Origin of the sequence: Leptospira andrefontaineae (assembly GCF_004770105.1) — a bacterium.
Taxonomy (GTDB): Bacteria; Spirochaetota; Leptospiria; order Leptospirales; family Leptospiraceae; genus Leptospira_B; species Leptospira_B andrefontaineae.
Genome location: NZ_RQEY01000015.1, coordinates 57,057 through 172,399, shown reverse-complemented (window position 1 = coordinate 172,399; position 115,343 = coordinate 57,057). Strand labels below are relative to the sequence as shown.

Genomic DNA, 115,343 nt, shown 5'->3' with positions numbered 1-115,343 from the left:
TTACGGTCCTGGGTTGGAGGAGGAACGGTTTTGAGAACAATGCCCTTTTTAGTTAGGCGACTTCACCATATAGATTTCGTCTTTAATGGGAAGTTCTTTCTTTAAATTTTTGATATAAGGAAGGATTTCTCCCATCGGCTCGTAGAATTCGCAATCAGTCTGCATACGGCGAGCCACTGTGAAGTATTTATATAACTTCTCTTCGCCGGAACGTTTGGACCATTTTTTCTTGGTACATTTGACCCGGAGGATGTATTTGTCCGCCTCGGATTCATACTGTCTGACGGTTACACAATGCAGGCAGTTGGCGCAATAGACTTTCTCACTCATCGGTTATCCTGTTTCCTGGGGTATTTGACAGATTTAGGCGAGGGCACAGGGAGTCAACCCGTTTCTCGCCTTTTGTGTGGCGGAAGCTGTGTCAGGCTTCCTGAGGGATCTCTTCCTGAGCCGCGTTTCTTGCTTCTTTGTATTTCCAGGTAAATTCTTGGAAAGATTTAAAAGCTACGAAGAAGAAACCGATCCCGTAGATCAATAGGAAGCCCACGATATAAGGACGTCCCACTAAGAATGATAGCACAACGGAAAACACACAATAACAACCCAATAGGAACTCAAGAACTACATGGAAGTCCAAAGGAACTGTATATTTCAGTCTATCTTTCAGAGCGTCCGTATTCTTTTCGATTCTCAATTTAGGAGTTCTTTTGAAGGAAGATTGGATCCCTAAAACAGCCTCGAGCCAAGCTCTAGTGTTTACGATTGCGATCCCGGTTCCTATCATGATCAGAATTGGAAGATAAACTAATCTCTTTTTCCAATCTTTGTATAATGTCTTCTGTGAATAAGCGTAGAAGAATAGAGGTCCAACAGATCCGATAGAAAGGATCGCTGCAGTTCCAGACAATACTTCTAATGGAAGATCGTAGAAACTGAAACCGGACCAGTATTCCATTAATAATAATGGAGCGCTGAATAGAATGTTCACAATCATTAGTGGGTGAACGGAATAATTGATTAAGTGGGTTACTGCCTCAGCTTTGGTTTTCCAAGGAAGGTCCGCTTTCCAGATACGAGGAAGAAGTTTCACTGCAGTCTGAATAGAACCTTTACACCAACGGAATTGTTGGGACTTGTATGCAGACATCATAGCAGGGATTTCCGCAGGGCAAACCACATCTTTAAAATAACGGAACTTCCAACCTCTTAATTCTGCACGGTAAGAAAGGTCGAAGTCTTCGGTAAGAGTATCATGCTCCCATCCGCCGGCATCCTCGATAGTTTTCTTTCTCCAAGTACCTGCAGTTCCATTGAAGTTCATCCAAAGTTTGGAACCGTTTCTTGCTACCTGCTCGATCATGAAGTGACCATCGATACCGAAACTTTGAGCTTTGGTTAGAATATTATAATCTGCGTTGATATGTCCCCAACGTGCTTGTACCATTCCGATCTGAGGATCGTCAAAGTAAGCCATGGTTTTTAGAAGGAAATCAGGATCCGGCATGAAGTCTGCATCGAAAATAGCGATGTAGTCCCCTTTACAAACTCTCATTCCTTCGTCCAAAGCACCTGCTTTATGACCAACACGATTGGTTCTGTGAAGGTGATGGATATCGAAACCTTGAGCCTTGTATTGTGCAACTAAGGCAGCAGCTTTTTGGATGGTTTCATCAGTAGAATCATCCAGAACTTGAATCTCTAATTTATCTTTAGGATATTTTAATGCAATTGTGGAGTCGATCAGACGATCTACTACGTAAAATTCGTTAAAAATAGGAAGTTGGACAGTGACTACCGGAAGGCTTGGATCGTCCAAAGAAAGGTTTCTGCTCGGGTCTGTATCACAATTGGTGTTGTACTTTTTGTAAAGATACACCATGATATACGTATGAATTCCAAAGAAAAATAATCCTAGAATATCCAGGGCGTAAATTCCCAAAAACAGAACAGTGACTACAGTGAGCATTTGGGACAAAAGTTTTGGAAATACCTAAAAAGTCAATGGATTTTGCAGCGCAACATTAAAAGCCATATTTTTCGCTCCTAAATTAAATTACTCCCCTACCCGAAAAAATGGCCTCCTACCCTAAGGTCAGAACTTTGAAATCCGATATTCTAAATCGGATGGACCTTTAACCTCCCTGGTTAAAGCCAATCCACTGCGAATTTTCACTTTCTTGTAGAGGGGATGGACGAAACCGTCCCTTATTTTTTTGCAGGGGGTCGCGAACACCCCATAGGAAGTGAGCGAGCCCGAGATAGCCGGAGGCGTTTATCGAGGGCAAATCGAAATTTCTACCCCCGCTATCGTTTTGCACGGAGAACGCAAAGTTCACTGAGTTTATAAGCTTCTAAATCCAAAATCTTCTCCCCTTCGCGACTTGGCGTGAGATACAAAATTCGGCGGATCTGGGATCACGCAAAGGCGCAAAGACCGCTAAGGATTTACCCCGCCAGGGATCGACGCGGGCGTCGCGAAGCGACCGAAGCGGAGAGCCCGGTCGCCGCTAGGCGAGGCGGCCAAACTTCCATTACTTATCGTGAAAAGACTTGTCTCAAAGACATAATCTACCTAATTTGCTCCCATGCGTTCGGCCATCTTAGGTTTAATTGCCGCATTTGCTTCCGTACTATTAGCGATCTTATTGGAAGAAGCGCATTTTCTTTCCTTTCTCAAACTATCCGCACTCGTATTGATCCTGGGGGGAACTGCGGGTGCAACATTCGCAAGCTACACTCCTGAAGAATTCGCAAACCTGATTATTCACTTAAGAGAATCCCTTTTTCCTAAAAGAGAATTTTCTCTCTCGGATGTATTCTTAGACTTCGCGGAGAAGGCCAGAAAGAACGGGCTATTATCATTGGAAGACCAACTCGCAGGAGTGCCTGACGCATTCTTGAGAAAAGGGATCCAACTGATTGTGGATGGAACAGATCCGAGAGCAGTAGAAGAAATTTTATTCGAAGCAGCAGAAGGCCTTGAGAACAAAGAAACTCGCTCTGCAAAAATTTTAGAAACTGCAGGTGGATTTTCTCCTACGATCGGGATCATCGGAACTGTGATGGGGCTTGTGAGCGTATTAGAAAACTTAGGAGCAGGAACAAGAGCTCTGGGAGAAGGGATCGCTACTGCATTTATCGCAACTTTCTACGGGATCGCATTTGCAAACTTAGCTTATTTTCCATTGGCAAACAGACTCAGGACTTGGGCATTTTCCAGAGATAGAAGAAGACAAGCAATCATTCGAGGAATTATTTCTCTACAAACAGGAGACAACAGAAGGATCCTTGTAGAGAGAATGGCGCCGTTTTTGTAGGAACTCCTACAGAAAGGCGGAGAGCGGCCCCCGCCCGAGTTGGGTGGTGGTGGAGGGCCCGTGGGAGAAGCCTCGCTCCCTATATCATAAAATTCTTATTTCTTCAATTACATTTTTGGGCAGTAATTTTGTAGGAGCTCCTACATTTTAAAGCGAGATGATCGATCTATAATGAATTAATCCCTTCTCTCCTCTTACGATTCTCTTCTTCCCACATTTTATTCTCACGAGCCTCATCTATTAGATAGGGTTCATTATATTTCCGAAGAGAGCCGAATTGAAACTTCCAGAATATACCCAATCTTCTTGCATCGAACAATTCTCCTCGCGTCAACAAATTTAAAGAATTATAATATTCTTTTAATTTAGGATCTTGGATCTTGTTTTCTCCGGACTCCACAGATTCAAAATATCCGAAAGGCAAACGTCTGATCTTATGACCTACCCTTCCCTTTCCTTTGATCCTAGAAAGAAGAGGATCTCCTAACGCAATTATATCGATAATATGCTGATTAGGTAGAAAATACCCAATCACACCTGTACTAAATTTAATGAATATCTTTCGGTCAGTCGGAGGGAAAAAAGGTCTTTTATTAGCTAAATTGGAAAGTATGGAATCCTTCTTATTAAACCAAGCAAGACCGGTTCCAGGATAATACCAAAGTTTCTCATCAGCAATTTCTCCAATTTCCAAAACCCAAGGATTTCGTTTCGCTTGTTGTTTAACGGAATGTACCGGGCTGGAAAACAGAAGGATATTATATAGAAACAAAACAGATCCCAAAATATAGATCTCTTTTTTCTCTATATTCTTCAAACGAACCAACGCGATCCCGAAAAGAAAGATCACATAAGTAAAAAATCTTCCGGCCATAAAGTCTCCGCCTACAAGGAGAATATACAGCAAATATGGGAAAGAAAATGTAATAGATATTAAAATAGAATTCCAATCCTTCCGCAAAACTGTCCGGATAATCGCTACAATCGGAAGAAATACAAATACGATAGAATCCCATTTCAGCTCAAAAATATAATATCGCAATCCTTGTGAAAGTATCTGAATAAAAGAATCTTCCACATTCGTTTTGGAATAATATGTATTTGGTAAAAGAGAACCGTAATAAAAAGCAGAGAACAGAAACCAAAAAACTGCAGGCAGACTACATAATGCAATTTTAGAATATAAAGAAATATTAATTCTTTTCCCCTTCCAATCTTCGACAAAAACAACCAGAAGAGGAATTATAAAAATTAGAACAAAATCGATCCTAGAAACTAAGCCAAAACTTGCAATAAGGACAAGACCCGGTAATTTGGAATTAGTACCTTCTTCTTTCCTAAAATATAAATAAAAGAAAATTGCTTCGAATAGATAATTTAGAGAATTCTCCAAGCCTGAATAGGAATAATCTACGAAAGATTTGGAAGACAAAAGAAATCCAAATCCCAACCAGAACGAAATCCTAGAAACAGAGATTTTTCTTAAAAAGTAAAGTGCAGAGATTCCCCAAATAAAGGAACTAAGAAAAGACCAAAACACAATATTCTGATACGTATAATAAAACGGAGAAAGCACTAAGATCAAAAGTGGATTTGTAAATGCCTGCACACGTTCTGCAATATTCCAACGTAAACCGAAACCATTTACAAAATGATCTAAAACTCTGAAGCTAATAAACGAATCATCGCATAGCCATGCATTTTGGTAAGAAATATAAGAAAAGATAAGAAGAACTAAGATCAGTTCGAAATAGTTAGATCGAAGGACCTTCTTCCAATCGAAACGATCCATCGTGGCAAGAAGCTAAGCTTCCTTCCTCTCTCCCATTCTGGAAAGAATTTCACGGATCTTATCTTCTGCACCTTCCGGAGTTAAAACCAAAAGAACGTCCCCATCTTCCATCTTGGTCTTTCCGGTTGGAACCAAATGTGAATCTCCTCGATAGATCAATGTGATCAAAGAGTTTTCAGGAAAATCCAATTCGTAAACGAATTTACCGACGGAAGCTGAACCATACGGAACAATATATTCCAGAAGTTGAGTATCACTTTTGTCCTTGTTCTCGAATTCGAATGGATAAGAAGCTCTTTGTTCTAAAGCCGCTTCGAGTCCTAAAATTCGAACTGCAAATGGGATCGTAGAACCTTGCAATAATAATGATGTTAATACAGTAAAGAAGACTATATGAAAGATCATCTCCGACTCTGGAAGTTGTTTTGCAAAAGGGAATGTTGCCAGAATGATCGGAGCCGCACCTCTTAATCCCACCCAGGAAACCAAAAGTTTTTCTCTCCAGTCCACATTGAATCCTGTTAGAGCCAAAAACACTGCAGCAGGTCTCGCAATGACTGTTAGGAAAACCGAAAATGCAATTCCTAACGCTGCGACTGAAGGAATTTTAGAAGGGAATACCAGAAGTCCTAAGGTAAGGAACATCACGATCTGCATCAACCATGCAATCCCATCCATAAAACGAACATTACTTCGTTTATGAACGAAAGACCTGTTCCCAATGATAATTCCTGAAATATATACTGCTAAGAATGGGTTTCCTCCGATCAAATCGGTGGCAGCATATACGAAAAGAACGGAAGCTGAAAGTAATACAGGATACAAACCTTCGTAATCAAGTTTGATCCTGTTCATACCTCTATAGATCCAATATCCTAAAAGCAGACCTAAAATAATTCCTAAACTAAATTGTTGGAAGATGGTCCATGCCAAGGTGTCCCAAGAAGGAGAAGTAGTTCCCACAAATCCTAAAACGGAGGTGGTCAATAATACTGCTAAAGGATCGTTACTACCGGACTCCAATTCTAAAAGAGAAGTAAGTCCTTTTCTCATACCTATATTGCTGGTTCTGAGAACATTAAAAACCGCCGCAGCGTCGGTAGAAGATACGATCGCACCTAAAAGAAATCCGATAATAGGATCGAAACCCATTACAAAAATTGCAAATAAGGCTACGAATAAACAAGTGAGAAGTACTCCTAAAGTTCCTAAAGAAATACCTTTCCCAAGTACGGGTTTTACCTTGGTCCAATCGGTTTCCAAACCTCCGGAGAACAAGATAAATGCTAACGCAATGGAACCAACCTTACGAGTCAGATCAGCATCGTTGAACCAGATCTTTAGAATGCCGTCGGAACCTGCTAACATTCCGATCGTTAAGAATATGAGTAAAGAAGGGATGCCAAATTTTGTGGAAACGCGTAATAAGCCTATGCTTAATATGATAAGACTCGAGAGAGCTAAAATTTGAAACTCGAAGTTAAGAGCGTTCAATTCCACTATGATAGATTCTAATCCGTTAAAAATTATGCGATTTCTTTTTTTCTCTGAAAAAAACTATTTTCAAAACAAAATCAAAGTCGTTGGACCCTTTAGACTACGTCAGAGTTCAATTCGTACAATAAATCTTCTAACTCTCTAGGGTCCGTGACTTCTACCAATCTATCTTCTCCGAATTCGTCGGCTTCTATTTTTACTGCAAAGTATCCGAAACTTTCTTCTCCTTTTAAAAATCCTACATCCAGATTAATAAAATCAGTTTCGTCTTCAGAGGAAGGAATGAGTAAAAAATATTGGTGCTCGTCTAACTCGACAACTTCTCCCACGATGAAAGAATATGGATTTCCATCCTCATCCAGCAAATGTAGAAGCTCATCGCCTAGCTCCTCATGCTCTATTGATTCCGTTTCCTTATCGTAAGATTCCAACATAGGGTCGCTTTCTCACTCTAAAGATCGGCCCAAAAAAGGATTCCGCTTTGCCGTAAAAGGTGGACAAACCTGAAAATACGTCGTTTATAGGATGAAATTCCGTCATTTATGCATTCGAATCGCGTAATTTTCCCAATTTTTATTCTCTGCCTTCTACTCTCTTGGAATTGCGGAAGGACAGATTATGATTTGGGGGAAATTCGAGAAGGTAAACTAGACGCAAAAACTTGGGATCCGAGTAAAACCATTCTTTCTCTGAGAGGGGATTGGGAATTAGTTCCTGGAAAATTTTTGGCATCAGAACCTGAGCCAGGGCAAATCCAAGAGGCAATTTACGCACCCATTCCTCAGGTTTGGAATGAACTTACAAAAGACGGAAAACTTCTATTCCCAAATGGAAAAGGTTTCGGGACTTACTCACTCCATTTACAACTTCCTGAAAATTCGCCCGAGTTGATGTTAAAAGTTCCGGATCTAGGAACATCGTATTCTATTTATGCGGATGGAAAACTTTTAGAAACTATAGGTAAGGTAGGAAAGACCCCGGAGACCTCGGTCCCCTTCCTTCAAACTTCAATAGTCCTTCTTCCCCAAAATCTAAAAAGATTGGATTTTGAGATCTCTAATTTCGCTCATATAAACGGCGGTCTTTGGTTTACTCCTGAGATCGGAATACCTTCTCTTATATTAAAAAAGCTGCATGCAAGTCAAGCTGTAGATATTGCAAGCTCTGCTGCTGTTTTGGTCCTTGCGATCTACCAAATCATGGCTTTCATAAGAACTAGAGAAGAAAAAAGCCAATTGTACTTCGCATTATTTTCCTTAGCTTCAGTATTCAGATTTTTTCTAACTGGGAACAGACTGTTCAATTATGTATTTCCTGAAGTCCCTTGGGAGATCAGTTATAGGCTGGAATATCTGAGTACTTATATTCTATGTTCAGGATTTTTGTCCTATTCCGCCACTGCATTTAAAGAGGATTTTCATCCGAAAACGGAAAGGATCTCGCTAATTACAATGTTATTCTTCACAATTCCTACATTGGTATTGCCTGCAGAATATTATGCGAGATTACTTTTTCCTTTCCAGTTTACGATCCTTATAGGCGGAGCATATACACTATTGGGTTGTGTTAGAGCCGTTTTTCATGCAAGACCAGGTTCCAGATTTTTCTTAGTAGGGATCTCTTTTATAATCATTGCTGGCATAAACGATATTCTATCCTCAAACTATGTATTAAATAATCATTATATATTAGCTCCTGCTATCTTTTTGTTCATATTCTTTCATAGTTTAGGTTTTTCATTCTCCTTTTCCAGGGTTTTGAGGACTTCTATGGAAGCGGAGAAGGGATTACAAATTGCCAACGAAAGTTTGAACGAACTCAAAACGGAACTGGAAAACAAAGTAGAATCCAGAACCGTTCAACTAACCGCTGCAAAAGAAAAAGCGGAGTGGGAAGCAAAATACAGATATGACTTCTTGGCGATCATGAGCCATGAGATCCGCACTCCTTTAAACGGACTTTTGGGGACTTCTAACCTTCTTTCCGAAACTCCTTTGACCCAAGAGCAGAAAGAGTATGCCGAGATCATACAGGCATCCGGAGAGAATCTTCTGCACTTAGTGAACCAATTATTAGATCTTTCTAAAATAGAAAATCATCGTTTCGTTTTGGAGATCCTACCTTTCGATCCATTTGCGGTTTTGCAAAGAGCTGCAAGATTAGTAAAAGCCAGAGCGGAAGAAAAAAGGGTCCTTGTAGATATCTCTTATCCAGAACATCATCCTGGTATCTTCTTGGGAGATGAAGGAAGGATCCAACAAGTTCTCTTAAACCTATTGAGTAACGCGATCAAATTCACTGGCTCCGGCGGAAAGGTTTGCCTTGGAGTTCGTTTTTATGGAGAAGACCTTTTCTCAAGAGTTCTAGAATTCTGGGTAGAAGACGACGGAGTAGGCATTGCAGAAGAACAAGCCGCAGTATTATTCGAACCGTTCGTACAAGCAGACTCTTCTGTTGCTAGAAAATTCGGTGGAAGCGGACTCGGCCTAACTATCTCCAAAAAGTTAGTAGAACTTATGGGGGGAAGTATCCGGATCACAAGTTCTCCAGGAAAAGGATCCAAATTTTCATTCTTACTCCCCTTCCCTCAGGAAGAACCCGAAAAACAAGAATTGGAAGAAGAGGCAGCTCCACCTATTGTTCTACCTCCTCTCAAAATTTTACTCGTAGAAGACCAAGAGTTTTCCAGAAGAGTTGCATTCGATATTCTCACTAAACTCGGGATGAAAGTTCATTCTTTAGGGATGGGAAAAGACGCAATCAATCAATTGGACAGAGAAACTTACGAGATCATACTCTTAGATATTGATCTTCCGGATATTAGCGGTGTGGAAGTTTCCAAAAGGATTAAGGAAACATTCGCTCATCCGCCTTACATAGTGGCCTGGACTGCTCATGCTTTACCGGGTTCGGAAGAATTTTTCAAAAGTTCAGGATTTGATTCTTATCTCAAAAAACCTTCTCTCAAAAGGGATTGGATTTTATTCTTAGAAAGATATGTGCAGAGTAGACCAAAACCTGCGGACTAATTCATTCAAAATGCGTACTATAATATCCTTTATTTTTATCTTATTGTTCCTGCTTGGATCCTCCAATTGTAATTCCGGAGGAAAACAGGATTGTGGAAGGTCGACTCCAAGCGATAAAAAAACTGCAGAGATATTACAGGCTGGTTGTTTAACAAATCAGAATAATCAGAATGTCTGCGATCTATATTTGTTAGAAGCAGTATACCACGCACATTGCTGGTAAAACAAAAGATCAGAATTCTTCGAAAGGAAGTTTATTCTTTTTTGAATTATTGCAGTCTTTGCAAGCAGGAACCAGATTTGCTTTGATAGACTTCCCACCCTTTGCCAAAGGGATCAGGTGATCCATTGTGAGTTCGTCAGGTGGAAATTTTTTCCCACAGTAATGACAGATCCCATCCGCTTTCTTTTTTCTCCACCAAGGAGTTTTGCGTAATTCTTTTGCGATCTGTCTTTGTTTTTTGATCTCGGATTCGCTTACCCAAAGAAGCGGCTCTTCCGAATATTCTCCCGGACCGTTCATGACTTAAGAGTATTGGATCCAATCTGAACCAGGACCGGACCAGGCCAAACGTAAGAAAGAAGATTTAGATTCGCATATCACTCCTTCTTTTATCCCGGATGCAGTGACTAAAACAGTATCTCCTGTTTTTAGATCCAGATCTTCCAATTTACATTCTCCGCTTAATACCATCAAAACATGAAATACCGGCTCGGATGAAAAAGAAGGTAGTGAAAATTTCTTAGTAGAATCAATTTCTAAAATTTCCATTCTGAACTTATCATTTGCAGTCAGAACGGAACGAGTAAATTCGAAAGAATCGATTTTTTTGGGACTCAATATATCCTTAGGATCTGCAGAAGAAAAATCCAAAACATCCAATGCTTTTTTAAGATGTAACTCTCTTGGTCTTCCGTAATCATATACTCTGTAAGTGGAATCAGAAGATTGTTGGACTTCCATCAACAGAATTCCACCGCCGATTGCATGAATTCTTCCCGGGTTGAGAAGAAAAGAATCCAGTTCTTTTACTTCTACTTCGTTTAGAATTTCTTCTACTCGGTTTGTTTGTACATACTCGGAAAATTCTTCTTTATTTGTTTGTTTAGAAAATCCGCAAACTAGTTTGGAACCTTTGTCTGCTTGCAAAACTGTCCAAGCTTCTTTTTTGCCTGCACTTTCAGGATCAAACTTCTCCGCATATGCGTCATCAGGATGCACTTGTACGGATAATTTTTCTTTTGCATCGATCAATTTGATCAATAAGGGAAAACTCTGTCCTTGAAAAGGTTTTCCAAGCACTGACTCACAATCGGAAGTGTATACTTCTCTAAAAGTTTTTCCGGAACATTCTCCATTCGTAATTTTGGAAAGATCCGAGCCGTAATCCGAAATCTCCCAGGACTCTCCAATATCTCCCGAAGGAATATCTCGTCCCAATACGGTTTCCAATTTTCTACCGCCCCAGACTTTTTCCTTATAAATGGGCTCGAATTTTAAAACCTTCTGCATATATACCTATTTTTTTTGACCCTGCAAGAGTTCAATTTTAACTTTTAAGATACGCTTCTTGAAATGAGTAAATACATCGGGGCGAAACCCGGATAGATCCAAGGTATAGATCCTGCCTGGGACCAAGCTACCCGGTTCGGGGCTCCATTTTAGATATCTATAACTTTTGTAACTCCCCTTTCCTCCGCAAGAAGCACAGTTCAGATCCGAACCTCTACATTCCGGACAAATGGATCTGACTACCAAAGGAATGGCTGCGAATATTCTACCCAATAACTCTTCCGGTTTGAGGCAGATACGAATATCATGATAGATACCTGTGTATTTTTTACGATCCCTACTTCTTATTCCGGCGCGAAGAAGGCCCCTTCTTGCAAATTCGACCGCTTGGGTAGCGAATAAGATCCGAGAAGGTGGAATGAGATAAATTCCATTTTTTGCATGTTCTTGCCTTTTACGGATCTTAAATTCTTGGTCGAAACGAGAACGTTCTTCAGGTTTAGAAAGTATTTGATAGGATTCCAAAACTTTTAAGAACACTGGTTTGGAACCTGTGAGCCTATTATCAGGATGAAAAATTTTAGCGAGTTCTCTATATCTATGTTTGATAGATTCGGGGCTGGCACCGTAGCTCAGGCCTAGGACTCTATAATGGTCTGTCCAGGCCGAACTCATGGTAAAATTTTAGACTCTAAAAAAGATTTAACGATTCGAATTATATTCTTGGAAAGAACCACCGCTTTCCAATCCATCAAGCATGGTATCCACATCCTTTCGGTCTGCACGGATTGTTCCTTCCACATACTTGTCAATAGCTTGCACCACTTCTGCAAGATTGTCTCGGTAAGAACGGACAAACTTGACCCTTTGGTTCGGACTCCTGATATTTCCGAGACTATACACCTCTTCTTTCGTTCCGGCATCCGTTTTTCTTTTTACAACTAAAACAATGCTAGCGATATCGGAAGCCACAACCTTCTCGTTCTTCAATTCTCCAATCTCGTCATTGATTGGTCTGAGTTTGGTAACCAGTGATTTCCGGGTGATAAAGCGAACTCCATCTAACTTTAGAGAACCTTCTCCCCCTGAAACCCTTAAATAGAACTTTTTATCCACCAAAAACCTGTCACGAACCGGAAAATTAAAATTTTCCATCGCAGGAACAAATTGGAAATACTCATTATCAATAATTTTTTTCCTTCTATTAAGGAAAGGGAGCATATCCTCTATTCTTTTATGAAAGTCCTTGATGTCTTTGGTCAGTCCTTCTATATCACGGACCTGCATTGGTTCGTAAGGAAGTATTTTGATCTGACCGTCCTTCTCAAAGTCCTGGGAAAATATTTCCCAACTGAATAAGCAGATCAAAAGAAGTAAGATAGACGGTTTCTTCATTCGTATGAGTCCGGACGATTCCTATATTTAGTGTCGTCCATTCCGTCAAAAAGCCCGGATTTTTCCTAAAAATTCGTTGAATTCCGGCCGGATTCTACGAAAAGGGAAGGGACGGATATGGAAATCAGCATTAGAAAATCCAGCGAAACAAATATAATCAGCCTCTCCGGGAGCCTGGACATCTATACGTCCATAGATCTCAAAAACTTTTTTGAACAGAACATTGATCGAAATAACAATAACGTTGTGATCAACCTGGAAAAGTTAAACTATATCGATTCCTCTGGGATCGGGATGCTAATTAAACAACTGAATTATGTCCAAGAATTGAGCGGAAAATTTTTCATCGCGAACATGAAACCCGCGATCGAAAAAGTTTTCAAAGTGGCAGGATTGACTTCTTATTTCCAAACTCTTTCAGAGTCAGAGTTCACCAGCCAATTTCCCTGATCTTCAAGGATATTCCGGGGCGCTGTAAGACAAAAACACGTCCCAAACTCCCCAAAACCTACCTTTTTCTCCCGCCAGCGGTGTAAGATTCAAATTCAGTCTACCTTCTCTCAATTCGGATGGATCCACTGTGATATACACTGGAGGAGTTCCGGCATAGATAGATTTGGAGTATAAGTTTGCATCCGGGAAGCGGATTGTTCTTTTTAAGATTCCATTTGCAGAAATTCTAAGTTCTCTTTCCGGCAGAATTGCCGCGTTTTCCGTCTTAGAAAAGTGGGTTAGATCGAAATAAACGTAGATAATGTCTTTTCTATTCGAGTCTGCAATTAGTAGGATATCCAACCCAGTTTCGGGCACCATTCTACATTGGTTATCGAATAACCGACCGGTCCCGGCACCTGGAGCAGGATCTTTTCTGTCCGGAGCTAATTTCAGACCATTATGATAGGCCCAAATAGAAAGTTCCGGGAAAGTTTTATAATCCTCGGAAATATAGTTTTCTCCCCCCATCGGTTTGGAGAAATTCTCAAAATTTTTCGTTTTCCGATTTTCCTGACTGATCGGACCCTGTCCGGCAGCGGCAAGAATTAAGAATAAGAGAATTGCAATTCGGCGCCAGTCCATCTTTTTAGAATATCGACCGTCCTTTGGAGAGAAACTTGAAAATTCTTAGAAGTCTGGAGAACTTAAAAAGCAACCTAAAGACTTCCACAGTCGTAACTTTAGGGAATTTTGACGGGATCCATCTGGGCCACCAGGCTCTTTTAGAAAGAACCAAGGAAATTTCCCTGGAAAAAGGCCTCCCATCTTGTGTGGTTACTTATCATCCCAACCCTGCTTTGGTCTTAGGAAAAGACAAGGACCTAGGGGGGATCACCACCCAAGCAGATAAGGAAAATTTAATAGAATCTTACGGGATCGATTGGTTAGTCGTTGTCCCATTCACTTTGGAATTTGCCCAAATAGAGGCGGAAACCTTTCTAAAAGAGATCTTAATCAACCAACTCGGAGCAAAATCCATCCTGATCGGATTCAATCATTGTTTCGGAAAAGGAAGAAGAGGAGATTACGAACTTCTAAAACGGTATTCTCCCGAATATGGATACGATTTGGAAAAACTGGATCCTGTGTTTCTTGGCACCACAAAACTTTCTAGCTCCCATATTCGTTCCTTATTAAGAGAAGGTAAGGTACAAGAAGCGGAAGAATGCCTCGGGAGAGAATTCTCCGTCACTGGAACAGTTGTGCATGGTCACCAAAGAGGAAGAACGATTGGATTTCCTACTGCGAATGTGCAACCTCTTCCTGAACTGATTCTTCCCGGTGTTGGAGTTTATGCGGGAAGGACCGAAATAGAAGGTAAGACCTACCCTTCTATGATCAATATAGGAAATAATCCTACTTTTGGTGACCAGGCAGTCACTTTAGAAAGTCATATATTTGATTTTTCTGATGATATTTATGGGAAGAAGGTAAATGTTATATTTACCAAAAAGATCAGAGAAGAGATTAAATTTCCCGGAGTAGATGCTCTCATCTCCCAATTGAAAAAGGACGAAACTCTTTCCAGAAAAATACTTCAAGAAAGATAGTCGCTTCGCTCCTGAAATCGGCGAAGCCGATTATAACGTTTTCTTAAAGTTTGAATCCGCCGAATAAAGGAATTCCCTTTCTTCCCAAAAGGATCCCTTCCAAATCCTTGGGAGGAGTATAGCGTAGAATATTAGCAAATAGATGGGCAGGAATATGATCGGCCCAATTCGGCACGGATTGGAAAAACGAATCCCAATATAAGAAGCCGGATTCCTCGTCTTCTACCCAAATGATCTCTCTTCCGGCAAATTCTTCGAACCAAGACTTTAAAGAATTCAGTAAATTCGATTTATTTAAAATACTTATCCCTTTCGAAAAATCCAAAAGATATTTTGGAGGGTATTTTGTCTGGCAGGACTCGTTGGAACAGGTGATATACCTGACTTCTTCCAGGAATGCGGCCCAATCTCTCAGCCTTCCTCTGGATTTGTACCAAGGAGTTTTGCTGATTATCCCACATTCAGGGCAAATACATACCGGAGTTAGGGTAACTCCCTTCAGAGAAAGTATCGGAGCCTCTTTAGAAGGATAGGATATTGATTCTTGGATCAAATAATCGGAGCTAGGTTCCATGGTTCCTATCGAATCCAGTCCACTCATTCGATTTTCCTCTTAGGCCGCGACGGAGCGTTAGTCGCGTCAATCCTATATACAATGTCGTCTAACGCAATTCATTTTCTTAATAAACAAATCCTAATTTTCCTGGATTTTAAACTCTCTAAAAACCGCGTTTTTCCTGCCTAAAAAGGTCCGTCGCCAAGTCATTCGGGATTGATTCCGAATTAGGACCCGGTTAGGATGCCTCGACGCGTCGGGCCTATGAATTATTACCTTTTTCTGCCAATAAGCGCTCTAATCATAAATACTCTTCTTATTTCATATGTTTTTGCGAGAAGGTTCCGAAGCGCAGTCATCCGGGACTTTTTACGATTCGTCCTATTCTTAAATCTTTGGCTGGTTTCTTATATTTTATATTGGAGTATGCTTCCTCCGGAATGGATGACTCCAATTTTCAAACTTTCTTGTTTCACCTGGATCCCCGTTGGTCTCTTATTCTTAGAAACAGTACATAGATTTTTAAACATTCGTTCGACAATCCTTCTTCCATTCTTCCGTTTTTCCGTAGTGCTCACTATCTTCCTGACGGCTTCCACGGATTGGATTATCAAAGGTTCTATTTTATATGATTGGGGTTACGAATTAGAACCTGGGATTTTGTTCGTTCCTTTCAGTACGATTGCGGTCAGTGGCCCTGCGATCTGGGGATTGTATCTTCTTTTAAAAGAAAGATTCAGGACAAAACAAAGAAAGATCAGACAACAATTGAATTTTTGGATCTGGGGTACCACGATTGCACTTGGGATCAGTGCCTACACTGAATTATTCAATCTGGATGAACAAGGTAGATTTTTATTCGTTCCTTTAAGTCCTGCAGCGATCAGTATACAGGCATTTTTCATTTTTATCGCGATCACACGTTACGGATTTTTAAATATCAGTTTAGAAAGGATCGCAGTAGAATTATTCAGAGACATCCATGATGGGATCATTCTTACGAAGGAAAACCACGAGTTCTTTTTTGCAAACCAAGCCGCAATCGCGATCCTAGACGGCTCTCCATCCAGAGAAGGTTTATTCAAACCCGATTGGCATTTTGCAAATTATAGAGAAGAACAGGATCATATTCCTAGAGACTACCAATTATTAAACAATTCAGCATTACAATTCATCGAACTTACAGTTTCTGAGATCCGAATCACGGAGAATGAATCGGGAACCCTTTATCTTTTGCGAGACATCACGGAAAAAAAAGCGGCTCAAGAGAAAATCCACCAATTATACTCTCAAATTGTAAATGACTTAGAGATTGCTCGAGTCACTCAAGCTTCTATCATTACACAAAAATTTCCGGACAAAGGTTCTTATAGGATACATTCTTTTTTCCAGCCAATCGATAAAGTAGGCGGGGATATGTTAAGAGTGATCGAACATCCGGAAAGAGTAGATATACTATTTGCAGATGTTTCCGGTCATGGGATCGCCTCAGCAATGGTGGGCGGAATGCTTTCAATCGCATTCCAGATTGTTTCCGATAAAAAACTTTCTCCTAAGGAAAGTTTGTCCGAGATCCACGAAATGCTTTCTAAAGTAGTATTACACCATCATATCTCCGCAGTGTATGCGAGTTTTTATCCGAAAGAAAATAGAGTTCGATTCTCTTACGCAGGACATCATCCTATGCTTGTTTTTAGAGGAGGCAAAATTCACCCATTGGAAGGAGAAGGTAGGATCTTACTCGCAGTTAAGGAATTACATCTAAACGATTATCATTTCGATCTACAAACTTCCGATAGATTATTATTTTATTCCGACGGTTTATATGAAGTTAAGAATAATGTGGGAGAAATTTTCGGTTATGAAGAATTCTTAAACTGGATCCAAGGAATGGCAGACAGAGACACTCGCTCTTTGTTAGAAGCAGCTCATAGAAAAGCATTAGAATTCGGAAATGGAAAACATAATGATGATTTGGCGATGTTGGCCTTGGAGATCGGACCATGAACCCATATCTGATCCTTCCATTATTCGCGTTATTTATCAATCTATGGTTATTCACTTATGTTTTAGCATTAAAAGGAAAACATAAAGTAGTTCATTTATATCTTTTATATTCGGGAGCTTTAAGTATCTGGATCATCTCCATCGTTCTGTATTGGTCCTTTTTACCAATCCACTGGATGACTTGGATCTTTAAGATCAGTTCTATTTCTTGGTTATTAGTCGGCCCTTTATTTTTAGAGTTCGTATTTGCATTCTTATCAAAAAACCCCAATATAGTTTTGTATCTTTTGAGAGGATTAGCGCTCGCAATCTTTCCTATCACATTAACGACGGATTGGATCATAGCAGGAGTAGAAAGAAAATACTGGGGAGACATGCTTATCCAAGGTCCTCTTTACGTATATGGGATCAATTTACTCACAGTTTCCCCTCCTGTTTATGCCATCTTTCTTTTAATTTTTGAATCCAGGAAAGAAGAGATCGGATTCAGAAAACAATGTTATCTTTTGGCATTCGGAACTTTCCTTTCTTCCGTGCTCGGATTTTTGACCACAGTTCTTCCAAGGATACTATCCAAAGGAGATCTAAATTATCCCCCTTTGAGCGGAAGTGTAACTGTAATCCAATCCGCATGCGTATTCATCGCTATCGCAAAGTATGGATTTTTAGAGATCCGATTGGAAAAGATAGCTCTCCAATTATATGCAAAACTTAGAGAAGGTGTGATCTTATTATCGGCTTCCGATGACTTGCTCTACTGGAACGAAAGTGCAAAAGAAATGTTAGGTTTTCCTAAAATAGCCGCCACCCCGGAAAAATTGGATCTTGGAAAATTTTTAGAAGGATTTACGAGAAGGCCATTCTCCAGAATGGACTTCAAAAGAAAATTTTCGGAAACAAAACAAATCTCTTCGGAAGAAGATATACTCCCTTCCTCCGATTCGGTTTATTTAGAAGTTTCCAAATCGGAAATCCCAATCTCAGGAAGAGATCTAGGCAAAGTATATGTACTCAGAGACATTACCGAAAAAAAAGAAGCATCTGAAAGGATCAATATGCTCTATTCCAGGGTGATCCGAGACCTGGATATCGCAAGAGAAGTTCAAAATACGATTACTACCAGAGATTTTCCTTCTTCCGATAAATTTAAGATATTCTCCTATTTCCGCCCTTATGATCGAGTCGGGGGAGACGTTCTGAATTGTTCCGAAAGTGCAGATGGAAGTTTGGAGATATTATTCGCGGATGTCTCCGGGCATGGAATTTCATCTGCGATGGTGGCCGCAATGGCATCCATCTCGTTCAATGTATTCTCCAGAAAAGGAAATAAACCGAAAGAAGGTTTATTATTCACGAATGATCTACTTTCTTCCGTGGTGACGCAACATTTTATCTCTGCGGTCTTTCTTAGATACGATCCGAACACAAGAATATTAGAATATAGTTATGCAGGTCATCATGCGGGGCTTCTTCTTAGAAATGAAGAAACCTTGGATTTACAAGGGAAAGGAGGAGTTCTACTTGCTGTTGGAACTCCTATCTTGGAGGATTTTCAGATACAATTAAAACCTGGAGACAGGGTTTTATTGTATTCCGACGGTTTATTCGAGGTCAGGGGATCTAAAGGGATTCCGATGGGCAATTCAACACTGGTAGAAGCGGTAAAAAAACTTTCTTACCAAGATTCCGACAGTTTGATCCGCTCCTTAGTATCCTATTCGGAATCCTTCGGAGACGGTATCATGACAGACGATCTAACCTTATTCTGTTTAGAAATTACAGGTTAACGCCGGCCGATAGCTTATTTCACTATACTGCTAACGAATCAGCCTGCTCTTTTACTTTTTCCAAGAATGGAAGGAATTCATCCAGAACAGCAGGGATCTCATACTCAATAATATCTCCTGCACGAATGATATCTTTTTCTTCCAAAGCTAAAGCTACAGAAGCGAGTGTATCGTTTAAGTCGTTTGTTTTTTCTTCAAAAGTTCTTTCTGCGATCTGGATCTTGGAGAAGTCCATACCAGGAAGTTTTTGTCTCAAAGTAATAAACGAAGTCAGAAGAACATTGATCTGAGAAACAGATTGTGTAAGAAGATGTGTTGCCACTTCGTCCTTTCCGGCCTGATAACTTTCATTTACTTTTACGAAACTTTCTTTCAAAGCAGGAACAGCCTTGATGAAAGTATCTAAAATTTCTCTTAAAGTAGGAAGTTCCAGATCCAGAACGGAGGCCCTTGCCACCAGATCCATCACGAATAATTTCAGATCTCTCAGATATTCCAAAAATTCTTCGATTGCAGTTGTTCCATCTAGTTTAGAAGAATTGTTGTTCAGTGCATCGAGAATATCGCTTACTGTGGAACCGGTTCCCATCGGCTTGATCTGATCATATTTTAGTTTTAAAAGTTTACCTGCAGATTCCAAAAGACTACGGATCCATCCGATCCCGTCTGTTAGCTCTTTGGATTCTTTTTCAGTTAAAGAATCTCGACCAAGTAAAGTGGTTCCTACCTTATCTACATAAGAATCCAACTCGTGAAGAGAACTGATCAGAATATCAAGTTCTTCTCCCACAAAAAATTCCATCTTGGAGGAATTTGAAATGGAAGAATCACGCATTGTGTCCTGGGTAAATTCTTCCCCGTCCACAACACAGGATAATAGAAATTTACCGTTAGTTTCCACCCAACGACGTACCGCGTCGAAAACCTCTCCAAGGTTCTTTTCATTTTCAATGACGCTTTCCAATTTTTGCTCGTTTACGAATATTTCCACGGTGATTCCTCCGTTTATATTATAATTCCTTTATTTATCGTCTCCGCCCTGTCCCCTACTGAGATTATTATTCAGATAGGAACCGACGGCCTTGTTTCTACCCACACCCTGTTCCATATACAGGAACTTCTCTTTGAGTTTTTTTTCGTAACTCATTAGATGTGATTCGAAATTTTTGATCTTCTTGTTATTATCGGAGACTTGTTCTTCTAATAACTTGATCTTGCTTGTGACCAGTCCACCAGCGAACTGGGTATAAGGTTTCAGATGTTCCACCAGATTTACACCTACTCCGGTGTCCATTCTTGCATCAGAATTTGTATCTTGGGCGAATAAATGACGAACTGCGTCCGGATTTTCAGCGAGTTTTGCAGCAAGTTTAGCCTCGTCCAGAGCGAGAAAACCCTCTTGGATATCTGCCCATTTACTTCCCACTTCTCCTGTTGAAATTCCAACATCCGAAAGTGTTCTGATCTCGGAACTTGGATAGGCAGGAAAAGAAGAAGTAGTTACTGTTTTCATACCTGCGACCAAACGAATAACTGAGTTCTCACCGGCTAAAATACCTGTTTTAGTTTTTCCTTCCCAGAAGGATCTGGTAATATCCGGATCTTCTAATTTGGAATCGCTGACTCCGCCTTCCCTATTGACTGCGGTTGCGTCTTTGGAGTATTTAAGAACATTATTATATGCTTCTATAAATTCTTTGATCATTCGGATCCCTTTTGCAGAATCCACTTTAATGTCAACAGTCGCCGGACCACCTTCGCTCTTCTTGTTTAAATTAAGAAGAACTCCGTCCAAAACGTCAGTCAGGCCTTCGTTTTTAGGTCGGGTGATCTCTATTCCATCTACTAAAAATACAGCATCCTTAGCTTCTACGATTGTCTTTGCAGGTTTAGCACCGTTAAATTCAGCAGGAAGAACAAATCTGAAATTGGAGAATTCCTTCTCCTTTCCAGTTTGGTTGATTACAATTACCTTATGGATCTTCTTTCCATCCATATTGGATTTGAAAGTAACGCGTATCTTTCCTTCTTTATGATAGGCCTGCTCTAAAAATACTTTATCCTGCTCATCTTGATCATAGATCACACCTAGGGAGATGGTTTCTCCTTCTTCCAAAGGTTCGGAAAGAGTAGCTTCAATTCTTGCACCCTTCTTCCCTTCTTTTGCATCCACATGGAATTGGAATGCTTGTTTAGAACTTAATTTGATCTTAGAAGGTTCTTTTTTCTCAGGATCTGCTGCGATAAATGTAGGTTTAGCATTCGCAGTCATACCGTACTTATCCGGTTGGAATGGATTTGTCTGGCTTGCTTCCCAAGGAAGATAAAAAGACTGAGGTGGATCCTGAGGAAGCATTCCTCCTACAAGAGAAGCAGCCTTGAGAACTCCGTTCGGATCATCAAATTTCAATTGATTGTCTTTACCGGACTGAGAAGCGGCTAATGTTAAAACTGTTTTATCTTGGTCTACTTTTACGATGGTAGGTTGTACAATCCCTGCGGCGGCAGTACGGATTGTAAGATACAGATCTCGGATAGTTCCACCTTGGAATTCTATCTCCTTCTCTATCTCTCCTGAAAGTACTTTGAAAGTCCCAGCGGGTATCTTTCTTTCAGAATCGATAGGATCACCTGAGATCTGATGAAATGTAGCAAGTTCCTTCACTTCTATCTTACGCTTTCCGCTGCTGGCAGAACGTGCAGCATCCCCTGTGATCACACCTTCCGGATCGGAAACGATCGACTTGGTCGCAAATGGGGCAGTGAAAGAAATAATTTCTCTAGTTTTGTTTTGGAGGTCTGTAGTAAGAGTTTTCAGATCGGACCATGCTTTGACCTGAGCCTGATTAAAACCGTTTTGTCTTTCCAAACGGCGAATCGGCTTTGCTTCCAGCTCTACCAGTTTTTTTACGATTTGGTTCGTATCCTGGCCGGAACTCAGTCCCGGAATAGAGAATGCGGGCATAGTCCCCTCCTTCTAATTCCATCGACCGATTTCCTAAAAGTATAAGGGCAAAAAGCGCTTTTTTAACAGTTTTAAACCGCCTGTCTTGCGGAAACCTTCACTTTCAACTTAGCCTTTAGCCCTTCCATATAGCCAAGGCTGTCCAGATTGTATTCGTCCACATAAGAAAGTCGATCTGCTCTAAGCTCTTCAGGAATACGAAGTGTAGAACGATAGAATAATAAACCGGAAAGAAGTCTAGCGCTTCCCCAGACGATCTCGTCCGCAGCTTCTTCTCTCTCCTCAGAAGTAGCAAGATCCTTATACATAGCGACTGCCTCTTGGAAGCCGTCCCAAACATCGGAAAGAACCTTGGTCTCTTCCGTTGGAAAATGGGACCATTCACTATCTATATATTCCCTTAAGAAACCGTGGCCGCTCATACCGGTGACGATCCCACCAATACTCGCATTGACTTGGATTTGAGAAGTCCCGTCATAGATCGTTGTGATCCTGGAGTCCCTATAAATTCTGGAGACATCATAATCTTCCGTAAAACCTGCTCCTCCATGAAGTTGGACCGCGTCACCGGCGATCTTAACACAGGACTCCGAGCAATAAAACTTTGAAATTGGAGTGAGTATTCCGGCTAACTTTTCCCAATACTTCAGGACCACATCCGATTTTAGATCTCTTTCTGTGGCACCTTTTTCTTTCAGATGATCCCCTCTGAAATAATATAGATCCATTGCACGGGCGCCTTCTAACATGAGACAACGCATTGCCATAGTTTCTCTTTCCATTCTGCGAAGGATTTTTCTGACGGCAGGAATTGTTCCGATCGGTTTCCCGAATTGTATTCTTTCAGAAGTATATTTTTTAGTTTCGGCTAACGCTGCTTGTGCAATCCCAACTCCTTGTTGAGAAATTCCCATACGGGCTCCGTTCAACATTCCCATCGTATGTTTGATAAGCCCATGTCCTTCCTCACCGATCAAGATACCGGGAGTATTTTCTAAAACAATCTCACAAGTTGGAGAACAATGTAGTCCCATCTTCTTTTCGATCCCTGCAACTTGTACATCCTTAGATTGGACCAAGAAGAATGAAAGCCCTCTTGCACCACTTCCAGGATTACCGGTCCTAGCCAAAAGAAGGAGGATCGCAGGAATTTCACCGGTACCGCAGCCTTGGGTGATAAATCTTTTAGTTCCGTTTAATAAATAAGTATTTCCTTCTTTATGAGTCGCTTTAGTACGAAGCCCCGGTAGATCGGAACCATGATCAGGCTCCGTGAGTCCCATAGCGCAGGCAAATTCCCCCGCAGCCAAACGAGGCAACCATTCGTCTTTTAATTCTTCACTTCCGTTCTTTTCTACAATCTCCGCTAAGTTCACACAACCAATGGAGATACAAACGGATGCATCCACTCTATATAATATTTCACTAAAGAATGCGCGAACAGTCCAAGGAACTCCTAATCCGCCGTATTTTCTGGAAAAACCTGTGGGCTGTAATCCTGCATCTCTTGCTTTTCTAACGATCTCTAAAAGTTTTTCCGGAAACGTAACTTTTCCATTCTCAAATTTTACTCCGACTTTGTCCAGTTCAGCAACATACGGAGCGATCTCTTTACCCGCAAACTCCCCTACGGAATCCAATAACGTTTTATAATATTCTAATGCTTCTTCATGGGAAGAAGGAGCGGCAGCAAATCTTTCGTCTCCTGCTTTATATTTTGCGGCATCAGTAAATCCGCCTTCATAGGAATCCACAATTTCCTTCCAATTGATTATATGATCGAAATGTAACCTAAGGTCGGATACATCGTTAAAGTAGTTGTTTTGCAGCATGATCGGAAGATTCCTTTAAGAGATAATAAAGTATCTTCTTACAAAAGGAAAGGTCAATTCGTTTTCAAGATGGAAACATCCGAACGAACTGGTGTTAGTTTGAAGGGCAAAATAATAAAATAGATTAAGTGTTTTCTGAGGAGATTTTCGTAACGTTCGCTCTAATTCAAATTACAACAAACTCGAACAGCATCCATTAGTTTGTTCACATCCCAAGGTTTTGGGATCACTGTATAAGTCCCTGCTTCTTTTTTAACCCTGTCCACCGCAGCGGCATCTACATGCCCAGTGATCAAAATAGATCGGATCTTAGGATACTTTTGGTGAACTAAAATTAAGAACTCATCTCCCTTTATCCCCGGCATCAACCAATCGGAAAGGATCAAGATCACATTCACACCGGCGCCAACTAGATCATCTATAACTTCCATAGCTTCCTCTGCATTTAAAGCAGTCTCGTACTGGAATAAATTTCCAAGCTGCTTCTTTAATTCCTTTTGCAAGGTAATTAAAATGATCGCCTCATCATCCACGCAAAGGATCGCATTCTGTGATCTTTCAGTTTCCAATAGATTCCTCTTTTTTACGGTTTGCCGGTTTCAGCCAAACTTCGAACCTAGTGCGTCCAGGCTCACTCTCAAACTCTATTTTTCCGCCCATTTTCTCTATGATCTTTTTGCAAATGTCTAGACCTAGACCGATACCTTCTCCAGGATTTTTTGTAGTGAAGAATGGGTCGAAAATTTTGTCTTGGATCTCTTTCGAAATTCCGGAACCGGAATCGGTGAAAGAAACTATAATCCAAGATTCTCTTTTCTCTATCGAAATTTCGATTTTACCTTTATAGTTCATGGCCTGCAATCCATTATTTAATAGATTGATCCACACTTGATTTAGCTTATCAGGGTCTCCCAAACAAAGTTCATTAGTCCGGTAATGTGTAACTACTTCTACCCCGTATTTGATCTTATTATGATATAGGGCGATGATTGTTTCCAATTCAACTTCAATATCGACAGGGACGAGCTCCTCATCTCCGTTATGCGTTCCAGGGTTCAGATAATTTTTCAGAGCATCGACTACATAAGAAGCCTTTCCTGTAGCTATTGAGATCACATTACTAAATCTTACAATAGAAGCTATAGAAGAAACCGCTCCCAATATTTTCAGGGAATTTTCGGTCTTCAAAAGATCCGGAAGTTTTTCACCCAATCTATGGATCCCTAATTCTAAGATCATATTTACCGCATTCTCAGGATCCGGAACGGAAGCCTCTTTGAATACCCTTACGAGTTCTCTTCTTAAAGAACGATTCGGCAAGATCTCGGCTTGGGAAATTTCCTTTAAACTTTCATCTAACAGGAACTTGAAATCTTCTACTTCTGATTTACTTAAAGAAAGAAGAAGGTCGGGTATTTCCTTAATCTCTTCGTATAAAATATCTAAAATCGCACGATTTGAGGAAACGATCGCACCAAGAGGAGTATTTAACTCGTGAGTCATCCCCGCAGCAAGCTGGCCTAATGCGGCCAATTTTTCGGAAAGAAGAAGTTGGCTTTGTGTTTCATTCAGCTCTTTGGACATCTTCTTTTGGTATTCCAAAGATTCTTTCAGATCTTCATTCGTTCTTTTTAATTCTTCAGTTCTCTGATCGATCTTTTTCTCCAGATTCGCATTCAGATCCAGAATCGTTTCTTCAGCTTCCTTACTCTTAGTAATATCATTGGAAATACCGAAGATCTGAGTTGGAATTCCTTCCTGATCCCTTTTATAGATCAATTCCCTGGAAACGAACCATCGCCATTTCTTATCCCTATGATGCATTCTATATTGATGTTCAATCACATCCCTATCTAACGCGTTTAGATATTTCGGGATAATATTGGTTAAATAAACCTGAAAATCATCAGGATGCATAAGTGATCTCAAAAGAGAATCCCCCATGGCTTGGATCTCTTCTACAGAATATCCCAATAACCTTTCTACACCAATATTGCTGTATACGTTCTTTTTGTTAGCTATATCGTAAATATATAATATATCCGGACTTATATCCAGAATGGATTCGATAAATCTGTTTCTTTCTAAAAACTTCTCTTCGAAATTTTTGCGTTCAGTGATGTCCACCATCACTCCGCGTAGCCATTTTTCCTTATTTCCCTCGGCGATCACTTTCACCATATCTCTCAGCCAAATGACAGTTCCGTCTTTTTTTAAGAACCTATATTCAAAATCGTGAGCTTCTAATCTCCCAGTACAGGCTACGCAATAATTTACGGCATAATCTCTATCTTCCGGATGGATATGATCCGCCCAGAAACCTGGCGTTTTCCAATCTTCAATTGAATATCCGAGCAGATCGACCGCCTGCTTACTCACAAACGTGAAATTAAAAGTGACTGCATCCGCTTCCCAAACAACACCTGGGGTTGTATCCACAAGATCTCTGTATTGTTCCTGGCTGGCCTTGGTTTTCTGGAAAGCTTCTTGTAACTGCTCCGCCATATGATTAAAAGAAAATGCAAGTATGCCAATCTCTTCTAATTTACTAGAAGGAACCCTTTGGGAGAAATCCCCTTCCGCCATCGCCCTAGTCGCTCTGGAAATATTACGAATTGGTGATGTAACAATTCCTGCAAGAAATGCCGCAATCAAAAGAGAAAGAGTGAGAGCAACGGCGAATACTTTTGCGGATTCACTATTCCCGATCTGTACACCTTCAAGATAGTAAGAAGCAGGCATTGCAGTGATCACTATCCAATCGTATTTTCCGGTATTATCCCTGTACGGAGTAACCTGAGTAAGCCAAGTCTCTCTGGAAACAGGTTTGGCAGTTACAATATCAAATCTAAACTGAAATACCGATCTAACCGAATACAGATCTCCATAATCTTTCAGAACGGAAAGAATGGAATTTCGTATTACCGGATCCTCACTTTCTCTTGCAAGTCCCGAATTGCTAAAACGGAAATCTGAAGAAGCAATTACCTTGTTTTCTCGATCTACAATAAAAGCCCTGCCAAGCCTCGCTATATTCGTGTTTTTTAATAGAAGAGAGATCTCTTCCGGCTTTTTCTGAGTAGAGCGAGCGAGATGATCATCCAGCCTAAGATTAATATTCTCCGAAATCTCTTGGTGTAATCGGGAAGCAAGTTTACCTGATGCGGCTTCCGAACTTTTCAAAGTCAGATACGCAGTTGCAGCCACCATAATCAGAACTAAAAGAATGAATGGAGTGACCAAGAACATCCGGATCGGAAGTCCTTGTCCCAAAGGAATTCCGTCTTTTCCGAACTTTTCTTCCTGCCAGTACCATTCTTTATAACTTAAGATCAGTTCTCTGGTATGGCCTGGAATTTCGGCCCAAAATAATCCGTATTTTTTAGCAATGGGTAGTACGACCAACATCGCAAAAGGAGCAACGACCCAGGTCACTCCGGTAGTAAAGAATAAGGCAGGGGTGATATTATGGTAAGAGATCTCTGGAGTGAATTGTTCCGAACAGATATATCCCCAGAGTTGAGGTTCTATACTCATGAAGATAATTACGAAAATAGAATATAATCCCCAGGTTTTCAGTTTTTTGAAATCGGGATCTCTTCCAATCAACTGGTACGCTACCCAGAAGCAGGAAGGGTTGATAAAATAACCTAAAAGCCAATCGAATAAAAAATCAGGAGGAACACCTTCTATCAGATCCGAAAGCCCATACGCAAAAGGAACTGCGAGAAGTGCAGGATAACCGAATAAAAGGATACAAAGAAAAACAGTTAGGTCTTTTAAGGACTCGAATGTCTGAGCCCCTGGAACCAAAACAATAAAGGAACCTATATAACCTGTGATAAAAATGAAAACGAAAGTGAATGGGATACTTAAAAAAGCCTGAGTATCCCAACTTTGTTTTTGCCTACCAAAACCGAATTTGCCTCCGGGTTTAAAAGTAAAACCTCCGTAGGCACAGATCATTAAAAATATCCCGACTATATAGCCAAATCTTCCCCAGATATCCAGGAAGGACAAAGGGAGGGAGGCGAATAATTCTTCAAACCAGTAGACGATCAAATTCACGGAAGGTTTTTCCTACAAAATTCCCCTTCGGCCCGAGAGAATTTTGGAGTGCCGGAAAATTTCACATCTTACCTAAAGAAAGTCAATCCGGTTTAATAAAAATTGAATAAATTATAAACTTAAAGAATGCAAAAACCGTGCTTAAGGGATAAAATTAAGTTCTCTTAAGAATGTGTATGATTATGAAGATGGTTCTCGCAATATTCCTTATCTTCACAATCTACACAATAACGGAATTCCAATAGAGGATCCGTAGCCTCAGTCGTTCCACATACATAACATTTATGAATTGTGAATACTTCGGCCTGTTTGGCTTTCCAATTGGAAGTTTTGCGTTCCCGGATCTTGGTTCCTAAGATGTCCCTTCCGAAAAATAAAAGTAAGCTGGAGAATCCGAAAAATAATCCTGCCCAAGGTAGGATAGAGTTGAACATTCTCATCTCATCCCCTCTTTCCCAGAAAAGATAAATAAATAAAGCGATCCCGATCCATTTCATTCGAATAGGTATGATGAAAAATTCCAAATTAGGCATACGGATCGCAAGAGCTAATAAAAGACAATCATAGATCATCTTAGTTTCTACAAACAATGGGTAATAGAGAGAGAGAACTCCGCCGACTGTAATGAAGAACATTAAAGAAAACAAAAATAGATTAAATCGAAGAGAACCCATATCCTCTTCTAAAATTTTACCCACAGAAAAAACAAGATAGGTGTAGAAGGCCAAAAATATCCAAGGCATATAAGTTCCGGCTTGGATCTCGGCGGGAGAAAGTAGATGAAAAACAAATAATCCTGCATTCCACCATCTTCCGCCATCAAGCATGTCCGGAGTTAATACACCGATCTTAGGATCGATCAATAAGGAGAATAAACTCACGAAGAACGTAATCGCAGCAAAATAACCGGACGCATTTTGGAATGAAATAATATCTATAAATTGGTTTCTTAATCTTCTCAATGGAATTCCTTAAGTCAGGAGAATATTCAAAAAATATAAAGTTATTTGACGTTAATAAATTCTAAAAATCCGCCAAACACGTATCCTTCTTTTTTCTTCCACTTCACTTTGACCCAACGGCCTTGTTTGCCATCCTGGATCTCTATTTCTCCAGTCTCACCGAAAGTTTCGACTACGTCACCATCCGGGACCAAATCTATTTTTTTAGCTTCTATATTAGGAGAAATCCTCAAACGAAGACCTCCTCCCGCATGGACTTTCATGACCTTCTCTATTTTACGAGGCTCTACCTTTTCTACCGAGGCACAATTCCAAACCGAAATAGAGATGAATATCAAAAAGAATGCAAAGATCTGTTTCATTTGTTTACCGAATAAATTATTTTGATTTTGGATAAAAAGGATTCCAAGGAATATCCGTGACTCCGTAATCCAGTCCGCTCTGTAATAATGCAGTAGAGATTTGGCTGCGATGATGGGTCTGATGATTGAAAAAATGAGTGATCAAAAGCCAGATCGGCAATGTAATCTCCTTTTTGTACATGTAACTGTAAAACTTCAGATCCTTTGTCAGCCACTCTGAGGTAATGATTTTTACCCATTCCGAAATCGTCGAATCTAATTCAGTCCTAAGTTTTTCGAGTTCTGTCAGATTGGAAAATTGCATCTCTTGGAAATCCAATTTTTGGATGGGCCTAGAATGAAATCTATCCAACCAGGAAAGATCCATCATGATGATATGATTCCATGTCTTTGCCATCGAACCAAAGAATAATTTTTTATCTTCTTCCAATTCACCTGGTTTCAATTTTTCAGAAACATTTAGTAAGGATTTGTTTTGCCAACGATTGTATTCTGCCATAGCGACACAGTATTCTGGATCAATCATGCTGAAATTTTGAGCAATGATCCGATTAGGTCAATACATATTAAAATTTGAAAACATTCTGGTTACTTCAAAAGAAAATGGAAACCCTTCTCTTAGATCTATGGTCCAAATTTAAATGTTTGCTCGGGCCTTCATTGGACTAGTTGTATTCTGTTTTTCGTTCGCAGTTTCTGTTAACGGAACGGTGACTTCTTTTCTCGGGACAAAACATTCTAAACAAAGTTTTCAATTAGAACTTTCCCATTCTGTTCTTTCTACCTTAGTCGCCTTAGAAAAAGAGTCCGAAAGAATAGAAAGCAAGGATACATCCGCTTATTGGAAAAGTTTAGGTTTATTCGCGCGTTCCGCATCTACACTTTCTTTTTATGATTCGGAAGCGCCCTTACATATTTCAGCCTTCGATTCCAATTTATACACGATCCGACTTATTATTTAGAAAATTCTCCGCATATATTTAATTTTTATAATATAGGAGAATTTTATGCGCAACGTATTCGCATATATAGCCGCGGCCTCCGTGGTTTCAGTTTCCGCTCCGATAGCTGCGGAATCGTCCGAGTTGAGATTATTCCAAAGACTTACAGTATTTCATGAACAATTACTTTCTGGTAATGATAAAAGAACAAATCCGAAAGGACTCTCCGGTATGATCCGTAGAGCCAAAGAAAGTTCATTCGAAGAAAGGATCAAATATGCTAAGTCATTGACCTTTGCAGAATTATTGGAAAAGGCAGGCTCAAGAGAAGAGCAAGAATTCTTATATTCGGAATTATGTTCTTCCTTAAAAGAAATAGCACCCAAGTTTGAATTCTATTCTTTTATCTGTCCCAAAACTGGAAAGGTTTGGATCTCTAAATCTCAAGATATTCAAAATCCTTATCTGGTAGATGAAAGAAAAGTAGGAAAACTGATAGTTTAACAAAATCAAATAGGAGCGGTTTATCTGAGGATCTTCCGCTTCCTTGGCCCTGAAAAGCAGACTTGACTCTCGACCCGTCCATTTTAAACCAGAAGAAAGTAGGACTAAATCAGTGGCCCAAAAGATCAAATCTCCCGAAACCCAAACCTTAGGAAGTGGAGGAAATGGAAACAAGGGACCGATCCATATCGGTAACTCCGATATCTTTTTTGATCGAGAACTTTCCTGGGTGGATTTTAACAAACGGGTTTTAGAAGAAGCCAACGATCCTGAAAATCCTCTTCTCGAACGTCTGAAATTTTTATGTATCACTGAATCAAATTTGGACGAGTTCTATATGGTTCGAGTCGCAGGTTTGCGAAATATATTAGCCGAAGGGAACGACGAAAAAAGTCTGAACGGCCAAAGGGCTTCTGAGATCTTAACCGACTTATCCAATAAGGTAAGAAGTTTCGTAAATGTTCAATACGAAACATTGAACCAAACCCTGGAACAGATGAAAGAGAATGGGATCCATCTCATCTTAAATCCTGATGAATTAAATAAAAATGAAATAGAAGATATCAAACATTATTATAAAGAAGATGTTTCTCCGATCTTAACTCCACTTTCTATAGATCCGTCTCACCCATTTCCTCATATACTTAATAAATCCTTAAACTTAGCGATCGTTCTCACTGCGGACGATGAAAAAACAGGACTTAAAAAAGATCTGTTCGCGGTAGTGCAAGTGCCATCCGTATTACCAAGGTTCTTACAACTCAAGGGAGAAGGTAAGACTAGAAGATTTTTCCCTCTGGAAGAGATCATCAAGCTGCATGTGGATGACTTATTCTATGGAATGACGGTAAAAGAAGTATATCCTTTCCGGATCTTAAGGGACGCAGACATCTCCATAGACGAAGAAGCTTCCGTAAAAGACCTACTCATCACTATGAAAAAAGAGATCCGGAACCGTATCTGGGGAGACGCGGTCAGGATGGACATTTACGAAGGGACTTCTTCTTTCGTACGAAATACTTTAAAAGAACTCATGGAACTGCAAGACCATGAAATTTTCGATGTATCCTCTATATTAAATATTAGTGATACAATGTATTTTTACGGTTTGGAGCATACTTCCAAGTTCAAATATACATTCTTCCAACAGAAGACCACTCTCAAATTCGAATCTCCTGAGAAAATTTTCGACGCTATCAAAAAGAAAGATAGATTATTGCATCACCCTTACCAATCTTTCGGCGCAATCGAAGATCTACTTAGGATTTCCAGCGAGGACCCGAAAGTTCTTGGGATCAAGATGACCTTATATCGGACAAGTGGGGATTCGCCTATTATCCAATATTTAGGACAGGCCGCAGAAAACGGAAAACAGGTCACAGTACTTGTAGAGTTAAAAGCAAGGTTCGACGAAGAACGAAATATCAAATGGGCCCAGAAATTGGAAGAAAGAGGGGTTCACGTAGTATATGGAGTAGTAGGACTCAAGATCCATAGTAAGATGCTTCTAATCGTAAGAAGAGAGGAAGAACATCTAGTACGTTATGTACATCTTGGGACCGGAAATTATAACTCCACAACCAGTAAATATTATACCGACCTAAGTTTTTTCACAGTAAACAAAGATATTACCGAAGATGTTTCTACAATCTTTAATACGATCACCAGTTATGCTAAGATGCCATACTTGAACAAGCTGGCTGCTTCTCCGCATAATCTAAAGACCGTCTTTTTAGCTCTAATCGAAAAAGAGACCGAAAATGCAAAAGCAGGAAAACCTGCACGTATCATTTTCAAAATGAACAGCTTAGTTGATCCTCATATTATATTAGCAATGTATAATGCTAGTCGAGCTGGAGTGATCATTGAGCTGATTATCAGAGGGATCTGTTGTTTAAAACCTGGCCTCCCTGGAATCTCGGAAAATATTACAGTGATATCCATCGTAGGTAGATTTTTAGAGCATACACGTATCTATTATTTCCTTTCAGGCGGAGAAGAAAGTATTTTCCTCGCTTCTGCGGACTGTATGCCTAGAAACTTCGAAAGAAGGATCGAGGTATTATTTCCTATATTAGATGCGAAGAATAAGGATAGGATCAAAAAGATCTTAGATGTTCAGATCAGGGATAATGTAAAAGCCAGACTACTTTCTTCGGATGGGATCTATCGTAAAAGAGAAAGAGTGGAAGGCGAGAAGCCTGTGGATAGCCAGATCGAAAGAATGAACTTCACGGAATAAATATGAGTATTAGCCAAGATAATAAAAACAAACTCAAATCCCTGTTGGGAGAAGAAAGGGTTTTTTTCAAAGATGAAACCCAAATGGATCAGGCGACATTCCTTTCTTTCGGAACAGACAGAACAAAAGTATATGTTCCGGATTACGAAATTCTAACATTCCCTAAAAATACCCAAGAAGTTTCAGAAATTGTAAAATTCGCGTTCGAGAACGATATAAAGATCGTTCCGTCCGGAGGAAGAACCGGTTACGCAGGTGGAGCAGTAGCTAAATCAGGGGAAATAGTGATCTCTCTCACAAAGATGGATCAGGTTTTGGATTTTGACCCATTTTTCGGATCCTTAACCGTACAAGCAGGAATGATCACTAAAAATCTGCACAAAGAAGCGGAAGAACGAGGTTTTTATTTCCCTGTAGATTTTGCAGCCACAGGTTCCTCTCATATAGGCGGGAACATAGCGACTAACGCAGGTGGGGTCAGAGTAGTTCACTATGGATTGATCCGCCAATGGGTTTTGGGTCTGAAAGTAGTTACAGGAACAGGAGAGATCCTGGAATTTAACGGTGAGATCCTGAAAAACAATACAGGTTATGATCTTAAACATCTATTCATAGGTTCCGAAGGGACATTGGGGATTATCACCGAATGTACTTTAAAACTAACCAAAAAGCCTGCAGACAATCGTATACTTTTCACAGCGGTTCCTGATTTCCCTTCTATATTAGAATTATTTAAAGAAACTCACAATATGTCCTTACCTATTCTGGCATTCGAGTTTCTGACCAAATATTGTTTGGACAAGGTGATGGATCACTTACATGTTCCTGATCCATTTTCGGAAGTGAGTCCGTACTATGTTTTAATGGAATTCGAGATCACTGAAGAATCCGACGATGAAAAACTATTCTCCTTTTTAGAAACCATTATGGAAAAAGGTTATGTTACAGATGGAAGTTTAGCTCAAAACTCCAGACAAGCGGAAACCTTTTGGAAGTATAGAGAAGGTATCAGCGAATCTATTTCTATAGATTACACAGTTCATAAAAACGATATATCCCTCCCTCTTCGAAATATGAATCCTTTCTTGGATGATATGCAGTCTTTACTTTCCTCTAAATATCCTGGTTTTGAGATCGCACTTTTCGGCCATATTGGTGATGGAAATCTTCACTTAAATATAGTAAAACCTAAGGATCTTTCCGATGCGGAGTTTTTCTCTCAGTGTAAAAAAGTAGATCCTTCCATGTTTGAACTATTACAAAAACATCATGGATCAATTAGTGCGGAACATGGGATTGGCCTTTTGAAAAAGGACTTTTTACATTTTTCTCGCTCTACTGCGGAGATAGAAGTAATGAGAATGATCAAGAAGGCTTTAGATCCTAAAAATCTTTTGAATCCGGGGAAAATTCTACCTTAAAGCCATGAAAAAGAAACTATCCGGTTTTTTTAGGTTTCTAACCGTAATTACCTGGATCGTATTTGCAGGTCTAAGTTATATTAAGTCGGAACCACAAGTTTGGATCCCGACTTATTTAACGGTAAGTCTCTTGTATTCGACGGAATGGTCTTCTTTCTTTCATGATCCGGGCAGAAGGATCTTAATCGCAGGTATCGGGAAATCGATCGGTATAGGGTATTTTGTTTGGGGATTCTATAATTTCCTAGACAATCCTAAGCCGGATCTTGATTCCGAAGGGTTTAAAGAAAGTGTGGGGCTTGCACTATCCTCTATCTGGCTCTTTTTATTACCTTTTTTCCAAGGAAGAAATCGATCATGAAGATCGCGGTTTCTTCCTTCATCGCCACTACAATATTAAAAATTATTTATATGACTGTTCGTTGGACTGAAATACATGTCCCGAAAAAAGCGGAAGAGTTACTTCTCCAAAGACATGGATTCCTCTTAGCACTTTGGCATAATCAAATCCCATTCGTCATTGATTTCACATATAAATTTTATGTAAAACGTTACGGTTTAGAAGTGGTCCCCATGGCTTCTCAATCCAAGGACGGAGAATTAGCCACTAGAGTAATCTCACATTTTGGCATGAAACCCAAAAGAGGTTCTAGCAAAAGAGGAGGAGCTGCTGCATTAAAGGCTTTGGTCCAAGATGCCAAAAAAGGAAGTATCAGCCTGATCACTCCTGATGGCCCCACTGGCCCAGTTTACACCCTCAAACCAGGGATCATACAATTAGCTTCCATGACCGGATTTCCGATCTTATCTTATTATGCTAAATATGATCATTATAGGATTGTACAAAGTTGGGATAGGACACCAGTCCCAAAATTATTCTCAAAAGCAGAGTTCTTTATTTCGGAACCATTTTACGTTCCAAAACTAAATGGAGAAGAAGATCTGGAAATTTGGAGAAAAAAATTCGAAACATTCATGTTAGATCAAGTGGGGATCTCCCAACAAGAGGCAGAAAATTTAAGAGAAGATATTAGATTATCGGCGGATGTAAAAAGAAAGCGCGGATAAAATTAGAAATTTATAATTAAGCCACTCTCAATCTATAAAAACTCCAGTGAACTATAAAGATCCTGGACATCAATAGATATAACGCTTTTCCGTTTTGTTTGGATTCTACTGCTGATTCAAATGCAGAGATCAATTCTCTTAAAATTTCCCTTTCTCCTAGATCAGAAATCAGTTCCAAATCGATAGAAGATAAATTTTCATCTTCAGGGAATTTGAGATCATTGGACTCTAAAAGTATTTCTAAAAGTTTTTCTGCTTCTATGAGTATAGATTCTACAGTTTTATCCGGTTCTTCCGGTCCGTTTAATAAAGAATATATTCCGTCAGACAATTCTAAGATCAAACCACCTATCGCAGAATCATCTCCGTTCTCGAATGTATGATTAACTTCGTCTAATTTTTCTCTCAACAAGGATCTTACTTGTGAAAAGGAGGTTGCAGCATATTGCATTTCTCCCTCATCCATGGATTCCTCGAAACCTTGCAGCCAATCAGGCCCAGTAGGCTCGAAGTCGTCCCAATCCGCCCATAATGACTCGCAAGCCAGAAAGACTTGGTCTGTAGTACTTCCAACATGTTTGTAAGTCGATACTACCACAGCGAGACGAGCCAGAGCTTCGGACCATTCCGTTTCTCGGATCTCCATCATGTCGTATACCATACACTAGTAACAATCCGATGAAAGCAAGTTTCCTTATTATTTTAAATTAGCTAAGTTTTTATTACGAACTCCTATAAAACTAATCTTTCCATGTCGCAAAAACTAATGCTAACTGTCACAGTAAAATTAGATACTTTGGATTAGTGAAATTTTTAGAAACGAGAATACTTGCGAACCAGATCCACCCTTGAGTTCACTTGTAATTTTTTGAAAATACTTTTGATCTGGATCCGGACAGTACCTTCTTTCGTTCCAAAGTTACGCGCTATCTCCTTAGTTCTATAACCGTTGATGATATGATTCAAAATTTCTTTTTCTCTTGGAGTTAAAGAATGTGTTTCTTTGATCAAAGGTTTTCTGAAAAAAGAAATTACTTTCGCTGCCGCGCCTGGAGAAAGTATTCCTCCTTCTTTCATCACCATCCTCGCTACTTCTTTTATATCTTTCAGATCTTTTTTGAGAACGAATCCAACCGCACCCGCCTTCATAGCCTGTAACAAAGCATCGTCCGTGTCTAACGTGGAAAGCATAATGTATTTTGGATCATTATCAAACTCTGATCTTTCTTTTATATAATCAATCCCAGATTTTCCAGGAAGAACAATGTCCATAAATACAAGATCAAATTTATCCCGGTGATTTTGTGATAGATCTTCGGTGGAAGAAAATACTTCAACCTGATCCACTTCTTCCATTACAGAGAGAGTGTTTGCACAGTTATGAGCAAACTCGAAATTGTCTTCAACTATAGCGATTTTAACTTTTTCCATTTTCTATCCGCCAACCGGCCCCTTGTATTACGGTTTTTTGATTCTAATTTCTATATTCGTTTTTCAAAAAACTCAGACGATGGGAGGAAGATTTTTTTAAATTTTATAAAATCAGGTACGGATCAAGGACAGATACGAATTTTCCGTAACAATATTATGCGAAATTTTTTCACATTTTTTAAATTTAGATGTCTGTCTTTTTTATTTAATAGATAGAATTTCAGAAGAGAAGAATAAATATTAGGTGTATTATGTTTTAATAATAAATAATTTATTTCCAAATAAAGTATTTATTCCATTAGGTTAGCCACAATCCCTCTCCCCTATTCGAGGAGCGGAACTTAACCAATATCGATCTTCAAAGCCAAGAATTGATCCTTTCTGCTACTTCTCTTGGTCTTTCCATGTGAAGAGCGTGTTTCGCGTTCGGGATCCATACCAATTTACTTTTCTTTAAATAAGAATGTAATTTTTTCACCATTGGAGGATCTGTGATCGGATCTTCTGTTCCGGAGATGATCAAGGACTTCTGCGAAACTGCAGAAAGTTTTTTGCCCAAGAAAATTTCCTTCTCTCTGTCCAGGGTATTCTCTGTTAAGAATTGGTGTGCTAAATTATTCCACTGACTGAGCAGGGCTTTTTTTGCGATACCGCCCAATTCCGGAACATTCTCCTGATATAATGCTGTGAGAAGCCTTTCTATCTCTTCCGTTTTAGAGGGAAAAAGTAACTTTCTCATTTCGTCTCTTTGTGGATGAGGAATTCCACCCGGCGCAAGTAACACAAGTCTCCGGATCCTTTTTTCTTTTTCAGAATCACGAATTGCTATCATCATTGCGATCAAAGACCCCATGGAGTGTCCGGCCAAAACCACATCGTTTAACGCGAGTTTGCGGATCGAATTGTAAAGAAGGTCTGCAAATACGTCGACTTGGTACAAATATTTCACTTTAGGAAGAGGACTTAACCCGAAACCAGGAATATCCGGAACTAAAAGATTGAAGTCATTTCGTAAAAAAGGAGCCAACCTTCTGAAACCTGTGGCAGAATCCAGAAGTCCGTGGATGAAAAAGAAAGTTTTGTCGGATCTTTGGGCAGAAGGTCTCTTTAAGAAAAAAATTTTGTGCCCACCGAGGTCAAGTTGCAGGCGCTGAAATCCCAGCTCCTTCTCCATAAATCGAATTTTTTGTCTGGTATAATTTCGAAGAAAAAGTTCGTATACAAAATCCATAGATTGGGTCAATGATTCCCTCTCTAGTCTAATCTAGCAAGGAATCCAAATCAATTTTACGATACGGAATTCCGATATTATATACAATTCATGAAGAACGGGGAATTAGTTCTACTCTTAGAAAAGGCCTTCTTTCCCGCCCAGGAAGGAATTCTAATCTTAGAGCCAGGAAGTTATAATATACTCGGCTCAAATCCTAAAGCATGTTCGATCTTAGGTTACAATTCGGAAGAACTAAAGAACCTTAGCCTCAGCAATCTACTAGCTCGCCCGGACAGCATCGGAAATTACGGAAATGGGGCAGAAGAATTAGGCATCTCTCTCCTTTGGAATTTAAGAAAGAGCAATGGGTCACTTCTACTCGCCGACTTCACGATCAACGCTTTCTCGGAAACTCCAAACTCACCTTTAATTTTTCATATCTACCAAAGATCAGAGATCAGAGAGATAGAACTCAGATTATATTATTTGCAAAGTATCTTAAGAACTCTCCGCCTTCTAAAATTGAATTTAAGATCTCTTCGCTTAAGTTCAGAGAGCACACTTTTCCAAAAGATCTGCGATACTCTAAAAGAAAATCCTCATTATAGTTTAGTCTGGGGTTTTTATAGAAGAGAAGATGGAACCGATCAGATCTTAATCCAATCGGACCTGGATTCTAAATGGAGAAAAAATTTAGAATCGGCTTGGGAAGAAAAAAAATCAAAATCTCCTTTCGAAACTCTTTTGGATGGAAAGGAACAATTTCATATTTATGAATTCGGCTCCAATGTGTATCCGGAATGGGAAGAAGCATTAGTTGCAAAAGATTTCAGAAGATCCTTAAGCCTTATCATTAAGGAAGAAGGCAAAATTATCGGTGGGATACAGATCATTTCCAGAGAGAATATGGCATTCGATTCCGGGGAGAATTATCTATATTTCGAGATAGTGGAAGATCTACTTTCCTCGCTTCAATATTTAAGGATAGAAAAACAAAGAAGAGAGACCGCAAAAATTCTACAATTCCAAGGAGCACTCTTAAATTCTTTGGAAGTTCCTCTTTTGTCCACAGATGACGAAGGGTTTATCACTTATGTGAATAATAATATCAGCGCTCTATTAGGTATTTCTAAAGAAGAGATCATTGGTGTCCAAGTAAGGGAACTCCTAAAATTAGAACCGGAAGCGATGGATATGATACTTTTAGGCTCCAGAGCGGAGACTAGGATCACGATCCGAGGCAGACATGAGGTGCCATTTTTATTAGCATCTTCTTCCCTAAAAGATGATTATGGGAATAGGATCGGGACAATTTTACTTCTTTTAGATATTTCGGAGCAAAAGAAGAATGAAGAGTTGATCCGCGCCTCCGAGATGAAACTTAGAAACCTATTCGCTTCCATGAATAATGGGATCGTAATATTGGATCCTCAGGGAAAAGTTTTAGAAGTAGCCCCTATTCTGAAATTTTACCTATTCCAATTTTTAAATGTGGATGTGGATGATGAGTTCCCTTCCCTTTTCCCGGAAGAAGCCCAAAAAGGTATTTTAGTAAAATTAGAAGAATGTATCCGCACACAAAGAGCGGCCTATTTAGATTTCTCCATGGTATTATTGGGAGAAGAGGAAAATTACTTTTCCATAAAGTTCCTTCCGCTCAAAAAATACCAAGACTTTCCCGTTGCCGCGATGTTAATATTCTCCGATGTGACCCAAACTAAGATCTTAGACAGACAATTGTATGAGACTGCAAAATTCGCATCTATCGGAGAGATCGCCGCGGGTATCGCTCACGAAGTAAACAATCCCCTTCAATCCAGTTTATTATACTTAGAAGATCTTTTAGAACATGAAGATCCGGATCCGATTGAAAGAAAAAAGGTATATAAGAGAATTGAAGGCGCCGCTTTGCGGATCAGAGATCTGATCAAAGGTCTTTTAGATTTGGGAAGAAGAGCGCCGAGAAAGAAAGAATTGGTTTCTCCATATTTTATTCTTTTAAGAGCCTGTGAACTTATCGAGGTGAGTTGTAAAAAGAATGGAATCGAATTGAAGCGGGTCACTAATCCTGAACTTCCTCAGATCCATGTTGCTTGGCAAGAAATCGAACAAGTATTGATTAACTGCCTAGTAAATGCAGTTAACGCAATTTCCGAAATGGAACATAAACCGGCAATTCCATTGATACAAGTTTCTGCGCGAAAAGAATTATATTTGAACGGAGAGATGGTGAGTTTTACCATTCAAGATAACGGTCCCGGAATGAACGCAGAAGTCGCGGAAAAGGCATTTTTACCTTTGTATACGACCAGAAGAACGAAACAGGGAACGGGACTCGGATTGACTATCTCTCAGCGTATCATCACTGATCACGGCGGGACTATTCATTTGGAATCCAATCCGGGACAAGGTACAAAGGTCACCGTCCGAGTGCCTGTAGGAAAGGTATGATGAACTTATTCTTTAAAACTATATGATAAGGGAAAAAAATCCCAATGTATTGATCATCGATGATGAAGCGGAAATCAGGACCGCCTTAGAACGTGTCATCTCTAGAGAAGGATATCACGTTTTTCTTGCAGAAGATTTTGAATCTGCAATGACGATCGTGAGAGATCATGCAGTCGATATAGTTATTTCCGATATTCTAATGGGCGGCAAAGACGGTATCGAAGTCGCTAAAGAAATTAAAAAATATAATTCTAATATTCCAGTCATACTCATCACAGGAAATCCTCAACTTCACACTGCGGAAGAAGCTCTTAGAAATAGAGTATTCGATTATATTTCGAAACCTGTAAGCAGACAAAACATCTTAGCTGCGTTGGAAAACGCCCGCAAGGAAAAAGAAGATAGAGATAGAAAATCCAAAAAGATTATAAAAGCAGTCCGTGAAAAGACTCACTTCGCGCAACAATCCAAGGACCTAAATTATCGTAATAGTTTAATTTTAGAAACTACGGGAGACTGCGTGATCACACTGGATGAGGATCTTCTTATCCGAGGTGCAAACGAAGCTACTATCCGAAATTTCGGTTACGATGAAAACGAAATTGTAGGGCAAAAGATCACACTTCTAATTTCTGATGAAAATACTGGTGCGTATATGGAAAGGATTACTCATTTGATGAGCCGAAAATCCGATCATAATATCGCCAGATTACACAACGCCGAACTGGTCAGCAGAAGTGGAGAAAAATTCAATTTTGATATTTCCGTATGTAGATATGAACTGAACGGCAAAACATATTATACTGGGATCGCAAGAGATATTACTCAAAAAAATATCATTTCTGAAAAACTGATCGATGCGGAAAGAAGAGCATTCTTAACTACGATCGCTTCCAGTATCGGTCATGAGATCAATAATGCACTCACAGCCATACAGGGCTTTATAGAAGTAGCAAGACTTCCTGATGCAGATGAGCCTATCAAAGATAAGGCAATTTCAGTCACCTGGAACCAAATAACAAAATTAAAGAACCTAACTTTCAACTTATTACAACTTGGAAAACCGGGAGATTCAGGTAGAGACAAAGAAGACTTGGATCTAAACGAAGTAGTAGAATCCGTCATAGAGGTTTTCAGAAAGACCACTCGTTTAAAATATTGTGAGATTGTATTTGAGAGAAGTCCTGATAAAACATTAGTACATTCTAACGCAGACCAGCTGAGTCTTTTATTCTCTAATATCTTTTTGAATTCTGCGGATGCTACGGATAATAAAGGAAGAATAGAGATCTCTGTTGGAGATAAAAATCATCATCCTATGGTTAAGATCAAGGATAACGGGGTCGGGATGAGCAAAGATATTTTGAATAAGATCTTCCAGCCCTACTTTACTACTAAAAAGACAGGCCAAGGTACAGGGCTCGGAATGTTCGTAGCAAAAGAGATAGCTGACGTATTTGGCATTCGAATAGAAATCGATTCCGAGCCGGAAAAAGGCACTGAATTCCGCTTGGTCTTTCCGGACAAATTGTAGAACTAGCCATACGTGGCTATGAACGAAATTTTAAGTGAGATAGATTTTCGCTTCCTTGTGATAGACGGAAAGTTTCCGGAAAAAATTGACTCACTCAATCCGGAAGCGTCTGCGCGAAGATATTATCGTGCAACATATCCTGATGGCGCCACAAAGATCCTATGTAAGGATCAAGTTTTTCAACACGATTTCCAAGAAGTAGGGCATTTTTTAGAACACCACGGATTCAGGGTTCCTAAAATATATAAGACCGATGTATTCAATAAGCTTATGCTTCTCTCGGACGAAGGAGACTCTGATCTAAGCTCCATCCAAGACGATGCGGAATATAGGACCTTCTTAGTAAAATCTTTAGAATTATTGGTCTCACTTCAAAAGACAAGGCCGGAGGCTCCGGTTTCCACTCGTGAATTCGACTATGAAAAGTTAAATTTCGAGAATAAGTTTACATTTTCTTCATATATGAAATTCTCCGAGTTGTTCAAACTGAAGACCAAACTCAGACCGGAGGTTGTTTTTTTCTTGGAAGAGTCCGCTGGTTTTTTAGCGGAATATAAGGAAAAGGTATTCTGCCATCGGGACTTTCACGCTCGAAACATCATGCTCTCTGCTTCCGGGGAACTAACATTGATCGATTTCCAAGATGCAAGAATGGGAACCCCGTTTTATGATATTTCCAGCCTATTGTATGACGCTTATAGACCGATCCCATTTGCAATGAGACAGGGACTTTTTCTATTATTCTTAAAACTAAGCGATAACAGATTTAAAAAGCCGAGAGAATGTTATTATCTGCAATGTTTGCAAAGATCCTATAAAGCGCTTGGATCTTATTTCATGCTTGTGGCAGAGAAAAAACAGGACAAGTACAGACAAAGTGTATTAAATTGTTTAGATAATCTATTAGAGATCGTACAAGTAGGACTTTTTCCGGACCAATTGTTCTTATTCTTTCATCTACTAAAAAAAGAATTATCAGACAATACTCGATTCTTGGAAAAACTCTAAAATGAAAGCATTCTTTCCATGTGCAGGTTTCGGGACCAGGATGGGGGAATGGACAAAAAATCTTCCCAAACCTATTTTAAAAATAAATAATATTCCTCTTATCTATTATTCTCTATTTCATGCTAAATCCTGGGGAATAACTGACGGTATCCTAAACCTGCATTATTTCGGAGAAAAGATACAGGAAGAGTTAAAAGGTTTTCAAGACTTTCAGTTACACTTCTCCTTGGAAACCCCTGAAATTTTAGGAACTGGCGGAGGAATTCGCACAGGGATCGAAAATTTTTGGAACAAGCGAGATAACTTCTTAGTTTTAAATCCTGATTTTATCCTTTTTCCGGAGCCAGGCTTTAATCCTTGGCCGACTGAAAAAGATAAAGAGCTATTCGATTGTATATTATACTTATCTAAAATCCCAGAAAATGCAACATACAGGAGACTCAGCCTTGAAGAGGGCCATGTCCAATTTGCACCAGGTGGGTATTTTTATCTGGGACTTTCCTGGATGAAAGCAGAATGTCTGTCCGATCTGGAGCCGAACCGCCCTTACGATTTGGCAGATACGTTCCGTAAACTTTCCGCTCAAAATCGTCTCGGCGGAAAAATTTTCCCGGGAACATTTTTGGATCTGGGAGAAAAACAGTTTTATGAGAAATACAAAGATACTGATTTTTCAGACAGACTTTCAAACGAATGGATAGAATTTAGAAATAGAATTGTTTCTTAAACCTTTTCCAAATCCCAGGTCAGTACTTCTATCTTTTTAGAAAAATGATATATTGGTTTTACATTCGGAAGTCGGATCCCTTCTAGATCAGCCATTGTATTCTGGATAATGTTTGCATCTGCTTTTTGTAAAGGCCAAGGCTCATGTAAAATCTCACATCTATAGAGAGAATTTTTATGATTAGCATACAAACAATATCTCTCGGTTAACCAATAATCCAGACTTCCCTTCTTAGCCTGAAAGACATCAGAAGTCGGTCCGTATTCCGCCTGGAAACAAAATCTACCATTAGAAGAAGTCCTTTGGGATTGATACGAAATCCTATTTTCTTTTTCAGTAACCTCGAAATCCGCCAGATAATAAGGAAGATGATAGAATGCTCTCGCGACTTTCACTGCTAACCAGCTCTCCGCATCTAAACTGAAAAAATATACTCCAGGTTTTCCATCTAAAGTAACATAAACTCTAACGTTGATCTCAGGAAAACGAGAAGCTATTGGCATTATCGGCAGACCTCTCATTCTGATCCCGCTCATATGAAATGGCACTACTCCAATCCAAGTTTGGTTTTCAAAAGTATCAATTTCCAAACGTATAGGAACGAAAAGTCGGATCATAGAAATCGGCAAAGGCCAATGAATGAATAATAGATCATGCCAGATCTGTTTCATTCTCCAGCCTACTTTAGGAATTGGCCAAGGTCTATGTTCGGAGCTGATTATCATTTCTTAATTATATTTACTCCTGATAAATTCAGCCTACTCATTACTTTCCCGCGGAGAACACCGCATGTAGGAATTCCAACATGAAATAAAGTTAACCCCCACCCCTTCGCAGCGACAATAGGAGCGAGAAGGCCACCGCATTGCGAGTCGGTGATCGATAGATCAAACGAGTGGGCCACTTTGGATACTCGCTCAAGTATGATCGAAAACATTTTTTTACAAACGGCCCCCACCCTGCATTGGGATTGGGGGGAGTGGCTTGTGGGAGAGCTCCTTCCCCATATCACAAAACCCTTCCTTCGTCAACGAAATCCTCCTTCCTAAATCCTCGTAGGAATTCCTACATTTATCCTCCGATCTCCCGACCTTACTATAGCGACAGGGATCGCAGCGGAAATCCGGCGATGCACCATTATAAGTCGGAAAGTTATAAATTAAAGAATTCGTTATGGTGCTTCGCTGATTGAAGCAAAGAGCCCGGTCCTGACAAAGTCAGGAGTCGCCCCCATTTTTACGATTGTAGGAACTCCTACATAACACTCCGAAGCAAAATCTTCTGAATTCTAGACCATGGTCAGTAGTTCCGAAAATGCAAAAATAGTTTAGTTCCGTACACCCCAAAATGGAAACTGGGACCCTCTAACAGATATGCGCGATTTTAAAGTACTAGTCACAGAAGCTTCCAAAGGAGAAGAACCGGCTTGGACGGAGTTGATGACCCGTTTCGAAAAATACGTCAGTAGTCAGGCTATCAAAAGGATCCGAGATCAATCCAAGGCAGAGGATCTAAGCCAAGAAGTATTTTTAGAAGCCTGGAAAGTTCTTCCTTCTCTTAGGCAGCCGGAAGCATTTCCATTCTTACTCAGAAGGTTGGTGCTGAAACATTCGGATCGTATCTTAAGAAAAAAAGATCTACTTGGAACCGAATTAAATCCTGAGATCACCAAGGCCGCTCCTCGTTCCGGAGACACTTGGAGAACAGAAGTTTTAGAAGCATTAGAAGAACTTCCTAATGAAGAAAAACAACTTCTGAACCTGAGATATTTCGGCGAGATGAGCTACGAAGAGATCACTGAAAAAACAGGGATCCCAATCGGTAATCTTAAAAACCGTTTAAGAAGAAGTAGAGAATTATTACGCAGACAACTTTTGAATAAATCGGACAGAAAAGATTGGTTGGAAGTCCTACATGGACCTATGGCGATCGCTTCCTGATTGGAGAATAGAATGACTGATACTTTAGTAGAACCAATCCAATTTCCAGGACTCCGTATGGAGGACAACCAACTCAAAGAAAGAAAAATTTTTCTTTGGGGGCAGGTAGATGATTCTTCCGCAAAGTATGTCGTAGAACGTTTATTATACCTTTCTAATCAAGATCCGGAAAAGGACATCACTCTTGTGATCAATAGTCCAGGAGGCGCAAACACTTCAGGTATGTCTATTTTGGATACTATGGATCTGATCCCGAATGATGTGAGCACAGTTTGTATGGGACTCGCTGCAAGTTTCGGTGCTCTACTTCTTCTTTCGGGAACAAAAGGTAAAAGATTCGCATTTCCTCACAGTAGGATCATGTTACATCAACCTCATGTTCCAGGAACTTACCAGGCAAAGGCAACCGATATCGGGATTTTTGCTTCTATGATCGAAAGGGATAAGAAGGAGATCAATCGTATCGTTTCCGAAAGAACCGGCCAACCATTAGAAGTTGTGGAAAGGGATACGGATAGGGATCTTTGGCTTACTCCTTCGGAAGCACAAATTTATGGTGTGATCGACGGAGTTTTGGAAAACTGGAAATAATATTAAATTTATTTAAACCTGAGGTTTCCCCAGTTTGAACAAAAGATTTCCTCTGACTGTAGGCCATTCTTCTTTCGTAATGCTATAAACGACGGTATCTCTTAGAGTGCCGTTTTTACTGATTCGATGATTTCTAAGTATTCCATCCAGCTTTGCCCCTAACCTTTCAATCGCTTTTCTGGATGATAGATTCATAATATGGGTCCTGAATTCCACTGCAATACAACCCAATGTATCAAATGCATGTTCCAACAGTAAAAGTTTACATTCCGTATTCACGAAAGTTTTTTGGACTGATTTAGGATACCATGTTGCTCCGATTTCCAATCTACGAGCGTCCTTTTCTATATTCAAATATCTTGTCGTTCCTAAAAGTTTAGAATCTTCCTTTCTGATCACTGCAAATGGAAGAGAAAGTCCTGCTTCTTGTTCTTCGAGTGCTTTTTGGATCCAGGCCTTCATCCCTTCCGGTTCCGGGATATTTGTGTACCATAGTTTCCAGAGTTCTCCATCCTGAAGAGCTTCCGTCAGCGCATCTGCATGTTCTAAACCAAGAGGTACAAGTTCCACACGATCTCCTGAGAGACGTATAGGTTTAGGTGGATAATAGGTGGACTGTATCATAATTATATAATGTAAATGGAACTGTCTAACAGATCTATAATTTCAAATAGCCGGACAAACACCAAGCACATACTTCTTCCGTAAATGGAAGATCTTTTGCTTTTGCCGAAACGTCCGGAGGAACAGTATGAAAGAAGATCCGATCATCCACGGTTCTTCCGCAGATCTTACAGACTGAAATTTTCCAAGGGGAAATTGTTTCTCCTTCTTTCTCTGCTTGAGAATGGAAGCGGAAAGGTCGAACATCCTCGTCATTTTCCAGTTTGGTACGAAGAGAAAGTATTTCCCCATCAAAACCGATCTCTAATCGGAAAACATGTTCTCCTTCCATTGTATCGAATCTAAGAAGATTCGGGTCCAATCCTATTTCTTTAAATTGCAATATAGCTAATGCTATTCCGATCTCTCTTCCTTCTTCATCGAAAGGATAATCTTCATAGTATTCCGAAAGATCTTGGTAGGACTTTGCTCTAGAAAGATATTCAGTTAAAGCTTCCTCTGCTTCTGAGGTAATAGGAGCTAAATTTGCGATCTCTAAGGAAACTCCTGAACCGGAGTGGTGGATGGTTGTTCTAAGTACGGAACCTTCTTCTTTTAATCTGTTCTTTAATTTTAATGGATCCGAGAAGTCCCAATTAGTTTCGAATTCGGCTTCTCTTTCGGTGAATGATTCCGAACTGAGAGGATCCCAGCCCTTCTCCATATAGTAGGAATTCCTACAATTCTCTTTGAATGCCATTTCGAGTAGGGAATATATGAGAGAAAGAGAAGGAGGAAGAATATCAGTCTTTTGGTAATATTCCAAACAGAACCGGAGATAATTCTCCACATTGGATTTATAATATTGTGAAAGAACCACTCCATGAAGAACGATCTTCTTTCCAAGTTCCATTCCTCGGATCAAACGTTCCTTTTTGGCTAATTCTATTTCCATCCGCTTACAGAGTTATGGCTCCCCGCAAAAGTATCGGGAGATTAGGGTCTCTGTCTGCCTTTTTTTATAGATCTGAGATTGAAAAAGAAACCGGTCCCCGGAGAAGGGCCTAAGCCCAAAACCTGGGACCGGCTAAATTGGTGCTATATTGGATGGGAAAATATTACGATGTGATCTCCGAGAATTCCATTTTGAGCGCGAAACTAGGCAACGCTTGGCTGAAAGCAGAGCACGGCTAGAGCCATCCTTGGCTTTCGAACCTTAGATTAGGAGATGGATGGTGGAGGAATATTCAGCAGATGCTGAGATAATAATTTATTGTGTTGGAATTGAAACCTATCCTGGCGGGAAGGGTTTGAGTTAGAGAGACCGGGAGTGTTTATCTCAGAAGTTAAAAAATCTCCCCAAACCGTTTCCGAAGGATCGGAGGTTTCGGCGAGATCGCTTAATTCTTCTATATCGGTCTCTTGTCCGATGATTGTTTGTGATTGGTCGGACTTCTTCCCGGGATAAGGGCTGTTGGATGGTCCGGAATGGAGAAAGAATAGTAGAGTAAATAGGGCTAAGGAAGCCGAAACGAACCTTAGTTTTTTTCCTCTTAGGACCATGTTGAATCTAATCCGAAACCTGAACGAATCTCTGTCAAGCTTTTAGAAAAATCTTTCCGAAATGATAAGCCAAAAACCGATCCATCCAAAAAGAATTCTTTTTGCTTAGACTCCTTTTTGACGAAGCGATTCTCTTAAATTTTCAAAACCTGGTTTTCCCAGTAATGCGAACATATTTTTCTTATAAGCCTCTACCCCAGGCTGATCGAATGGGTTTACACCCAATACATTCCCCGAAACTCCGCAGGCTAATTCAAAAAAATACATCATTTGGCCTAGACTTTTAGGTCCTGTGTCCGGAAACAGAATCTCCAAACATGGTATTCTGCCTTCCGAATGTGCTACTAAAGTGCCAAGAAATGCCTGTAAGTTTACTTCTTCCAAGTTTTTAGAAGCTAAAAAGTTCAGACCATCCAAATCTTCTGAATCCTTAGGAACCAATACATTTGCTCCCGTATTTTTGGAATAAAGAACGGTCTCGAAAATATTACGTTCCCCTTCCTGCAAATATTGCCCAAGAGAATGTAGATCGGTAGTCAGTTCCACAGAAGCAGGAAAAATTCCCTTACCTTGTTTGCCTTCACTTTCTCCGAATAACTGTTTCCACCATTCGGTTAAAGTTCGGATAGAAGGATTATAATTTGCGATCACTTCTATCTTCTTTCCGGATCTATAAAATAGATTTCTATAAGCGGAATAAATACATGCCGGATTTTTATGAGGAGAAGTTTCCGAGATCAAAAAGTCTGCGGCTTCGGAGAACCCTTCCCAAAAAGAAAATATATCCACTCCTGCAGCGGCTATCGGGAACAGCCCAACCGGAGTTAAAACCGAATATCTCCCACCCACGTTATCCGGAATAGAGAAGGTTGTAAATCCTAACTCTTCCGACATTTTGCGCAAAGCACCTTTAGAACTATCTGTTGTAGCAACTATTCTATCTTTTGCTTTAACCCCGTATTTTTTTTTGGCAAGATCCCAAAGTAAACGAAATGCCAAAGCAGGCTCGGTTGTAGTTCCCGACTTAGAAACCACATTGATCGAAAATTCTTTGTTCTCTAAATATTCTAAAAGTTCCGAATGATAACGTGCATCTAAATGATGTCCCGCATAAACGATCTCAGGCGATCCTAAACTTGGAGTTTTAAAATATGGTTTAGAAGCTTCAATGACAGCCTTGGCTCCTAAATAAGAACCTCCGATCCCTATCACAACTATCGTCTCGGATTGTTTTCTGAGTCTTTGTGCCTCGGAATGAATTTTTTCTAATTCTACTCTTTGGATCTCTTTAGGAAGTCGGACCCATCCCAAAAATTCGGAGCCTGGGGATTTTCCAGAGAGAAGATTTTGTAAAGCCTGGCCTGACTCTTTTAATAAGAGCTCATAGTTTTTGGGGTCGGCAAACTCCGAGGCAAATCTATCGTTTATTTCTACAGAAAAAGCCATCGGTATTCCTCAAAATCGAACATCCGAGACAAATTACTTATGTTAATTGGAATAGCAAGGAAAAACGAAATAATTCAATGTTCTAATTTTCCAAAATCCCTTGTAAGTATGAACGTCTTAGATTTTATTTTCCAGAATGACTCTTTCTATCCGAGAGAATCTTTCCACTTCTCTTTCGCATATTTTTCCGGATGCTCCGGGCCTAGGTCCAATTCGTTTTTTCTCCGCGCCAGGCAGGGTGAATATCATAGGTGAACATGTAGATTACGCAGGCGGTTTGGTATTTCCGGCTGCAATCGATTTCAGAACACATTTTGCGATTCGGACAAACGGGCTCGGTCTTATCAGATTGTATTCCTTGGATTTCCAATCCGAATTTGTAACAAAGGATCCCATCTATTCCGTAGAAAAACCTTGGGCAAATTATATCTTGGGAGTTGTTTCAGAAGCTCATAAATTAGGATTAAAGGTAGAAGGTTTCGATCTTGTCTTTACGGGAAATATTCCCCAAGGAGCAGGGCTTTCTTCTTCTGCGGCTGTAGAAGTTGGAACAACATTTGCTCTTTCTAAAATTTTCTCTTGGGATATTACAAAGGAGAAGATCGCATTACTCGCTCAAGCAGCGGAAAATCATTTTGTTGGTGTGAACTGCGGGATCATGGACCAGTTCGTGATCGCAGTGGCAAAACCTTCTTCTTGTATTTCTTTAAATACGGAAAGTTTGGAGTATTCATATCATGATTTGGATCTTCCAGGTTATGAATTCTATCTGATCGATTCTAATGTAAAACACAGTCTGAAAGAGAGCGAGTACAACGACAGAAGAAAAGAAGTAGAATCCGCGACTTCAAAATGTAATAAACTTTCTCCAGAAGTGCAGACCTTAAGCCAAGCAAATTTCCCTTTGATCGAAAAAGCAGGGTTAACTCCTTCTGAATTTAAAAGAGCCACTCATATTTTGGGAGAAAGATCCAGAGCCCAAAACGTTATCCGCTCCTTAAAGGATAAAAATGCGGAAATGGTAGGGAAAGAATTATTCTCCTGTCATGAATCACTTTCCAAAAACTTCCAAGTCTCCTGTGAAGAAACGGATTTTATAGTAGAATGGTTCCGTTCTGAAAATGTATTAGGAGCCAGAATGATCGGAGGAGGATTCGGAGGTTGTGTCTTAGTGTTAGACAAAGATGGCAGATCTTCTTCCTTATTCTCCAAATTCGAAAAGGAATATTTCCAAAAATTCGGACTAAATGCAAAGATCTATAGATTCTCTATCTCTGAAGGAGTAAGAGAAGACAGTTCGGATCGTTGAAAAACGGGATAAAATCCTTGCAGAAACGGCTAGTAATTTGATAGTTTTCGCATTCGGTAAAAATAAGCGACCAACATTATGGCAGATACTCCTTGGAACCTGGACAGTAAAGATTTTGATCATGACGCACCCGAGCTAGGCGTATTTCTAGATCAGGATAATATCCCGGAAGGTCTTCCAAAGGAAGCAGTGGTTGTAAAAATTTCTGGAGAGATTAATTTATACTCAGCCCAGATCATGAAAGAAAGATTCTTTCATCTACTTGATCGAGGATTTATTTATCTTCTAGTGAATATGGAAAATGTGAAGTACATAGATTCTTCCGGACTGGGAGTTTTTATGGCGACACATTCCAGACTAGTAAAGAGCGGCAAGGGTGGAATCGCAGTCTTCTCACCTTCTTCCCAAGTGAATAAAATTTTAGAACTTACTAAATTAAAAAGTCTGATCCGAGTAGGAAGTACTTCCAAAGAAGCTTGGAAACTTTTAGCGCCTTGATCCGTTGCGGATGAACGATTCCCAAAAATTCAAAAAACATATAGAAACATTACTTCATTGCAGACTTTGTCCGGACATGGTAGGCAATCCTGTACAAGGTGGAATTCCTGGCGCAAAAATTATGAGCATAGGCCAAGCTCCCGGCATCCACGAAGAAAAATTCGGAAGACCATTCGCATACACTGCAGGTAAAACTTTATTCAAATGGTTTTTATCCATAGGGATAGAAGAAGAGATCTATAGATCCAAAGTGAATATGGCCGCAGTATGCAGATGTTTTCCTGGCAAAGCAAAAAGTGGAGATAGAAAACCAAATCCTTCCGAAGTACAAAATTGTTCCAGATACATTCGTTTCGAAGTTGAATTCAATCAACCTGAGCTCATCATTCCGATTGGTAAATTGGCAATCGATCAATTGGTGGAGAATCAAAAATACAAACTAGATGATGTCATCGGTAAAAAGTTTAAGAAAAACTTTTACGGAGTGGAGCTAGATTGGATCCCTTTACCGCATCCATCCGGACTGAATGTTTGGAATCATTCTCCGGAAGCTAAGATCTTGATCGCAAAATCCTTGGATCTGATCCGAAAACATCCAGCAGTCAAAAGAGAATTCTTTTCTAAAAATTAAGATCTAATTCTGCGATTGTATTCTGGCGAAACCATTGTTTTGGGCTAACTCCCGTCTTCTTCTTAAATTCACGGATAAAATGAGCCTGGTCATAATAGCCTGCCTCTAAAGCCAATTCGGTTAGGCTCGAAGAAGAATTATAAAATCTGAATATATTTCTGAATCGAATAAGTCCGGCATATTCCTTCGGACTTAAACCTATTCTGGATTTAAAACCTCTTTCTAAACTGCTTTGACTCACACCCAAATCTTCGGCTAAACCTTTGATCCCGATCTCCCCGAATGAGGATTTAATCTTTAGAACCGCTTCCGGTAAAAATTTTTCCTTTTCTTCTTTTAAAGTAAATAGGTTCCGAAATTTTTCCAAAGTCTGAGAAGCTTCCAGACCTTTTGAATCTGCTTCTTCACAGTCTGCTACCAACCCAGAGATCATCTCTCTCGAAAATAGATCTTCTAAAGATAAACTGGAATCGCTGATCTGGTCCATTGGCACAGAGATCATTCTAGAAAGTAACAAAGGGGAAATATAAACCAAAAGTGATTTTGTATTTTTTTCAGAAAAGAATGTTCTGGGACCTCTTAAGATCCCTGTGATCCCCGCTTTGGCTAGGGCCTTTGGCTGTTCACCTGAACCTAAAGAAATTTTTCCCTTAGTCTGAATACCAATTACACATTCTTCTCCCGGTAGAACTGTATAAGTTTCGGGAGATTCTTTATGGTTCCAGGAAATTCGGATCAAATCAGACAAGCTGTTTGTCCTTCCAGAACCACCATTTCATTTTTTCCGGTTCAGGATCGGGAGTTGCAGAAACATATACTGCGCACCGAAATACATACAACATACAAGGATCAACTCGAGTGCCTTGGTATTCGCAAATCTCTTCGTATAATTTTTCAGGATCTAATTTTGCGAGCTCCGCCTTACTGCGAACTCCTAGATTCCAAAGATCTTCTGCAATTACTTTGCCAACCCCTGGAAGAGTGCGAAATTCTTTTAATACCCCGGATTTATCCGACTTCATAGAGAAGGATCTTACAGGACGTCCGCCCAAAAATCAAGTGAGTTACTTGGTTTATAACAAACCAATACCGTAGTTCAAGAATACGTTTTTAATATTTCTTCGAATCTATTTTTGATCGGGGTTGGAACATTTGGGATCAAATATTTGGCCCAAATTTTGAATTCATCTCGTCCCAAAGAACCCATGATCTCTTTCTGGTGATCGTCCAATTCAGGATCGGAAAAGTATAAATGTAATCTAATCTGAGTTTCCTCTTCTTCCCTGGTCATATGAGAGAAATAATCTGTTTGGAAACGAATTAGTTTTGTATAAAATTCTTCGGAGAGAGTCTGTGCTTGCCCTACTTCTTCTTTAATCCTATCTAAAAGAGATTCCAAATCTTTTATTTTTTCTTCCAGGTATTTATGTTCTTCTTTGTCTTTGAGAGAAGCTTGCGGATCTTTTTCTTCTAAATGTTTAAGGCTCACTCCTTCTTCATCTCTTGCGTGAATTTTTAACATTAGAAAGATCTCTTTTCCCGATTCGAGAAGTTCGAGTACGTCTTTTGGATCTGAGTAATCAGTCCTTCCCGCCTCCTGCACTAATTTTGAGATCCCATAACGGATTGCCTTATGAGGGAAATCATATACTTTTTTACGGTTGTTTAACATTTCATTCTCCTATAATAGAGAAATCGTAACCGTAAACTTGGGAGAAAAATTGTATAAAATCGTCAGAATAGGATTTTTATAAAAAAGATCAGTCTTTGGAGTATAAAATAGAAGTAGAAAAAATTCTTCGAAATATATTAAGATTAATCTTCTTCTATTTCTTCCGAAAGAAGCTCATATGCTCTTTCAAAATCCTCATCGTCCACAAATATCGAAATCAGAGTATCGTTCATAGGAAGAATGCCTCTTAAAGGATTTAGCTCGTCCCCTTCTTTTACATAAGGAATTCCTAATGCAGAAAGCCTGGATTCGAAAAGTACAGCTTCCATATAATCGTTTGTTTGGAATATTTTTTTCAGAAGATCATTTCTCCGAATAACCCAGAACTTCCCAACACCAGCGTTTTTCCAGAACTCTGTCCGCGAATGTTACGGATTCAGGATCTGCATTTTCCTTTAGGACTTTCCATGCAGAGGTATTCTCATTTTTAGAAATGATCCTTGCTCCCGGAAATTCTCCCCCAAGTTCTACTGATTTTTGTACTGCTTCTTCCCATTCCATTTCTTGGAAAACAGGAATATACTCTCTGATCTCGGAAACCCATTCTAATGGAAAAGAAATTCCATGAGGAAGAACAAGAACGATCCTATGAAGCATATTTTCTCCACGATGAGCAAGTGTGCGAGAAAGATAAGATGCAGGAACCTTGGAGAATTCTTCCATAATCTCTGTGATCAATTCAGGATCAAAAGAAGTTTTAGGATATAAGATCAGGTCGGTGACTGCAAAAGGATCTTTGGTGAACCTATAATTCAATCTATCAAAGAATTCTTTTTTAGATTTTTCTAAATTATTACCTCTCCACCAAATAGAGACATGTCTTGCTCCTGAAATTGAAAAATCTTCTAACCCAAACTTTTCGGTCAGTCCAGGAGAAAAGGAGAATATATCCGCAACCGAAGGATCAGGATCGGATAATAAACTTCTAGGAGTCTCATCCAACCTTCTGTCTAGTCTATCTTCCGACCGAAATAAAGTAGAGCTAAGTGCTTCCGGGCTAAAATTAGGAGTTCGGATCACTCTATAAGGAGGTTTAGGAAGATATACTAAACCTTCCGACTCTGCATCCTTTCTCATTGCAGTTCCAGGCAGAATGGATAATGGAAATACTTGGACCCATTCTCCCAGTCCATGTCCGTAAAAGAATTCGATTCCCTCCATCACATCGTCCGGAGTATCTCCTGGAAGTCCGATGATCAGATCTAATAAGAGTTCAATTCCTCTATCAGCCAACATTCTCGCGGCCTCGGCGACCTTCTCCGGGCTTCCAAAACGTTTTACACGTTTTAAGGTTTCCTTATTGATGGATTGCATTCCAAGTTCTATTCGATTAAAACCGGCTAATGCAAGTTTGTCTGCGATTTTCTCGGTAATTCCTTCGGATCTCAATTCTCCGAACATAGTCATGGCTCTGTCAGAGTTCACATCTATAATTGCATCTAAAAATTCCTCGAAGCCAGGTCTATGATTGAATGTAGGATCTAAGAATACTAATTCTTTAGCTCCCTTATCTCTCAAACTGGAAAGAAGTCTGATCGTCTCAGGTATATCTAAAGTTCTTAATACATTACTGCTCTTTGGATAAAAACAATAAGTGCATTGGGATCTACATCCTCTTACGGTTTCCAGATATGTAGATCTTGCAGGATCAACCGGCACAAATCCTTGCAGATATGGAGAAGGATAACTTGTAAGTGGAAAGGAAGCATTCTCTTCTTTAGAAAACATTCCCATCTTTCCATCTAACTCTCTGACTGCGATGTTTGGTAATTTTCTAGGATCTTCTTTTTTGAGAAGAGTGTCCATAAGGGCAAAAAATGTATGCTCCGCTTCTCCGGATACTGCGATATCATAACCTGTTTCGGAGAGAACAAACGGATTGTCGGGATTTACTTCAGGTCCACCGATCAGTATTTTAGTGGATGGAGATCTACGTTTTACTTCTTTTGCAAGATGAAGGCTTCTTTCCGTATTCCAAAGATAAAGTGAGAAGCCCAAAAACTCAGGCTCGTCCTTTGCGATCCTATCAGCAAGTTGGCTATCCCCTTCTTTGTCAGTGATATCAGGATCGAGAACTTCGAGTTCCAGGCCTTTTTTTTCGAGGCCATTCTCCCGAGCAGAAACAGCCAAACAACCTGCAGCCAAGGGAACATTCCCAGTAGCAGCAAAGGCCGTAGGAGGAGGAACAGGCAATTGAACAAGTTTTAACTTTGCCATAAGAAGTCTTACGTACAAAACTTTAGACTTCTCCCGTTTATTCAATCCGGAAAAATGAATAAAACTACTCATTCGAGCGATATACAAAGTTTCTAATCTATGATTATATGTGTTCCCTATTTGTCATTTTGAAGAATTAATAATTTATTTCCTCAAGATTTATCAGAACCGCTTTAATTAAAGCTAAAGGAGCATTCATGCGTTCACGTATTATTAGCGCAGTTTTATTATTACTAATTTTTTTACCTTATGTAGAGAATTGTAATCCTCATGAACACAATGGAGAGAATGAAGTTTCGTTTCTTTCCGGCCTTTTGTCCCCAGCTAAAAATATCGGCTCTGCTCCTGCCAATTCTGTAAACGCGCAATCCGTGATTTCTGGCATGTACACACAATCTAATTGGGCTTGGTGTCATAAATGCCAAGGACTTTTTTATTATGGATTGGAGCAGCCCAATAGTATCTGCCCAAGGGATGGCCTGCCCCATGAAGCGATACCGAGTGGAATCTATTATCTTCCCTTTCTTACCAGCGGGCAACCACTCCCATCCGGATACCAAGATCATTGGCATTGGTGTAAAAATTGCCAGGCTATTTGGTATGATTCTCCAGGCGCACCTAATGTTTGCCCGAATGGAGGAGCACATGACGCAACGGGAAGCGCATCCTATGCGTTAAGTTTGAATACAGCTTCTCCTAACTCACAACAAGGATGGAGATGGTGTAATCAATGTGGAGCTCTTCATTTCGGACCTAATGTTTCTCTCAGTATGTGCCCTGCGACCCATGGAAATCATAGTGTTACAGGAAGTGGAGATTACTATATTAATCTCGAACCCAATGTAATGACTCAAATTAATCAAATGGAATTGGCTCTTTCAGTCGAGACAGGTAGTACGGGGGGAATTGCTGCTGCAGGACAGATTTTAGGCCAATCCATTTTCTCAGCGCCGTCGAACCCGTTGCCTTATTATCCTAATAATGCAACTGTCCAAGACGTAAAAATCGCAAATGCACCGGATCGCGGGCTTAGCTATATAGCGTATTCAAGAGGGGATAAAATTCGTTTTGCTTCTGCTCCGAGGAGTCAATTTGCCCCAGGGAATTTCACTAAGACTGATTTACCTGCGAGTAATTTTACCTTCTCTACGCTTTCCTCTTTCGGATTTGTTTATTTTAAAGGGAATTTTTATTTGAGCTACGTGGGTACCCAAGGCAACCCGGATCAGAGCGGTGTTTATAGAAGTAGCGATTGTATCACTTGGACTCACATACTTCCTTATAGTGACGCCGGGAATTATAATCATTCTTCATCGGCGGTAGTGACGGGTGCCGGATCAGCTTCGGAAAAAATCTGGGTTTCTTATGCAGCCCCTATAACTTTTCCCGGCGTTAAGATCCAAACAAGCACCGACGGTTCTGCTTGGAATACTAGTAACTACTCTAATAATAACGCATTCGCTAGTTCTGCTCAGCTTGCTGCATTATCGAATGGAGAAGCTATCCTAGCTTTTTCAAAAGGAGGTGTAGGCGTTGTTCCAATACAATATGTGATATCCACAAACGGAGTCTTTCCGAATAATACTGCGAACATATTTCCTAACAGTCCGAGTTCAAATATCTTTCGAGAAATTGACATTGTAACAACCGGAACTGACGCAGATGTATTTCTTACATTCATTGATTCCGGTTCCAATAGCACTGCCTATCTAAGACGGTATAATTTGCAGAACGGAACACAATTGCAATCTACTACTTATACGGCACCATCAGGTGGAGTTTTTCAGAAGCCTTCGGTGAATTTAATGCCTAGATTTTATTAAGGTCTAATAAAATGAGGCCCCGTTGTCATTGGCGGGGCCTTATTTCATCTCTTATATCATAACATCTATAAATAGAAACTTTTAACCTTCTGTCTCCGCTCTCTTAGGAGCATGTTTTTTACATTCCTGAAGATCACCAAACTTCTCCTTGGAGAGTTCACATTGTACTTGGAGTAGACTTTTATTCTCCACACAACTTCTGATAATCGCTTCACTGGTCTCAGGTTTTAGGATCGATCTTAGCATCAATGCTTGTACACCTTTTTCCATAGTTTCATCGTTTGCGATCAATTTGGAAATATGGATCTGAGCATCTGAACATTCTTCCAAATTCGGTTTCGTTCTGCTACAATCTGACAAGAAGAAAGCAGAACATAAAAGAAAAGCGGACGTTAGCCGCCCGCTTTTCTCGAAACCGAAAGAAAGTTGAACTTTCTTATTTTTCAGTGTCATCAACGGCAGCAGCCGCTTCTACACGTTTACGAAGTTCTCTTACGTAGTTCTTGTCAGCTCCAGTAAGTTTCATTGCTTCTTCGTAAAGTTTGATCGCTTTTTCAAAGTCACCAGCTTGGAAGTAATAAGTTCCTAGGTTTGTTTTTGCTCCCCAAGACTTTCCACCAGCTTTTTTATCTGCTTTTTCCCAGTTCTCTTTCGCTTTTTTGAAGCTAGGAGTTTCTCCAGTGATCTCTTGGTATCCGTCGTCAAGGTATCCTGCAACTTCAGGATCTTCGTCGTCTTTGAATACTTTGATATACTCGGTTTTAACTTTTGGAGAAAGTCTGTCTTTGATGTAAAGAGCAGCTTCGTCTAAAGCTTTTCCGAAAGAGTCAAGAACAGAAGGGCAATCCAAGTTACCAACTCCTGCATCAACTTTTGCAGGGTTAGAAACTACAGCTTTTTTAACTTCTCCAGTTTCTACTTTGATCAAAGTAGCATCGAGAGGAATAAGCATATAACGGATACCGGTTTGTTTGCTAACAGGTCCGCTTCCGGTATCAACTTGTTTTCCAGTTGCCATAGAAGCGATTGCTCCACCAACTTTCAACGCAGCCGCTCCGTAATCTACCATCATCTCGCTTCCACACTCAGTGTATGGTTTTTGATAACCGATATGAAGAATTGCCTCAGCACCTAATTGGTTTCCGAGTTTAACACGGCTTTTAGTAATTCCGGTAAGAGTTAAAGAAGCTTCATTGATAGAGTCAGCTCTTTTGCTCAGGTCGATCAGTTTGTAATAAGTTTCCTTGTCAAAAGCTTCAAAAACTTTAGAAGGCATTTGATCGATAAAGCTGGAACCTGCTCCGAAAACGGTTTCCCAAAGACTTTTTTGGGGTTTTTCGACTGCTAATCCAACGTTGCGGATAGAGCCTAGGAATTTTTGAAGCTGGCGTCCCTCTTTTGATTTAGGAAAAACAGGGTATTCGACTTCAACTTTTTCGCCGCAGTTGGAAACCGAAAATGCAATAGCTCCTGCAAGGAGCAGAGCAGAGATTTTTTTCATTGGGTTAATACCAATCCTTTATGGATGATTTTTAGGAATAACTTAGTATTTGTTCCGGCATTTCTTTTTCTGTCAATTTATTTTAGAATACCGTCTGTAAGATGCGAAAAACTTGGGGTCGGCAGAACGAACGATATGTTTTGGGCTCCGAACAGATTATAAACACTTGCAAAACCTAGTTCTTTCGGCGATTTTACATTTAGGTTGCCTGACTCCAAGATCCAGGAGTCGAAATTAAAAAGAGATAGAACCGCCTAAACTGGCCGGGGGGCCCATGAAAACCATAGAGGATATTCGAAAATCCCTGGAATCCACTTACATGGAACATGAGATAGAGGAAAAACTTCCTCTCATCCAGGAGATCAACCGTCTCAAAAAAGAAAAAAACGCAGTACTTTTAGGACATAACTATATGACTCCGGACGTTTTTCACGGAGTTTCGGACATACTTGGAGATTCACTTTATCTGAGTAAGGCGGCCGCAGAAACGGATGCGGACATTATCCTTTTTAACGGGGTCCATTTTATGGCGGAGACTGCAAAGCTTATGTCTCCGGAAAAGAAAGTACTCATCGCCGATCTTAAAGCTGGCTGTTCCCTCGCGGAAAGTATCACTAGAGAAGATGTTAAAAAATTAAAAAGCCAATATCCCGGAGTTCCGGTAGTGACTTATGTCAACTGCACTGCAGAAGTGAAAGCTGAAACTGATATTTGTTGTACTTCCGCTAACGCTGTCCAGATCGTAAATTCTTTGGATAGTGACACAGTCATCTTTCTTCCCGATGAATACCTTGCGGGAAATGTACAGAAACAAACAAACAAAAAGATCATCTCCTTTCCGGGACGTTGTATGGTACATGAGATGTACACCGCGGAAGATATTCTTTCTGTGAGAAGGCAATGGCCTGGAGTCACAGTCATCTCTCACCCTGAATGTAACACAGACGTGGTAGAAGTTTCCGATTTTGCTGGTTCCACTTCTCAGATGTCCAAATATATCCGTGATTCAGGAGCAAAAGACGTGTTCCTAGTTACTGAATGTTCTATGGGAGACAATCTCAGATCCGAATTCCCCGATAGACAATTTGTTTCTTCTTGCAGGACCTGTCCTCATATGAAACGAATTACATTAGAAAAAATTAAAGATGCACTTCTATACGAACAATTCGAGATCAAGTTGGATCCTGAAATTGTAGAAAAAGGAAGAATGGCAGTCCAAAGAATGCTGGAAGTGAGTTATAAGTAACTTAATGTACAGAATAGGACAAGGATTAGACTTTCATAGACTGGAAACAAACGACTCTCGCCCGTTAATTTTGGGCGGAGCAATCATCGATTCGGAATATGCTCTTATCGGTCATTCGGATGCGGATATCGTAATACACGCATTAGCAGATGCGATCTTAGGAGCCATGGGATTGGGAGATATAGGCCAATATTTTCCGGATACGGATCCCTCTCTCAAAAACATGGACTCCAAATTGATTTTGCAAAAAACTTTGGATCTAGCGAAAGAGAAAAGTTTCAGTTTGGTAAATATCGACTGCACTTTGATCGGAGAAAGACCTAAAATTTCTCCACATAGAACGAAGATACAATCTTCTCTTTCTAATTTATTAGGATTACCTGAAGATTGTGTTTCAGTGAAAGCTACTACTACCGAAAAAATGGGAGCCTTGGGCAGAACCGAAGGATTGGGCGCAAGTTGCGTGGTACTTTTGCAGAAAAACTAAAACCTTCTCATAAAATTGCGATCAAATGGACCGCAATTTTATTCATATTCATTACAATATTCTTATATATCCTAAAAGATCCATATCTGGAAACTTCTTCTTATTTATTGAGAAGAGAAGTAATGGAAGAATTGCCTCTAGGCAGTTCGAAACGAAAGGTAATGGATTATATCAAAAGAAAAGATCTGGATCTGGTTGGTTTTCATCAGGGACAATTTCCGGATGATCCTGAATATGTTTCGGATATTATGGTATTTACTAAAAAAGGAACAGTCCAATCCAACGCGTTCCATTGGATCCCAACCGAAAGTAGTTATATTGAAGTTAATTTAGGAATGTATATGAATTTGAAAGAATTCAGATTTTGGAAAAAACCTTTTCCGCTGAGAGTAAGATTATATTTTTTATTTTCAAACCAACAATTAATACAGATCCGAGTTGTGAAAAAAACGTTTCCTTTTTAACGAACCTTCTCCATTAAGATCGCGTCTTCTCCCGGACCATAATAAGATTTCCTTCTTCCCGATTCCAGAAAGCCTAATTTAGAATATAAAGAAATAGCAGAAGAATTCAAATTAGAAACTTCTAAAATAGTTTTAGGAAATAGGTCACATAGTGTTTTTAGAATGGTTTCTGCTTCTCCTTTATTGCGCTTTTCAGGAATAATTCCAATTCGTAATAATTCGGAAAAATCAATTAGATCCATATAAAATACATAACCAGTATCCTCTTTGATCCAAGCAGGATGATTTTCGATATGACTTTGGATGGAATAATTGGACCAAGGAGAATTTCCAAAAACTGTTTTTTCCATTCGGATCAGAATTTGTAAATCTTCTGGCCGGACTATTCTCCAACCTTGGGGCAGATCGTTTTTTTTTCCCAGATCCAATCCATTTTCTCCTTGCGTGAGTCGGGATCTTCCATACTAATTAACGGTCGCTTTGCGAAAGCAATTTTCGATCAAACTCGAGGAGAAAATTTTTATGCAAACAATCGGGAAATATGTATACGCAGTCCCGTTCCTACTTTTTGGACTTAACCATTTTGTTGCAGGAAGCCAAATGGCCGGAATGGTTCCAGTTCCAGGTGGAGTCATTTGGATCTATGTAACAGGAGCAGCAATGGTAGCAGCTGCGGTTAGCATTTTTATAAATAAAAAAACCAAACTCGCTATGACCCTATTGGCCGTACTTTTAGGAATTTATATTGTCCTTCTACACTTGCCGGGAGCAATTAAAGGAGATATGGCCTCAACTATCAATACCTTGAAGGATCTAGGTCTTTTAGGTGGAGCTTTAGTTATCGCTGGAATTTCCAGAGACAACGCATAATTTACAAAGGGAGAAGGTTCGGTATCTTCTCCCTTCCTTCCTAATCTTTTTACCTTTCAAAAAAATTACATTTTCAGGATTTTCCGTGGACCATCCGTACACTTCCCGGACATGGTATTCCAAATACGATTTCTTCCCGAGGTGGAATCAAATGAGGATTATACTCCTTCTTCTTTTTGTATTTCTAATTTCCGATTGTAAGAACCTAAGTAAATTTTCAGGAAAGAATACAAAACCTCCCACTGTTGAGGATCTCGAAGCTTGGAAACGCCGTTTGAATATGGACGAATCCGAGATCATTGAATTAGAGAAGAAGATCCGGGAAATGGCTTCCAAAACCAGGTCCGCCGGTGCTCTAAGCTGGAAGATAGCTCAAGGATATATGAAGATCGGCGATTACGATCTAGCATCCAAATATTATAATAAAGCAATCCAAGAACAAGGTTCCGGAAAAACAGAAGTGATCGGTGCCGATGTTCATTTTTTCGAATCTTCTCTTCCCTATTTTGATAAAGCACAACTTTTGATGCCTGTGGACCAACAGCTTCTTTTCGAAACTGCTTTGTCTTATGCAAACGCTTCCAAGGACAGAGGTTGGGAACCTAAAAGAAGGCAAATCGCAATCGAGATCTTCCAATCACTTTCCAGACAGGACGCAAGGGATTCCAGATTTCCTTATCAATTGGCTCTGATCTATTTTGATTCCTCTATGGCGGATTCTTCTTGGGAAGGGATTAATGCAGGTTTTCAAGACCAAGAGAAGGCATTTACTCTTTTAGATTCTATCTTAAAAAAAGAACCTCGTAATGTTCCTGTGTTATTTGCAAAAGGGAATTTTTTATATAGATTCGGCAAAGCACAAGAAGCAAAAGATATCTATCTACATTTAAAAAATACGATAGAAGGACTCAAAAAAGACGGATTCATAAAAGAAGATCTGAACGAAAACGAATCTTATAAAAACGTAATCAATAATCTGAACAAAATGGAATCCTCTGAGAATTAATATATAGATCCTATATGGATTTTCTTTCTCTTTCTTCTCCAAGCTTATATAAAATCCTTAGTAGATCCAGATTTTTATCCCAGAGCCTCTCTAAATCGGAGGTTCTGGAAAAATTAAAAGAAATATTACCAAAAGACCTAAAAGAAAAAGCGGAGTTCGATTCTAAAAATTATTCCTCTTCCTTAAAAAAATTAGGAACGGAGATCGTTTCCTATTTTGATCCTGAATACCCTTCTCTTCTGAAAGAGATTTACGATCCGCCACCCAATTTATTCTGCTTTGGAAATGTTTCTCTCCTAAAACTTTCCTATCTGGCCGTAGTAGGCACTAGAAAAGTTTCTCCAATAACATTATATTATTCTAAACTAATTCCGAATTTTGTAAATTCTCTCGGGTTGGATGGTATTGTTTCCGGTTTAGCATTAGGAGTGGATAAGGCCGCAATGTTACAAGCCTTAGATCAAGAAATGCCTGTGATCGGAGTAATGGGCACAGGTCCTGAAAAAGAATATCCTCACGAAAATAGGAATTTGTATAAAAGAATGAAATCCTCTGCAAACGGTTTAGTGATCACCGAATGTCCTCCCAATTTTGAAGTCAGAAAATACGCATTTCCAAAAAGAAATAGGATCATAACCGGCATCTCTCCTTCTCTACTAGTGATGGAAGCTCCTACTAAAAGTGGCGCCTTATCTTCAGCATCTAATGCGATCTCTCAAGATAGAGATGTTTTTATATTTGATCATCCGCTACAAACTCAGAACCAAGGAGGAAAACAATTACTCTCCGAGGGTGCGAGTCCTGTTTCGTTTGATAATTATCAGAAAGAAGGAGAGAAAATTTTTCATTTGGAGGAAATTCTTCCTTCTAACTTCGAAGAAGTTCCGGGAATGCTTGCTCGATTGGGAAAAAACAAATTGAATGGTAATTGGATCGATCTAGGAAACGGTTTTATTCGATCTGTTCAATAAATAGAAAAAGGAATCATACTTGTCTCTTTGGAATCGGTGTAAGTCCGAACTATTCGAACAATCTCCAGCTTGGTCCTTAGGATTTTTCAGATTCGGGTTCGGCATTCTTTTATTTTTTATCTCAGCCCGTTATCTTCAGCACGGTTGGGTACAAAAATATTTTTTAGAGCCTGGTTTTCATTTTAAACATTTCGGATTCTCTTGGGTTGGGGTAATTCCCGGACCGATTTTGTATTCTGTTTTTATAATATTATGTATCACCTCCCTATTTATTTCTCTGGGAGTGCTTTATAGGACTTCAATTTTTATTTATTGGTTAGGATTTTCCTATTTTAATCTTTTAGATGTTTCCACTTATCTAAATCATTATTATTTAGTTTTTCTTTTGCTTTTCCTTTTATTTTGGATCCCTGCAGATCGTTGTTTTTCTTTATCCCAATTTTTAGAAGCATATCGAAACGGAAGATGGAGTATTCCCAAAATCCCAAATTGGTCTTTATGGATCTTACGCTTTCAAATTGGCTGTGTATATTTTTTCGGCGGTTTAGCAAAATTAGTTCCAGACTGGTTGTTCTCCGCTCAACCTCTTAGGATCTGGTTAGTTCGAAATACCGACTTTCCAGTAATCGGAGGATTTTTCTCTTATCCGATTGCAGGTTATGTTTTCAGTTACGCTGGATTACTGTTCGATCTGTTTGTTCCATTCTGTCTTTTGAAAAAAAATTTAAGGCCCTGGGCTTATAGCTTAGTTCTTATCTTCCATATCCTCACATGGAGACTTTTTCCGATCGGAATGTTCCCTTGGATCATGATCTTCTCCACTTTATTATTTTTTCCTGCGGATTGGCCGATAAAAGCCAGAGGATTTCTAAAAAGAAGAGGGATTTTCCCTTACGGAGAATTAAGAAACTTATTCAAAACCGCTTGGAATAAACTTCCTGTTCCATTTCGTTTTCTTTCGGCAAAAATTTTGCTGATACTTTTACGTATTTTAGAAAAACCGAATGTATGGGGAATACATATAGAAACCAAATTAAGAGAATTTGCCTCTAGTTTTTCTTCCAGGTTCGGTGTCTGGGCGGCTTCAATATATATTATGATCCAGGTATTATTCCCTCTCAGGCATTTTTTATATCCGGGGAACCATTTATGGACCGAACAAGGTTTTAGATTTGCCTGGCATATCATGCTCATCCAAAAGAATGGGATCGCAAGTTTCCAAGTAGTGAACCAGCGAACCGGAGAGATCCAATACGTTTTACCTGAATCTTATCTGAACGAAGTGCAAAAAACAATGATGAGCACTCAACCCGATCTAATCCTTCAATTCGCTCATTTTTTGGGAGATAGGGAAAAGAAAAGAACTGGAGACGATATCGCAGTTTATGCAGAAGTAAGGGTTTCCTTAAACGGCAAAAAGAGCCTTCCGTTCATTGATCCGAATCGAGATCTAATGAAGGTCAAGGACGACTTTTTCCATAAAGACTGGATCCTTCCGGACTTTAAATAATATTGTTATTCGAATATTCGCTTCTCTGGGAGACTCATTGGTGCTTTTTTTTGCAGGCCCTTGCGCGTCCTTGACGGAAATAATTTCGGTCAATAGGGACATAACCAAACAATTTTAAAAAATGTTCACGTTAGTCTCTCATTAATAGAACAAGATCTTATCTTCCTTTCCGCTCATGGAAAAACATTTCATGTCCATATGTGTCAATTTAAGGACAAAATACTACTTTAAAAAAACGTAATTCGTTCGAATTACGAAATCCGTATTGTAATCATTCGATTACAATCTTATTTTCGAGTTCTATCTTTTTAGGATTGTTGGTTTTTTTCATTTTTAAGAGTAAACATTCGTAGAAGCAAATAGCAGTATCTGGCTCCTGATAAAAATTTCATTACTCAAGTGACGTTTTTATAAATTAAAACAGGTTCTGCATATGGCCGAACTCCGTCGCCCGATCTTCGGGACGAAGTAAGTATTTACTTACAAAACTAATCCATAATATTTATTTTTTCTTGAAATAGTCGTTAGATATGTATCGTCCGATAGAATTAGGTCGATAGTAGATTAACAGCGACTGTCGAACCGAAAGAGATATATATGAGCTCCGGAATCAACCCCACCAAAAAATTCTACGCTGCACTGGCGTGTTCCTTCCTTCTTTTTCAAGGATGTGTTGCCTGGCCTTTACTAACGGGAGCAGTTGGACTCGCGGCAGGAAAAAAAGGCGGAGGAGGATTATTCTTCCTTCCTGGTGGAGGAACTCCTACATTAAGTAGAGTAGAGATCTCTTCTCCGAATTCAAGTTTCGCAAAAACTACAAGCATGTCTTTGGTGGCGACTGCTGCGTATTCCAATGGAACTCATAAAGATATTACTGCGGATGCTGTATGGAGCACCAGCGATTCCAATATTATTTCTCTAGCAGCAGGTGGACAGGCGACAGGAACAGGAGTTGGGTCTGCGGATATCAGTATCACTTATGAAAACAAAACTGCACTCATTTCTCTTTCCGTAACATCAGCTCCTTTAAGCACAATTTCCATTTCCTGTATAAACCAAACGGATAGTTTGCCTAAAGGGATCACAAGGCAATGTACTTTAACTGGTAACTTTGCAGATGGTTCTAACCAAGATCTGACTAATGATCCAAATACCACATGGAGTATTGGAAGTTCTAGTGTAGCTACAATTGATTCTGCAGGACTTGTGACTGCGGTAAATGCCGGAACTACTTCGATCCAAGCTTCTTATAATTCGTTCAATGCTAGCAATTTAACTTTAACTGTTAGCTCTGCAGCTTTGGTTTCCATCGCGGTTACTCCTACAAATAAATCTTTGGCATTGGGAAAAACTCAACAGTATACTGCCACTGGAACTTATTCGGATAATTCAAACCAAGATATTACGAATTCTGTAACTTGGAATTCTTCTGACACTGCAGTGGCTACGATCAGCAATACAGCAGGATCCAGAGGATTTTTATCCACAGAGGATATGGGAACTTCCACAATCACTGCTACTCTGAATTCTATCGGAGGTAACACTGACGTTACGGTTACTGCTGCCGTATTAGAAAGTATTTCTATCACTTCTCCTACTTCTAGTTTTAGTACCCCGAAAGGTAGAACCTTAAATCTTGTTGCTACGGGTATTTTCTCAGATGGTCATAATGAAACGATTACCGACCAAGTAACATGGTCCAGTGAAGATAATTCTATCGCAACTGTGGATAACGGTGCCGGATTTGAAGGTAGAGCTTCGGGAATAGCGGTAGGAACCGTAGATATCACAGCAGAAATAGGAGGGATAGAAGAAACTATATCCTTCTCCGTAACTGCAGCTGTTTTAGAGTCCATCCAATTAACTGCGGATGATTCTTCTATCGCAAAAGGAACAAGCACGGCTATCTTAGCGACAGGAGTTTACTCTGACGGAACTTCTCAAAATATCACCGGTTCAGTTTCTTGGAATAGTTCTTCGACTTCTATCCTTCAATTGGGAACTTTAACTGCTACTCCTAAAAAGCAGGTGAATTCTCCTAATAACGGATCACTTGGAACTTCTACAATCACTGCTACTTCCGGAAGTATCAGCGGCACAGTGGATATTACTGTTACTGCGGCGAAATTAGTTTCTATCGCAGTAACTCCTACGAATCCAAGTGTTGCAAAAGGTTTAACCAAAGATTTCACCGCGACTGGAACTTATACGGATGCAAGCACTCAAGATCTGACTACATCCGTTACCTGGGCTTCTTCCGATACAAGCAAGGCTACCATTAGCAATGCTGCAGGAACAGAAGGTAAAGCAACAGCCGCTGCAGTCGGAACTACAAACATCACTGCAACTTTAGGAACAATCACTTCTCCTTCTACCACTCTGACCGTAACCGCGGCGGTTTTACAATCGATCACGATTACTCCTTCTAATCCGAGTGTTGCAAAAGGAAGATCTGAGAACTTAAGTGCTACAGGAACTTATTCTGATAATTCCACTCAGGATCTTACAACTTCAGTTACTTGGTCAAGTTCCAGTAACTCCACCGTCGGCGTAAGTAACGTAAACGGAACCAAAGGAAAGGCAACAGCTGTATCCGTTGGAACTGCAACAATCACTGCAACTTTAGGTTCTGTGTCTAACTCCATCACATTTACAGTAACTTCTGCAGTATTGGATTCAATCGAAGTCCATATCATGGATTCGTCTATCGCGAAGGGAACTTCTACACTTGCAGTGGCGGAAGGAACTTATTCGGACGGAACCAGCACTGATATTACTGACCAAGTGGTTTGGGGAAGTTCCCAAACTTCGATCGTTCAATTGGGTGTTTTGACTGCTGCGCCTAAAAAGACTTTAACTTCTCCTAATAATGGTTCTTTAGGAACATCTACTATTTCGGCAACCATTGGAAGTATTAGTGGAACTGCAAATATTACCGTGACAGCCGCCACTTTGGTTTCTATCCAAGTAGATCCTACAAATCCAAGTGTTGCAAAGGGTCTTACTCAGAACTTTACTGCGACTGGAACATACACTGATGCAAGCACTCAAGATCTGACTACTTCAGTTACCTGGGCTTCTTCCAGCACTAGCAAGGCTACCATCAGTAATGCTGGGGGAAGTAAGGGGCTTGCTACTACTCTTGCAACGGGGACCACGAATATCACTGCAACTTTAGGATCAGTGACTTCTCCTGCGAGTGTATTGACTGTAACTGCTGCAGCTCTTACAAGTATTACGATTGCTCCTGCTCCTACTCTAAGTATTGCGAAAGGGCGCACGCAAAACTTCACTGCTACTGGACATTATACCGATAGTTCTACTTCGGATCTGACTACTCAAGTGACTTGGAGTTCTTTCGATCAAACCAAGGCAACTGTTAGCAATACTTCCGGAACGAACGGTAGATTAACTGCTCTCCAAGAGGGAAGCACTCAAATTTCTGCAAGTTATAACTCTGTAACTAGTACGGATACTGCGGTTACCGTAACAGCTGCGGTCCTGGATAGTATCTCCATCACTCCAACTAACTCAAGTTTGGCGAAAGGATATACGACTCCATTCACTGCAAACGGTGTATACTCGGATGCTACTACATTGGATATTACAACCCAAGTGACCTGGGCTTCTTCCAATACTTCTTCTTCTACGATCAGCAATGCTTCCGGAACAGAAGGTACAGCAACTGCGGTTGCGGTTGGAACAAGCACTATCTCTGCAACCTTAGGTTCAGTATCTTCTTCTACCAACTTTACAGTAACCGCTGCGGTATTGGTTTCTATCGCCGTATCTCCTACGAATAGTAATGTGTATACGACTCAAACTAAGGACTTCACTGCGACTGGAACGTATTCAGATTCCTCTACTCAAAACCTGACTACTTCAGTTACCTGGGCTTCTTCCGATACAAGCAAGGCCACAATCAGCAATGCTTCCGGAACGGAAGGTAGAGCGACAGGTGTTGCGGCAGGAACTATTACTATTTCTGCAACTAGCGGTTCAGTGAGTGGAAACACCCAATTAACTGTAGTCTTCTTGGATACCACAGCCCCGATTGTATCTAACGTGGTTTCCTTGAGCCCTACTACAATAAGGGTAACATTCTCCGAGTCCGTAAATACAACTCAGGCAACCACTGCCGCTAATTATAAATTGGCTTTAACCTCTGCAGTAAGTGGATCTTGTTCGGATAATAGTAACTTCTCCTCTACTTCTAATATTTCTGTTTCTTCAGTAAGCGGAAGTGGTGCGATCTATACTCTTACCTTAGCTTCTTCTCAAACTTCGGGAACCAACTATACCGTGATCGTGAATAAGAGCGGGGTCCAAGATCTTTCCGCAAGCCCGAACAATTTAGGTTGTGCGAACTATGGAGACTTCGTAGGACAAGAGCAGTTAAAAGTAAGCTCAGCTTCTTGCGCAAGCACTAGCACTGTGATCATCAACTTCTCCAAACCTATCAAGTCTGGAAATAACGTGAGCAATTCCGCAGAATGTAGCAGCACTTCCGAATGTGCAAACCGCTACTCATTCTTTGGGACCACAAGCTTAGGAACCATCAGTTCTGCTAAGATTCTAGATGGTGTGGTCTGCGGTGGTGCGACTGCAGATTCCGCAAAAGTTTGTGTTACTCACAGTTTATTACAAACCGGCGCTCAATACACCATCATGGCGGCGAATAACGTAAACGGTGACGGATTCGATAATACTTCTTGGGGATCCATCCGTGACTCGGGAGATTCTGAGAATATCCAATCTTCTCCAAGGGATAGAGCATCCTTCTTGGGTTGTGGAACTTCTCCTGTAAACTTTGAAGATGGACCGATTTCAGTTGATCCGAACGGTTCTACATTCGGTTATCTGGCAGACTTTAACAGCAAGATCTATACAGGTCCAAACAATGCAGGTAACGGAGCATTACGTTTCGCTTATGATGGATCCAACCCTGAATCGGTTCAGTTCTCCTTTGTAAAAGATACGAACGGACAGAACTCCGACACTTCTAATGTTAGCTCTAACTCTGCGACCACTCGAGAGAACAGCATCGCAGTTCCACCTTACGTAACATTAGGACATTCCGGTTGTACTCAAAACGATGCGACTCTTGCGAATGGTTGTGGTCCGGATAATGAAAGTGGAAGGGGACTTTTCACCACCGGTTCTTTGAGCAGCAATCCATTCATCTTTATTGCTGCCGCAAAAACCGTTCCAAGCGGATCGAATTACAATTTCGACTATATCTACTATTCGAATGATACTTCAACGAACCTGAACTATAAATACATCGATATGGGTTCCATTACTGGAACTGTAACTGCAGGAACTTCCTCTATCTCCGTTCTAAATGATAGAGTCTTCCCTGGATTTGCAAAACCAAGTAATGATGGAACCGGAACCGGCGGAGGATTGAATGCTCCTGACTTCGGCTATATCACATTCAATAGTGCCGATTCAGGCGGAACAGGAAACTGTACTGCGGGTTCCAACTGCGACGCTTACGATGGTAGCAATGGTAGAAGGATACGTATCGACTATATGCCTTACTTCGGTGGACCTTCCGCTGGAGGAAATGGCAGCATCAACAACAGCCCGAACTGGGGATATTATATCGGAGTGGATTCTTCGATCGTATTCAAGAATAGGATCTATGCTGCGAATGGTGGTCTGCATGCAGTCGGGCATAACGGATCAATCATTCGTTCCAATTCTTCCAGCCCTACAACTGCCTGTGCTAGTAAGAATACTTGCGCGGACTGGACGGAAGTAGGACCGAGAACCAATACTAAATGGCATAACAGTACTACGAATAACTGGTTCTCACTGGAACTTGCAAAATTCTACGACTTGATCCCAGGAGATAGAGCATTCGCTCAGTTTGCTGAATACAATGATAAACTGTATGTGACTCGGACCATCTGTATCCAAGGAACTCAGGCAAGCGGGATCCGCACTGCTGCTGGAACAGTATCCGGATGTACGGATGGAACAGACACGAACCGTAGAGCTCAATTATGGAAATGTGATCCTACCGCAACGGGAGGCAACACTGAATGTGATGCAGGAGACTGGAGCGTAGTGGGAGATGATGGAAACGGTATTACCAACTTCGGAGATACTACCAACAAGACCATCACCATGGTTGCTAAGAACGGAACATATCTCTATGTAGGATTCGATAACCCGAATGGTATCCGTATCTATCGCACGAATACAGCCAACCCTGGATCTGCTTCGAATGTATGGACTCAAGTTGCAAGTGGCGGACTCACAGACTCTACCAATGTGCAGCAGATCTTCTCTGCTGTATCCGTCAATACAGGCGGGGTATATTATCTCTATGTGAGTGTTGGAAAAAACAATACTCCGGTGAGAGTATACAGACAACAGAACTTATGAAAAAGAATATAAGCCTCTGTTTAGTATTCAGCCTATTCTCTCTAGTCCTTCTCTATAATTGTAGAGAAGATCAGAGATACGAACCGTTACGTTTTGAAAGAGTTACCAAAGCGGAAGCCTCTGCTTTCCAAGCCCAAGTAGACGGAACCATTCTAGAAGGTTCTTGGGAATATAGATTTAGGATCAAACAGGCAGATAGAGTCACTTTAATCATCGAAGTCTTAACGGATAAACCGGACCTGGGAGTTTCCTTATCCAGAAAAGGGATCCTATTCGATTCTAAGATCAAATGTGGAGAAAAGATTAACCAACTTTCTCCCTGCAAACTTGAAATCAACAATCCTGAAACAGGAGATTATTCTTTGGTATTAAACCATCTTTCTTCCGATCCATCGGAAGTCCTTTCTTACAGAATATTCGCCGCAGTGCATGGCCCAGGTTATGCTTCGGTAATTTGGGAGGAAGAAGTTGCGCGCAGATAAAATTCTACCCTTACTCTTTATCATGCTATTAAGTATAGGATTTGGGGAATCTTGCAGACATGCAATGGTCCGTTATCCTCAAAGTCTTCCGGAAGCATGTAGGATCTATCCTACTTCCAGAGAATGTAAACGTGCCTTGGATATAAGATCCGCGCAGGCGGAACAGGGTGGAGAAGTTCATAAGGTCCAACATACCTACTACTTCTTCGGACTTTATCCTGGAAACCTGGTCTTAGACACTTCTAAGTACTGCTCAGAAGGACCTAAATCGGTTCATCAATACACAAGTTTTTGGAATGGACTCTGGGAACAGTTAACGCTTGCGATCTATTCCCCTCAAACAGTGGAGATAGAATGTTACAAGTAATCAAAATTCTGATCCTAGTTTTAGCCCTTGGACTTTCTGTGGGATGCCATACGACCACTGTGGTTTATAAAGGTGGGGAAACTCCTTATGCATTGGCAAAGGAAACTCCAGGCCCGGATAAAAAAGTAAAACAAGGAAGTACAGTTTTCGGGATCTATCCTACCGGTGCTCCTATGGAAGCAAACTGCGACAGGAATCATCCGGAAGTGATCATCAAGACCGGCTTTGTGGACCTGGTCATTCATACACTGATCGGTCCCTTCTATACTACCAAAACGGTAGAAGTTTACTGCAAACCGTAAATTGCTGGCCAAGCGCCCAGTATCCTCCAGAATAATCGAATGCCTAACTGGGCCTTCGATTATATCCTTTTACCCCTCGGAATTTATTTAGCCAGAATGACGGACGTAAGCATAGGCACAGTCCGTATTATCCTAATCTCCAGAGAAAGAAAGATCCTGGCTGCAATGCTCGGCTTTGTAGAAGTACTTCTCTGGTTAATCGTAATCACTCAGATCATGAGAAACCTAAGTAATGTACTCTGTTATATAGCATATGCAGGTGGATTTGCGACGGGCACTTTCTTAGGTATGGTAGTAGAAGAAAAACTCGCCTTAGGACATTCACTCATCCGTATCATCGTTCCAGAAAAAGGGGAAGAGATCGTCCAAAACCTAAGCCAAGCCGGTTATCGTACCACTACACTGGAAGCTCAGGGAGCCAGAGGGCCGGTTAAAGTCATTCTATCCTTATTAAGAAGAAAGGATATACCTATAGTGCTTGGGATATTGAAGAATACTGCGCCAGGTGCCTTTTATACGATAGAGAATGCTCGTAAGACAAGCGACCCGGAACTATGGAAGGATTCCGGACAGGAAGGAGAAAGTTTTGCCCGCATCCTATGGAGAAGGCAATCCAGGATCAGGAAATGATCCCGGATCTAAAAACAAGAAAGTCCCTTACGCAGGGACTTTTACTAAGATCTTCTTAATTTCCTTATGCATGAACGTAGGAAAGTTTAGATTGTACTGAGGTAGTAAGAGTTTCCAGTCGTCCTTACGGATGAATTTGCGGCAGTTGGAAGACCCGCAAGCACATTCAAAGGTCTGGTCGAAGTTCACTACGAAGTTACCGTAGTCTATATTCAGCTCTTCCCCAACTTCTATATCCCTTTTGGCTATAATATTATCCGTTTGATCGTACCACATGTTCGGATCGCAGGAATGGTTCATAAAGTTGGAGTGATTGATAACAAATTCAGATCCGGAAGGTCCAGTGACTAGGCCGAAGTCTACATCATAGCCGTATTTCATGAAGATTTCCTTCTCCTCTTCCGGAAGTTCATCGGCTTCCGAGACGGAGAGTACTTTCCATCCGAATTCCTCATCTTCGATCCACTCGCTATAGCTGAACAATAAAGTTCCCTTAGCGATTGGTTGAGAGGCGAAGATTCCGTTTTCCCCGAACTTGTTCGTGCGTCTTTCGATCATGCAAGATCAACCTGCTCTTCCCCATTAGGGGCAAAATTTTTATCAGTCAAGACCGAGATCGAAAAAACTTCAATTAAAAATATGAAATACCCCCTAGCTCGGCCCCTAAAAAAGAAAGACCCATCCCGACCGGTCTTATTCATAATTGGAAAAAAATTTCAAACGCCTCTGTCAGGAAGAAGATCGGAGATCAGTTCGTAGGTCCAGTCCCCGTACGGATCCTCATCTTTCTTCTCACTCTTGAGAGACCTCCAGTCCTTTCCCTTTCTTTCCATAACTAAAGAAGAAATTTTGAATAGAGAAGTACGGCCACTCGCCTCTTCCAGTCTGGAACTATCCCTTCCTATTTCTAGAAAACAAGTCAGAGGAAAAATCCTGCTCCAATTTTCCCCCAAACTTAGGATGGTCTCTTCTAGATCTTCGGACTTGGAGCCGAGAGTGAGTCTAGTAACATCCACAAAGATGGGAAGTTCTCTCCCAGCATGACCAAGAGTACCGGATCGGATCTCTTTGCAGAAGTGAACTGCTTGCGAAAAATTTTCTGCGAAACCTAATACCGCGGATGAGTGATGATTGGAAATTCTGGAGATCATTCTTCCAAAACTAAGTCCGTCCTCTAGACCCAAACTTCCTTTGGGAAGTATGAGTATCGGTCGAATGTCTTTGCGGACCAAACGAAACAGGTATTTAACTAATGCGAAGGATTTATTTCTAGTCGGCTGGAACAAAGTCAGGAACATGTCTTCTTCTTATTTCGAACGAAACTTATCTTTCGTTTAGTATAATTTATAATAAAGAATAAATTCTATGTCGCATAAACGAATGCAATTTTCGTAAAATTCAAGAAAAGGAAAAACGCTTGAGTACATTATGCGGATATGTAAGTTTCGGATTTGTTTTATAGAGGAGGTACTGCGTTATGAGTGGTAAAAGATTTCTTTCTAAGAATGATCATCAAAGGATTCTTTCCACCCTTGAGGTTTCAGCCCAAGCCGCAGTAGTCCAGCCAAGTATCTTAGAGATCATACGTAAGACGCTATCTAAGGCTAAAAAGATAGACCAGAACCAAGTTCCCCAAGACCTGATCACTATGAATTCCAAATTTGTGCTCAAAGACCTGGGCAACGCAGAAGCATTCCAATTTACCTTAGTTTATCCGGACGAATATACTGAAAATGCCCCTGCTAATGGCAAACTTTCCTTATTCTCCGCCCATGGTTCTGCAGTATTAGGCGCTAGAGTGGGTGAGGTAGTCCGTTGGGAGATCAACGGAATGGACAAATACCTAAGAGTCCAAGAACTACTGTACCAACCGGCCGCTATTTAGGATAACCGTACAATCCTCCGAGCTCCTTGGAAAGAATGTCCTTATAATCCACCTCGCTGATCTGTCCGTTTCGGATATCGTAAACCCAACCATGTATCTCAGGAAATCCATATTTCTCCAAAGCATTCTGTATCATCCCGGTCTTATATAAGTTCACTACCTGCTCCGCAACGTTCAGATGGATCAGTCTTTCTTCTCTTTTATCTTCAGGAAGAGCATCTAATTCTTCTCTATGTTTTAAATACACATCCTTAATATGAGTGATCCAATTGTCTATGAGGCCTGCGGCCTTTCCTTGCAGAGCGGCCCTGACTCCCCCACAACCGATATGGCCGCAAACAATGATATGTTTTACGTTCAATGCATCTATCGCATATTGAACCACACTAAACAGGGACATATCATCCACAGAAACCACATTTGCAATATTTCTGGTTACGAAAATTTCCCCAGGATTTGTCTTAGTGATCACATTTACGGGAACCCTGGAGTCGCTGCACCCGATGAACAATGTCTGTGGTGCTTGGCCTTCAGCATGGCGAGAGAAAAATTCAGGATCTTCTGCAGTCCTCTCTTCCACCCATTCTTGGTTGTTTCTTAATAATTTTTGATAAGACTCGCTCATTTCTTTTTTCAAGGATTCGATATCATTTTCCATATTCGGTATCCCTCCTAGGATCACCGTAATCCCCTTACGGTGGGCATTATTTCTAAATTCGTGGATTAGTTCTTTAATATCCTGATCCATATGAAGAGTTCTAGTTCCGTCTATCTCCAAGGTGATCCCGGAAGGCTGGCTTTCTAAGATCGCCTTGATCTTTGCCTTATGAAAGAAGCCTAGGTTTTCCCCTAAAACGATCCTTCTAAACTTACCATGACGCTCTTCTCTATAGATCGCAGTCCTATGATCTTCATATAGAACAAAAACCAAGGCTACCAAGATACCGCAGAATGTTCCGATCAGTACATTAGTGAAGAATGTAACGACCACAGTGACCAAGAACGGAAGAAACTGGGAATATCCCTTTTGAAACATCAACTTGAACATCGCAGGTTTTGCGAGTTTAAGGCCTGTAAAAATCAAAATCGCAGCAAGAGATGCTAAAGGAATGGTATTCATAAATTTGGGAAAAAGTAATACACTGATCCCTATCCATGCCCCATGAAAGATGGCAGAAAATTTGGTCTTCGCACCGGAAGAAGCGTTTACTGTTCCTCTTACGACCACACTTGTGATCGGGATCCCACCTGCGAGTCCACAGGCCATGTTTCCTATACCTTGCGCGATCAATTCCTGGGACATTGGAGTTTTACGATTCTCTTCGTCCAGTTTATCCACCACTTCTACAGAGAGTAAGGATTCTAAAGAAGAAGCAAAGGCGATCGTCAATGCCAAGGTCCACACAGAGGCCTGATCCCAATAGGAGAAGTTTGGAAAATCCAAATGAGCAAATAGTTCAGAAGGATTTTTAAAAATAGGAAGAGTAACTAAGTGATCCTGAGATAAAGCGCCTCCAGGTAGAAGATGACCTAAAAGTAAATTCGTTCCCGTTCCTAGGATGATCGCCACTAAAGACGCCGGAACATATTTGAATTTTTTAGCAAAGTATCTATCCCAAACCCAGAAGGATAGAAGGGAAATAATACCAATTACTAAAACATTACTTTGTAAATTCCGAAAGGCATGAACAAGCAGCATGAGAGAGTTGGTCTCTTTCGCTTCATGCGGATCATGATAGGATTCGTTCACATCTTCTTTGGTGATATCGAATTCTTCTACCCCGAATTCCTCTACGTCGTAACCGATCAAGTGAGGTAATTGTTTGATAACTAAAAGTAAACCGATCGCGACGGACATTCCGACTACTGTCGCAGAAGGAAGATAAGCGGATAATGCACCAGTTCTCAAGATCCCAAGCAAAGTTTGGATCATTCCCGCAATTAGAAGTGCGAGAAGAAATGCTTCGAAATTCCCCAGGTCTTTGATACCTGAAAGAACAATCGCAGTCAAACTTGCGGTGGGCCCTGAAACACTTAAGGCGGATTTACTGAAGGTTCCTACTACTATCCCGCCTATAAAACCGGAGATAATCCCGGAAAATAAAGGCGCACCAGACGCATGAGCAATCCCCAAACAAAGAGGAATAGCCACTAAAAAGACTGCGATGCTCGAGGAAAGATCGTAAGGAAGATTGGAAAGAAATTGTTTTGTTTTTAAATTCATTGATACTCGCACGGGTCGGCTATTCTACATAAAGAATAAAAAACCCAGAATTGGAAACGGTTGATAAGTCCGTAACTTTTTCCGACGTCAGTCGAAAGTATCCATAGCTAATGAAATTGATCTAGCTTGTGCTTACCAGGATTTTTTGAAAAAAATCAAAATACGAACAAGTGATCGGTAAGAATAGTTAGATTAAAAATTCATAAAAAAATGAAACCATGAGGAACCTAATGAGAGCGAATTTGTTCAAACTTATAAGATTAGAATCCATACTTATAATATTCATAATATTTGGTTTTTCGAATATACTTTACTCCAAAGAAAACCCAAAAACAGAAACGGCCATTTTTGCAGGTGGATGTTTCTGGTGTATGGAAGGGCCTTTCGAAAAACTACCAGGTGTAATATCCGTAATCTCAGGGTACACAGGTGGAAAAGAAAAAAATCCAACATACGAAGACGTAGGTTATGGGAGAACAGGACATAGAGAATCAGTATTGATCACTTACGATCCTAAAAAAATCGATTATACAAAACTTTTGAATACGTATTGGAGGCAAATAGATCCGACTGATTCAGGAGGACAATTTGCAGACAGAGGCAACCAATACAGAGCTGCTATCTATTATAAGAATGAAGAACAAAGGAAACTAGCCCAAGAGTTTAAGGATAAAATAGGAGCTTCTAAAAAATTCAACTCTCCTATCGCGGTAGAAATATTGCCTGCGTCAGAATTTTATCCCGCGGAAGAATATCATCAGGATTATTATAAAAAGAACCCTGCGCATTATAAACAATACAGAAAGGGTTCCGGTAGAGAAGATTACGTGAAAGAAGTTTGGGGAACTAAATCAGATTGAAAATAAAACCTCAGTGGCTCTGTGCTTCTGTGTGAAAAAACTTTGTGTCTCTTAAATCTCTGCGGCTTATTCCCCGAGTAAACGGAAGAGGTAAATGGTAAGTCTTTGCAGTTTATCTCTTTCAGGACCTGGGATCTCTTTTTCTAGATCGATGGTCTTTCTATAAATCGATTTGAGATGGTTTTTCATAGTCCCAGGATGGATGCCTAAGTCTTCGCTGATCCGACTCTTATCCTTACCGGAAGCGATTCCCGCACAGATCTCTGTTTCTTTTTTGGTAAGTTTAGTTTTATCTCTTAAAATTCCAACCAGAGCTTCCCTATCCATACCTTCATATTTTCTGAAAGTATCGGATGGAGATTTTGCAAAATCCGAGTTGTTCTTTGCGTCTCCAGATTCTGAAAGTTCAGGATTCGCAAGTATAGTACTTAGGAAGCTGGAAACTTCTCCATTACGATCTTTAATAGGAAGAACATTTTGTTTCCAATCTTTTACGAAACCGTTCTTAGTATTCAAGTTAGAGATCGAAACGGAACCTTGCAGAACAGATTCCCAAAACTCATCATAAAAAGTTTTGGAAGCTCCCGCTCCGGATTGGAATGCTTTAGGGGTTTTTCCTATGAGTTCATTCTCTTTTAAGCCGGAAATTTTTTCGAACTGTTTGTTCACTGCAAGGATCACTCCTTCCTTATCGGTTAAGAACATTCCGTTCTGGGACTGTTGGAATGCCTTATATAAAGCTTCCTTCTTTCCCGCTTCTGATTCTTTATCTTCCGTGAACACGAATAGATAAGATTTCTCAGGCATTAGATAAGCATGTTGTTTTGTCTGGAGGAAACTTCCATCTTTCTTCATTAGATGAAGTCCTCTTCCTTCAAACTCTCCAGATTTGCTTACATTAGGTAATATAACTGTTTCGAAATATTTTTGATCCGTCTCTGAAAGAAGATCGGTAATACTCATACTCTTCGCAGATTCAATAGAAGCGATACTAAGCATCTTCCTTCCATTCTCGTTAATATGAAGGATCCTTCCACTCGAATCACAAATTAACAAAATATCGGGCATACTTTCTTGTGTTTGAATAATTTCTTTAACGTTTTCCAAGCTTAGATCCATCCGATTCGTTTTGCTACTAAGAAACCGTTCGATTATTTTCGAAAAGATTTCTTCCTTATTAATAACTTAAGACATGGATTTTTAAAAAAATCCTACAAACCATTCCTAGAATACTAAGAAGAAGCTTCGCTGTTAAATGAAGAGGCCGAACCATCACAGGATTATGTACACTTGATCATGGAAATTCCCGACGCCAATTGTTGCAAAAGAAAGGCAAACTAGTTGAAGGCGTCTGTATCAATCCCTACAAAAACACCTCTCCAAAGTTTCTAACTCGAAAGGATTACTTTCTTGCAGAATCATCCCGCCTTGGGAGATCTTTTAGTTATGAGCGATCTGAAACTTGTAATAGGAAATAAAAACATCTCCTCCTGGTCTTTCCGGCCATGGATCCTTCTCACTCAATTTGGAATTCCTTTCGAAGAGATTTCCTTAAAATTATTCACACCTGAATATGCAGCCATAATCGATAAGTATTCACCTTCTAAAAAAGTCCCTGTTCTAAATGACGGAGACCTCAGAGTTTGGGACAGCCTTAGTATCGCAGAATATCTGGCAGAAAAATATGCGGAGAAAGGACTTTGGCCCAAGGATCAAATCGCGAGAGCCAAGGCAAGATCTGTAACCGCAGAAATGCATTCAGGATTCACAGGCCTAAGATCCAATCTAAGCATGAATTTTCATGGCAGAAAGTCCGATTTCTCCATTCCGGAAGATGCAAAGAAGGACATTGATAGGATCCAATCCCTTTGGGAAGAATGTTTGAGCTCCTACGGTGGACCGTTTTTATTCGGCCAAAACTTCTCCATAGCCGATGCATTCTACGCTCCGGTAGTTTCCAGATTTATAACCTACGGAGTAAAACTTGGGTCGAAAGCAAGCGAGTATGTACAAACAATCTCTAATTTACCTTCTTACAAATCTTGGGGAGAAGGAGCTAAATTAGAAGTTAACTAAACAAGATCACTTTGTAGGACCTACAATAAAATATAAACATATTTTTGCTTGTTTTTTGTTTAGTATATTTTAGAATTCAATCTTATGAATTCTAAAAAAAGAGGCACGGAAGAACTTCCTCCCAGTAGATTTGATAAAACTTCCAGAGAAGTTTGGTTAGAAGATCGATATGATTTAGGAGAGGAGCCCTCTCCTTCTACCCAATTCTTTTGGGAAGATTCCAAATCAGTTCTCACCCGAAATAAATCACCAGATATTCCATTCGATGCAAGTATCAATCCGTATAGAGGGTGCGAGCACGGGTGTATTTATTGTTTCGCAAGACCAAACCATTCTTATGTGGATCTTTCTCCCGGCTTGGACTTTGAAACAAAAATATTTGTGAAGAAGGAACCGGCCAAACTTTTAGCGGAAGAATTAAGAAAGAAGAAGCAGGCACTCGCGCCAATCACGATAGGCACAGCCACAGATCCATACCAGCCGGGAGAAAGAGTCTATAAAAATACAAGATCATTGCTAGAGGTCTTGTTGGAATTCAAACAACCTACAGCAATCATTACTAAGTCTTCTTTAATACAAAGAGATACGGACATTCTTTCCGAAATGGGAAAATTAGGAATTTTGAAAGTGTTTCTTTCTATCACCACTTTGGACAAAGAACTTTGGTCCAAATTAGAGCCCAGGGCGCCGGCTCCGGTAAGAAGAATGGAAACTCTTCGAAAACTTACTGATGTTGGAATTCCAACAGGGGTATTATTTGCACCGGTAATTCCATTTATAAACGATTTCGAAATGGAACATCTATTAGAGCAGGCATCTCTATCGGGTGCAGAAGCTGCCGGAATGGTATTTGTAAGACTTCCATTGGAGGTAGCTCCTTTATTCGAAGATTGGCTTACCAGACATTTTCCTCTCAAAAAAGAAAAAGTCCTAAAAGTTATTTCAGAAGCAAGAGGAGGGAAATTATATAAAGCTAACTGGGGAGAAAGAATGAGAGGGGAAGGAAATTATGCGGAACTTCTCCAAAAAAGATTTTCGATCTGCATCAAAAGATTCGGGCTCACAAAAAGAAGAGAACTGAGAACGGATTTATTCGCGGTCCCTTCCCGCTATCTTCTGAAAAAGAAAAAATCCGAGGAATTCCTACCTGGACTCTTTCCGGAATAAGGATCGTAACATAGGTCACAAGCATTACGTTCGTTCGAAATAGTAGGAAGAAAGAAGCGAATTGGATAGAAATTTCCTTCCCCATTTTTCAGACAGATCGGATATTTACCGAATGAATTGGGAACAAAACTACCATCTGGAAGACGGAACCTTTGTAGGAGCCGGTGACGTATCCATCTATTATAGAGCCTATCGCGCAAAAGACACAAACAATCCTAGAACATTAGTGGTTCATCATGGGATCGGAGAACACGGAAAAAGATACGACAATCTACTCGAAGCACTTTCCGGAAAAGGATATAATGTTTATCTAATAGATGCCCGCGGTCATGGAAAATCTGGAGGAAGCAGAGGAGTAGTCACTCATTTTAACCAATTTTTAGCCGACCTAGATAGACTGATCAGCATTGCAAAACAGAAAGAAGGAGTGAAACAAGTCACTTTGATGGGACACTCCATGGGAGCATTGATCTCTTTGTTTTACGCCGGAGAACCTTCTCACCAAGCAAGTTTAGACAGACTTGTTCTTAGTGGATTACCTATCGCAGTAAAAACAGACTTAGTCATGAATATCAAAAAAGGTGCAGGAAGTTTACTCGCAGGAGCATTCCCCACCCTTACTGTTCCAACTGGATTAGATGTAAATGCTCTATCCAGGGATAAATCAGTCGTGGAAGCTTATAAAAAAGATCCTTTAGTTCACGGTTCAGTCGGAGCTTATCTAGGAGATTTCCTTTTGAATTCCAAAGAAAAAGCATTAGAGAAAGCAGCAAGGATCAATTTCCCAGTTTATCTATTCCATGGAAAAGAAGATTCAATCGCACTTTCTGTCGGAACGGAAGAAGCATTTAAAGTGATCCCTTCTTCCGACAAGTCCATGAAAATTTATGATGGATTGTATCATGAGACTATGAATGAACTTCCTCAGGACAAAGCAAAAGTTTTAGGGGATCTAGTTAACTGGTTACAAACCCATTGATGATAAGGGGAGGACACTCCCCTTTTTTGAGTTAAACATTTTATTACTCGGGTTGGAGTTGGATATGCGCATGTTCGCCAATCCGACTCAAAGTAAAATGAATAGAGTATGAAAAAGATAAACCTCTTTATCAATCAAGTAAATGAATTTGCCTCGAATAATGAAACAATCGAAGGTGTAGCAATAGCAGGCTCATACATTTCAAAAGAACTTGATGAATACTCCGACATCGATTTTGTCATAGTTTTAAAAGATGGGATTCAATATCAGAAAAAAGAAATGGTCGATTTCGCGAAGAATTTCGGACCTTTGCTATCAGCATTTACTGGTGAACATGTTGGAGAAAGAAGACTCTTAATTTGTTTGTATAAGAATCCATTCCTCCATGTTGACTTTAAGTTTATTCAACTTTCCGACTTAAAGAACAGGATCGAAAATCCCATCTTTACAAATCAGAATAATAAGCAGATCCCATCAATCCTCGAATCAACAAAAGCAGAATGGCCAAATCCAGATTTCCAATGGATAGAAGATCGATTTTGGGTTTGGATCCATTATGCCGGAACTAAACTAGGAAGAGGAGAGTATTTCGAGACGATTGATTTTTTATCATTCATTAGAAATACAGTTTTGGGCCCATTACTTCATCTTAAAAATAAATCTCTTCCTCGTGGAGTTCGGAAATTAGAATTCATTATCGCTCCAAACGATCTTGAAAAACTAAAATCTACAGTTCCAAGTTATGATTTTAAATCGATTAAAGACAGCATACTGAGTTCAGTTAAGCTGTACCAAGAATTAAGATTAGCGCTTTATAATCCTGAGATTAAAAACTTATCCGAGGCAGAGAACTATGCTTTGGACTATTTAAAGAATATTAGTAAGTAAGTGGATGGGCGAACATGCACCCGTGCACCATTCCGAGTCATAGGCGAATATGCGCATATCCGCTCGAAACCTTTTTCTAATATTAACCAGTAGGCATCTTCTCAAATGTTTTCAATGCAGGATCGATTGCATCCCAAGCTAATCCGCGAATTTTATAAGTAAGCACATGAGGTGCAAAACGTCCTGGTTCATCTAAACTTCCTGCATGAACTGCAATCAACTCAGGCATCGCCGCAAAACGTAGATAAACCGGTGTTCCGCATGTTGGGCAGAAGGAATGGATCTTCATGTTGCCACTATCACCCGCAACTTCCCAATGAGTTGCCTCACCTGTGATTGTCATCTCAGCTCGCGCAGGAAATGTTAGGTAAGATCCATGTCCAGTGCCACTTCTAAGTTGGCAATCTCGGCACTGACAATGGTTTTGAAAGATGGGAGCATGATTGGTCGTATATCGGATTTTGCCGCAAGCACATCCGCCGGTATAAGGCTGATTCATCAGAGACTTCCACTCGAAGCAGACTTAGGCTTAGCGAAAACATCAATTCCCTTTCCTGTTTCGAGCAAAGACTTCAGACTAGAAAGAACGATCGGCCAACCTTGTTGGATTCCTTTCGCCATTCCACTACCTGCTTCGAGTTCATCATGAGTAACCGTTAGCTTCACCATATCATCATAAGCTTCTACATTAAAGGTCACTCGACTATAACTTTCAGGAACAGCTGCTTGAGCAGGACTCGCCCAAGAGATGACCAACCTTGTTGGTGGAACAACTTCTACTACTTTACCCACGATATTCACTGTTCGATCAGTAACACGCACATGTTCCCAACTTGCCCCTGGTTTCCAGTCAGAAATATTTTCATGACCCCAATATAGGCGAGTAATCTCCGGCTTCATAATTGCTTCGAACACTTTCTCCGGTGTCGAGCGTATGTAAGTCACATAAACAAAACTAGTCTTCTCTTTACTCATTATTCTCTCCTTCAAGCTCCTTCTTCAGGTCATGCAATAGGCTAAGCCTTTGGTGTTCGAATTTTCTCACCCAACGCTCATAGACTTCATGCAAAGGTACGGGGTTGATAAAATGTAATTTCTCCCTTCCTCGCCAAACAGTGCTTATCAGATTGGCAGCCTCAAGAATCCCGATATGTTGAGTGGCAGATTGCCGAGTCATATCCAGGTGCTCGCAAAGTTGACCTAAAGTTTGGCCATTCTTCTCATAAAGAAGATCCAACAGCTTTCTGCGTGTCGGATCTCCCAGCGCCTTGAAAACATTATCAGCGTCCATTCGTTGCTTTGTAAAAAAATAATATGCAGGTAAATACCTGCATGTCAAGTAAAATACCTAAAAAATTACCAACGATTAAATCAATAAATGGATCGACCATCCAAGCAAATATAGAGCCTATACTAGCCGAACGGAGGATCAAAGAGAATGGCAGTGAAACGAATGGACAATGTTGCCATTGTTGTCGAAGATCTTGAGGCTACGATCGCTCTATTCACCGAAATCGGTTTAGAGCTCGAAGGACAAATGAGAGTCGAAGGATCCTGGGCGGACCATGTGGTAGGGCTTGAAGGAATGCAAGTCGATATGGCAATGATGAAAACGCCGGACGGTCATAGTAGATTAGAATTGTCTAAATTTATCAAACCGCAATCCATCAGCCGAGAACCTAAGAATGCTCCCTCAAACACTTTAGGATATCTTCGAGTTATGTTTGCAGTCACGGATATCAAAGACACTATCTCCCGACTCGAAAAACATGGAGTTACACTCGTAGGCAAATTGGAACAGTACGAAGATAGTTATCTTCTATGTTATTTGCGAACTCCAGAAGGATTCATCATTGCACTCGCAGAAGAGCTTAAATAAAGTTTTATAATAAAACAGGTGCAGAGAAATACATAAGGTAATTGATTAAATGGAAAATTCAAAAGTTTTCGCTATGTCTTTCGCAAAAGTTTATCCTCTATATATCCAAAAGGCAGAAAGAAAAGGACGAACAAAAGCAGAAGTAGATAAGATCATTTTTTGGCTGACCGGATACGATTCTAAAAGTTTTCAAAAACAACTTAAGAACGAAGTGAATTTCAAAGAATTTTTCGATCAGGCACCTCACCTCAATGATAATGTTTCATTGATCAAAGGAGTAGTCTGCGGCATTCGTGTAGAAGATATAGAAGATAAACTTATGCAGAAGATTCGTTATCTAGATAAGTTGGTAGATGAATTGGCCAAAGGAAAGGCCATGGAAAAAATATTACGAGGATCTGTTTAGAAAACCGTTTTGTTTATAACGGTAGAAGATCATAATTAATTAAATCTCCAGCTCCAGCTCCGGCTCGGCATGGGCGTATATTCGCCCATGCAACGTGAAGAGCGCCTAAAGTTTGGATTTATCAAACGAGCTCTTCCAATAATTTATCGAGCACGTAACAGATCTCCTTCCAAGCCTCGACTGCACCGATCTCCATCTCGCGTACTTCTGCGGAAGCGAATTTGACCACGTGAGTCATAAGAGTTCGATCGCCTTCCGTTGTAAAAGTGCGAGACTCTACGGTAGCATCCGGATTTGTCGGACCTTCTGGATCAAACGTGGACATATCTGTCGCATAATTTTCGTTATTTGCAAATTTCTCAGGAACGATAACTTCCAGAAATTTTCCATAAACACCCATTTTGGTTCCTTTTTGATCTGCAAATACATACAGATAATTGCCGCCTACCCTAAGATCGTTCTCTATCTTCTCAAGAGTCCAACCTTCCGGGCCTGTCAGCCATCGAATCATAAGCTCGGGTTTAGTGAAACAATCGAATACTAATTGGCGAGGCGCAGCAAAATAACGTGTAGCAACAACCTCTCTTTCACCTCGAAGCTCTACCTTGAATTCTTTTAGATCTGCTTTCATTTCTATTCATCTCCTATTGTTTGCATGGTCTGCAATTCTTCGAGTAGCCCATCAAGCGATTGATAGCGCTTCTCCCACATCTGGCGGTACTTCTCAATCCATTCTGTGGCTTTTTTAAGCGGTGCAGTTTCAAGTCGGCGCGGACGTGCCTGAGCTCGGACCGTGGTTGAGATAAGGCCTGCATCCTCCAAAACTTTGAGATGCCGCGAAATAGCCGGCTGGCTCATATTAAAGGGCTTGGCAAGCTCCATTACCGTCAAATCGCCTTTCGCAAGGCGCACGAGTATCGCGCGGCGTGTCGAATCAGCGAGTGCAGCAAAGGTAGAATCGAGATTTTGCATAGCAATTTCCTTATATAAGTATATAGTTATATAAGGAAATAATGTCAAGCTTTTTCGCAATTTCTCAATAGAGATTTAGCTATAAGTGACTCTTAAGGACTATAAGATCTCTTATTTTGGGATTTAATGGTTTGTTCCCCAGAATCAATCCGGGGCGTATCTAAGGAGGGTGCCCCCAGTACTAAGGGAACGAGCTTCCAGGAGTTTGAGCTTTTGATGAGGGATTCCTTGGTGGAATAGAAGTCTTCCATTACCCAAGAATACAGGTGCAATACATAAGCGAATCTCATCGAACAGCCCTGCTTTTAATAAAGATTCAGAAAGATTGCCGCTACCGAATACAAACATATCTCCATTGCCCTGTTGTTTCAATTTAGGGATTTCAGCAACAGCATCTTTAACAAGGATCGTGTTATTCCAGTTAGCAGTTTTGAGTGTGGATGAACAGGCGATCTTTTGGATCCCATTCATAAATTTGGCGACTTCTCCTTCGTCTCCTTCTTCCCCATTTGTCCAATAATCTGCCATCCCTTTGTATGTTGTAGCGCCAAATACAAGCATATCGGCAGATTTCAATTGAGTGAGGCTTAATTCTTCAAGTTCTTTTCCCCAGACAAGTCCGTGAAAGCTCAAGTCCCAATTCTTTTCACCCTCAAAATATCCATCTAGGGTGACCACATTCCACATAATTAATTTTCTCATGGTATTATCCCTTTTTATAATAGAAGAAACTCGCATAGGCGAACGTTCGCCCATGCACACACAAGAGTAATTTTCTAACGCGCGAGGTCCTGTAACTGTTTCACCTTCTGGTCCTTCTCCGGAGACTCGAAAGCTTTTAAGGAGAAAGTATTCAGATTATATTCTTTAGTAGTATAGTTTTCTTTGTAAGGACCGACCAGCTCTTTGTCAGGCTCTGTGGTTTTTGCAGCAAGGATCCTTCTCATTCCTTCTTCTCCCTGCCCGAACCAATCAGGATCTACTGCAAGATTGACCCTATGACCTCTCAATTGGGTCAAAGCATAAGGGCCTTCATATCCGCTTTCTCGGATCAATTTACCAAAGAACAAAAATTCTACTTCTTGCCTTCCTGCATTCAATTTCCCGTCAAAGCTCGCCCAGGCAATAGGATCTCCATTTCCGGCATTCACTAGGTTTGCCTCTAAATGATAAGTCCCCGCCTTGAATACGTTCACTCCAGTTTTCATACTCAAAGAACCGTCTCTCGGAACGTCCAAAAAGTAACCGCTCCATTCCGCAGGTTGGTAAGGAGAAGAGAAGAAGGAAGTTAGAACTTTGCCCTGCTTCTTCTCCTTTCCGTATTCAATCTCCACTTCCATGAACATGTCTCCCCAGTCCTTGTAAGTAGGTCTCCATTCGAATGTGAAAACATTGTCCTTAGCATGAGCATCCCCATCTATCCCTTTGTCATTCCCATCGGGAGGAAGGGCCACAAATTTGTTTCCGTCGAATTCTTTCCAAAGTTTTACATTACGAATATTTAATGGAACTTTTTCGAAATTGCTCGTATTAAAACATTCCAAGGTGATATGAAGGGGTTCCTTCACACCTATCGCCGCCCATTGTAAAGGTTGCAATTTGCAGGAATATCCGTTTGGTTTTTTATCCTCCGGCTTATCCACCATCGGGATCGGAGAAAGTTGGATAAAATAAGGATTTGTAAGATCTTCGTTATACTTGGTCAAAGGTCTTGAGTTAGGCGGATACTCCGACCATTCTAAATAATCTTTTAAAATTTTTTCGGGAGGAATGGATTCGTCCAAACTTTCTAAAAAGTTAGAATTGTCCGATGCAGAACCCCCACTTGGTGGACTTCCTTTCGCCATCCATTCTGCTTTCGCTTTTTTTTCTTCTTCCGATAAGAACCAACCGTTCTCTTCTGCTTCATCCCTTAATAGATAGAAAACCAAGGCAGCAGCAATCGCAAGGCCAAGGTAGATAAAAATTTTTTTTTGACTCATCTCTAATTTTTCAATGCCCAGTACAGGCTCACCTGTATATGAAATGTGAGGCCTTTCTCAACCTTTATTTTAAGAATCTGGACAAGAGAAATTAGATAATCCTTTTGGACTAGTTTTATTAGAACGAATTCTTTTAAGTCCTATTGTTTGGTTTGCCAATCTTCTTATTTCTCACTTACAAATTCTCATAGTAATTGTTTGGAAATAAATTGTAACTAACACTGCACGCTATTGTAACGTACGTTATACATTAAAATTCTTTAATGTTGTTTTTAATTTTTATGATTTTTAACATTCGACCCGTTATGTTAAAAAAAGTCCAATCACTTGACTCAGAAAGCCACTTACCTCATACTTGTAGACCGGGAAAATCAAAAGCTAAAGTTTTGGTTTTCCCAAAAGATCGGAGAATAGAGAAGATGAAAAATTGGAAAAGTATGGTATTGGGATGTGTTTTCGCATCGTTATTTGTTGGGTCGCTTTCTGCGCAAACCTATACGGTTTTTGTTCACGGAAAGTCTGACAGCAACCATAACGGAGTGGGAACTACTGACGTGAATAACTATTGGGGAAGCGCACCGAACTCTGTGTCCGGAAGCAAAATTTTCGTTGGATATGACGGAACTTCTGACCCAAGAAATTATGGAACGGCAAGAGCTCAGACCAATATCACTACGGGCTTGAATACATATTGCAAGGGAACTAACTCCTGCAAGATCGTATGTCATAGCGCGGGTTGTTATGCGATTGAGTATTGGTTATCTAACCTGGGAGCCACTGCATCTAGCAAAGGTTATAACTTAACTAAAGTTACTGCTTTAGCTTCTGCTTCTGGTGGATCCGAGCTTGCTTCCGCTCTGAATGGTATTTCATTCGGATTTGCTGGCAACGCAATGGATAAATCCCTGATCGTTGGAACTGCTCGTGGAGCTTACAACCACAACAACACTGCAGGTATCACTGTATACCAAGTACCAGGTTATAAAGGTATGGCTGGTGCATCCCTGATTCTTCCGGGCGAGGACGATTACGCAGTCGCTTACCATTCTTCCTGTGCTTATAACAAGTCGGGCGGAGTTAGCGTTTGCCAATCTTCGTTGACTCAGAGCGAAGGTATTTGGCCGTTCAACTCGAACGTAACCTATACTCAGTTCCAAGGTCACACGAGAGCTCCTTCCGTAGGATCTTCCGGATTATACTTGAACCACAGTGAATTGAAAAACGAAGGCTGGAGATAATCCAATCCAAAGTAGCGCGTCGAAAAACCGGCGCGCTATCGTTTTTCCAAAATAAAATTACTTCCCCTCTTCCCATTAATACTGTAAAACTTCTAAACCTGGAACCTAGCGGTTTCTAATAATAGATCCATCTCTGACGGTACTTTATGAAAAGTTTATTTATATTCGTTCCTATACTTCTTTTGCAATGTTCACAGATCCAATGGAGACCCGCAAGCCTCGCCTTGGAAAGAGGTTGGTCGGAGACAGGAAAAAACATTGTCCAGACAGAAGTTATCTATGAAGAGAAGGATGCATGGAATCCTTTGAGCGGAACCACTCACAAGAAAAATTACAGAACTAAATTCAGAATTTATGAAATATCAGGACCTGGAAGTGATTCCGGAGATCCTCCAATTTATTCTTATGAAATAGGATCTTGGACATTGCCTGGATCGGTTTATTTTCATTCCGCAACCAATCGTTTATTTTGGATCCAAGGTTCAAATGACGAATATGGTGGATCTATTCGATCTCCTGCGGTTTGGTCCCCGAAGGGATTTCATTCTTTCGAACCTAAAAATTTCCAAAAAGAAGACCAAACAATCTTTCAATTCGTACCTTCTCCCGATGGAGGAAAGGCAGCAATTATATTAGGAAAATTGAAATCAGATCTTGGAGTAGAATCACCGATACTGATCATAGCGGATGTAAACGGACAATCTTCTTCTTATGATAGATCTTATTTCGAGTTCCCTTTAACAAAATGGGAAGAAGGTCCCGAATACGGGATCCGTTGGTCGGAAACTTCCAATCATCTTTACCTGCGAATTGGCGATTCTGTTTTTAAAACGAATGAAAAGGCTAAAAAATTAGAAGAAGCAAAGGAATTTCCGGTTTGTTTTTATCCCGCGTCTAGTTTCGGACCGGTGGGGATCAGTCCGGGAGGAAAAGGTGGAGATTCTGATATCGCAAGGGATATGGAACCTCCTCCTTTTAAACGTTATAAGGACAAACCCTTGGTCAAAAGTTTAAATCGGACCAAGGATTGTAGCCAATAGCCGATTATTTTCCCGAAGTTTTTGATTTTCTCATTTCTCTAATATACTCTATCACTGCAGGCATTACTGAAATGACGATGATCGCGAGAATTACGATCTTAAAGTTCCTTTGAACAAACTCCAGATTCCCGAACTTATAACCGCCGAATAGGAAAATAGCGATCCAAACAACTCCGCCGACTATATTATACAAAATGAATTTAGTATAAGTCATACTTCCGATCCCAGCCACGAAAGGAGCGAATGTTCTGACGATCGGGATGAATCTTGCAATGATAATGGTCTTTCCACCGTACATCTCGTAGAAACGATGAGCCTTTTCCAGGTGTTTTTTATTTAAGAAGGGGACCTTCTCCTTTGCAAGGATCTGTTCTCCTGCCAAATGACCGATCGCGTAATTGACTGTGTCACCTAAGATCGCAGCAATAATAAGAAGTACAAGCAAGGTACTAAGATCTAAACTTCCTCTGGCTGCGAATGCACCCAAAGCAAAGAGCAAGCTATCTCCCGGAAGTATAGGAGTTACAACAAGACCGGTTTCACAAAAGATGATCAAGAATAGGATTAGATAGATCCAAGTGCCATAAGCAACGATCAATGCATCCAAATGATTTTCAAGATGCAAGAAGAAGTCTAAAAGATATTTGATAGTTTCCAATTTAAGCTCCGAAAGTCAGATTCAAGGGTCCTTCGGGGAAGTCAAATGTTAGAACGTACTTCCGGAAATAGACCTGCTTGGTCCGGGCCTTGTTTATAAATTTTTGTAGGATAATTTAAACGGATTTTACCGGAGGAAACTCCTCTTTTGTCGGGTCTGATCCTGGCATCAAATTCAACCGGATCACCCTGTTTCAGATTTTGTTTTCTGAAACGATAAGAATAATAAAAGTCCTGAGCGTAAATGACCTTTCTACCGGAAACCAGCAGTTTTATGTCTTTGATCAAGATCCTTGCTTTTTCCGGATTAGGATCTATTGATATAGATTCCACAGTCCCTCTGAATCTGGTCCTGATTTTAGGCAAGTTTTGGAGATCTTCTTCCATGCCTTTCATCCGTTAGACCAATTCAAATCAAAAGAATAGTTTCGTACATTCGTTTTTCATTGTCGCCTATTCCTATTTCGGATGATCAGGAAACGTTCCGAATCCGAACGCGGTCCAACTATTGACAGGTCCTACGGAGATTTATATGACCAGGTTTCAATTATTAAGAAAAAGTTTGAGTTTGTTTGCCCTTATTTCCCTGAGCTTGCTCGCGGGAACGGGTTGTTATACGAATATTCGTCCCGGAGAGGCAGGACTCAGATATCATCCTTTAACGAGTGGGCTCCAAAAGGATCTATTGACGAATGCAATTTATTTCTACGCTCCGTGGAACGACGTAGTATTGTACCAAACCCAGTGGACCTCTTATAAAGAAAAAGTGGATGTTCTTACTAGAGATGATTTAACCATCAACGTTGTGGCAGCAGTCATTCTGAGGCCTGTTCCAGGAGAAATCTATAATCTTCAGATAGAGATAGGTCCGGATTATTACGAAAAAGTGGTACGTCCTCAATTCAGGACATCTGTTCGTAACGCGTTATCCGCTTATAGTATGATCAAAATTTCTAAGGAAACTCCTAAGGTCTCGCAGGATATTCGCCAAGCTTTAGGAGAAAAGTTAAGAGGAAAACATGTAGAAATAGATGATGTGATCATAGACGATATAGAATACAGCCGTCCAATCTTGACTGCGATAGAAGGTAAACTTACTAAAGAGCAAGAACAGGAACAAATGAAATTCGAGATCAATATAGCGAAGAAGGACGCAGAAATCACAGTGATCCATGCGGAAGCTAAAGCAAAATCAACAGTAATAGAAGCGGAAGGAACCGCACAAGCAACTGTGATCGAAGCCCAAGCAAGAGCTAAGGCTCAGAAGATGATCGCGGCCCAGTTGACAAAACAATATCTGCAACTAAAAGCTTTCGAAAATCCTAATACAAAACTCCTGTTTGTGCCTACTGGAAAGGATTCCCTTCCTATGATCATAAACACTCCTTCGGACGGTCCTAAAGCTCTAGATCTTCCTCAAGCAGGAGATAAATAAAGAAGAAGGACCTTTTCTTCCAAAAATTGCGCACGTTGAATAAAATTTGGGAAACGGTTCTGCATGAACCTTTCCCAATTCAGCGAAGCACAACAAGAGATCATACAAGATCGTTCCAGATTTTTACAAGTAATCGCCGCAGCCGGTTCCGGAAAGACAAGCACCTTAGTCGGGGTAGTACAAAACGAACTTTCTCAAGGTACAAGCGGAGAAGAAATACTGATCCTCAGTTTTACTCGGAAAGCTGCAGGCGAGATCAAAGAAAGAATTAAAAAGAAAACTAATATAGATTCAGTAAGAGTTCACACATTCCATGCGTTCTGTTTGAGAGCATTGATCACCTGGCATCCTGATTTTAGAAATAGAAGACCTTCTATCCTGACTTCTTCCGAAAAGAATTTATTTTTCAGAGAATGGTTCCGTAAGGAATCGGATATTATCGGAGGAATTCCCTACGAACTTTTGATCGGGGGCTCCACATTACCTTCCGATTTTCCACAGACTTGGAAAAGCCCTTTATTAGAAGATTATAAAAACTTCAAACGAAAAGAAGGAAAACTGGATCTGGATGATTTGGTTACGATGTTTTTAGATTCTTTAGAAAATGGGGAAGCCTGGACTGAAATTCCAAAGAGAAGTTTAAAAAGGATCTTAGTAGATGAATTCCAAGACACGGATCCGGAACAACTTAGATTTTTGAAACTCCTCTCAGAACAATCAAAGATATTGGTTGTTGGAGATGATAGCCAAGGCATATATTCATTTCGAAAATCTGACATAACAATTTTTTTGAATTTTCCTGAAATGTTCCAACCTTGCACCAGAAAATTCCTAAACACGAATTATAGATCTCTCCCAAAGATAGTGGACACTTCTTCCATTCCAATCTCTAAAAATAAGAACAAAATAGAGAAGAAGGTAATTGCATATCGTAAAGGGAAAGCGCTGGTTTCTCGGATTAAAATAGATAAGATCCCCGAATTATTCAATTATTTGGGAGAATTGTATAAACGAAGTGGAGGAGAATTAAAAATATTATGCCGCTCTAATCACAGAATACGGGAATATTTGCGTGTGGGAGTTCCACCTGAACTATTGCTTACAATCCATTCTGCAAAAGGATTAGAATTTCATACTGTGATCGTGGACTTAGCAGATGGCTGGAATCTTAGGAAAGATTCTCCGGAACAAATCAGGGAAGAAGAGCATAGAGTTCTATATGTTGCACTTTCCAGAGCCAAGGATTGTCTCATTATCTTAGGCAAAAGGACAGGTTCGGGTAGAGAAACCGCGGAAGACTTATTTTTCTCTTATTTTAAAAGAGATATCCCGATCTTAAAATCCTGAATCGAAGAATTATTTTAAATCCCGATTTTTTTCTGCAACAAAGTCCGAACCCTACGCTCTCATCTAACAATCCGGAAACAAAACCTCCTATTCAAGGAAACATAGGATAAAAGATGAAAAAGAATACAGAACTGAAAGAAACTCTTGGAAGCGTAAGAGAAATTATCTCTGATAGCAGCTTCGATAATCCCGCTTACTTAGGGATCGCATATTTTATCCGGGACCTATTCTTCTTCTCGGTTACAATGTTTTTACTTTGGAATGTTGAAACTTGGTATTACCTTCCTTTTCTTTGGGTATTTGCCGGTTTAAGCATCGCTTCCCTTTTTATTATCGGCCACGATGCCTGCCATGGAGCTCTATTCAAAAGTGAAAGACTCGCTTATTGGATCGGACAGATCGCAATGCTTCCTTCACTTCACGCTTATAATCAGTGGGGTTACGGACATAATAGAGTCCACCATGGTCATACGATCAAAATAAATGGCGATTTCGTTTGGCATCCTGTGACTCCGGAAAAATATAAAAATTTTGGAATATTCAGAAAGGCATTTCATAGACTTTCCTGGTCCGCATTCGGAGGAGGGATCTATTATTTAGTAGAGATTTGGTTGAAAGGAATGGTTCTTTTCACGGCTCCTATGAAAGAAGCTCTTAGGGATAAATTACTTATGCTTACTTTTGCATTCGGTTCTGCGGGTGCAGTTTTTTATTTCGGAGGAAATACCCCAACCGGATTTGATCTAGGACTCGGAACTTGGTTTTTCCTAAAAGTTTGGCTTCTACCTTTTATTTCTTGGAATTATTTCATCGGAGTTACCGTATATGTGCATCATATTCGTCCGGAAGTTCCTTGGAAAGACTCGGACGACTGGACTCCTTTTTACGGACAAATGAGAGGGACCGTAAATTATCATGTACCTAAACTTCTGAACTTCTTCATGCATAATATTTTCATTCATTCCCCTCATCATGTTCATATGAAAATCCCTTTCTATAAATTGGGCCAAGCTTTGGAAGAGATCAAAGTACACTACGGTGCGTATGTGGTAGAAAGAAAATCGGTTTGGAAAGATTATATTGAGTCCACTTCTAAATGTAAACTCATTGATCCGGATACTAAAAGATGGATGACCTATTCGGAAGCTTTTAACGATGAAGATGAATCGGAGCCTGAATTAGAAGCAGCTACTTAAAAATTTCATTTTTAAACGATTGGGAATTGATTTTTAAGGGAAGCCAGCAAGTCTGATTTCCAGAATGAAATTTTTCCTGATCGAATTAGAATATTTAGTACCCCTCGAAAAATTAGACCAAGCGGTCCCGGCTCATAGAGAGTTCTTACAAACCTTGTATGATGTTGGGACCCTTCTTTTGTCCGGGCCAAAAGAGCCGAGAAACGGCGGAATGATCATCGCAAAATCTATCTCCTTAGAAAAGATCAGTGAGTTAATGAAAGGGGATCCTTTTGCGAAATTAGGTTACGCAAATTATAAATTCACTGAGTTCCATCCGGTAAAACACCAGACATTCCTAAAAAGTTGGTTAGAAGGCTGAAGAAAAAAACCGCCTCCCGACTCCTTTCGGAGCACGGGAAGCGGGGAGCAAAGTGATTGGATGGGTGCTAGATAGTTATCAGAGCCGCATTCGCAAGCTCGTATCCACCGGTTTGGTCCGGATGAAAATCTTTTTTGAAATATAGAAGTGCCGCACTGAAAAGTTGAGGATATAAGATCCTTCCTATCTTACGTGCTGACTTCATATCTTGAAAATATTTACGGAATCCCACTTTCTTATCAGTGAGTAAGAACCAATGTTGTAGGCTTAAAGCGTATCCCCAAAACATAAAGGATGCCACGATGAATCCCATAATTCTCAGGAAATGACTTTTAGAAACTGTTTGAAGAACGTCATATGCAACTGATTTATGTTCTATCTCTTCGCAAGCATGCCAAAGAAGTAGACTTCTCATTTCACCATACGCATCATCATGGAAATTATGGCGGATAGAAATTTCAGCCATACTAGCTGTATAATGTTCTAAACCCGCAGTCACCGCAAGTTTCAGTTTTTTACCGAAGAAAAATTCGAATACAGGTAAGAAGAAGCTAAAAGCAGTCCATTTATAAACCTTCTCCATAAGAGTGATCGGTCTTCCTTGGCCTTTCAAGATCTCTAGGATCTTTTCGTGTTCTTTTCCGTGTTGGACTTCTTGTCCGATAAAAGATTTCACTCTAGAAGAAAGACCTGGATCTTTCACTTGGTCTGCAAAAGCTTTTACACTCTTGATAAAAAATCTTTCTCCTTCCGGAAATAGGATATGATACGCATTCACAGTGTGGGTCATGAATGAATTATTTGCGATATAATGATCCGGCAAATTTTCCAGACCTTCAAAATTCATCTTACGAACTGTAGGAGAATTCGCATCTATTGATTTTAGATTTTTATTCTTGGTTTGAGCACTCATTGTATTCTCCTTAGATAGTTGCTAATGCAGCGTTTGCGAGATCATAACCGCCGGTTTGGTTCGGGTGAAACCCCGGCTTGAAATATAAGAAAGCTAATTTTCCGACTTCTATAACGATCAATCTTGCGTAAGAACCTGCAGAGATAAGGTCGGAGAAATATCTTTTGAATCCAATCTTAGGATCTGCAAAGATAAACATATGCTGAAGAGTGAATGCGTATCCCCAGAACATGATGGAAGCTACGATAAACCCGAAAGTCCTTAAAATATAACTTTTAGAAACTGTTTGAAGAACATCATAAGCAACTGATTTATGCTCTATCTCTTCGCATGCGTGCCAAAGAAGTAGATTTCTCATCTCACCTTCCGCTTGTTCATGAAGTCCGAATCTAAGAGTAACTTCTCCCAAGGAAGCGGTATAATGTTCCAAGCCTGCAGTCACTGCAAGTTTCAACTTCTTACCAAAGATAAATTCTAAAACCGGCCAGAAGAATCCGTAAGCAGTCTTATTATAAAAATTCAGGATCTTAGAAACCGGGCGTCCTTGTTTTACCAACATCTCCAGAGCTTTTTCATGCTCTTTCCCGTGTTGAACTTCCTGACCGATAAAACCTTTAATATTATTTTGTAATGCAGGATCCTTTACTTGATCCGCGAAAGCTTTTACACTTTTAATAAAGAATCTTTCTCCTTCTGGAAAGATCACATGGTATGCGTTAACCGTATGGGTCAGGAAAGAATTTCCCGCCACGTAATAATCTGATAATTGGTCCAACCCTTCAAAGTCCATCTTACGAACGCTTGGAGAATCGCCGTTGATCGGCTTAATATTCCGTTCTTTTTTTTCTGCCTTCACTGACATTTCTATCTCCCCTGTTTTTTTCGGGTTTCGTGAGGCTTACTATAAACCTTTCCAAACGAGTCTGCCCGCCGATCCCGGAAAACCCTTGCCGATTTCGAAATCGGCCAGAAAAAGAAGGAAATTTCTTCCAGAAAGACCTTTTTATAACATTCGTTTTGTGAAAAATTGGTGATCGAAAAGTAGAATTCCCGCAAAAATGGACCTTCTTCTTTTTCAGAAAATGCGCAGAAGAGCTTTCTATTAGAGAAGATAGAAACTTCTTCCTCGAGGCTTTAGAAATAACAAAGGCTTTACGCTGAGCTTTCAGCCTAAATACTGACGATTACCGGGGGATTAGCTCAGCTGGTTAGAGCGCTACCTTGACATGGTAGAGGTCACTGGTTCGATCCCAGTATCTCCCAGGGTTTTTGATTTTAAGAAAATCTTATCCCTTTGCTCGTTTTTCAACGAGCAAAACTTCCACCCGATTGACAATTAACTACATTGAGTTCCGAATTCCACGGGGTAAGATCTGACAATTCTTCTCGGGAAATTTCACATGTGAATTTATTCTTTCGATTTTCATCTTGAGCGATGTAATAGTCCCAAAAAAAGTATGAAAAGACAACCTTTTCCTTTGCAAACTTAATAGTATCGAATTCACAACCATAATATTCTGCTTCCGATGGTTCAATACCGCAGCCCCATTCTAATTCATTCTTCGAATTTCGATATTGGCTGATTCTAGCTTTATAATTAGGCAAAATTCTAAAGGAAGAATAACTACTCAAAAAGTCGAATATTTCGTTTAATTTTGTGTTCGCCGTATAGCATTCGTAATGTCTTTTTTTAAGCTCTTTACGTTGAACATACCCATATTTTCTAAACTTTGTCTGCACTTGAATCCAAGCATCTGGAATCATCCATTCAGAAAAATCCTTGGTTACTATTTCTAATTCAGAACCATTAGACAGATGTTCTAAAATTTCCGAATTAGCATCCGGTTTTTCTCTAAGATCGACACCTTCTTTATTATTAGCTTGGTAACGCAATATCCCATCGTCCGGCTTTCGACATTCCGAGTTTAGGATGGTCATTGGTCCTTTACAGTCAGTTTCCACTTTTATAGGGCGACCTAAAAGACTAACAATGCGACCCCCTTTATTAGCCCAAAGCAAATTCAATGAGCCATCTGACTTAAAAGTTAACGGAATTTCTCCGGTAGGAGTTACCATATTGACTTTCAAGGACTGTAAATCGTTTTCGATCGAAAAATTGGAATCATTCGCAATTTGGAAATCGTAAGATTGGTCCGTTAATGGTAAGTAGAACTTAATTGTTTTCGAATTCGAATCCAAACGAACACAGGCGGAAATTTCTCCCTGCGTAATTTCAAAATTCTCAGGCTTAATATAACTAGCCGCTCGTATTCTATCTTCTTTATCTGACTCGAACAAGGTAGAATCGTATTTTAACAGATAAACGCCGTCTGCATCTTTAAGAAAAAACTTCTGTTCAACTCCATTAGTTGGCGCCTCTTTCTTGCAAAAAAAACCAAAACCAACCACTAAAAATAATAAAGAAATTATCCGAAAAATATCTCGAATAGATCGGATGTTAAATTTCATAATCCGCACTTCTCCAAATTCAAAATTCCATATCGTTTCTCAAATTGAACTCGATATCGCTTAGGTTCAATCCGTTCGATCGCTTCAAACATCGGAGAAATTACAAATTCACCTTTTGTGTTAATCAATCCGAATCGGCCATCTTTTTTAGCAATTGCAAACGAGTCGAAAAAATTTTCCGCAGTATCGAATTCAACCGGAATTTGCATCTTCCCATTACGATTCAAATATCCGAACTTACCGTTCTGTTCGAACCAAGCAAGACCTTGAAAGAAATTCCCAGAATTTTTATAAGCTCCTTTAAAAACAGTTTTTCCAGTAGTATCGATGTATTCCCAATTGCCATCTCGAAAAACTTTCGCTAATCCGTCAGAAAAACTATCTGCATAGGTAAATATATTTTCGGTTATTTTCTTTAGGTTTGATTCAATATATCCCTTACGTCCAGTTTTCCGGTCGACGGTGATACAAATATTCTCTTTACATCCGAAGATACTTTCTTTCGTACCTCGTAAAAACCAAGAGCCGTTCGAATTAAGAATGTCTGTAAGGCCACTTCTCTCCAAAATATACAATTCATCTGTCTGATTGTAACGAACAGAATCGTATTCAGGAGAAATAACAAAACCTGTATCCGGTGAAACTAATCCGATCTTTCCGTTTTGGCGGAATGAAAAATAATTCGGAAACGATTCTCCGACTTCACCTAACTCGACAAACCCGTTGCGTTGATCAAATAGAACATAATGTTCAGAATCCTCTGAAGAGATGGAAATTAATTGACTTCCTTTAATATTGCAATAATCCCCTTTAGGACCTAAAGCGCCTTCCTTGCTAAGGATCTGGCAACCTTTCGATAATAATACCTTTGCTATACCACCTTTGGTAAATTCATAAGCATCTTTGAATTGCGGTTCTACTATAAATTTGCCGTTTCGATCTATGTATCCCCATTGGTCGGCAACTTTAACAGCTGCTAAATCGTTTTGAAACTGTTTAGCTTCATCAAAGGTCGTTTGGATTGTCCAGGTCCCATTATTATTGAAAAATCCCCATTTATTTTTTAATTTCACAGGTGCTAGCGACTCAGAAAATTCCTTAGCATCCTCAAAAGTTTTGTTTCCAAGTACTTTTCCATTACGATCCAAAAATTGATACTTTTCACCGACCTTGATTAAGAACATTCCCTGTTCGTATCCGGAATAATGGCCGCGGCGCAAGAATATCAGATCTTTTCCAGCAAAATCAAAGACTGCAAATTGATCCTCTTGTTCGATAATGATTAGTTGTTCCTTATCAATAACACTAATAACTCTGACTTTTCCGGGGAATGTACGTAATAACGTTCTTGAAAGGTAAACTTTAGATGTTTGGAAATCATGAAGCCAGAATACGGGCATCATGCTTCCATATATAAAAAGATTCCCGCTCGAGTATTCAGGTTTTACGATAATATTCCCATCGGAATCGATTACACCTTCGTTAAAATAACTCTCTCGGATCGATATCAAATCATAGGGAGATCGATCATAAATCGATTCTGCCAATACAATGCGCGGGACATCAGGATTATTTGATATTAACGCTAATAATTTCTTATCGCCCTGCTCATAGATTATCTCTTTTTGAAATTTGGCTTCGCAAAAATTCGATTTCTTCAGTTTGCAGTCCGAGAACGAAAGACTAAAAAGGAAAATCAGCAATATGAAATTTTTCAAAATTTGCATCAGGAGAATAATGATCCTTTAGAATTCATATGTACTGCTATATTTCTCATTTATAGAACCGTAATAGTTCTTCTTTTAATATTAATTTTTGTCGATTCAATTATTTCTTAATTTAGTCCCCTCCTTAAAACAAAAAAGCCCCCGAACTCGGAGGCTTTTTCACTCTTAACAATATAAGAAAGGATCAGTCTTTCAAGAAAAGAGGAAGATTCGCAGGCATCTTGAATCCTGTCACACTTGATAGGTCCTTCTTGATCTGCTCTCTTACCATTTTATCATGCTCGACGAGTAACGCTTCTCTCAAAGAATATTCTCCAGCTTTTAGATCCACTTCGCCCACTGCGATGGATGCTCTATAACGAACTAAAGGAGATTCGTCTTTTAAGAATGCACACATATCGTAGAACTTCTGGTTTGCGATACGATTGATGTATACGATCGCGTTTAAGATCGCAACTTTCGCAAAAGGATTTTTTTCCTTATCGATCGCTGAATTTAATTGAGAAAGTGCTTCCTTCCGGTTTAGATTTTTCAACCCATCCGCTGCAGAAGCTCTTACATAAAAATTCGGATGATTCAAAGCGTTTACGATCGCTTCTTGGTTTTCTTTTGTATAAGGAAGAAGTCCTACGTTTCGGAGAATCTCTCCCGCTGCGATCACCGTATTATAACCTTCGGGAGAGCTGAAAGAAGGATAATCTCCTTCCTGAACGGTTGCGGAGATCTTTTTAAATTCTTCCAACATTCCAGGTCCGGCGATATCGGATTCCATTGCTCCCAATGCTTGAGCAATCGTGAATTTTAAGGTAGGGGAATTTTCCTCCGACTTAGGAACGTTCGGATTTCCTTTTAACGCCTTAAGAAGAGGGCGGACCGCCAACTTACTGCTTACGAATTTTAAATAATCCGCAGCTTGGATCCTTTCTTCTAGGTTCCCGCTTTCCAATTTTTTGACTTGGTCATAAAACAATTGGTCCAACTTCTCATAGATCTGCTCTTTTGCAGAAATCTGAGAAGTTAGTGATAATATGATTCCGAGGATTAGGATTCTTACGGTCGACATGGGTTCCCCCTATGTTGTTTATCGGATTTAGTAAGGTCGATCTTAACTTTAGGAAGCCTTAAATCCCTTAGAGGGACTCGGTTTCCTTGACTCTTTCCGCAATCTTGCGAATTTTCTCCGATAGATCCTCGACAGCCAATTCCTTTTCGCCGCCTTCTTCCAATTCTCGACCCACTTTTTTGAGGTCTTCCTGGATCTGTTCGCTATTTTCGCTGGCTCTTTGGGCTAAATGGGTAAGTAGGTCTTCGCGGTAACTTTTTACTTCTTCCAACCGAAGTTCGCCCAATGCCACCATACTCTGTAGGATCCTGTCCATTTTTTCCTTGGTTAGATAGGCAAGACCTATCCCTCCCAGGACCAAACGGCCGAATAATGCGCTGATATCTTTACCCGTTTCTCGGATCAGGGCAGAAAGCATGTAATTGGAGAATTCTTCGTTTCTTTGACCCAAACTTACTTTAAGAAAGGTCTGGCCTAGGATCTTAGGAGTGATGTCCTGACCGCTCATATTATCGATCACTTTGATCTCTTCGCCCGCGATGATCATCTCGGCGACATCTTCTAGAGTAATCGTTTTGCTGGTTTCGGGATCGTACAACCTTCTGTTTGCGTATCTTTTCAGAACTTTCATTCTTGGTTTTGCTCGTAATCAACGCTTTCAGGACAAGCCTGCAAACTTGTTTTTCTTTCCGATTCCCCTTTCTAGTTGCGGGTTTTCCGCAATGCACCAATTCTAGGATCGGACGAAAATCCCCAAGGTCAAGGAAAAAACCCTTCCTTTGCAAAGAGATGAACTTACTATCCGATGCCTTACTTCTGCACCGACTCAGCTCGGATGAACAAGAGTTCCTAGTCGCTTTGTTAAAGTGGAAAGGAATAGATCATCTAGAATGGGTAAGAAGTTCCGGATTCCCCTCCTCCACTAAAGAAGTTTTAGTTTGGAAGAAGGATGCAAGTCCTGAGGATATCCGTTCCGCTCATGATTGGTCCAGAGAAGTTTGTTTGATCGGAAGGTTTGACACGGAAGAAAAGAATTCTTTTGTAAGAGCCGGAGCGACTCGGATCTATGATCTAAATTCTTTCGCATTGGAAGAATTTCCTTTCTTCAAGTTTTCAAAACCACTACATCCTGAGATGGTGGTTCTCACCCAAAGTTCCGAACTTTTTTCAAAATACAGATCCCTTCTTAGAGCTTGCGGATCAAATGCTCATTGGTGCAAGGATATATTAGGACTTCCTAATATGTTAAAAGAAACCAAGCCCGGAGTTCTGGTATTGGATTCCGAATCTTTTTCTATCAGAGAACTTGTTCCTAAGATGAAAGGTCTTTTAGGAACTCCTTATTTTCCTCTTAGCTTTTGTCTGATAGATTTTAATAAGGAGAATGTATACCAAAATCTGGCTACGGGCTTGAAGGATATCGCAAAGGCTTTTTTTGAACCAAAGGACCTTCTTCTTTTTTTAAGAGACAGACTGGCGCTTGCCTCCCCTCCTAAGGATTCTTTTTTCCAGGCAATAGACTGGTCCGGAAGTCCCAGAAATATTAGAGAATATGAGTTTCCAAACGTTCCAGATGGAATGTTAGAAAGAGCGGAAGCTGCCTATTTATACAGGATCCGCCGTTTATTTTTATGGCTGGGAGAAGGAGCCAATAGGGGAACTGAGATATCTGCTTAGGCGCTCGCCTCTGATTGCAATTTATCGAACACCTGCAAAAACAGATCTACCGGTTGTGCGCCTGAAACCGCATACTTTTCATTAAAAATATAAAAGGGCACTCCGGTTACTCCCAACATTTTGCCTTCATTTTCTTCCGTTTCGATCTGAGTAAGAAGAGAAGGGTCTTTGCGGACTTCTTCCAATTCCGATGTTGGAACTCCTACTTGAGTTAGGCTTTCTTGGATTATGGAGTCATCGGAAAGATTTTTTCCTTCTGAGAAAAACTTTTGGAAGAATACTTCCGCAAGTTCTCCTTCTTTTCCGTAATTTCTTGCCTTACGAATTAGTGCATGAAGAAGAAAAGTATTAGGTTGGTGGCCTTGCAGAATATTAGCAAACTCTAATCCATCCTCTTTTGCTATATCGGAAACTCTCTGGGTCATCATTTTTACTCGGTCTAAAGAACCGAATTTTCTGACCATATGTGCTTCTCTATCTTCTCCTTGCTCAGGAAGATCAGGATTTAATTGGAATGGTTTCCATTCTACGACGATCTTATCTTCAGGATGATGAGATTCCCAAGATTCAATCGCCTTCTCTAATCTTTTTTTACCTATATAACACCAAGGACAAACTACGTCCGAATAAATTGAGATACTAGTTTCCAATGCCTTCCCCTGTAATTCTTAGACTTACAAGGGCTGTGAAAATCGCATTCTTTTTTTTTGGTATGGATTTGAGTGAATTAATCTTCGTCCAGAAGTTCTGCCGCTTCTATTTCTTCCAGACCTCTATTAGGGAATGCCTGCTCGTAAAATAGTGCTGCAAATAGATCGAAGTCCTCGTCCGCCGGTAGATTTTTTTTCTCCCAGTATTCGTTCCTTCTTTTGATCAGAACAGAGATTGTCTCATCTTCCAAAGAGAATTCTTTTCCACCTCTATTCATTCTACGGATCAACCAATTCAGATTATGAATAAAGAAGTTCCCAGTAAACTCCAGCGTAGAAAGAGAAGGTTCTCTTTTCATTAGATTTTCGGTGTGATAAAGAGGAACTCTTAAATAATACGGATCCTTGGTTTGCTGGTATTGTTTAAATCCGTTAGAAATGGATTCGAAGAACGGCCAAGAATTCGTATAAGAAGTTCGGATCAGTTTTTCTTTTTCAGGATGAAGCCTTGCTATATCTACAAGATCTACAAATTGATCCTTTGCCACAGCTTCTCTTAAGATAGAATCCATTGGAGCAGGTCTTGCTTCCGAATTTACAAGATATACGTAAAGATATTTGATCTCGTAGGCAAATCTGGATTCTCTTGGAATATAATATTCTATCCAGATCGGTTCTTTATAATAATTTACTAATTCTTCTTCAGGTAGATCAGGAGTGACGCTAAGTGATTTTAACTTTTTGACGTCGTCTGTAATTACTTTTTGGCCATGAACCCGAGTCCTGGAACGTTTTATCTGTTTCAGTTCCGTTTTGTTAAGAAGTGGTTTCGGTTTATACGAGTCCATCGGATTGATTATCGGAAATTGGAGGGTTGAAATTCAAAGGCAAAGAGAAAGAGCGATAAGTTTTAGGACGATCAGGACCAGAAAATTCTTGCCCAGATTAGCCTTAGGAACATGCCCAAAGGGCTCATAATTCCGGATTCTGCGAATCTTACCTTTCCTTCTCCATCCAAAATATAAAAACTAGGATAGCCTCTGATCCCCCAATCTCTGAGTAACATCGGATTTCCTACAATAACGGGAAAGTCCACAGCTTGTTTTTCCAGATAGTCTTTGAGAGCAGAGGAATTTTCTCCTTCTTCTACGCTTATGAATGCAAAATGATTTTGGTCTTTGAGTGTGGAGGCATACCACTTGACTAGAGGGAGATTCGTATTACAGACCCCGCACCAGGTTGCCCAAAAATATACTACTGTGGTCTTACCTTTTATATTCGCTTTTTCACCTATAGGAGTCCTGAATTCTTTTCCATCAAGACTTACTACAGGTTCTGTATCCAAGGCTCTAAACCAGGCTAGAAAAAAAGTCGCAGAAAGTAGAAGTGCGAGTGCTCCTCCGTACTGAAATCCTGCTTTTACATTTTTGTTCATGCCTTAGTTAGACCTAAACTATAACTGAAAAGGAAGACTTTGTCCGGAACCTGAATACATTATCCAAACAACGAGTAAAAGCCATAAAAATCCCGCCACAAGGACACCCCAGTCAGTCAAAATCGCCTTAGTAGGATTATGGCCCATGTTCTTGATATAGATAATGTACAAAGATCTAAAGATCGCATAGACTACGATCGGGATCGTATACACCATTTTATCTGTGCCTAAATTTTCGATCGTATGAGGACTGGTAACATACATAACGTAGGTAACCAAGGTCATTGTAGCAACGATCCCCATCATCAAGTCCAGGAAGTTAACGGAATATTCTTCCAGGATCTTTCTGTGACCTTTAGCTCCGTCTTCCAAAATAATAAGCTCACCTCTTCTTTTTCCGAAACCCCAGTATAGGGCCAACATGAATGTGCAAAGAAGAAGCCAAGAAGAGAAGCTCACTCCGACTACCACGGAACCGGCGATTGCTCTCACCACAAATCCGAAAGAAATACTCATCACATCTAGGATGACCATATGTTTCAAGAAACGGCTATAAACTATATTAAAGATCAGATAACCGACAACCCAGTAGAAGAAATCAGCCTGCAGTTTGAAGGAGGAAACTAGAGTGATAGAAAGTAAAATTGCTGTCAGTAGAAGTGCTATAGTAGGAGAAATCGCTCCGGAAGCGAGAGGCCTATGTTTTTTTTCAGGATGAAGTGCATCTTCTTTTCTATCCAGAAAATCATTTAGAACGTATTGGCAGCTTGCGGTAAGTGAAAATAGAAAAAACGCGTAAATCGCTCTTTCTACCGATTCCAGGTCTCCTAATTTTTTCCCAAATATGATCCCAGCAAATAGGATGATATTTTTAATCCATTGGTGGGGTCTTAAAAGTTTTATATAGGAAAATAACATTCTCTCTCCAGGTCAGTTCGCTTTAGGGGCCAGATTGATCTGAAATAGAAGGCTTGCAAGGGAATTTTGACCCTAAAATGGGAGGAGATTTCTCAGGTTTCGGGCAAACAGTTCCACAAGAGACAAAGATAAAAAACTAGTCAGAAAGGACTAAAATCGATATCTTCATATTTTAATTTTAAGCTTTACGATTACTCATTGTTAGCTTATCAAATTTCCATTATGCACAGGAAAATCACATACAAGATCGTAGAAAGTAAAGACCCTTTGACACAAGATGCTTTCGATCCATTAGGGGCGATAGGTTTCGAACTCATTTCAGTAGTACATGATCTAAAACTGGATCGTTATATCTATTATTTCAAGCTGGCAGAAGCTCACCAACTTTCTTAAAAGGAAATATTAGCCTACTTGGATCTTGACCCCGTCGTCTTGGGCTCCTAAGGTCCCTAAGCCGGAATGACCCGTAAATGCGATTAGAAGAGTGAATACTCCTACTCTTCCCACATACATAATACAAGGATATAAAAACTTTTCGACTCCGGTGATATAAGGAGTTAATCCTTTCGTTAACCCAACGGTTCCGAATGCAGACATGACTTCGAAAAAGATCTCTTCTATTCCATGTCTATGTCCGTTCGCGATCGTGATCACCAACATAAAGAATACGATAGATATCGTTGCTAAAAAATAGATCCGAGTAGAGATTGCGATCGAATTTTTAGAAACTTCTTCTCCCATGATGGTCACTCTCGCCTGAGGACTGATCACATTTCGTAAATACATTAATAGAATTACAAAAGTTGTGATCTTGATACCGCCTGCGGCTCCTTGAGGACCACCTCCTACAAACATCAAAGAACAAAGTAGAACATAGGTTGGGCTTCTCATTTCAGAAAGATCGAATGTATTAAATCCGGCCGTTCTAGAAGATACTGAAAGGAAGAAGGAGTTGAATAGTTTGTCTACGAAGTCGAATTTCCCGATAGTCTCAGGATTATCCCATTCCGATAATAATACTCCGATCCCACCCACATGGACCAATATTAAGGTTCCATAAAGTAGAAGTTTCATTTGGATCCTGTTAGCTTCTCCCTTTAATGCCTTTCTATAAAGAGCGAGCCTTTCCTCGGCCCAGAAGGACATACGGATCAAAACAAGATAGATCCAAGAAGGTTCTTTACCTTCTTCTAATGCGCGGGACATGAGGTAAGTTTCCATGACTACTTCTATCCTATGCATCACATTCCTAAATGCTTCAAGCAATGTTTTCTCGAAGAATAAGATTACCGGGAAGCCGATACCTCCCATTACTACCAAACTTTCTACCACCAAAAGAGAAAGTGGCTCTTTAGATAAGAATGAGAGATCATCTACAATGGAAAATCCTGCGTTATTGAATGCGGAAACTGAAGTGAATAAGCTTAAAAAAAGTCGGTTTGGATCTCCAGGCAACCCGCTCAGATCTTCCGGCATTGCCCAATATAATAAAAATGCTCCGACCAACTCTATCGAAACGGATATATTCAAAATAGATAATAAGATCCTTCGAACGTAAGGGGCATTCGTACTCTTTCCGTCTGTCGATTCGTGGGAATCAATTGCTTCGAATACAAATGCAGCAATACGAGTACTTCTGGAAAGTCCACGGACCACTAAGATCCCAACAAGAACTGTAAATGTGATAATTCCCAATCCACCGATCTGGAATAAGAACATGATAATGACTTGGGTAGAGAATGCTAACTCGCTGATCGTAACAGTGGTCAAACCTGTTACACAGATGGCGGAAGCGGAAAGATAGAATGAATCTGCGTAGGAAATCCTACCTTCTTCCGAAGCATAGATCATGAAGGACCCAACCAAGATCGCTCCTGCAAATGCTAGGCAAAGGATCCTTGCTACTGATAATAGCAAAAACGCCCTGGCAATTCGGTTTACGTTTCGTTTTAGGAACTTAAATGAGCCCATGTAGAAGGGCAAAACTACCCTTTCCAGAAACTATTTTGACCCTGGCGAACCGGGGCAATGAATTTCCTAGTCCGAGAAACGAACATAGATCTGTTCCGAGGTCAGAATAAAACTGTAATCCATATTTCATCTAAGAACAGGTTATACAAGCCAGGATCGGCAATCTATTCTTGGAAACGATCTTTACAAACGCGGCCCTTTCCGAAAATTGGTAAGAATTAGGGTTCCTTTACCTAGGGAACCCAGTCAGATTAGTATCCACGTAAAGTTTTCATTCTACTCTGTTAAAGGGTGAAATAGAATTTTCCGTGTGAACTTTTAAAGAGGACTCAATGAGCACTGCAGTTGCGGACTTCAAACCCACCGAAAAACTCCTAAAAACTAGGAACATCGGTATTTCCGCCCATATCGATTCAGGGAAAACCACTCTGACCGAGAGGATTCTATTCTATACTAACCGTATCCATGCGATCCACGAAGTTCGTGGTAAAGATGGAGTCGGTGCGAAAATGGACAGTATGGAATTGGAGCGCGAGAGAGGGATTACCATCCAATCCGCAGCTACCTACTGCCAGTGGAAAGACCATACTATTAACATTATCGATACTCCGGGCCACGTGGACTTTACCGTTGAGGTAGAGCGTTCCTTACGGGTTCTGGATTCCGCTATCCTAGTTCTTTGCGGAGTTTCTGGAGTTCAATCTCAGTCCATCACTGTTGACAGACAGATGCGCCGTTATAACGTTCCTCGTGTAGCTTTTATTAATAAGCTCGACCGTACAGGAGCAAACCCTTTCCGCGTGATCGATCAATTACGTGAGAAATTAAAACATAATGCTGTTCCAGTTCAAATTCCAATCGGTCTCGAAGGAGATTTAGCAGGACTCGTGGATCTTGTTACGATGAAAGCCATCTATTTCGAAGGAAAAGATGGAATGCAAATCGTTGAAAAAGAGATCCCTGCAGAATTACAGGAATTAGCTCAAAAGAAGAGAGAAGAACTCTTAGATGCAGCTTCTATGTTCTCGGACGAATTGACTGAAGCTATGCTGGAAGGAGAACCTACAGTAGAGCAAATCAAAACTGCGATCCGTAATGGAGCGATCTCTTTGAAACTTACCCCAGTTTTCATGGGTTCTGCTTTCAAGAACAAAGGAGTTCAAAAACTTCTGGATGGAGTTTTGGATTACCTGGCTTCTCCTGTGGATGTTGTTAACTCCGCTTTGGACGTTAAAAACGAATCCGAAAAAGTAGTATTACCTTCTGATAAAGACAAACCACTCGTTTGCCTCGCGTTCAAACTTGAGGACGGACGTTATGGTCAGTTGACCTATGTTCGTGTCTACCAAGGAAAGATCCAAAAAGGTATGACCATCTACAACATGTCGAACAACAAGAAACATAACGTTGGTCGTCTATGTCGTATGCACTCAGACGAGATGGAAGATATCGACTACGCAGAAGCTGGTGATATTATCGCATTATTTGGTATCGATTGTGCTTCCGGGGATACTTTTACTGACGGAAAAATGAACGTTTCCATGGAATCCATGTTCGTTCCTGCTCCGGTAATCTCCCTTACAATCGAAGCTAAAGAATCAAAACACTTGAACAACCTTGCAAAAGCTCTTAACCGCTTTACCAAGGAAGATCCTACGTTCCAAACTCACGTAGACCAAGAGTCCGGACAAACCATCATCAAAGGGATGGGAGAACTTCACCTCGAAGTTTATATAGAAAGGATGAAAAGGGAATACGGAGTGGAGCTGATCACAGGTGCTCCTCAGGTTGCGTATCGTGAAACCATCACAAGCCGTGCAGACTTCGACTATACCCACAAAAAACAAACGGGTGGTCAAGGTCAGTTCGGTCGTGTTGCCGGATTCATCGAGCCGATCCCATTGGAAGAAGATAAGAATTACGAATTCGTAAACAGTGTAGTGGGAGGAGCAATCCCTCGCGAATTTATCTCTTCTGTAGATAAAGGATTCAAGAGCTGTTTGGATCGTGGAAGTATGATCGGATTCCCTATCATCGGGGTAAAACTGACCATCAACGACGGTTCTTACCACGATGTGGACTCTTCCGATATGGCATTCCAGATCGCAGGACGCTATGCATTCCGCCAAGGTTTCAGCAAAGCAAATCCTCAGATCCTTGAGCCTATCATGAGAGTAGAAGTTGACGGTCCTGCGGAATTCCAAGGTCCAATCCTTGCTTCCCTGAACCAAAGACGAGGAATGATCCTAAACACCACCGAGCAAGACGGATATTGCAAAGTGGAAGCGGAAGTCCCTCTTTCTGACATGTTCGGATATTCTACCGTAATCCGTTCTTCTACCCAAGGAAAGGCGGAGTTCTCTATGGAATTCTCTCGTTACGCTCCTGTTCCAAGAAACGTAGCAGAAGAATTGATGAAAAAGTACAAACCAAACTCCAAAGACGAAGATTGATCTTTCAGACCATCCTCTTTTTGGAAAAAAGGGAGCCAATCCGGCTCCCTTTTCTTTTTGGTGGAAGGCAAAATTTGCCGATATTTTAGAGTATGCGGGAGTTCCATTTCATTCGTCTGATATGTTTCGGAATGATTCTCATTTCTTTTCCTTCTCAAATTAATTCCGTAGGAACTCAATTAAGGATCCATACAGTCCAACCGAAAGAGACTGCATTTTCTATCTCCCAAAAATACAAATTGGATTGGAGATTACTTTTAGAATGGAACGGTAAAAATGAAAACGAAGGTTTGAAAGCGGGAGAAAAACTGAAAATCCCTCAAAACCTATCCTATTCTTCTAAGATCGAAAAAAATCTGCCCGAAGAAGTACCTTCTTCCGTAAGTCCTAAGTTCCATTCTCCATTAAAAGTACTTCCTCCCGTTTCACTTCCGTATTCTAATCTATCTTATTATCCGAATAAAGGAGTTCTGTTCAAGGCAAGCAGACATAAGGATGTACATCCGATCCGATCCGGTAAAGTAGTTGTACTGGACCAAATGGACGGTTACCGGAAATATATTATTTTAGAGCATAAAGGCGGATATTCCAGCGTATATGCAAATCTCAGATCCGCTTCAGTCAAAGAAGGCGAAACGGTAAAAGCGGGAGATTCCTTAGGTGAATTGGAAGAAGGTAAAGGACTGTATTTCCAGATCAACCAAGGTACCAAAGCAGTGGATCCGATCCCACTTTTGAAATACTGATCGCGGCTATTAAGTATATTAGGTTTTTGCACTTAAATGGAATGGGAAATCGTAAATTCTAAAGCCGTAACTCCTCAAGGGGTCTTGGAAAACGCAACTATCCGCATCAAGGACGGAAGGATCTCCTCTATCTCCTCAGGTATCCCTAAGGATGTTCTGCCTATCCGTATCAATCTAAGAGGGAATTTCGTTTATCCTGGTCTCATCAATGCTCACGACCATCTACTTGGCACGTATCTTCCTAAAGTAGGAACAAACCGTCCTTATTTGAATTGGCTTCCTTGGGACAATGATCTCAAATCTTCCGTAGTATATGCGGAAAGACAACAACTCGAGCCGGAGCAACTCTATCTATTAGGTTCTTATAAAAATCTGCTCAGCGGCGTGACTTCCGTTTTGGATCATATTCCCCATTTCGTCCAAAAACCTTTTTTGGATAAATCTCCAGTTCGAATCCTGGAACGTTTTACTCTTTCTCATAGTATTTGTTCTTATTCTCTCGGTTGGGGGGATGGTCCCCAGATAGAATACGCCAGAGCAAAAGAAGGGAATCTTCCATTTGTAACTCATATCTCCGAAGGATTTGACGAAGAATCCAAAAACGCCCTGAAAGAATTAAACTCTTTGGGTTGTTTGGGAGAAAACACAGTACTCGTTCATGGGATCGCTTTCGATTCGGAAGATATCAAAACAGTTTCGAAAACAAAGGCAAACTTAGTTTGGTGCCCGGAATCCAATCTGTTTATGTTCGGCAAAACTGCTCCAATCAACGAAATTCTTGAAGCAGGGATCAACGTAAGTTTAGGCACGGATTCTCCAATGTCCGGGTCTATAAATATTTTCCAAGAGATCAAATCTGCCAGGGAATTTTTTGCCAAAGAATATGGAAAAGAATTGGATCCTAAAATTGTTTTTAAGATGGTCACTGAAAATCCTGCAAAGGCTCTTCGGGTAGAGAACGATCTGGGCAAATTGGAAATCGGAAAAAAGGCGGATCTTTTAGTTCTTTCTTCCGAAAAAGAAGACGCGTACCAGACACTTTGTACTGCGGATCTTAAGTCCGTACGTTTGGTTGTGAAGGACGGGAAACCTTCCTATGGCGACCTTTCTTTGAAAGATTTTTTTGACGAAACTGGTGTGACAGGGCGCGAAATTAAGATCGCCGGAACCGATAAATACCTTGCAGGAGACCCCCTAGGGTTGCTAGAATCGGTCACCCGGGCCCTTGGTTACAAAAAGGATTTGGCATTTTTTCCTGTCGGGTGAGATTTAGAGAAGAAGGTAACGGTCTTGGCTGGGCCCATAATCCGAACTTATAAAGGCGGTTCTATTATTTACTTCGAGAAAGATCGATCGGAGGATATCTATGTCCTCAGACAAGGTCGAGTCGTTCTCACGTACACTGCGATCGATTCCGGTTACGAAGTAAAAGAAGATGTACGACTGGGAGAATTTTTCGGAGTCAAATCCGCACTCGGAAAGTATCCTAGGGAAGAAACCGCTCAGGTCGTAGGCGGAGCAACCGTCTTAGTTTTCAAACTTTCAGACTTCGAAACATTCGTAGCCGAAAAAACCCATCTCATCTTAAAGATGATGAAGGTGTTCTCCAGCCAATTGCGACTGGTTCACAAAAAATTGAGAGAGATATTGGGTCAGGCTGAAGCTAGAAATCCTGCATTCGAGCTCATGAACGTCGCCGAAGTATTTTATAAAAACAATAACTTCGAACACGCAGCTTACGGATTCGGAAAATATCTGGAGCATTATCCTAGCGGACCTTATGCGGGAAGAGCAACCGAGCTACAAGATCTTGCAAGAAAGGGTACTCCCTACCCTATCAATATGCCTCCGCTCGTTTACGATGCTGCTTCTACAAGAGCGCCTATGTCCCAGGAAAATCTGCAGAATATTATGAAACCTGCTGCAGAGAAAACGAATCTGGGAGCCGGCACAGACAATACGATTACTTCTCTCTATAATCGTGCTCATACGTTCTTGAACGTAGGAAAATTCGAAGAAGCAGCTGCAATCTTCAAAGACCTGATGGTCCGCACAGATTTCAAATATGATAGCGAGAAGAAGCTTGTAGACAATGCACTTTTCCAAATGGGAGTTTGTTTCCTAAAGCTGAACAATTTGGATACAGCGAGTAATACCTTCTCCGCTTATATTAAAAAGCACCCGTCCGGAGAATCAGTAAAAGAGTCTTTATTTCATTTGGCAGAGATCGCGGAACAACAAGGAGATCGTCAGAGGGCTGGAATGTTATTCGGCAAAGTAGCATTACTTCCTCCGGAAAGAGACAGTCTCTCCCAGAAGGCTCGCCAAAAAGCCAAGGAGCTCAGCGCCTAAATGGATTTAATGCTCGAGTCGATGTTCTCAAAGTTCGGAAAAACTTTCGAACCAAATCAGATCATATTCTGTGAAAATGAACCTGGAAACGATTTCTTTCTGATCCAAGCTGGAAAAGTAAAGAT

114 protein-coding genes and 1 tRNA gene (2 of these 115 cut by a window edge) are annotated in these 115,343 nt (G+C 40.3%); 56 read left to right on the top strand and 59 right to left on the bottom strand.

The annotated features are described in order from the left end of the window. The 3 genes from EHO65_RS09810 to EHO65_RS09800 form a co-directional block, all read right to left on the bottom strand. Positions 1-40: the start of a 4Fe-4S dicluster domain-containing protein gene (locus EHO65_RS09810; RefSeq protein WP_135773917.1), read on the bottom strand. The gene continues 1,112 nt to the left of window position 1, outside the view; only the first 40 of its 1,152 coding nucleotides appear in the window; the start codon lies at positions 38-40; the stop codon falls past the left edge of the window. Between the two features lie 8 nt (positions 41-48). Further along, a complete protein-coding gene (locus tag EHO65_RS09805; protein ID WP_010414765.1) occupies positions 49-330 on the bottom strand; it encodes a hypothetical protein in 282 nt (93 codons plus the stop codon). A gap of 91 nt (positions 331-421) precedes the next feature. Continuing rightward, positions 422-1,966, bottom strand: coding sequence for a cellulose synthase family protein (locus EHO65_RS09800; RefSeq protein ID WP_135773949.1), 1,545 nt, complete (start codon positions 1,964-1,966; stop codon positions 422-424). 619 nt (positions 1,967-2,585) lie between these two features. Between EHO65_RS09800 and EHO65_RS09795 the strand changes: the two genes are divergently transcribed. Then, on the top strand, positions 2,586-3,317 hold the full coding sequence (locus tag EHO65_RS09795; RefSeq protein WP_100721844.1) for a motility protein A: 732 nt from the start codon (positions 2,586-2,588) through the stop codon (positions 3,315-3,317). Positions 3,318-3,483: 166 nt separating this feature from the next. On the opposite strand, the gene EHO65_RS09790 is transcribed toward EHO65_RS09795, so the two are convergent. The 3 genes from EHO65_RS09790 to EHO65_RS09780 form a co-directional block, all read right to left on the bottom strand. Next, positions 3,484-5,109: a hypothetical protein gene (locus EHO65_RS09790; RefSeq protein WP_135773916.1), complete on the bottom strand. Its 1,626-nt coding sequence runs from the start codon at positions 5,107-5,109 to the stop codon at positions 3,484-3,486. A gap of 12 nt (positions 5,110-5,121) precedes the next feature. Continuing rightward, positions 5,122-6,609, bottom strand: coding sequence for a potassium/proton antiporter (locus EHO65_RS09785; RefSeq protein ID WP_244243494.1), 1,488 nt, complete (start codon positions 6,607-6,609; stop codon positions 5,122-5,124). Positions 6,610-6,701: 92 nt separating this feature from the next. Continuing rightward, positions 6,702-7,040, bottom strand: coding sequence for a DUF1292 domain-containing protein (locus EHO65_RS09780; protein ID WP_135773914.1), 339 nt, complete (start codon positions 7,038-7,040; stop codon positions 6,702-6,704). Between the two features lie 108 nt (positions 7,041-7,148). On the opposite strand from EHO65_RS09780, the gene EHO65_RS09775 reads away from it, so the two are divergent. Then, entirely contained in the window at positions 7,149-9,635 is a 2,487-nt protein-coding gene (locus EHO65_RS09775) for an ATP-binding protein (RefSeq protein ID WP_135773913.1), read from the top strand. A gap of 232 nt (positions 9,636-9,867) precedes the next feature. Here the strand turns inward: EHO65_RS09775 and EHO65_RS09770 are convergent, their stop codons facing one another. Genes EHO65_RS09770 through EHO65_RS09755 form a run of 4 tightly spaced genes read right to left on the bottom strand, consistent with a single transcriptional unit; the run spans position 9,868 to position 12,543 of the window. Continuing rightward, complete coding sequence (locus EHO65_RS09770; RefSeq protein ID WP_100721849.1) at positions 9,868-10,158, bottom strand: HNH endonuclease; 291 nt, start codon at positions 10,156-10,158, stop codon at positions 9,868-9,870. Between the two features lie 3 nt (positions 10,159-10,161). Then, a complete protein-coding gene (locus EHO65_RS09765; protein WP_135773912.1) occupies positions 10,162-11,148 on the bottom strand; it encodes a type I phosphomannose isomerase catalytic subunit in 987 nt (328 codons plus the stop codon). Positions 11,149-11,154: 6 nt separating this feature from the next. After that, positions 11,155-11,823 (bottom strand): J domain-containing protein, encoded by a 669-nt coding sequence (locus EHO65_RS09760; RefSeq protein ID WP_135773911.1) that lies wholly within the window; start codon positions 11,821-11,823, stop codon positions 11,155-11,157. A 27-nt stretch (positions 11,824-11,850) separates the two neighbouring features. Next, positions 11,851-12,543, bottom strand: coding sequence for an LIC_12936 family protein (locus EHO65_RS09755; protein ID WP_135773910.1), 693 nt, complete (start codon positions 12,541-12,543; stop codon positions 11,851-11,853). 117 nt (positions 12,544-12,660) lie between these two features. Here EHO65_RS09755 and EHO65_RS09750 point away from each other — a divergent pair, with 117 nt between their 5' ends. Then, positions 12,661-12,993: an STAS domain-containing protein gene (locus EHO65_RS09750; protein WP_008595407.1), complete on the top strand. Its 333-nt coding sequence runs from the start codon at positions 12,661-12,663 to the stop codon at positions 12,991-12,993. A gap of 3 nt (positions 12,994-12,996) precedes the next feature. Here the strand turns inward: EHO65_RS09750 and EHO65_RS09745 are convergent, their stop codons facing one another. Continuing rightward, entirely contained in the window at positions 12,997-13,620 is a 624-nt protein-coding gene (locus EHO65_RS09745) for an LIC10729 family protein (RefSeq protein ID WP_135773909.1), read from the bottom strand. A gap of 35 nt (positions 13,621-13,655) precedes the next feature. Between EHO65_RS09745 and EHO65_RS09740 the strand changes: the two genes are divergently transcribed. Beyond that, positions 13,656-14,588, top strand: a complete 933-nt coding sequence (locus EHO65_RS09740) for a bifunctional riboflavin kinase/FAD synthetase (protein WP_135773908.1) — start codon at positions 13,656-13,658, stop codon at positions 14,586-14,588. 43 nt (positions 14,589-14,631) lie between these two features. Here the strand turns inward: EHO65_RS09740 and EHO65_RS09735 are convergent, their stop codons facing one another. After that, complete coding sequence (locus EHO65_RS09735; RefSeq protein WP_135773907.1) at positions 14,632-15,189, bottom strand: hypothetical protein; 558 nt, start codon at positions 15,187-15,189, stop codon at positions 14,632-14,634. Between the two features lie 219 nt (positions 15,190-15,408). Between EHO65_RS09735 and EHO65_RS09730 the strand changes: the two genes are divergently transcribed. Together EHO65_RS09730 and EHO65_RS09725 are read left to right on the top strand one after the other, a co-directional pair. Continuing rightward, positions 15,409-17,151, top strand: a complete 1,743-nt coding sequence (locus EHO65_RS09730; RefSeq protein WP_135773948.1) for a SpoIIE family protein phosphatase — start codon at positions 15,409-15,411, stop codon at positions 17,149-17,151. Continuing rightward, positions 17,148-18,938: a SpoIIE family protein phosphatase gene (locus tag EHO65_RS09725; protein ID WP_135773906.1), complete on the top strand. Its 1,791-nt coding sequence runs from the start codon at positions 17,148-17,150 to the stop codon at positions 18,936-18,938. Before EHO65_RS09730 ends, EHO65_RS09725 begins: the two co-directional genes overlap by 4 nt. Before the next feature lie 22 nt (positions 18,939-18,960). On the opposite strand, the gene EHO65_RS09720 is transcribed toward EHO65_RS09725, so the two are convergent. The 8 genes from EHO65_RS09720 to EHO65_RS09685 all read right to left on the bottom strand — a co-directional run bounded on the left by EHO65_RS09720 (position 18,961) and on the right by EHO65_RS09685 (position 29,653). Next, the gene (locus EHO65_RS09720; RefSeq protein ID WP_135773905.1) at positions 18,961-19,929 is read right to left on the bottom strand and encodes a hypothetical protein; all 969 of its coding nucleotides are present in this window, start codon (positions 19,927-19,929) and stop codon (positions 18,961-18,963) included. 30 nt (positions 19,930-19,959) lie between these two features. Then, a complete protein-coding gene (gene fliD, locus EHO65_RS09715; protein WP_135773904.1) occupies positions 19,960-21,903 on the bottom strand; it encodes a flagellar filament capping protein FliD in 1,944 nt (647 codons plus the stop codon). Between the two features lie 71 nt (positions 21,904-21,974). Beyond that, a complete protein-coding gene (locus EHO65_RS09710; RefSeq protein ID WP_135773903.1) occupies positions 21,975-23,735 on the bottom strand; it encodes an acyl-CoA dehydrogenase family protein in 1,761 nt (586 codons plus the stop codon). Positions 23,736-23,896: 161 nt separating this feature from the next. Continuing rightward, positions 23,897-24,304 (bottom strand): response regulator, encoded by a 408-nt coding sequence (locus EHO65_RS09705; protein WP_135773902.1) that lies wholly within the window; start codon positions 24,302-24,304, stop codon positions 23,897-23,899. Then, positions 24,294-27,803 carry a PAS domain-containing protein gene (locus EHO65_RS09700; protein ID WP_135773901.1) on the bottom strand — a complete coding sequence of 1,170 codons (3,510 nt, stop codon included), beginning with the start codon at positions 27,801-27,803 and terminating at the stop codon, positions 24,294-24,296. Before EHO65_RS09700 ends, EHO65_RS09705 begins: the two co-directional genes overlap by 11 nt. Before the next feature lie 164 nt (positions 27,804-27,967). Beyond that, the gene (locus EHO65_RS09695; protein ID WP_135773900.1) at positions 27,968-28,765 is read right to left on the bottom strand and encodes a hypothetical protein; all 798 of its coding nucleotides are present in this window, start codon (positions 28,763-28,765) and stop codon (positions 27,968-27,970) included. A 41-nt stretch (positions 28,766-28,806) separates the two neighbouring features. After that, positions 28,807-29,127: an SH3 domain-containing protein gene (locus EHO65_RS09690; RefSeq protein WP_135773899.1), complete on the bottom strand. Its 321-nt coding sequence runs from the start codon at positions 29,125-29,127 to the stop codon at positions 28,807-28,809. 16 nt (positions 29,128-29,143) lie between these two features. Then, positions 29,144-29,653, bottom strand: coding sequence for a DinB family protein (locus tag EHO65_RS09685; RefSeq protein WP_135773898.1), 510 nt, complete (start codon positions 29,651-29,653; stop codon positions 29,144-29,146). A 115-nt stretch (positions 29,654-29,768) separates the two neighbouring features. On the opposite strand from EHO65_RS09685, the gene EHO65_RS09680 reads away from it, so the two are divergent. The 6 genes from EHO65_RS09680 (at position 29,769) to EHO65_RS09655 (ending at position 35,303) form a co-directional block, all read left to right on the top strand. Next, positions 29,769-30,089, top strand: coding sequence for a hypothetical protein (locus EHO65_RS09680; protein WP_135773897.1), 321 nt, complete (start codon positions 29,769-29,771; stop codon positions 30,087-30,089). A gap of 45 nt (positions 30,090-30,134) precedes the next feature. Continuing rightward, entirely contained in the window at positions 30,135-30,572 is a 438-nt protein-coding gene (locus EHO65_RS09675) for an LIC13259/LIC11441 family protein (RefSeq protein ID WP_135773896.1), read from the top strand. A gap of 124 nt (positions 30,573-30,696) precedes the next feature. Next, positions 30,697-32,814, top strand: a complete 2,118-nt coding sequence (gene ppk1 / locus EHO65_RS09670) for a polyphosphate kinase 1 (protein WP_244243495.1) — start codon at positions 30,697-30,699, stop codon at positions 32,812-32,814. A gap of 2 nt (positions 32,815-32,816) precedes the next feature. Beyond that, positions 32,817-34,235 carry an FAD-binding oxidoreductase gene (locus EHO65_RS09665; RefSeq protein WP_135773894.1) on the top strand — a complete coding sequence of 473 codons (1,419 nt, stop codon included), beginning with the start codon at positions 32,817-32,819 and terminating at the stop codon, positions 34,233-34,235. A 4-nt stretch (positions 34,236-34,239) separates the two neighbouring features. Continuing rightward, positions 34,240-34,596, top strand: coding sequence for a hypothetical protein (locus tag EHO65_RS09660; RefSeq protein WP_135773893.1), 357 nt, complete (start codon positions 34,240-34,242; stop codon positions 34,594-34,596). Continuing rightward, positions 34,593-35,303 (top strand): lysophospholipid acyltransferase family protein, encoded by a 711-nt coding sequence (locus tag EHO65_RS09655; protein ID WP_135773892.1) that lies wholly within the window; start codon positions 34,593-34,595, stop codon positions 35,301-35,303. Before EHO65_RS09660 ends, EHO65_RS09655 begins: the two co-directional genes overlap by 4 nt. A 16-nt stretch (positions 35,304-35,319) precedes the next feature. Here the strand turns inward: EHO65_RS09655 and EHO65_RS09650 are convergent, their stop codons facing one another. The 3 genes from EHO65_RS09650 to EHO65_RS09640 form a co-directional block, all read right to left on the bottom strand. Next, a complete protein-coding gene (locus tag EHO65_RS09650) occupies positions 35,320-35,952 on the bottom strand; it encodes a hypothetical protein (protein WP_135773947.1) in 633 nt (210 codons plus the stop codon). A 164-nt stretch (positions 35,953-36,116) separates the two neighbouring features. Next, positions 36,117-36,734, bottom strand: coding sequence for a response regulator (locus tag EHO65_RS09645; RefSeq protein ID WP_135773891.1), 618 nt, complete (start codon positions 36,732-36,734; stop codon positions 36,117-36,119). Positions 36,735-37,092: 358 nt separating this feature from the next. Beyond that, a complete protein-coding gene (locus tag EHO65_RS09640) occupies positions 37,093-37,965 on the bottom strand; it encodes an alpha/beta fold hydrolase (protein ID WP_135773890.1) in 873 nt (290 codons plus the stop codon). Between the two features lie 90 nt (positions 37,966-38,055). On the opposite strand from EHO65_RS09640, the gene EHO65_RS09635 reads away from it, so the two are divergent. The 4 genes from EHO65_RS09635 to EHO65_RS09620 are packed head-to-tail and all read left to right on the top strand — an operon-like array spanning position 38,056 to position 43,667. Further along, positions 38,056-40,398: an ATP-binding protein gene (locus EHO65_RS09635; protein ID WP_135773889.1), complete on the top strand. Its 2,343-nt coding sequence runs from the start codon at positions 38,056-38,058 to the stop codon at positions 40,396-40,398. 22 nt (positions 40,399-40,420) lie between these two features. Next, positions 40,421-41,932, top strand: coding sequence for a hybrid sensor histidine kinase/response regulator (locus EHO65_RS09630; protein WP_135773888.1), 1,512 nt, complete (start codon positions 40,421-40,423; stop codon positions 41,930-41,932). 18 nt (positions 41,933-41,950) lie between these two features. Continuing rightward, on the top strand, positions 41,951-42,940 hold the full coding sequence (locus tag EHO65_RS09625) for a phosphotransferase (protein WP_135773887.1): 990 nt from the start codon (positions 41,951-41,953) through the stop codon (positions 42,938-42,940). A 1-nt stretch (position 42,941) separates the two neighbouring features. After that, positions 42,942-43,667: an NTP transferase domain-containing protein gene (locus EHO65_RS09620; protein ID WP_135773886.1), complete on the top strand. Its 726-nt coding sequence runs from the start codon at positions 42,942-42,944 to the stop codon at positions 43,665-43,667. Here the strand turns inward: EHO65_RS09620 and EHO65_RS09615 are convergent. Next, a complete protein-coding gene (locus EHO65_RS09615) occupies positions 43,664-44,392 on the bottom strand; it encodes a YqjF family protein (RefSeq protein ID WP_135773885.1) in 729 nt (242 codons plus the stop codon). The genes EHO65_RS09620 and EHO65_RS09615 overlap by 4 nt on opposite strands. A gap of 648 nt (positions 44,393-45,040) precedes the next feature. Between EHO65_RS09615 and EHO65_RS09610 the strand changes: the two genes are divergently transcribed. Continuing rightward, positions 45,041-45,607: an RNA polymerase sigma factor gene (locus EHO65_RS09610; protein ID WP_100721878.1), complete on the top strand. Its 567-nt coding sequence runs from the start codon at positions 45,041-45,043 to the stop codon at positions 45,605-45,607. Between the two features lie 12 nt (positions 45,608-45,619). After that, a complete protein-coding gene (locus EHO65_RS09605; protein ID WP_135773884.1) occupies positions 45,620-46,198 on the top strand; it encodes an ATP-dependent Clp protease proteolytic subunit in 579 nt (192 codons plus the stop codon). Positions 46,199-46,210: 12 nt separating this feature from the next. Here the strand turns inward: EHO65_RS09605 and EHO65_RS09600 are convergent, their stop codons facing one another. The 3 genes from EHO65_RS09600 to EHO65_RS09585 form a co-directional block, all read right to left on the bottom strand. After that, positions 46,211-46,822: a GNAT family N-acetyltransferase gene (locus tag EHO65_RS09600; RefSeq protein WP_135773883.1), complete on the bottom strand. Its 612-nt coding sequence runs from the start codon at positions 46,820-46,822 to the stop codon at positions 46,211-46,213. A 34-nt stretch (positions 46,823-46,856) separates the two neighbouring features. Beyond that, positions 46,857-47,756: a hypothetical protein gene (locus tag EHO65_RS09595; RefSeq protein WP_135773882.1), complete on the bottom strand. Its 900-nt coding sequence runs from the start codon at positions 47,754-47,756 to the stop codon at positions 46,857-46,859. Positions 47,757-48,469: 713 nt separating this feature from the next. Then, on the bottom strand, positions 48,470-49,810 hold the full coding sequence (locus tag EHO65_RS09585; RefSeq protein WP_135773880.1) for a glucose-6-phosphate isomerase: 1,341 nt from the start codon (positions 49,808-49,810) through the stop codon (positions 48,470-48,472). 136 nt (positions 49,811-49,946) lie between these two features. Here EHO65_RS09585 and galK point away from each other — a divergent pair, with 136 nt between their 5' ends. The 3 genes from galK (at position 49,947) to EHO65_RS09570 (ending at position 52,248) form a co-directional block, all read left to right on the top strand. Next, entirely contained in the window at positions 49,947-51,119 is a 1,173-nt protein-coding gene (gene galK, locus EHO65_RS09580; protein ID WP_135773879.1) for a galactokinase, read from the top strand. Positions 51,120-51,197: 78 nt separating this feature from the next. Continuing rightward, positions 51,198-51,617, top strand: a complete 420-nt coding sequence (locus tag EHO65_RS09575; RefSeq protein ID WP_086448095.1) for an STAS domain-containing protein — start codon at positions 51,198-51,200, stop codon at positions 51,615-51,617. 10 nt (positions 51,618-51,627) lie between these two features. After that, complete coding sequence (locus tag EHO65_RS09570; protein WP_135773878.1) at positions 51,628-52,248, top strand: uracil-DNA glycosylase family protein; 621 nt, start codon at positions 51,628-51,630, stop codon at positions 52,246-52,248. Here the strand turns inward: EHO65_RS09570 and EHO65_RS09565 are convergent. The 5 genes from EHO65_RS09565 to EHO65_RS09545 form a co-directional block, all read right to left on the bottom strand. After that, on the bottom strand, positions 52,238-52,996 hold the full coding sequence (locus EHO65_RS09565) for a helix-turn-helix domain-containing protein (RefSeq protein ID WP_135773877.1): 759 nt from the start codon (positions 52,994-52,996) through the stop codon (positions 52,238-52,240). The two genes, EHO65_RS09570 and EHO65_RS09565, sit on opposite strands and share 11 nt — an antisense overlap. Next, positions 52,989-53,270, bottom strand: coding sequence for a helix-hairpin-helix domain-containing protein (locus EHO65_RS09560; RefSeq protein WP_135773876.1), 282 nt, complete (start codon positions 53,268-53,270; stop codon positions 52,989-52,991). Before EHO65_RS09560 ends, EHO65_RS09565 begins: the two co-directional genes overlap by 8 nt. Before the next feature lie 74 nt (positions 53,271-53,344). Further along, on the bottom strand, positions 53,345-53,920 hold the full coding sequence (locus EHO65_RS09555) for a hemerythrin domain-containing protein (RefSeq protein ID WP_135773875.1): 576 nt from the start codon (positions 53,918-53,920) through the stop codon (positions 53,345-53,347). Between the two features lie 143 nt (positions 53,921-54,063). Next, positions 54,064-54,270, bottom strand: coding sequence for a putative signal transducing protein (locus EHO65_RS09550; protein WP_279632289.1), 207 nt, complete (start codon positions 54,268-54,270; stop codon positions 54,064-54,066). A 13-nt stretch (positions 54,271-54,283) separates the two neighbouring features. Continuing rightward, on the bottom strand, positions 54,284-56,197 hold the full coding sequence (locus EHO65_RS09545; protein ID WP_135773946.1) for a B12-binding domain-containing radical SAM protein: 1,914 nt from the start codon (positions 56,195-56,197) through the stop codon (positions 54,284-54,286). Positions 56,198-56,394: 197 nt separating this feature from the next. On the opposite strand from EHO65_RS09545, the gene EHO65_RS09540 reads away from it, so the two are divergent. Further along, complete coding sequence (locus EHO65_RS09540; RefSeq protein ID WP_135773873.1) at positions 56,395-58,020, top strand: hypothetical protein; 1,626 nt, start codon at positions 56,395-56,397, stop codon at positions 58,018-58,020. Positions 58,021-58,101: 81 nt separating this feature from the next. Here the strand turns inward: EHO65_RS09540 and lep are convergent, their stop codons facing one another. Both lep and EHO65_RS09530 read right to left on the bottom strand, forming a co-directional pair. Beyond that, complete coding sequence (lep, locus tag EHO65_RS09535) at positions 58,102-58,473, bottom strand: LipL41-expression chaperone Lep (protein ID WP_135773872.1); 372 nt, start codon at positions 58,471-58,473, stop codon at positions 58,102-58,104. Continuing rightward, entirely contained in the window at positions 58,457-59,521 is a 1,065-nt protein-coding gene (locus EHO65_RS09530; RefSeq protein WP_135773871.1) for a lipoprotein LipL41, read from the bottom strand. The genes lep and EHO65_RS09530 overlap by 17 nt, the downstream gene beginning before the upstream one ends. A gap of 274 nt (positions 59,522-59,795) precedes the next feature. Here EHO65_RS09530 and nadA point away from each other — a divergent pair, with 274 nt between their 5' ends. From nadA to EHO65_RS09515, 3 genes are read left to right on the top strand one after another with little or no spacing between them, the layout of a single operon-like run. Continuing rightward, a complete protein-coding gene (gene nadA, locus EHO65_RS09525; protein ID WP_086448087.1) occupies positions 59,796-60,767 on the top strand; it encodes a quinolinate synthase NadA in 972 nt (323 codons plus the stop codon). Positions 60,768-60,771: 4 nt separating this feature from the next. After that, positions 60,772-61,254 carry a 2-C-methyl-D-erythritol 2,4-cyclodiphosphate synthase gene (ispF, locus tag EHO65_RS09520; RefSeq protein WP_135773870.1) on the top strand — a complete coding sequence of 161 codons (483 nt, stop codon included), beginning with the start codon at positions 60,772-60,774 and terminating at the stop codon, positions 61,252-61,254. Beyond that, complete coding sequence (locus tag EHO65_RS09515; RefSeq protein ID WP_135773869.1) at positions 61,227-61,718, top strand: hypothetical protein; 492 nt, start codon at positions 61,227-61,229, stop codon at positions 61,716-61,718. The genes ispF and EHO65_RS09515 overlap by 28 nt, the downstream gene beginning before the upstream one ends. Here the strand turns inward: EHO65_RS09515 and EHO65_RS09510 are convergent. Continuing rightward, positions 61,715-62,146, bottom strand: coding sequence for a GNAT family protein (locus tag EHO65_RS09510; RefSeq protein ID WP_135773868.1), 432 nt, complete (start codon positions 62,144-62,146; stop codon positions 61,715-61,717). The two genes, EHO65_RS09515 and EHO65_RS09510, sit on opposite strands and share 4 nt — an antisense overlap. 94 nt (positions 62,147-62,240) lie before the next feature. Between EHO65_RS09510 and EHO65_RS09505 the strand changes: the two genes are divergently transcribed. The 9 genes from EHO65_RS09505 to EHO65_RS09465 all read left to right on the top strand — a co-directional run bounded on the left by EHO65_RS09505 (position 62,241) and on the right by EHO65_RS09465 (position 74,252). Next, positions 62,241-62,588, top strand: a complete 348-nt coding sequence (locus EHO65_RS09505) for a DoxX family protein (protein WP_135773867.1) — start codon at positions 62,241-62,243, stop codon at positions 62,586-62,588. Positions 62,589-62,739: 151 nt separating this feature from the next. Beyond that, positions 62,740-63,594 (top strand): tetratricopeptide repeat protein, encoded by an 855-nt coding sequence (locus tag EHO65_RS09500; protein ID WP_135773866.1) that lies wholly within the window; start codon positions 62,740-62,742, stop codon positions 63,592-63,594. A 14-nt stretch (positions 63,595-63,608) separates the two neighbouring features. Beyond that, positions 63,609-64,565 carry a DNA-processing protein DprA gene (locus tag EHO65_RS09495; protein WP_135773865.1) on the top strand — a complete coding sequence of 319 codons (957 nt, stop codon included), beginning with the start codon at positions 63,609-63,611 and terminating at the stop codon, positions 64,563-64,565. Positions 64,566-64,584: 19 nt separating this feature from the next. After that, positions 64,585-66,075, top strand: a complete 1,491-nt coding sequence (locus EHO65_RS09490) for an HTTM domain-containing protein (protein WP_135773864.1) — start codon at positions 64,585-64,587, stop codon at positions 66,073-66,075. A 597-nt stretch (positions 66,076-66,672) separates the two neighbouring features. Beyond that, positions 66,673-72,471 (top strand): beta strand repeat-containing protein, encoded by a 5,799-nt coding sequence (locus tag EHO65_RS09485; protein WP_135773863.1) that lies wholly within the window; start codon positions 66,673-66,675, stop codon positions 72,469-72,471. Then, a complete protein-coding gene (locus EHO65_RS09480; RefSeq protein WP_135773862.1) occupies positions 72,468-72,953 on the top strand; it encodes an LIC_10463 family lipoprotein in 486 nt (161 codons plus the stop codon). Before EHO65_RS09485 ends, EHO65_RS09480 begins: the two co-directional genes overlap by 4 nt. A gap of 22 nt (positions 72,954-72,975) precedes the next feature. Continuing rightward, entirely contained in the window at positions 72,976-73,320 is a 345-nt protein-coding gene (locus EHO65_RS09475) for a Bor/Iss family lipoprotein (RefSeq protein ID WP_425269337.1), read from the top strand. Continuing rightward, the gene (locus EHO65_RS09470) at positions 73,308-73,622 is read left to right on the top strand and encodes an LIC_10461 domain-containing protein (protein ID WP_135773860.1); all 315 of its coding nucleotides are present in this window, start codon (positions 73,308-73,310) and stop codon (positions 73,620-73,622) included. The genes EHO65_RS09475 and EHO65_RS09470 overlap by 13 nt, the downstream gene beginning before the upstream one ends. A gap of 39 nt (positions 73,623-73,661) precedes the next feature. Further along, positions 73,662-74,252 (top strand): DUF2179 domain-containing protein, encoded by a 591-nt coding sequence (locus tag EHO65_RS09465; protein WP_135773859.1) that lies wholly within the window; start codon positions 73,662-73,664, stop codon positions 74,250-74,252. A 27-nt stretch (positions 74,253-74,279) separates the two neighbouring features. On the opposite strand, the gene EHO65_RS09460 is transcribed toward EHO65_RS09465, so the two are convergent. Both EHO65_RS09460 and EHO65_RS09455 read right to left on the bottom strand, forming a co-directional pair. After that, entirely contained in the window at positions 74,280-74,810 is a 531-nt protein-coding gene (locus EHO65_RS09460) for an SET domain-containing protein (RefSeq protein ID WP_135773858.1), read from the bottom strand. Positions 74,811-74,968: 158 nt separating this feature from the next. Then, positions 74,969-75,550 carry a hypothetical protein gene (locus tag EHO65_RS09455; protein ID WP_135773857.1) on the bottom strand — a complete coding sequence of 194 codons (582 nt, stop codon included), beginning with the start codon at positions 75,548-75,550 and terminating at the stop codon, positions 74,969-74,971. Positions 75,551-75,729: 179 nt separating this feature from the next. On the opposite strand from EHO65_RS09455, the gene EHO65_RS09450 reads away from it, so the two are divergent. Then, positions 75,730-76,137: a GreA/GreB family elongation factor gene (locus EHO65_RS09450; protein WP_135773856.1), complete on the top strand. Its 408-nt coding sequence runs from the start codon at positions 75,730-75,732 to the stop codon at positions 76,135-76,137. On the opposite strand, the gene EHO65_RS09445 is transcribed toward EHO65_RS09450, so the two are convergent. Next, on the bottom strand, positions 76,130-78,361 hold the full coding sequence (locus tag EHO65_RS09445; RefSeq protein ID WP_135773855.1) for a SulP family inorganic anion transporter: 2,232 nt from the start codon (positions 78,359-78,361) through the stop codon (positions 76,130-76,132). The genes EHO65_RS09450 and EHO65_RS09445 overlap by 8 nt on opposite strands. A 230-nt stretch (positions 78,362-78,591) precedes the next feature. On the opposite strand from EHO65_RS09445, the gene msrA reads away from it, so the two are divergent. Then, positions 78,592-79,221 (top strand): peptide-methionine (S)-S-oxide reductase MsrA, encoded by a 630-nt coding sequence (msrA, locus tag EHO65_RS09440; RefSeq protein ID WP_135773854.1) that lies wholly within the window; start codon positions 78,592-78,594, stop codon positions 79,219-79,221. 66 nt (positions 79,222-79,287) lie between these two features. Here the strand turns inward: msrA and EHO65_RS09435 are convergent, their stop codons facing one another. After that, complete coding sequence (locus tag EHO65_RS09435) at positions 79,288-80,328, bottom strand: PAS domain-containing protein (RefSeq protein WP_244243492.1); 1,041 nt, start codon at positions 80,326-80,328, stop codon at positions 79,288-79,290. 339 nt (positions 80,329-80,667) lie between these two features. Here EHO65_RS09435 and EHO65_RS09430 point away from each other — a divergent pair, with 339 nt between their 5' ends. The 4 genes from EHO65_RS09430 to EHO65_RS09415 all read left to right on the top strand — a co-directional run bounded on the left by EHO65_RS09430 (position 80,668) and on the right by EHO65_RS09415 (position 84,331). Further along, a complete protein-coding gene (locus tag EHO65_RS09430) occupies positions 80,668-81,297 on the top strand; it encodes a glutathione S-transferase family protein (RefSeq protein WP_208744046.1) in 630 nt (209 codons plus the stop codon). Between the two features lie 84 nt (positions 81,298-81,381). After that, the gene (locus tag EHO65_RS09425) at positions 81,382-82,464 is read left to right on the top strand and encodes a PA0069 family radical SAM protein (RefSeq protein ID WP_135773851.1); all 1,083 of its coding nucleotides are present in this window, start codon (positions 81,382-81,384) and stop codon (positions 82,462-82,464) included. A gap of 112 nt (positions 82,465-82,576) precedes the next feature. Then, on the top strand, positions 82,577-83,443 hold the full coding sequence (locus EHO65_RS09420) for an alpha/beta hydrolase (RefSeq protein WP_135773850.1): 867 nt from the start codon (positions 82,577-82,579) through the stop codon (positions 83,441-83,443). Positions 83,444-83,551: 108 nt separating this feature from the next. Then, positions 83,552-84,331 carry an aminoglycoside 6-adenylyltransferase gene (locus tag EHO65_RS09415; RefSeq protein ID WP_135773849.1) on the top strand — a complete coding sequence of 260 codons (780 nt, stop codon included), beginning with the start codon at positions 83,552-83,554 and terminating at the stop codon, positions 84,329-84,331. A gap of 82 nt (positions 84,332-84,413) precedes the next feature. Here EHO65_RS09415 and EHO65_RS09410 read toward each other — a convergent pair whose 3' ends face one another. Genes EHO65_RS09410 through EHO65_RS09400 form a run of 3 tightly spaced genes read right to left on the bottom strand, consistent with a single transcriptional unit; the run spans position 84,414 to position 85,622 of the window. Next, the gene (locus EHO65_RS09410) at positions 84,414-84,830 is read right to left on the bottom strand and encodes a GFA family protein (RefSeq protein WP_135773848.1); all 417 of its coding nucleotides are present in this window, start codon (positions 84,828-84,830) and stop codon (positions 84,414-84,416) included. Further along, a complete protein-coding gene (locus tag EHO65_RS09405) occupies positions 84,830-85,306 on the bottom strand; it encodes an SRPBCC family protein (RefSeq protein WP_135773847.1) in 477 nt (158 codons plus the stop codon). Before EHO65_RS09405 ends, EHO65_RS09410 begins: the two co-directional genes overlap by 1 nt. Further along, the gene (locus EHO65_RS09400) at positions 85,299-85,622 is read right to left on the bottom strand and encodes an ArsR/SmtB family transcription factor (RefSeq protein WP_135615065.1); all 324 of its coding nucleotides are present in this window, start codon (positions 85,620-85,622) and stop codon (positions 85,299-85,301) included. Before EHO65_RS09400 ends, EHO65_RS09405 begins: the two co-directional genes overlap by 8 nt. Positions 85,623-85,769: 147 nt before the next feature. Here EHO65_RS09400 and EHO65_RS09395 point away from each other — a divergent pair, with 147 nt between their 5' ends. Together EHO65_RS09395 and EHO65_RS09390 are read left to right on the top strand one after the other, a co-directional pair. Next, positions 85,770-86,210 carry a VOC family protein gene (locus EHO65_RS09395; protein ID WP_135773846.1) on the top strand — a complete coding sequence of 147 codons (441 nt, stop codon included), beginning with the start codon at positions 85,770-85,772 and terminating at the stop codon, positions 86,208-86,210. 49 nt (positions 86,211-86,259) lie between these two features. Then, positions 86,260-86,616, top strand: coding sequence for a DUF2200 domain-containing protein (locus EHO65_RS09390; protein WP_135773845.1), 357 nt, complete (start codon positions 86,260-86,262; stop codon positions 86,614-86,616). 121 nt (positions 86,617-86,737) lie between these two features. Here EHO65_RS09390 and EHO65_RS09385 read toward each other — a convergent pair whose 3' ends face one another. The 4 genes from EHO65_RS09385 to EHO65_RS09370 all read right to left on the bottom strand — a co-directional run bounded on the left by EHO65_RS09385 (position 86,738) and on the right by EHO65_RS09370 (position 89,570). Beyond that, a complete protein-coding gene (locus EHO65_RS09385; protein ID WP_135773844.1) occupies positions 86,738-87,247 on the bottom strand; it encodes an SRPBCC domain-containing protein in 510 nt (169 codons plus the stop codon). 2 nt (positions 87,248-87,249) lie between these two features. Further along, positions 87,250-87,588 carry an ArsR/SmtB family transcription factor gene (locus EHO65_RS09380; RefSeq protein WP_135773843.1) on the bottom strand — a complete coding sequence of 113 codons (339 nt, stop codon included), beginning with the start codon at positions 87,586-87,588 and terminating at the stop codon, positions 87,250-87,252. Positions 87,589-87,732: 144 nt separating this feature from the next. Then, on the bottom strand, positions 87,733-88,290 hold the full coding sequence (locus tag EHO65_RS09375) for a dihydrofolate reductase family protein (RefSeq protein ID WP_135773842.1): 558 nt from the start codon (positions 88,288-88,290) through the stop codon (positions 87,733-87,735). Positions 88,291-88,364: 74 nt separating this feature from the next. Then, the gene (locus tag EHO65_RS09370; RefSeq protein ID WP_135773841.1) at positions 88,365-89,570 is read right to left on the bottom strand and encodes a DUF4785 family immunoglobulin-like domain-containing protein; all 1,206 of its coding nucleotides are present in this window, start codon (positions 89,568-89,570) and stop codon (positions 88,365-88,367) included. 419 nt (positions 89,571-89,989) lie between these two features. On the opposite strand from EHO65_RS09370, the gene EHO65_RS09365 reads away from it, so the two are divergent. Together EHO65_RS09365 and EHO65_RS09360 are read left to right on the top strand one after the other, a co-directional pair. Further along, positions 89,990-90,808, top strand: coding sequence for a hypothetical protein (locus EHO65_RS09365; RefSeq protein ID WP_135773840.1), 819 nt, complete (start codon positions 89,990-89,992; stop codon positions 90,806-90,808). Between the two features lie 146 nt (positions 90,809-90,954). Further along, positions 90,955-91,848: a hypothetical protein gene (locus tag EHO65_RS09360; protein ID WP_135773839.1), complete on the top strand. Its 894-nt coding sequence runs from the start codon at positions 90,955-90,957 to the stop codon at positions 91,846-91,848. Positions 91,849-91,852: 4 nt separating this feature from the next. Here EHO65_RS09360 and EHO65_RS09355 read toward each other — a convergent pair whose 3' ends face one another. Together EHO65_RS09355 and EHO65_RS09350 are read right to left on the bottom strand one after the other, a co-directional pair. Then, entirely contained in the window at positions 91,853-92,506 is a 654-nt protein-coding gene (locus EHO65_RS09355) for a DedA family protein (protein WP_135773838.1), read from the bottom strand. 41 nt (positions 92,507-92,547) lie between these two features. Next, positions 92,548-92,892, bottom strand: coding sequence for a hypothetical protein (locus tag EHO65_RS09350; RefSeq protein ID WP_135773837.1), 345 nt, complete (start codon positions 92,890-92,892; stop codon positions 92,548-92,550). A gap of 145 nt (positions 92,893-93,037) precedes the next feature. Here EHO65_RS09350 and EHO65_RS09345 point away from each other — a divergent pair, with 145 nt between their 5' ends. The 4 genes from EHO65_RS09345 (at position 93,038) to EHO65_RS09330 (ending at position 96,844) form a co-directional block, all read left to right on the top strand. Next, the gene (locus EHO65_RS09345; RefSeq protein ID WP_135773836.1) at positions 93,038-93,940 is read left to right on the top strand and encodes a prohibitin family protein; all 903 of its coding nucleotides are present in this window, start codon (positions 93,038-93,040) and stop codon (positions 93,938-93,940) included. Between the two features lie 63 nt (positions 93,941-94,003). Beyond that, complete coding sequence (locus EHO65_RS09340) at positions 94,004-95,287, top strand: UvrD-helicase domain-containing protein (RefSeq protein WP_135773835.1); 1,284 nt, start codon at positions 94,004-94,006, stop codon at positions 95,285-95,287. Positions 95,288-95,400: 113 nt separating this feature from the next. Continuing rightward, positions 95,401-96,483, top strand: coding sequence for a fatty acid desaturase (locus EHO65_RS09335; RefSeq protein ID WP_135773834.1), 1,083 nt, complete (start codon positions 95,401-95,403; stop codon positions 96,481-96,483). 64 nt (positions 96,484-96,547) lie between these two features. Then, positions 96,548-96,844, top strand: coding sequence for a YciI family protein (locus tag EHO65_RS09330; RefSeq protein ID WP_135773833.1), 297 nt, complete (start codon positions 96,548-96,550; stop codon positions 96,842-96,844). A 67-nt stretch (positions 96,845-96,911) separates the two neighbouring features. Here the strand turns inward: EHO65_RS09330 and EHO65_RS09325 are convergent, their stop codons facing one another. Continuing rightward, a complete protein-coding gene (locus EHO65_RS09325) occupies positions 96,912-97,757 on the bottom strand; it encodes a metal-dependent hydrolase (RefSeq protein ID WP_135773832.1) in 846 nt (281 codons plus the stop codon). Between the two features lie 10 nt (positions 97,758-97,767). After that, positions 97,768-98,619, bottom strand: coding sequence for a metal-dependent hydrolase (locus tag EHO65_RS09320; RefSeq protein WP_135773831.1), 852 nt, complete (start codon positions 98,617-98,619; stop codon positions 97,768-97,770). 327 nt (positions 98,620-98,946) lie between these two features. Between EHO65_RS09320 and EHO65_RS09315 the strand changes: the two genes are divergently transcribed. Continuing rightward, positions 98,947-99,020, top strand: a tRNA-Val gene (locus EHO65_RS09315). Positions 99,021-99,062: 42 nt separating this feature from the next. Here EHO65_RS09315 and EHO65_RS09310 read toward each other — a convergent pair. From EHO65_RS09310 to EHO65_RS09295, 4 genes are all read right to left on the bottom strand, one after another. Further along, the gene (locus tag EHO65_RS09310) at positions 99,063-100,226 is read right to left on the bottom strand and encodes an SH3 domain-containing protein (RefSeq protein ID WP_135773830.1); all 1,164 of its coding nucleotides are present in this window, start codon (positions 100,224-100,226) and stop codon (positions 99,063-99,065) included. Then, on the bottom strand, positions 100,223-101,773 hold the full coding sequence (locus EHO65_RS09305; protein ID WP_167482019.1) for a WG repeat-containing protein: 1,551 nt from the start codon (positions 101,771-101,773) through the stop codon (positions 100,223-100,225). Before EHO65_RS09305 ends, EHO65_RS09310 begins: the two co-directional genes overlap by 4 nt. Before the next feature lie 364 nt (positions 101,774-102,137). Further along, complete coding sequence (locus tag EHO65_RS09300; protein WP_135773828.1) at positions 102,138-103,016, bottom strand: HEAT repeat domain-containing protein; 879 nt, start codon at positions 103,014-103,016, stop codon at positions 102,138-102,140. A 67-nt stretch (positions 103,017-103,083) separates the two neighbouring features. Beyond that, a complete protein-coding gene (locus EHO65_RS09295; RefSeq protein ID WP_086448044.1) occupies positions 103,084-103,647 on the bottom strand; it encodes a polyhydroxyalkanoate synthesis regulator DNA-binding domain-containing protein in 564 nt (187 codons plus the stop codon). Between the two features lie 158 nt (positions 103,648-103,805). Between EHO65_RS09295 and EHO65_RS09290 the strand changes: the two genes are divergently transcribed. Beyond that, positions 103,806-104,693: a hypothetical protein gene (locus tag EHO65_RS09290; protein WP_135773827.1), complete on the top strand. Its 888-nt coding sequence runs from the start codon at positions 103,806-103,808 to the stop codon at positions 104,691-104,693. Here the strand turns inward: EHO65_RS09290 and EHO65_RS09285 are convergent. The 4 genes from EHO65_RS09285 to EHO65_RS09270 all read right to left on the bottom strand — a co-directional run bounded on the left by EHO65_RS09285 (position 104,690) and on the right by EHO65_RS09270 (position 107,696). After that, a complete protein-coding gene (locus EHO65_RS09285; RefSeq protein ID WP_135773826.1) occupies positions 104,690-105,343 on the bottom strand; it encodes a DsbA family oxidoreductase in 654 nt (217 codons plus the stop codon). The genes EHO65_RS09290 and EHO65_RS09285 overlap by 4 nt on opposite strands. 77 nt (positions 105,344-105,420) lie before the next feature. Continuing rightward, positions 105,421-106,191 carry a hypothetical protein gene (locus EHO65_RS09280; protein WP_135773825.1) on the bottom strand — a complete coding sequence of 257 codons (771 nt, stop codon included), beginning with the start codon at positions 106,189-106,191 and terminating at the stop codon, positions 105,421-105,423. 71 nt (positions 106,192-106,262) lie between these two features. After that, positions 106,263-106,778, bottom strand: coding sequence for a TlpA family protein disulfide reductase (locus EHO65_RS09275; protein ID WP_100705715.1), 516 nt, complete (start codon positions 106,776-106,778; stop codon positions 106,263-106,265). Positions 106,779-106,796: 18 nt separating this feature from the next. Continuing rightward, positions 106,797-107,696: a decaprenyl-phosphate phosphoribosyltransferase gene (locus EHO65_RS09270; protein WP_135773824.1), complete on the bottom strand. Its 900-nt coding sequence runs from the start codon at positions 107,694-107,696 to the stop codon at positions 106,797-106,799. 222 nt (positions 107,697-107,918) lie between these two features. Between EHO65_RS09270 and EHO65_RS19905 the strand changes: the two genes are divergently transcribed. Next, complete coding sequence (locus EHO65_RS19905) at positions 107,919-108,089, top strand: hypothetical protein (RefSeq protein WP_167482018.1); 171 nt, start codon at positions 107,919-107,921, stop codon at positions 108,087-108,089. A 9-nt stretch (positions 108,090-108,098) separates the two neighbouring features. On the opposite strand, the gene EHO65_RS09265 is transcribed toward EHO65_RS19905, so the two are convergent. Next, positions 108,099-109,667 (bottom strand): TrkH family potassium uptake protein, encoded by a 1,569-nt coding sequence (locus tag EHO65_RS09265; protein ID WP_135773823.1) that lies wholly within the window; start codon positions 109,665-109,667, stop codon positions 108,099-108,101. 332 nt (positions 109,668-109,999) lie between these two features. Here EHO65_RS09265 and fusA point away from each other — a divergent pair, with 332 nt between their 5' ends. The 5 genes from fusA to EHO65_RS09240 form a co-directional block, all read left to right on the top strand. Then, the gene (fusA, locus tag EHO65_RS09260) at positions 110,000-112,120 is read left to right on the top strand and encodes an elongation factor G (RefSeq protein ID WP_135773822.1); all 2,121 of its coding nucleotides are present in this window, start codon (positions 110,000-110,002) and stop codon (positions 112,118-112,120) included. 92 nt (positions 112,121-112,212) lie between these two features. Beyond that, the gene (locus EHO65_RS09255; protein ID WP_425269336.1) at positions 112,213-112,866 is read left to right on the top strand and encodes an LIC_10271 family cell wall hydrolase; all 654 of its coding nucleotides are present in this window, start codon (positions 112,213-112,215) and stop codon (positions 112,864-112,866) included. A 36-nt stretch (positions 112,867-112,902) separates the two neighbouring features. Beyond that, positions 112,903-114,132 (top strand): amidohydrolase family protein, encoded by a 1,230-nt coding sequence (locus EHO65_RS09250; protein ID WP_135773820.1) that lies wholly within the window; start codon positions 112,903-112,905, stop codon positions 114,130-114,132. Between the two features lie 24 nt (positions 114,133-114,156). Then, a complete protein-coding gene (locus EHO65_RS09245; protein ID WP_008595801.1) occupies positions 114,157-115,218 on the top strand; it encodes a tetratricopeptide repeat protein in 1,062 nt (353 codons plus the stop codon). Next, on the top strand, positions 115,219-115,343 hold the 5' portion of the coding sequence (locus EHO65_RS09240) for a Crp/Fnr family transcriptional regulator (protein WP_008594423.1). It continues 517 nt past the right edge of the window; only the first 125 of its 642 coding nucleotides appear in the window; the start codon lies at positions 115,219-115,221; the stop codon falls past the right edge of the window.

Coding starts and splice junctions, on each gene's coding strand:
- EHO65_RS09805 (WP_010414765.1), bottom strand. CDS start 330: ATGAGTGAGAAAGTCTATTGCGCCAACTGCCTGCATTGTGTAACCGTC.
- EHO65_RS09800 (WP_135773949.1), bottom strand. CDS start 1,966: ATGCTCACTGTAGTCACTGTTCTGTTTTTGGGAATTTACGCCCTGGAT.
- EHO65_RS09795 (WP_100721844.1), top strand. CDS start 2,586: ATGCGTTCGGCCATCTTAGGTTTAATTGCCGCATTTGCTTCCGTACTA.
- EHO65_RS09790 (WP_135773916.1), bottom strand. CDS start 5,109: ATGGATCGTTTCGATTGGAAGAAGGTCCTTCGATCTAACTATTTCGAA.
- EHO65_RS09780 (WP_135773914.1), bottom strand. CDS start 7,040: ATGTTGGAATCTTACGATAAGGAAACGGAATCAATAGAGCATGAGGAG.
- EHO65_RS09775 (WP_135773913.1), top strand. CDS start 7,149: ATGCATTCGAATCGCGTAATTTTCCCAATTTTTATTCTCTGCCTTCTA.
- EHO65_RS09770 (WP_100721849.1), bottom strand. CDS start 10,158: ATGAACGGTCCGGGAGAATATTCGGAAGAGCCGCTTCTTTGGGTAAGC.
- EHO65_RS09765 (WP_135773912.1), bottom strand. CDS start 11,148: ATGCAGAAGGTTTTAAAATTCGAGCCCATTTATAAGGAAAAAGTCTGG.
- EHO65_RS09760 (WP_135773911.1), bottom strand. CDS start 11,823: ATGAGTTCGGCCTGGACAGACCATTATAGAGTCCTAGGCCTGAGCTAC.
- EHO65_RS09755 (WP_135773910.1), bottom strand. CDS start 12,543: ATGAAGAAACCGTCTATCTTACTTCTTTTGATCTGCTTATTCAGTTGG.
- EHO65_RS09750 (WP_008595407.1), top strand. CDS start 12,661: ATGGAAATCAGCATTAGAAAATCCAGCGAAACAAATATAATCAGCCTC.
- EHO65_RS09745 (WP_135773909.1), bottom strand. CDS start 13,620: ATGGACTGGCGCCGAATTGCAATTCTCTTATTCTTAATTCTTGCCGCT.
- EHO65_RS09735 (WP_135773907.1), bottom strand. CDS start 15,189: ATGAGTGGACTGGATTCGATAGGAACCATGGAACCTAGCTCCGATTAT.
- EHO65_RS09730 (WP_135773948.1), top strand. CDS start 15,409: ATGAATTATTACCTTTTTCTGCCAATAAGCGCTCTAATCATAAATACT.
- EHO65_RS09725 (WP_135773906.1), top strand. CDS start 17,148: ATGAACCCATATCTGATCCTTCCATTATTCGCGTTATTTATCAATCTA.
- fliD (WP_135773904.1), bottom strand. CDS start 21,903: ATGCCCGCATTCTCTATTCCGGGACTGAGTTCCGGCCAGGATACGAAC.
- EHO65_RS09710 (WP_135773903.1), bottom strand. CDS start 23,735: ATGCTGCAAAACAACTACTTTAACGATGTATCCGACCTTAGGTTACAT.
- EHO65_RS09690 (WP_135773899.1), bottom strand. CDS start 29,127: ATGAAACAGATCTTTGCATTCTTTTTGATATTCATCTCTATTTCGGTT.
- EHO65_RS09685 (WP_135773898.1), bottom strand. CDS start 29,653: ATGATTGATCCAGAATACTGTGTCGCTATGGCAGAATACAATCGTTGG.
- EHO65_RS09680 (WP_135773897.1), top strand. CDS start 29,769: ATGTTTGCTCGGGCCTTCATTGGACTAGTTGTATTCTGTTTTTCGTTC.
- EHO65_RS09675 (WP_135773896.1), top strand. CDS start 30,135: ATGCGCAACGTATTCGCATATATAGCCGCGGCCTCCGTGGTTTCAGTT.
- EHO65_RS09665 (WP_135773894.1), top strand. CDS start 32,817: ATGAGTATTAGCCAAGATAATAAAAACAAACTCAAATCCCTGTTGGGA.
- EHO65_RS09660 (WP_135773893.1), top strand. CDS start 34,240: ATGAAAAAGAAACTATCCGGTTTTTTTAGGTTTCTAACCGTAATTACC.
- EHO65_RS09655 (WP_135773892.1), top strand. CDS start 34,593: ATGAAGATCGCGGTTTCTTCCTTCATCGCCACTACAATATTAAAAATT.
- EHO65_RS09650 (WP_135773947.1), bottom strand. CDS start 35,952: ATGATGGAGATCCGAGAAACGGAATGGTCCGAAGCTCTGGCTCGTCTC.
- EHO65_RS09645 (WP_135773891.1), bottom strand. CDS start 36,734: ATGGAAAAAGTTAAAATCGCTATAGTTGAAGACAATTTCGAGTTTGCT.
- EHO65_RS09640 (WP_135773890.1), bottom strand. CDS start 37,965: ATGGATTTTGTATACGAACTTTTTCTTCGAAATTATACCAGACAAAAA.
- EHO65_RS09635 (WP_135773889.1), top strand. CDS start 38,056: ATGAAGAACGGGGAATTAGTTCTACTCTTAGAAAAGGCCTTCTTTCCC.
- EHO65_RS09630 (WP_135773888.1), top strand. CDS start 40,421: ATGATAAGGGAAAAAAATCCCAATGTATTGATCATCGATGATGAAGCG.
- EHO65_RS09625 (WP_135773887.1), top strand. CDS start 41,951: ATGAACGAAATTTTAAGTGAGATAGATTTTCGCTTCCTTGTGATAGAC.
- EHO65_RS09620 (WP_135773886.1), top strand. CDS start 42,942: ATGAAAGCATTCTTTCCATGTGCAGGTTTCGGGACCAGGATGGGGGAA.
- EHO65_RS09615 (WP_135773885.1), bottom strand. CDS start 44,392: ATGATAATCAGCTCCGAACATAGACCTTGGCCAATTCCTAAAGTAGGC.
- EHO65_RS09610 (WP_100721878.1), top strand. CDS start 45,041: ATGCGCGATTTTAAAGTACTAGTCACAGAAGCTTCCAAAGGAGAAGAA.
- EHO65_RS09605 (WP_135773884.1), top strand. CDS start 45,620: ATGACTGATACTTTAGTAGAACCAATCCAATTTCCAGGACTCCGTATG.
- EHO65_RS09600 (WP_135773883.1), bottom strand. CDS start 46,822: ATGATACAGTCCACCTATTATCCACCTAAACCTATACGTCTCTCAGGA.
- EHO65_RS09595 (WP_135773882.1), bottom strand. CDS start 47,756: ATGGAAATAGAATTAGCCAAAAAGGAACGTTTGATCCGAGGAATGGAA.
- EHO65_RS09585 (WP_135773880.1), bottom strand. CDS start 49,810: ATGGCTTTTTCTGTAGAAATAAACGATAGATTTGCCTCGGAGTTTGCC.
- galK (WP_135773879.1), top strand. CDS start 49,947: ATGACTCTTTCTATCCGAGAGAATCTTTCCACTTCTCTTTCGCATATT.
- EHO65_RS09575 (WP_086448095.1), top strand. CDS start 51,198: ATGGCAGATACTCCTTGGAACCTGGACAGTAAAGATTTTGATCATGAC.
- EHO65_RS09570 (WP_135773878.1), top strand. CDS start 51,628: ATGAACGATTCCCAAAAATTCAAAAAACATATAGAAACATTACTTCAT.
- EHO65_RS09560 (WP_135773876.1), bottom strand. CDS start 53,270: ATGAAGTCGGATAAATCCGGGGTATTAAAAGAATTTCGCACTCTTCCA.
- EHO65_RS09555 (WP_135773875.1), bottom strand. CDS start 53,920: ATGTTAAACAACCGTAAAAAAGTATATGATTTCCCTCATAAGGCAATC.
- EHO65_RS09545 (WP_135773946.1), bottom strand. CDS start 56,197: ATGGCAAAGTTAAAACTTGTTCAATTGCCTGTTCCTCCTCCTACGGCC.
- EHO65_RS09540 (WP_135773873.1), top strand. CDS start 56,395: ATGCGTTCACGTATTATTAGCGCAGTTTTATTATTACTAATTTTTTTA.
- lep (WP_135773872.1), bottom strand. CDS start 58,473: ATGACACTGAAAAATAAGAAAGTTCAACTTTCTTTCGGTTTCGAGAAA.
- EHO65_RS09530 (WP_135773871.1), bottom strand. CDS start 59,521: ATGAAAAAAATCTCTGCTCTGCTCCTTGCAGGAGCTATTGCATTTTCG.
- nadA (WP_086448087.1), top strand. CDS start 59,796: ATGAAAACCATAGAGGATATTCGAAAATCCCTGGAATCCACTTACATG.
- ispF (WP_135773870.1), top strand. CDS start 60,772: ATGTACAGAATAGGACAAGGATTAGACTTTCATAGACTGGAAACAAAC.
- EHO65_RS09505 (WP_135773867.1), top strand. CDS start 62,241: ATGCAAACAATCGGGAAATATGTATACGCAGTCCCGTTCCTACTTTTT.
- EHO65_RS09500 (WP_135773866.1), top strand. CDS start 62,740: ATGAGGATTATACTCCTTCTTCTTTTTGTATTTCTAATTTCCGATTGT.
- EHO65_RS09495 (WP_135773865.1), top strand. CDS start 63,609: ATGGATTTTCTTTCTCTTTCTTCTCCAAGCTTATATAAAATCCTTAGT.
- EHO65_RS09485 (WP_135773863.1), top strand. CDS start 66,673: ATGAGCTCCGGAATCAACCCCACCAAAAAATTCTACGCTGCACTGGCG.
- EHO65_RS09480 (WP_135773862.1), top strand. CDS start 72,468: ATGAAAAAGAATATAAGCCTCTGTTTAGTATTCAGCCTATTCTCTCTA.
- EHO65_RS09475 (WP_425269337.1), top strand. CDS start 72,976: ATGCTATTAAGTATAGGATTTGGGGAATCTTGCAGACATGCAATGGTC.
- EHO65_RS09470 (WP_135773860.1), top strand. CDS start 73,308: ATGTTACAAGTAATCAAAATTCTGATCCTAGTTTTAGCCCTTGGACTT.
- EHO65_RS09465 (WP_135773859.1), top strand. CDS start 73,662: ATGCCTAACTGGGCCTTCGATTATATCCTTTTACCCCTCGGAATTTAT.
- EHO65_RS09460 (WP_135773858.1), bottom strand. CDS start 74,810: ATGATCGAAAGACGCACGAACAAGTTCGGGGAAAACGGAATCTTCGCC.
- EHO65_RS09455 (WP_135773857.1), bottom strand. CDS start 75,550: ATGTTCCTGACTTTGTTCCAGCCGACTAGAAATAAATCCTTCGCATTA.
- EHO65_RS09450 (WP_135773856.1), top strand. CDS start 75,730: ATGAGTGGTAAAAGATTTCTTTCTAAGAATGATCATCAAAGGATTCTT.
- EHO65_RS09445 (WP_135773855.1), bottom strand. CDS start 78,361: ATGAATTTAAAAACAAAACAATTTCTTTCCAATCTTCCTTACGATCTT.
- msrA (WP_135773854.1), top strand. CDS start 78,592: ATGAGAGCGAATTTGTTCAAACTTATAAGATTAGAATCCATACTTATA.
- EHO65_RS09430 (WP_208744046.1), top strand. CDS start 80,668: ATGAGCGATCTGAAACTTGTAATAGGAAATAAAAACATCTCCTCCTGG.
- EHO65_RS09425 (WP_135773851.1), top strand. CDS start 81,382: ATGAATTCTAAAAAAAGAGGCACGGAAGAACTTCCTCCCAGTAGATTT.
- EHO65_RS09420 (WP_135773850.1), top strand. CDS start 82,577: ATGAATTGGGAACAAAACTACCATCTGGAAGACGGAACCTTTGTAGGA.
- EHO65_RS09415 (WP_135773849.1), top strand. CDS start 83,552: ATGAAAAAGATAAACCTCTTTATCAATCAAGTAAATGAATTTGCCTCG.
- EHO65_RS09410 (WP_135773848.1), bottom strand. CDS start 84,830: ATGAATCAGCCTTATACCGGCGGATGTGCTTGCGGCAAAATCCGATAT.
- EHO65_RS09405 (WP_135773847.1), bottom strand. CDS start 85,306: ATGAGTAAAGAGAAGACTAGTTTTGTTTATGTGACTTACATACGCTCG.
- EHO65_RS09400 (WP_135615065.1), bottom strand. CDS start 85,622: ATGGACGCTGATAATGTTTTCAAGGCGCTGGGAGATCCGACACGCAGA.
- EHO65_RS09395 (WP_135773846.1), top strand. CDS start 85,770: ATGGCAGTGAAACGAATGGACAATGTTGCCATTGTTGTCGAAGATCTT.
- EHO65_RS09390 (WP_135773845.1), top strand. CDS start 86,260: ATGGAAAATTCAAAAGTTTTCGCTATGTCTTTCGCAAAAGTTTATCCT.
- EHO65_RS09385 (WP_135773844.1), bottom strand. CDS start 87,247: ATGAAAGCAGATCTAAAAGAATTCAAGGTAGAGCTTCGAGGTGAAAGA.
- EHO65_RS09380 (WP_135773843.1), bottom strand. CDS start 87,588: ATGCAAAATCTCGATTCTACCTTTGCTGCACTCGCTGATTCGACACGC.
- EHO65_RS09375 (WP_135773842.1), bottom strand. CDS start 88,290: ATGAGAAAATTAATTATGTGGAATGTGGTCACCCTAGATGGATATTTT.
- EHO65_RS09370 (WP_135773841.1), bottom strand. CDS start 89,570: ATGAGTCAAAAAAAAATTTTTATCTACCTTGGCCTTGCGATTGCTGCT.
- EHO65_RS09365 (WP_135773840.1), top strand. CDS start 89,990: ATGAAAAATTGGAAAAGTATGGTATTGGGATGTGTTTTCGCATCGTTA.
- EHO65_RS09360 (WP_135773839.1), top strand. CDS start 90,955: ATGAAAAGTTTATTTATATTCGTTCCTATACTTCTTTTGCAATGTTCA.
- EHO65_RS09350 (WP_135773837.1), bottom strand. CDS start 92,892: ATGGAAGAAGATCTCCAAAACTTGCCTAAAATCAGGACCAGATTCAGA.
- EHO65_RS09345 (WP_135773836.1), top strand. CDS start 93,038: ATGACCAGGTTTCAATTATTAAGAAAAAGTTTGAGTTTGTTTGCCCTT.
- EHO65_RS09340 (WP_135773835.1), top strand. CDS start 94,004: ATGAACCTTTCCCAATTCAGCGAAGCACAACAAGAGATCATACAAGAT.
- EHO65_RS09335 (WP_135773834.1), top strand. CDS start 95,401: ATGAAAAAGAATACAGAACTGAAAGAAACTCTTGGAAGCGTAAGAGAA.
- EHO65_RS09330 (WP_135773833.1), top strand. CDS start 96,548: ATGAAATTTTTCCTGATCGAATTAGAATATTTAGTACCCCTCGAAAAA.
- EHO65_RS09325 (WP_135773832.1), bottom strand. CDS start 97,757: ATGAGTGCTCAAACCAAGAATAAAAATCTAAAATCAATAGATGCGAAT.
- EHO65_RS09320 (WP_135773831.1), bottom strand. CDS start 98,619: ATGTCAGTGAAGGCAGAAAAAAAAGAACGGAATATTAAGCCGATCAAC.
- EHO65_RS09310 (WP_135773830.1), bottom strand. CDS start 100,226: ATGAAATTTAACATCCGATCTATTCGAGATATTTTTCGGATAATTTCT.
- EHO65_RS09300 (WP_135773828.1), bottom strand. CDS start 103,016: ATGTCGACCGTAAGAATCCTAATCCTCGGAATCATATTATCACTAACT.
- EHO65_RS09295 (WP_086448044.1), bottom strand. CDS start 103,647: ATGAAAGTTCTGAAAAGATACGCAAACAGAAGGTTGTACGATCCCGAA.
- EHO65_RS09290 (WP_135773827.1), top strand. CDS start 103,806: ATGAACTTACTATCCGATGCCTTACTTCTGCACCGACTCAGCTCGGAT.
- EHO65_RS09280 (WP_135773825.1), bottom strand. CDS start 106,191: ATGGACTCGTATAAACCGAAACCACTTCTTAACAAAACGGAACTGAAA.
- EHO65_RS09275 (WP_100705715.1), bottom strand. CDS start 106,778: ATGAACAAAAATGTAAAAGCAGGATTTCAGTACGGAGGAGCACTCGCA.
- EHO65_RS09270 (WP_135773824.1), bottom strand. CDS start 107,696: ATGTTATTTTCCTATATAAAACTTTTAAGACCCCACCAATGGATTAAA.
- EHO65_RS19905 (WP_167482018.1), top strand. CDS start 107,919: ATGCACAGGAAAATCACATACAAGATCGTAGAAAGTAAAGACCCTTTG.
- EHO65_RS09265 (WP_135773823.1), bottom strand. CDS start 109,667: ATGGGCTCATTTAAGTTCCTAAAACGAAACGTAAACCGAATTGCCAGG.
- fusA (WP_135773822.1), top strand. CDS start 110,000: ATGAGCACTGCAGTTGCGGACTTCAAACCCACCGAAAAACTCCTAAAA.
- EHO65_RS09255 (WP_425269336.1), top strand. CDS start 112,213: ATGCGGGAGTTCCATTTCATTCGTCTGATATGTTTCGGAATGATTCTC.
- EHO65_RS09250 (WP_135773820.1), top strand. CDS start 112,903: ATGGAATGGGAAATCGTAAATTCTAAAGCCGTAACTCCTCAAGGGGTC.